Source organism: Parabacteroides timonensis (genome assembly GCF_900128505.1).
Taxonomy (GTDB): Bacteria; Bacteroidota; Bacteroidia; order Bacteroidales; family Tannerellaceae; genus Parabacteroides; species Parabacteroides timonensis.
Genome location: NZ_LT669940.1, coordinates 518,077 through 633,419 on the forward strand (window position 1 = coordinate 518,077; position 115,343 = coordinate 633,419).

Annotated in this window: 79 protein-coding genes, 6 tRNA genes and 1 pseudogene (2 of these 86 only partly in view); 45 read left to right on the forward strand and 41 right to left on the reverse strand. The window is 42.1% G+C overall.

Translation table 11 applies throughout. The features are described 5' to 3' along the window. The 3 genes from BQ7394_RS02815 to BQ7394_RS25555 form a co-directional block, all read left to right on the forward strand. Window positions 1–1,799 carry the 3' portion of a SusC/RagA family TonB-linked outer membrane protein gene (locus BQ7394_RS02815; protein ID WP_082211637.1) on the forward strand. Its footprint begins 1,528 nt before the window's first position, so only the last 1,799 of its 3,327 coding nucleotides appear in the window; its start codon lies beyond the left edge, outside the window; its stop codon occupies window positions 1,797–1,799. Between the two features lie 19 nt (window positions 1,800–1,818). Next, window positions 1,819–3,708, forward strand: a complete 1,890-nt coding sequence (locus tag BQ7394_RS02820; RefSeq protein ID WP_075555985.1) for a RagB/SusD family nutrient uptake outer membrane protein — start codon at window positions 1,819–1,821, stop codon at window positions 3,706–3,708. A 561-nt stretch (window positions 3,709–4,269) separates the two neighbouring features. Then, the gene (locus BQ7394_RS25555; protein ID WP_075555986.1) at window positions 4,270–8,139 is read left to right on the forward strand and encodes a DUF6383 domain-containing protein; all 3,870 of its coding nucleotides are present in this window, start codon (window positions 4,270–4,272) and stop codon (window positions 8,137–8,139) included. A 462-nt stretch (window positions 8,140–8,601) separates the two neighbouring features. Here BQ7394_RS25555 and BQ7394_RS02830 read toward each other — a convergent pair whose 3' ends face one another. The 8 genes from BQ7394_RS02830 to BQ7394_RS02865 all read right to left on the reverse strand — a co-directional run bounded on the left by BQ7394_RS02830 (window position 8,602) and on the right by BQ7394_RS02865 (window position 15,024). Further along, window positions 8,602–9,027, reverse strand: coding sequence for a SufE family protein (locus tag BQ7394_RS02830; RefSeq protein WP_075555987.1), 426 nt, complete (start codon window positions 9,025–9,027; stop codon window positions 8,602–8,604). An 8-nt stretch (window positions 9,028–9,035) separates the two neighbouring features. Beyond that, entirely contained in the window at window positions 9,036–9,992 is a 957-nt protein-coding gene (locus BQ7394_RS02835; RefSeq protein ID WP_394333686.1) for a M20 family metallopeptidase, read from the reverse strand. Between the two features lie 61 nt (window positions 9,993–10,053). Continuing rightward, the gene (locus BQ7394_RS02840; protein WP_075555988.1) at window positions 10,054–11,832 is read right to left on the reverse strand and encodes a gamma-glutamyl-gamma-aminobutyrate hydrolase family protein; all 1,779 of its coding nucleotides are present in this window, start codon (window positions 11,830–11,832) and stop codon (window positions 10,054–10,056) included. Between the two features lie 93 nt (window positions 11,833–11,925). Beyond that, the gene (gyrB, locus tag BQ7394_RS02845) at window positions 11,926–13,881 is read right to left on the reverse strand and encodes a DNA topoisomerase (ATP-hydrolyzing) subunit B (protein WP_075555989.1); all 1,956 of its coding nucleotides are present in this window, start codon (window positions 13,879–13,881) and stop codon (window positions 11,926–11,928) included. A 170-nt stretch (window positions 13,882–14,051) separates the two neighbouring features. Next, window positions 14,052–14,123, reverse strand: a tRNA-Glu gene (locus BQ7394_RS02850). Window positions 14,124–14,134: 11 nt separating this feature from the next. Next, window positions 14,135–14,389 (reverse strand): 30S ribosomal protein S20, encoded by a 255-nt coding sequence (gene rpsT / locus BQ7394_RS02855; protein WP_007655189.1) that lies wholly within the window; start codon window positions 14,387–14,389, stop codon window positions 14,135–14,137. A 41-nt stretch (window positions 14,390–14,430) separates the two neighbouring features. Beyond that, window positions 14,431–14,502, reverse strand: a tRNA-Glu gene (locus BQ7394_RS02860). A 132-nt stretch (window positions 14,503–14,634) separates the two neighbouring features. Then, on the reverse strand, window positions 14,635–15,024 hold the full coding sequence (locus BQ7394_RS02865) for a DUF2721 domain-containing protein (RefSeq protein ID WP_075555990.1): 390 nt from the start codon (window positions 15,022–15,024) through the stop codon (window positions 14,635–14,637). A gap of 90 nt (window positions 15,025–15,114) precedes the next feature. Between BQ7394_RS02865 and recO the strand changes: the two genes are divergently transcribed. Continuing rightward, complete coding sequence (gene recO, locus BQ7394_RS02870) at window positions 15,115–15,840, forward strand: DNA repair protein RecO (RefSeq protein WP_075555991.1); 726 nt, start codon at window positions 15,115–15,117, stop codon at window positions 15,838–15,840. Between the two features lie 70 nt (window positions 15,841–15,910). After that, a tRNA-Arg gene (locus BQ7394_RS02875) sits at window positions 15,911–15,982 on the forward strand. A 97-nt stretch (window positions 15,983–16,079) separates the two neighbouring features. Here the strand turns inward: BQ7394_RS02875 and BQ7394_RS02880 are convergent. The 8 genes from BQ7394_RS02880 to BQ7394_RS02915 all read right to left on the reverse strand — a co-directional run bounded on the left by BQ7394_RS02880 (window position 16,080) and on the right by BQ7394_RS02915 (window position 26,602). After that, on the reverse strand, window positions 16,080–18,230 hold the full coding sequence (locus BQ7394_RS02880) for a hypothetical protein (protein WP_075555992.1): 2,151 nt from the start codon (window positions 18,228–18,230) through the stop codon (window positions 16,080–16,082). A 12-nt stretch (window positions 18,231–18,242) separates the two neighbouring features. Next, a complete protein-coding gene (fimD, locus tag BQ7394_RS02885) occupies window positions 18,243–20,231 on the reverse strand; it encodes a fimbrial tip adhesin FimD (protein ID WP_075555993.1) in 1,989 nt (662 codons plus the stop codon). A 15-nt stretch (window positions 20,232–20,246) separates the two neighbouring features. Further along, window positions 20,247–21,692 (reverse strand): DUF4906 domain-containing protein, encoded by a 1,446-nt coding sequence (locus BQ7394_RS02890; RefSeq protein WP_075555994.1) that lies wholly within the window; start codon window positions 21,690–21,692, stop codon window positions 20,247–20,249. A 13-nt stretch (window positions 21,693–21,705) separates the two neighbouring features. Continuing rightward, window positions 21,706–22,584 carry a FimB/Mfa2 family fimbrial subunit gene (locus tag BQ7394_RS02895; RefSeq protein ID WP_075555995.1) on the reverse strand — a complete coding sequence of 293 codons (879 nt, stop codon included), beginning with the start codon at window positions 22,582–22,584 and terminating at the stop codon, window positions 21,706–21,708. Between the two features lie 34 nt (window positions 22,585–22,618). After that, a complete protein-coding gene (locus tag BQ7394_RS02900) occupies window positions 22,619–23,833 on the reverse strand; it encodes a hypothetical protein (protein ID WP_075555996.1) in 1,215 nt (404 codons plus the stop codon). A gap of 156 nt (window positions 23,834–23,989) precedes the next feature. Continuing rightward, complete coding sequence (locus tag BQ7394_RS02905) at window positions 23,990–24,571, reverse strand: DUF3575 domain-containing protein (protein ID WP_075555997.1); 582 nt, start codon at window positions 24,569–24,571, stop codon at window positions 23,990–23,992. 197 nt (window positions 24,572–24,768) lie between these two features. Next, window positions 24,769–25,179 (reverse strand): hypothetical protein, encoded by a 411-nt coding sequence (locus tag BQ7394_RS02910; RefSeq protein WP_075555998.1) that lies wholly within the window; start codon window positions 25,177–25,179, stop codon window positions 24,769–24,771. Between the two features lie 466 nt (window positions 25,180–25,645). Continuing rightward, window positions 25,646–26,602: a hypothetical protein gene (locus BQ7394_RS02915; RefSeq protein WP_075555999.1), complete on the reverse strand. Its 957-nt coding sequence runs from the start codon at window positions 26,600–26,602 to the stop codon at window positions 25,646–25,648. 152 nt (window positions 26,603–26,754) lie between these two features. On the opposite strand from BQ7394_RS02915, the gene BQ7394_RS02920 reads away from it, so the two are divergent. The 6 genes from BQ7394_RS02920 (at window position 26,755) to nagB (ending at window position 37,763) form a co-directional block, all read left to right on the forward strand. Next, window positions 26,755–27,747, forward strand: a complete 993-nt coding sequence (locus BQ7394_RS02920; protein WP_075556000.1) for a sugar phosphate isomerase/epimerase family protein — start codon at window positions 26,755–26,757, stop codon at window positions 27,745–27,747. Between the two features lie 5,044 nt (window positions 27,748–32,791). After that, window positions 32,792–33,571, forward strand: a complete 780-nt coding sequence (locus BQ7394_RS02930) for a DUF6383 domain-containing protein (protein WP_075556002.1) — start codon at window positions 32,792–32,794, stop codon at window positions 33,569–33,571. Window positions 33,572–33,866: 295 nt separating this feature from the next. After that, window positions 33,867–34,763, forward strand: a complete 897-nt coding sequence (locus BQ7394_RS02935) for a diaminopimelate dehydrogenase (RefSeq protein ID WP_075556003.1) — start codon at window positions 33,867–33,869, stop codon at window positions 34,761–34,763. 10 nt (window positions 34,764–34,773) lie between these two features. Further along, window positions 34,774–35,622 (forward strand): prolipoprotein diacylglyceryl transferase, encoded by an 849-nt coding sequence (gene lgt / locus BQ7394_RS02940; protein ID WP_075556004.1) that lies wholly within the window; start codon window positions 34,774–34,776, stop codon window positions 35,620–35,622. Between the two features lie 3 nt (window positions 35,623–35,625). Continuing rightward, a complete protein-coding gene (locus BQ7394_RS02945; RefSeq protein WP_075556005.1) occupies window positions 35,626–36,822 on the forward strand; it encodes an FprA family A-type flavoprotein in 1,197 nt (398 codons plus the stop codon). Window positions 36,823–36,950: 128 nt separating this feature from the next. Continuing rightward, complete coding sequence (nagB, locus tag BQ7394_RS02950; protein ID WP_075556006.1) at window positions 36,951–37,763, forward strand: glucosamine-6-phosphate deaminase; 813 nt, start codon at window positions 36,951–36,953, stop codon at window positions 37,761–37,763. A 62-nt stretch (window positions 37,764–37,825) separates the two neighbouring features. Here nagB and BQ7394_RS02955 read toward each other — a convergent pair whose 3' ends face one another. Beyond that, window positions 37,826–39,937 (reverse strand): TonB-dependent receptor plug domain-containing protein, encoded by a 2,112-nt coding sequence (locus BQ7394_RS02955; RefSeq protein WP_075556007.1) that lies wholly within the window; start codon window positions 39,935–39,937, stop codon window positions 37,826–37,828. A 238-nt stretch (window positions 39,938–40,175) separates the two neighbouring features. On the opposite strand from BQ7394_RS02955, the gene BQ7394_RS02960 reads away from it, so the two are divergent. The 3 genes from BQ7394_RS02960 to BQ7394_RS02970 all read left to right on the forward strand — a co-directional run bounded on the left by BQ7394_RS02960 (window position 40,176) and on the right by BQ7394_RS02970 (window position 42,919). Further along, a complete protein-coding gene (locus BQ7394_RS02960; protein ID WP_075556842.1) occupies window positions 40,176–41,780 on the forward strand; it encodes a PQQ-binding-like beta-propeller repeat protein in 1,605 nt (534 codons plus the stop codon). Window positions 41,781–41,920: 140 nt separating this feature from the next. Then, on the forward strand, window positions 41,921–42,520 hold the full coding sequence (locus tag BQ7394_RS02965) for a porin family protein (RefSeq protein ID WP_075556008.1): 600 nt from the start codon (window positions 41,921–41,923) through the stop codon (window positions 42,518–42,520). A 144-nt stretch (window positions 42,521–42,664) separates the two neighbouring features. After that, the gene (locus BQ7394_RS02970) at window positions 42,665–42,919 is read left to right on the forward strand and encodes an alpha-L-fucosidase (RefSeq protein ID WP_235848657.1); all 255 of its coding nucleotides are present in this window, start codon (window positions 42,665–42,667) and stop codon (window positions 42,917–42,919) included. Here the strand turns inward: BQ7394_RS02970 and BQ7394_RS02975 are convergent. Beyond that, window positions 42,913–43,176, reverse strand: a complete 264-nt coding sequence (locus BQ7394_RS02975; RefSeq protein ID WP_075556009.1) for a tetratricopeptide repeat protein — start codon at window positions 43,174–43,176, stop codon at window positions 42,913–42,915. The genes BQ7394_RS02970 and BQ7394_RS02975 overlap by 7 nt on opposite strands. Window positions 43,177–43,333: 157 nt before the next feature. Between BQ7394_RS02975 and topA the strand changes: the two genes are divergently transcribed. Further along, the gene (gene topA / locus BQ7394_RS02980; protein ID WP_075556010.1) at window positions 43,334–45,688 is read left to right on the forward strand and encodes a type I DNA topoisomerase; all 2,355 of its coding nucleotides are present in this window, start codon (window positions 43,334–43,336) and stop codon (window positions 45,686–45,688) included. An 85-nt stretch (window positions 45,689–45,773) separates the two neighbouring features. Here the strand turns inward: topA and argS are convergent, their stop codons facing one another. After that, on the reverse strand, window positions 45,774–47,567 hold the full coding sequence (gene argS / locus BQ7394_RS02985) for an arginine--tRNA ligase (RefSeq protein WP_075556011.1): 1,794 nt from the start codon (window positions 47,565–47,567) through the stop codon (window positions 45,774–45,776). Between the two features lie 631 nt (window positions 47,568–48,198). Here argS and BQ7394_RS02990 point away from each other — a divergent pair. The 6 genes from BQ7394_RS02990 (at window position 48,199) to BQ7394_RS03015 (ending at window position 57,651) form a co-directional block, all read left to right on the forward strand. After that, a complete protein-coding gene (locus BQ7394_RS02990) occupies window positions 48,199–48,765 on the forward strand; it encodes a DUF3575 domain-containing protein (protein ID WP_075556012.1) in 567 nt (188 codons plus the stop codon). 113 nt (window positions 48,766–48,878) lie between these two features. Beyond that, entirely contained in the window at window positions 48,879–50,486 is a 1,608-nt protein-coding gene (locus tag BQ7394_RS02995; protein WP_075556013.1) for an Mfa1 family fimbria major subunit, read from the forward strand. A gap of 109 nt (window positions 50,487–50,595) precedes the next feature. Then, window positions 50,596–51,612 (forward strand): FimB/Mfa2 family fimbrial subunit, encoded by a 1,017-nt coding sequence (locus tag BQ7394_RS03000; protein ID WP_075556014.1) that lies wholly within the window; start codon window positions 50,596–50,598, stop codon window positions 51,610–51,612. Between the two features lie 16 nt (window positions 51,613–51,628). Further along, window positions 51,629–52,750 (forward strand): fimbrial protein, encoded by a 1,122-nt coding sequence (locus BQ7394_RS03005; RefSeq protein ID WP_075556015.1) that lies wholly within the window; start codon window positions 51,629–51,631, stop codon window positions 52,748–52,750. 29 nt (window positions 52,751–52,779) lie between these two features. After that, window positions 52,780–54,453, forward strand: coding sequence for a fimbrillin family protein (locus BQ7394_RS03010; protein ID WP_075556016.1), 1,674 nt, complete (start codon window positions 52,780–52,782; stop codon window positions 54,451–54,453). A 33-nt stretch (window positions 54,454–54,486) separates the two neighbouring features. Beyond that, window positions 54,487–57,651, forward strand: coding sequence for a fimbrial protein (locus BQ7394_RS03015; protein ID WP_075556017.1), 3,165 nt, complete (start codon window positions 54,487–54,489; stop codon window positions 57,649–57,651). A 277-nt stretch (window positions 57,652–57,928) separates the two neighbouring features. On the opposite strand, the gene BQ7394_RS03020 is transcribed toward BQ7394_RS03015, so the two are convergent. Beyond that, window positions 57,929–58,201, reverse strand: a complete 273-nt coding sequence (locus BQ7394_RS03020) for an HU family DNA-binding protein (RefSeq protein ID WP_075556018.1) — start codon at window positions 58,199–58,201, stop codon at window positions 57,929–57,931. Window positions 58,202–58,385: 184 nt separating this feature from the next. On the opposite strand from BQ7394_RS03020, the gene BQ7394_RS03025 reads away from it, so the two are divergent. The 3 genes from BQ7394_RS03025 to BQ7394_RS03035 are packed head-to-tail and all read left to right on the forward strand — an operon-like array spanning window position 58,386 to window position 61,067. Continuing rightward, window positions 58,386–59,096 carry a rhomboid family intramembrane serine protease gene (locus BQ7394_RS03025; protein ID WP_075556843.1) on the forward strand — a complete coding sequence of 237 codons (711 nt, stop codon included), beginning with the start codon at window positions 58,386–58,388 and terminating at the stop codon, window positions 59,094–59,096. Continuing rightward, window positions 59,077–59,955, forward strand: a complete 879-nt coding sequence (locus BQ7394_RS03030; protein WP_075556019.1) for a rhomboid family intramembrane serine protease — start codon at window positions 59,077–59,079, stop codon at window positions 59,953–59,955. Before BQ7394_RS03025 ends, BQ7394_RS03030 begins: the two co-directional genes overlap by 20 nt. Continuing rightward, the gene (locus tag BQ7394_RS03035; protein ID WP_075556020.1) at window positions 59,952–61,067 is read left to right on the forward strand and encodes an endonuclease/exonuclease/phosphatase family protein; all 1,116 of its coding nucleotides are present in this window, start codon (window positions 59,952–59,954) and stop codon (window positions 61,065–61,067) included. Before BQ7394_RS03030 ends, BQ7394_RS03035 begins: the two co-directional genes overlap by 4 nt. Window positions 61,068–61,123: 56 nt before the next feature. On the opposite strand, the gene BQ7394_RS03040 is transcribed toward BQ7394_RS03035, so the two are convergent. Both BQ7394_RS03040 and BQ7394_RS03045 read right to left on the reverse strand, forming a co-directional pair. Then, on the reverse strand, window positions 61,124–61,693 hold the full coding sequence (locus BQ7394_RS03040) for a DUF4468 domain-containing protein (protein WP_075556021.1): 570 nt from the start codon (window positions 61,691–61,693) through the stop codon (window positions 61,124–61,126). Beyond that, entirely contained in the window at window positions 61,681–62,700 is a 1,020-nt protein-coding gene (locus BQ7394_RS03045) for a DUF4468 domain-containing protein (protein ID WP_075556022.1), read from the reverse strand. The genes BQ7394_RS03040 and BQ7394_RS03045 overlap by 13 nt, the downstream gene beginning before the upstream one ends. Before the next feature lie 171 nt (window positions 62,701–62,871). Here BQ7394_RS03045 and secDF point away from each other — a divergent pair, with 171 nt between their 5' ends. The 6 genes from secDF to hutH all read left to right on the forward strand — a co-directional run bounded on the left by secDF (window position 62,872) and on the right by hutH (window position 72,405). Continuing rightward, window positions 62,872–65,901, forward strand: a complete 3,030-nt coding sequence (gene secDF / locus BQ7394_RS03050; protein ID WP_075556023.1) for a protein translocase subunit SecDF — start codon at window positions 62,872–62,874, stop codon at window positions 65,899–65,901. Between the two features lie 181 nt (window positions 65,902–66,082). After that, window positions 66,083–68,080, forward strand: a complete 1,998-nt coding sequence (locus tag BQ7394_RS03055) for a urocanate hydratase (protein ID WP_075556024.1) — start codon at window positions 66,083–66,085, stop codon at window positions 68,078–68,080. Between the two features lie 4 nt (window positions 68,081–68,084). Next, a complete protein-coding gene (gene ftcD / locus BQ7394_RS03060; protein ID WP_075556025.1) occupies window positions 68,085–68,990 on the forward strand; it encodes a glutamate formimidoyltransferase in 906 nt (301 codons plus the stop codon). A 3-nt stretch (window positions 68,991–68,993) separates the two neighbouring features. Continuing rightward, window positions 68,994–70,244 (forward strand): imidazolonepropionase, encoded by a 1,251-nt coding sequence (hutI, locus tag BQ7394_RS03065; RefSeq protein ID WP_075556026.1) that lies wholly within the window; start codon window positions 68,994–68,996, stop codon window positions 70,242–70,244. A gap of 44 nt (window positions 70,245–70,288) precedes the next feature. Further along, window positions 70,289–70,912 (forward strand): cyclodeaminase/cyclohydrolase family protein, encoded by a 624-nt coding sequence (locus BQ7394_RS03070; RefSeq protein WP_075556027.1) that lies wholly within the window; start codon window positions 70,289–70,291, stop codon window positions 70,910–70,912. 2 nt (window positions 70,913–70,914) lie between these two features. Beyond that, window positions 70,915–72,405: a histidine ammonia-lyase gene (gene hutH / locus BQ7394_RS03075; protein WP_075556028.1), complete on the forward strand. Its 1,491-nt coding sequence runs from the start codon at window positions 70,915–70,917 to the stop codon at window positions 72,403–72,405. Between the two features lie 1,356 nt (window positions 72,406–73,761). Here the strand turns inward: hutH and BQ7394_RS03080 are convergent. After that, window positions 73,762–76,596 (reverse strand): GLUG motif-containing protein, encoded by a 2,835-nt coding sequence (locus BQ7394_RS03080; RefSeq protein ID WP_161951774.1) that lies wholly within the window; start codon window positions 76,594–76,596, stop codon window positions 73,762–73,764. Between the two features lie 2 nt (window positions 76,597–76,598). Continuing rightward, a complete protein-coding gene (locus tag BQ7394_RS03085; RefSeq protein WP_075556030.1) occupies window positions 76,599–76,892 on the reverse strand; it encodes an HU family DNA-binding protein in 294 nt (97 codons plus the stop codon). A gap of 559 nt (window positions 76,893–77,451) precedes the next feature. On the opposite strand from BQ7394_RS03085, the gene BQ7394_RS03090 reads away from it, so the two are divergent. Both BQ7394_RS03090 and BQ7394_RS03095 read left to right on the forward strand, forming a co-directional pair. Further along, on the forward strand, window positions 77,452–78,003 hold the full coding sequence (locus BQ7394_RS03090; RefSeq protein WP_075556031.1) for an RNA polymerase sigma factor: 552 nt from the start codon (window positions 77,452–77,454) through the stop codon (window positions 78,001–78,003). Window positions 78,004–78,005: 2 nt separating this feature from the next. Then, window positions 78,006–79,304, forward strand: a complete 1,299-nt coding sequence (locus tag BQ7394_RS03095; RefSeq protein WP_235848658.1) for an outer membrane beta-barrel protein — start codon at window positions 78,006–78,008, stop codon at window positions 79,302–79,304. A gap of 104 nt (window positions 79,305–79,408) precedes the next feature. Here BQ7394_RS03095 and BQ7394_RS03100 read toward each other — a convergent pair whose 3' ends face one another. The 9 genes from BQ7394_RS03100 to trmB all read right to left on the reverse strand — a co-directional run bounded on the left by BQ7394_RS03100 (window position 79,409) and on the right by trmB (window position 92,849). Beyond that, a complete protein-coding gene (locus BQ7394_RS03100; protein ID WP_075556033.1) occupies window positions 79,409–81,268 on the reverse strand; it encodes an FAD-dependent oxidoreductase in 1,860 nt (619 codons plus the stop codon). A gap of 12 nt (window positions 81,269–81,280) precedes the next feature. Continuing rightward, complete coding sequence (locus tag BQ7394_RS03105; protein ID WP_075556034.1) at window positions 81,281–82,669, reverse strand: Gfo/Idh/MocA family oxidoreductase; 1,389 nt, start codon at window positions 82,667–82,669, stop codon at window positions 81,281–81,283. A 16-nt stretch (window positions 82,670–82,685) separates the two neighbouring features. After that, window positions 82,686–84,419: a RagB/SusD family nutrient uptake outer membrane protein gene (locus BQ7394_RS03110; protein ID WP_075556035.1), complete on the reverse strand. Its 1,734-nt coding sequence runs from the start codon at window positions 84,417–84,419 to the stop codon at window positions 82,686–82,688. 10 nt (window positions 84,420–84,429) lie between these two features. Then, entirely contained in the window at window positions 84,430–87,654 is a 3,225-nt protein-coding gene (locus BQ7394_RS03115) for a TonB-dependent receptor (RefSeq protein ID WP_075556036.1), read from the reverse strand. Between the two features lie 157 nt (window positions 87,655–87,811). Next, a complete protein-coding gene (locus tag BQ7394_RS03120; protein ID WP_075556037.1) occupies window positions 87,812–88,804 on the reverse strand; it encodes a FecR family protein in 993 nt (330 codons plus the stop codon). 63 nt (window positions 88,805–88,867) lie between these two features. Next, entirely contained in the window at window positions 88,868–89,431 is a 564-nt protein-coding gene (locus BQ7394_RS03125; RefSeq protein WP_075556038.1) for an RNA polymerase sigma-70 factor, read from the reverse strand. A gap of 6 nt (window positions 89,432–89,437) precedes the next feature. Further along, window positions 89,438–90,751, reverse strand: coding sequence for a Gfo/Idh/MocA family protein (locus tag BQ7394_RS03130; protein ID WP_235848659.1), 1,314 nt, complete (start codon window positions 90,749–90,751; stop codon window positions 89,438–89,440). 204 nt (window positions 90,752–90,955) lie between these two features. Continuing rightward, window positions 90,956–92,065, reverse strand: coding sequence for an Mrp/NBP35 family ATP-binding protein (locus BQ7394_RS03135; protein ID WP_075556040.1), 1,110 nt, complete (start codon window positions 92,063–92,065; stop codon window positions 90,956–90,958). Window positions 92,066–92,090: 25 nt separating this feature from the next. Further along, entirely contained in the window at window positions 92,091–92,849 is a 759-nt protein-coding gene (gene trmB, locus BQ7394_RS03140) for a tRNA (guanosine(46)-N7)-methyltransferase TrmB (protein WP_075556041.1), read from the reverse strand. Between the two features lie 442 nt (window positions 92,850–93,291). On the opposite strand from trmB, the gene BQ7394_RS03145 reads away from it, so the two are divergent. Then, the gene (locus BQ7394_RS03145; protein ID WP_075556042.1) at window positions 93,292–93,705 is read left to right on the forward strand and encodes a DUF5053 domain-containing protein; all 414 of its coding nucleotides are present in this window, start codon (window positions 93,292–93,294) and stop codon (window positions 93,703–93,705) included. A gap of 48 nt (window positions 93,706–93,753) precedes the next feature. Here BQ7394_RS03145 and BQ7394_RS03150 read toward each other — a convergent pair whose 3' ends face one another. From BQ7394_RS03150 to BQ7394_RS03170, 5 genes are all read right to left on the reverse strand, one after another. After that, window positions 93,754–94,467 carry a LytR/AlgR family response regulator transcription factor gene (locus BQ7394_RS03150; RefSeq protein ID WP_075556043.1) on the reverse strand — a complete coding sequence of 238 codons (714 nt, stop codon included), beginning with the start codon at window positions 94,465–94,467 and terminating at the stop codon, window positions 93,754–93,756. After that, window positions 94,464–95,528, reverse strand: coding sequence for a sensor histidine kinase (locus BQ7394_RS03155; protein WP_075556044.1), 1,065 nt, complete (start codon window positions 95,526–95,528; stop codon window positions 94,464–94,466). Before BQ7394_RS03155 ends, BQ7394_RS03150 begins: the two co-directional genes overlap by 4 nt. Beyond that, window positions 95,518–96,600, reverse strand: coding sequence for a sensor histidine kinase (locus tag BQ7394_RS03160; protein WP_075556045.1), 1,083 nt, complete (start codon window positions 96,598–96,600; stop codon window positions 95,518–95,520). Before BQ7394_RS03160 ends, BQ7394_RS03155 begins: the two co-directional genes overlap by 11 nt. A 63-nt stretch (window positions 96,601–96,663) precedes the next feature. Then, window positions 96,664–99,033 carry a TonB-dependent receptor gene (locus BQ7394_RS03165; protein WP_075556046.1) on the reverse strand — a complete coding sequence of 790 codons (2,370 nt, stop codon included), beginning with the start codon at window positions 99,031–99,033 and terminating at the stop codon, window positions 96,664–96,666. A gap of 30 nt (window positions 99,034–99,063) precedes the next feature. Beyond that, complete coding sequence (locus tag BQ7394_RS03170; protein WP_075556047.1) at window positions 99,064–99,264, reverse strand: HU family DNA-binding protein; 201 nt, start codon at window positions 99,262–99,264, stop codon at window positions 99,064–99,066. Window positions 99,265–99,519: 255 nt separating this feature from the next. Between BQ7394_RS03170 and BQ7394_RS25935 the strand changes: the two genes are divergently transcribed. From BQ7394_RS25935 to BQ7394_RS03200, 7 genes and pseudogenes are all read left to right on the forward strand, one after another. Then, a complete protein-coding gene (locus BQ7394_RS25935) occupies window positions 99,520–99,681 on the forward strand; it encodes a hypothetical protein (RefSeq protein ID WP_167369466.1) in 162 nt (53 codons plus the stop codon). A gap of 69 nt (window positions 99,682–99,750) precedes the next feature. Next, entirely contained in the window at window positions 99,751–100,383 is a 633-nt protein-coding gene (locus BQ7394_RS03175) for a DUF4136 domain-containing protein (RefSeq protein WP_075556048.1), read from the forward strand. 15 nt (window positions 100,384–100,398) lie between these two features. After that, window positions 100,399–101,031, forward strand: a complete 633-nt coding sequence (locus BQ7394_RS03180) for an outer membrane beta-barrel protein (RefSeq protein ID WP_075556049.1) — start codon at window positions 100,399–100,401, stop codon at window positions 101,029–101,031. Between the two features lie 112 nt (window positions 101,032–101,143). Then, window positions 101,144–102,181: a sensor histidine kinase gene (locus BQ7394_RS03185; protein WP_075556050.1), complete on the forward strand. Its 1,038-nt coding sequence runs from the start codon at window positions 101,144–101,146 to the stop codon at window positions 102,179–102,181. After that, window positions 102,174–102,953 carry a LytR/AlgR family response regulator transcription factor gene (locus tag BQ7394_RS03190; protein WP_075556051.1) on the forward strand — a complete coding sequence of 260 codons (780 nt, stop codon included), beginning with the start codon at window positions 102,174–102,176 and terminating at the stop codon, window positions 102,951–102,953. The genes BQ7394_RS03185 and BQ7394_RS03190 overlap by 8 nt, the downstream gene beginning before the upstream one ends. A gap of 232 nt (window positions 102,954–103,185) precedes the next feature. Next, window positions 103,186–104,046: pseudogene (locus BQ7394_RS03195) on the forward strand (alpha/beta hydrolase); the annotation flags it as partial. Between the two features lie 148 nt (window positions 104,047–104,194). After that, entirely contained in the window at window positions 104,195–106,834 is a 2,640-nt protein-coding gene (locus BQ7394_RS03200) for a glycoside hydrolase family 78 protein (protein WP_075556053.1), read from the forward strand. A gap of 252 nt (window positions 106,835–107,086) precedes the next feature. Here the strand turns inward: BQ7394_RS03200 and BQ7394_RS03205 are convergent. The 3 genes from BQ7394_RS03205 to BQ7394_RS03215 all read right to left on the reverse strand — a co-directional run bounded on the left by BQ7394_RS03205 (window position 107,087) and on the right by BQ7394_RS03215 (window position 107,379). Then, window positions 107,087–107,160: transfer RNA gene (locus tag BQ7394_RS03205), tRNA-Asn, on the reverse strand. Between the two features lie 38 nt (window positions 107,161–107,198). After that, window positions 107,199–107,272, reverse strand: a tRNA-Asn gene (locus BQ7394_RS03210). 33 nt (window positions 107,273–107,305) lie between these two features. Further along, window positions 107,306–107,379 (reverse strand) — tRNA-Asn (locus tag BQ7394_RS03215). A 106-nt stretch (window positions 107,380–107,485) separates the two neighbouring features. Between BQ7394_RS03215 and BQ7394_RS03220 the strand changes: the two genes are divergently transcribed. The 5 genes from BQ7394_RS03220 to BQ7394_RS03240 form a co-directional block, all read left to right on the forward strand. Continuing rightward, window positions 107,486–108,463 carry an adenosine kinase gene (locus BQ7394_RS03220; RefSeq protein ID WP_075556054.1) on the forward strand — a complete coding sequence of 326 codons (978 nt, stop codon included), beginning with the start codon at window positions 107,486–107,488 and terminating at the stop codon, window positions 108,461–108,463. A gap of 47 nt (window positions 108,464–108,510) precedes the next feature. Beyond that, window positions 108,511–110,268 carry a S41 family peptidase gene (locus BQ7394_RS03225; protein WP_075556055.1) on the forward strand — a complete coding sequence of 586 codons (1,758 nt, stop codon included), beginning with the start codon at window positions 108,511–108,513 and terminating at the stop codon, window positions 110,266–110,268. 205 nt (window positions 110,269–110,473) lie between these two features. Then, complete coding sequence (locus tag BQ7394_RS03230) at window positions 110,474–111,046, forward strand: RNA polymerase sigma-70 factor (RefSeq protein ID WP_075556056.1); 573 nt, start codon at window positions 110,474–110,476, stop codon at window positions 111,044–111,046. A gap of 66 nt (window positions 111,047–111,112) precedes the next feature. After that, window positions 111,113–112,039, forward strand: coding sequence for a FecR family protein (locus BQ7394_RS03235; RefSeq protein ID WP_075556057.1), 927 nt, complete (start codon window positions 111,113–111,115; stop codon window positions 112,037–112,039). A gap of 103 nt (window positions 112,040–112,142) precedes the next feature. Further along, window positions 112,143–115,343 carry the 5' portion of a TonB-dependent receptor gene (locus BQ7394_RS03240; RefSeq protein ID WP_075556058.1) on the forward strand. It continues 186 nt past the right edge of the window, so only the first 3,201 of its 3,387 coding nucleotides appear in the window; its start codon is at window positions 112,143–112,145; the stop codon falls past the right edge of the window.

Here is a 115,343-nt window from a genome sequence, read left to right on the forward strand (position 1 = left end):
CAGGCGGCGTTGGTGGCAACTGTATTTTCAATAACAAGTATAATGTGAAGGAAACAACCGGTAACTCGTTTATCGCCAGTGGTTATGCGGACATAAACCTGACAAAGGACTTGACATTCACATTCAATGCCAATGCTTATGATTATGACCGCCGTTACACGGAGGCCAAGAGTCCTTTCGTCGATTATTATACCAGTTCTTCCGATAACGGAACTCTGTATAAAGCTTCTTACCGTACCTTTACTTATAATACGCAACAGTTGCTGAACTACAACAAACAGTTCGGTAAGCATGATGTGAGCGCAATGGTCGGTCATGAATATTATAATTATAAATATGAATCGCTGAGTGCTTCCGGACGTAATTTCGGAATCGATAATTCATGGGAATTGGCCACGCTTTTGAACCTGAATAATACGCCGTATTCTTATTCCAATTCTTATAATAACGAAGGTTATTTCTTCCGTGCCATGTATAATTACGATGCAAAGTACTTCGGTTCGGTGTCTTATCGCCGTGATGCTTCTTCACGTTTTGCAAAGGATCATCGTTGGGGTAACTTCTGGTCGGTCGGCGGTGCCTGGCTTATATCCAAAGAGTCATTCTTCAATGTGCCCTGGGTTAATTCTCTGAAACTGAAAGCTTCTGTCGGTTCACAGGGTAACGACAACATCGGTGACTATTTGTATGCCGATTCTTACACGGTGGTGAACAATGACGACCAGGCTGCTTTCCAATGGCGCCAGAAAGGTTCGAGCGATATCACCTGGGAAACCAATACGAACTGGAATGTGGGTACCGAATTTGATCTTTTCAACGGACGACTGAGCGGTAGCCTCGATTATTTCTACCGGAAAACCAGTGATATGTTGTTCTCTCTGAATACACCTCCTTCTATTGGTTACACCAGCTATTTCATTAATCTGGGTGACATGAGGAATTCGGGTCTCGAACTTGTATTACAAGGTACACTAATCCGGAATAAGGACTTCAAATGGGACGTTAATTTCAATATCTCCCATGTAAAGAACAAAGTGTTGACTTTGCCGGATAAAATTAAGACGACTAAGGTGGACGGTCATAACGGGTATGTGAATCTGGATAAGTCGTTCGTTTCCAAATACAAATATTTCGTGGCTGAAGGTCTTTCGCTTTACACTTGGTATCTGCCTAAGTTTGCCGGCCTGGATACCGAAACGGGAGAATCTTTGTTCTATAAAGATATCCTCGATGATGCAGGAAATGTGACAGGACAGGAAACGACCAAAGATGTCAACCAGGCAACCGACTACCTGATCGGTGATGCGCTTCCTTCTTTCTATGGTGGTTTAGGTACTTCTCTGAGCTATCGTGGTTTCGATTTCTCTATCAACCTGAACTATCAGTTGGGAGGTAAGGCATACGATTATACCTACTCGACATTGATGCACACCAGTACGGCCACCTCTTCAACCTGGCATAAAGACATGTTGAATGCCTGGTCGCCTGAGAATACAGGTTCAAGCATTCCACGTTTGCAGTTTGCAGAAAAGTACACACAGAATGGCCGTTCAGACCGTTTCATTACGAATGCAAGCTATCTGAATGTTCAGAATATCAACTTCGGATATACATTACCTTCCAGTTTGACTCAGAAGTATAATATCCAGAATATACGTGTTTATTTCTCGGGTGAAAACCTGCTCTACTTCTCGGCACGCCAGGGATTCGATCCCCGCTATACATTGAAGGGATATAGCAATTCGGAGCTTTATTCTCCGATACGTACTATCTCGGGTGGTATTTCATTGACATTCTAAACATTAAAAAGAAAACATCATGAAGAAATATAAGATTTTATTGGCTGCGGTGGCTCTTCTGGGGTTAAGTAGCTGTATTGAAGAAACATTACCGACGGAATATGTGCTGAATGACCAGATTCAGGCATCGGAGTCGGCATTGCAGGGAATGGTCAACTCCATTTATACCTCGATGGGAGGGTATATAAATGATGATGGCGGTATAGAAATGATTTCTTATGGCAGTATGCGTGCCATGTTGGAACATAGTACGGGCCAGTTTGTTTGTTCCGGGGGAAACGGTTATAACACAATGGGAGCCTATTGTAATGGCGGGATAAGTGCTACCGGCTCTAACCGTGGACTTTATCCTTCTTACCTCTACTATTCTTATATCAAGAATGTAAACGATGTCATCGGTATGGTCGATGTGAACGATATGGATGATACCAAGAAGGGGTATCTGGGAATCTGTTATGCCTATCGTGCCCTTTATTATCTCGACTTGGTTCAGATTATGGAGTACAAGAAACCGACCGATAGCCGTTACAGTTATGTAAGTCCTGAAAATGACTTGACAAACCTGGGTGTTCCTATCGTAACAGAAAAGACTACATCGGAAGAAGCATCCAATAATCCGCGTGCAACGGTAGATGTTGCTTATGACTTGATTCTGAGTGATCTGCAACAGGCTGAAACTTATCTGGAAGGATATACCCGTACGGATAAGACTCAACCGAACCTGGCTGCAGTCTATGGTTTGTATGCCCGTACTTATGCCAACCTGGCTTCACGTGTAAAGACTTCTGCTACTTATAAAGACGAAGCTTCTTACTGGCAGAAATCCGGTGAATATGCGAATAAGGCTATTTCTGTAGCCGGTTGCACCCCGTTGACGGAAAACGAGTGGACAGATCCGGTAAACGGCTTCAATAACCGTAACTCGCAGAGCTCCTGGATGTGGGCCACTTCTATTTCGGAAGGTAACACAACTGCTGCTACGGGTAATAATCAGTCATTCTCTTTCGCGATGATCTTCGGAACGGAAACAACCTTTAGTGTATATGGCTGGCGTGTCGGCCGTTCGCTCGACCGTAAATGGTACGAACGTCTTTCGGACAACGACTTCCGCAAAAAATCATGGTTGGCTCCTAACTTCTTCTATGAATCGAAGAACCAGAAAGAAGGCGAACCTTATCTGGTGGAAAAAAGTGCAGACGGTAAGTTTATCAACAATAAATGGTCGGTAAATGACGTAAGTACAAGTACGACTCAGAGTGATTGGAATGATGATTATTCAGGTTTCGGTCCTGACAAATACCAATATAAATATAACAGTTCTGCGTCATGGATCCGTGCCCGTATCAACTCGTCAAACGGTTATCAGTCGTGGCCATGGTTGTATGTAAACATGAAGTTCCGTCCGCATAACGGCGACTACCGGACGCATTCGATCGGTGGTGCTATCGATTATCCGATCATGCGTATCGAAGAAATGTATTTCCTGAAAGCGGAAGCGGCACTTCATACCTCGGGTGTTCCGGCAGCAGCGACTGCTTTGCAGGATATTGTAAAGACACGTAACCCGTCTTATACTTGTACGGCTGCTACTACCGATGCGTTCATGGATGAATATGTCTTCCAGAAAGGTGTCGAGTTTTGGGGGGAAGGTATCAACTATTTTGATGCCAAGCGTTTGGAAGTGGGTATCCACCGTGCTTATAAGGGTACGAACTGCGAGCGTTACCAGCATTGTATCAATATGGATGGTGTATTTGTCGGTTGGACTCCGGGTTGGAACCAGGCTGAGCTGAATGCTAATCCTGCCATCTTCCATTACAATAACCCGTATACAAATCCGACGACTTTTTATTTCTATAAGTCGAATGATGACTTCCGACCGTATTATGGAGTAGAGATAACTGAATAGCGGAATTGATTAAGAATGTAGAAAGGGTATGCCGTTGTTATGACGGTGTACCTTTTTCTTGTTTATCCCCCAAACCGAGAAATTTGTTGCATAAATCGTGCTGTTTCGTTCTGCAAAACACCTATTTCGGAAAAATATAAGGTTTTTTCCTTGTTGATTCGAAAAAGCTATTTACCTTTGCAACAGATTCCGTAGCGAGCAGCGGCTTGCGATAAAGCGGTTTCAAATACATATTGCAAGCATTTTACGAAGATTATTCTAAGCTAAAAATCTGGTAAATTTTAAGTTGTATAGAGGAATAATGGACATAAAATGCTTGCGTGGACTACGTATAAGTGTATCTACCATATTCTATGGGTGGATTATATTATATCGTATAAGCGCGAGCACTTGTTCTATTATCTCTATACGGGCTTACCAGAGCCTTTAGCTTGATGATAGACAACGCTCGTGCTTTTTTTATGTCTCGGTGTAACCAAAGCCGAGCTTGTTCTCTCCTTTCGTAAAATTAATTGTTGGACTTTTATTACTCTATTTTATAAACAATTAATTTAAAAGATTATGAACAAAAAGTTTTCTACACTTATGGCGGCGTTTCTTGCCGCCGGAGCCACATTTACGGCGGATGCTGGTGTGGTGCTAGTGAAAGGTGGTGAAGTAGCTGCTGATGGTAAGTTCATTATTGCTAGTAATGAACTTACTCCAAGAGGAGGAACTGTTAAAGTGTTGACTGTTAATGGTTCAGAATTGGGTTTGAAAGATGTTGATTATTCAACAAAAGCTGATGAGCTTGCTAAACATGCTTGGAATTGGGATTTCATAAATAACAAATTTACTGTGGCAGGCGGTTCTGGATTGGCTTTTGCTGTTGGAGATTGGAGTTTGGGCACAGCTACTGCATTGCAGGCGTTGGTTAATGCTACCTCAGGCAATGGAACGCAAGTTAAGGTCAACTCGACGGCTGACTACCTGAATATCGCTGAGGGAACAATTGAAAATTCGGCAGATGAAACACCTGTTTACCTTTATACGATAACAACTCCAGTCCTGGAAGCGACAAAGGGCGAGGGTAAGCCTATTATGTTTGGCGCTAACAAGTATTTGGTAGTCAATAAAGAAGGTAAAGCTGAACTGGTTGATGGTCAGAGTGGTAAATTCGATTTGCTGCTTTTGGGTTATACTCCTACACAATATTTATGGAATGTTGATGAAGACGGCGTGATTTCTTTGGAAGCCGACCCTGATATTAAGGTGGAGACGGTTACAAATGATGGAACTGGCTATAGCATTACTTTGGGTGAAGATGGCGTTAGAGTTGAGTCAGATGGAACTGATTTATATGTAACAACAGTAGAAGGTGTTACTTCCAAAGTTACCAATGGTGCAAAAGCTGGTGTTAATTTTGGAACTACCGTATCTTCTAACGCTCAACCTGATGGAAACTATACTAACAGCGTGGTTTTCGAAGAAGGTGGAACCTATATGATTCACTATGCAGATGGAGCGCAAGGTACAAATACAGCTGATCAGTATATCGGTGCCGGAGCTGCAACCGTAGGGGAAGCAAGCAAACCCTATTGGACTGTAGAAGCAACTGAGGGAGAAGGTGTTTACAAACTTGTGGATGCTAACGATAATGTATTGGAATTAGGCGGAATACAAAGATTCTATATACAGGAGGTTGACAATGGGACAAACGGTGGAAACCTTTATTGTTTCTTGAATGAGTCAAAGACAAGTGTTCTGACATGTTCTGGTGGTGTATTCTCTTTGGTGGCATTGTCTACTCATACTACTGGTCAAATTGCCAACTTGGCTTACTTCTCTTTCCATAACGCTGCTGCAGACGCATTCACAGCCGGTGAATTGGTTAAGAAGTTAGGTGACGGCTTCGCAATGACTCTGTCTAACAAGAAAGATGGTGTGACTGATTTGCAGGGCAACCCGTTCTTAGGCAAATTAAGAGTTGTGAAAGCTAAGACGGATGCTGGCAAAGTAACTGGCTTCGAATCTTATAAGGATACAGATACAGATGGTACTTACATGTTAGCTAACGAAGAAGGTATCATCGTATTGAACCTGAACGAAGACGAAAAATGGTCAGTAGAAGGTATCAGTGAGTTTGCCGGCGATAATGGTGGCTTCAAGTTCCAGACTATCTCTGAAGATGACATGAAGACCATCATGAATGCAGTATCTAGTGATGGTGAAGCTTGGAATGTAAAACAGAATATCGCTTATAACTTCACAATCAATCATAGCAATGCTGATGACGACAAAATCACTTCTATCGTTGTAGCTAAAGGAGGTACTAAGTATTCTGTAATCAGCTATAACAACAATGAAGGTTATTTCTTGTCTGCTGGTAAAACTACTACTAGTTCTCAAGTTGGAACTCTTGTTTACGCAGTCTTTGGTAGCGATGCTTTCGTATTGACAACAGACGAAGACAACAACCCGTTGAACCACGGATATGTAAACATCAAATTCATTACTTCAAACCCGAAAGTAAACGGTAAGGTTTTGGCAATGAATGAAAACGGTGATCCTGCTGCTGTACAGGCTAGCAGCTTCTTGTTCAGCAAACCGGAAGGACAGTGGGCTGTAACTGCTACAAATGCTACAGTAGATAAGGCTACTGCGAAAGCAGATGCTTATGCTTTCACATTCACAAACCGCGAGTCTAAAGAAGTGGTTAAAGTGAAAGATATGTATGCTTTGGGTAATGATAAGTATGCTGTAAGTTATACAGGTAGAACTCCGTTCGGATATTCTTCTGCCGTACGCGATACAATGGTTATCACTGCTGCTGATATTGAAGATCTGACACACAACGCAGTCATGATGGACGGTTATGCTAACTTCAAAGCTTTGGATGTTCAAGACAATCAATATCGTTTGGCTGTAGCTTCTACAGGAGAAACAGACTTCTATGTATCAGAAAATCACTCTTCAACTCACCTGCTGGGCTTGATGAAAGATGTAGAAGAAGCAGCTACATGGAGACTGGTTCCGCTGACTGCTAAGGCTGTTTACGGAACATTCAGCACGCTGAAAACTCCGACTGACTCTATCTATGTAACTTCTAAAGTGGGTTACTACGATGCAAAGAACAGATATCAGGAAGCTAACGATACATTGGCTATCATCAGCTATGCATTGCAGAACACTAAAAACAACGAGTTCCTGACTTACGAAACTCCTAGCACACACGACATCCAGTCAATGATTTGTGATAAGGATTCTAAGGAATTCACTACTGCTGATTTGAATAAGGCTTATCGTTTCGTTCTGAAAGAAAAACAGAATGGTCTGTATAACCTGATCGGTGTGGCACAGGAATCTGACAAGAAACCATTCACTCTGGATCTGAACCAGAAACTGTATGGTGCAACAACTGAATACCTGGGTGCTGTTGAAGTAGAAGGCGCTTACGAACAAGTAAACTCTAACGACCTGTTCGACCTGCAGTTGGTTGAAGCTCCTGAATATCGTTTACAGGAAATGGGTGATACTATCCGCATCTTCCGTCAGGAAAATGAATATGACATGATGTATGAAAACGGCGAATTCCTGAACCTGGGCAACAGCGCACAGTTGAAGGATATGGCTCCTGCTCTGTATGTTGATACAGCTTATGTAAACCGTGGTCATAACAACCGTTATCAGTATCTGTTGGTTGTAAATCCGAAGTATGTACCTGAACAGGAATGTACAGTGCCAGGTCACCCGGCAATCCACCCGGATACTACTTATGGTCGCTTCCTGGTTAACTTGATCGACACTGCTTACGTTGCTTATGAAAAGGGTGCTATCCACCTGAACAAATATATCAACGAAGGTGAAGCTGGTGAAAACTTTGCTAAGTTAGGTTTCGTACACGGTTTCCGTACAGGTGACAAACTGTATATCACAGACGAAAACTATGTGAAGAGTGGTAAGGCTTCTGATGTAATCGACCTGAGCACAAGAGACTTCAATGTTGCTAAGTTCGCATTCCGTTACATCAACTCGATCAACCACGAAGCTGATGGTTCATTCAAGGTTCAGACTGCTTACTATGACTATAACTCTTACATCGCTAACGACAAACGTCCGAATGTATCTGACGAAGGTTATCTGAAGAACATCAACGGTGTAGTTGTTGTAGCTAAGGGTTACGAAGCTGGTGACAAGTTTGATTTGGCTGCTGAACACTCTAATCCTACTGCTAACGACGAAATCAACGCTTCTGAAGTATCAGTAATCGCAGGTAACGGTGTTGTAACAGTGAAGGGTGCCGAAGGCAAGAACGTAGTAATCACTAACGTACTTGGCCAGCAAGTTGCTAACACAGTTGTTTCTTCTAGCGAAGCTACAATCGCTGCTCCTGCAGGTATGGTAGTAGTAGCCGTTGAAGGCGAAGCCGCTGTGAAAGCAATCGTAAAATAAGTAACTATTTATAATCAATAAATTTAAATTGACCGCGTATCGTAGGGGCGGTTCGTGAACCGCCCCATGATAATTACCCCGCGAGGGAGAACAAGCGATCAGTATTAATACTAAAGTAATGAAATAAAGTTCTTGTTACCCAACCCCTGTGAAGGGCAAGGGTAACGCAAAAACAAAGCCCCGACGGAATTTCCGTTGGGGCTTTCTTTATTCAGAAGTTATGATTCACTCTTTAGCTCTATAGTGTTATTTTACTGACATGATGAAGATAAAAACTGCTGTCTTTTCTTTCAAAATACTTACGTTTTTTTCTCAATCTCTCGGCAGCTTTTTCCAAATAGCTGCCGACCTATTTTTTTATGACTCGGCACCCAACGACCAACGGGTAGGCACCCATTTCAAATGAGTGCCTACCCGTTGGAAAGGTATTCGGGAGTTATCCCTAATTTTGTGTGCAAAGAGTTACCCTTGTTCCTTTGTGCGGAAAGCCAAGGCGTACATACGCATCTGTTTCACCATGGCAACCAAGCCGTTGGAACGGGTGGGGGAGAGATGTTCTTTCAAGCCGATCTGTTCGATGAAATAGAGCTCGGCATCCAGAATCTCCTGCGGGGTATGGTTGGACATGATGTTGATCAGCAGTGAAACGATACCTTTCACGATCACTGCGTCACTTTCACCTTTGAATATAATCTTCCCGTCTTCATAGTCCGCCTGGAGCCATACACGGCTTTGGCAACCTTCGATCAGGTTACTTTCTGTTTTATACTTTTCTTCCAGCGGGGGAAGTGAGTTGCCTAAATCGATCAGCAACGCATACTTGTCCATCCAGTCGTCGAAGGCTGAGAACTCTTCAATAACATTGTCCTGAAGTTCGTTGATAGTCATCGTTCGTATTATTTCTTTTGTCGGTTATATATTACTTCCAGAACCGTTTGCCCTACGGCTTTGAGGGTTTCACGGTCGATATTCTCCATATTGTCTTTTTGCGTATGCCAGTACCAACCGAAACCGTGGTCACTTTCCGGGTCGTAGTTGATAATGTCGATGCAAGGAATATTGCGACCTTTGATTACATACTCATGGTCGTCGGTGATGGCACCGCCGGTTGCATTGATAAAGTATTTGCCGTATCCCAGGTTACGGGCTGTACTCCAAACCATTTCGACAATGTTGGCCGCTTTGCTCAGAGAAAGTTGTTCTTTGAAGAATGTTGCATTTTTGGCTCCAACCATGTCGAGCAGGATACCGAAGTCGGCACGATAGTTCGGAACATGAGGGTTCTTTGCCCAGAACTGGGTACCGAGACACCAGGTATCGGGTTTGTATTCGTCGACGAATTCGGGAGTACCGTAATCTTCGGCATCAAAGAAAATGATGTCGACGCCTATTCCCGGATCTTTCTGTCCGATCTGGCGGGCTATTTCAAGTAGTGCACCTACGCCACTGGCTCCGTCATCGGCCCCGTCGATTGGTTTGCGGTAATTGGCCGGATCGGGATCATGGTCTGAGTAAGGACGCGAGTCCCAATGGGCGAAAAGTAAGATGCGTTTATTATTATCCGGGTTAAAGGAACCGATAATGTTCTTGGCTTCCAGGCCGGTATTATCGTATGCGGTAAGAGTCGCTTCCTGTTCATATACTTTGGCGCCGAACCGTTTCAATTCGGATGCCAAGTAGTTGCCGCAAGCTTTATGTGCTTCGCTATTCGGGACGCGAGGGCCGAATTTAACCTGGTTCTCTACATAAGTGTAGGCACTGTCGGCGTTGAAAGAAGGCGTACTTGTTGCAGGCACAGCCTGGCTGACTGTTGTATCCTCCTGTTGTTGATTCTTGGCCTGGCTGCATGCCATCAGCGAACAAGCCAGCAGTGTTATATATAAAATATGCATCATCATCTGTTTAGATTATCTTTTATCCATTATAGGCTGCCTGTACACGCGACATAACTCGCATCAGGTTGCCACCCCATATTTTTGCAATATCGTTTTCACTGTATCCTTCTTTGAGAAGTCTAACGGTGATGTTTATCAGTTCGTTGCTGGCCCGGCAACCGATCAGTTCACCGTCGCCGTCGAAATCGGAACCGATACCCACATGGTTGATACCGATCAGGTCGACAATATGATTGATGTGGCGGACAGCATCGGTAAGAGAAGCCTTTTCTGCTTCTTCGTTGATGAAACCTTTGTATAGACAGATCTGTACGACTCCTTGTTTGGTGGCCAGTGCTTTCAACTGATCGTCGGTGAGGTTGCGCGGATGGTTACACAAGGCACGGGCCGAAGAGTGGGAGGCGATGATCGGTTGTTCGCTGAACTCTAATGCGTCGTAAAACGTACTTTCGGCTGCGTGTGATATATCTACCAGTATCCCCAACCGGTTCATTTCGGCTACGACCTCTTTCCCGAAAGGGCTCAGGCCACCCCATTCCGCTTCACCACGGGCAGAGTCGCATATATCGTTACTTCCGTTGTGACAGAGGGTGATATAGCTGACTCCCAGTTCTTTGAAGCGGGATATGTTATTGAGGTCTTTACCGATGGCATAGCCGTTTTCCAGTCCCAGCATGATTGCTTTCTTTCCGGCGTCTTTTGTTACCCATACCTCCTGGGGAGTGTGGGCTATATTCATTCTGCCCCGGTTTATCTCCATCTGGCGATGAATTTCCTGTAGGCGGTCGATTGCAAAATCAGTTGCCTTCCGTAACGATTCGTCGTCGCGTTTCCCTTGCGGAATATAGGCCACCATGATGGCAGCGTCTACCAGTCCTTCTTCCATGAACGGGAGGTTTACCTTTCCGCCTTCCTTCTTTCCAATATTGAATTGGCCGGGGAAGATCATCGGTGTATCCGTATGCGAGTCGAGTATTACATTCCGTTGGTGGATGCGTTTGGCTTCTTTGAACAAACGGGCGGATTCAACATGATGCCTGAATAGTTCCAGCATCAATTCATTGCCGTAGGAGGCCATTGCTTCCGGATGCCATTGTATGCTGAATATTTCTTTTTCCGGATGTTCCATCGCCTCATTGATGCCGTCGGGAGCTACAGCTGTTTCCTTGAATTCGGGTGCTACTTCTTTCACCGCCTGGTGATGAACAGAGTTAACCTGTATGTCCGGTTCTTTTTTCAGTATTTCAAAAAGACGGGAAGATGTATCGGTGATCCTGGCGGAATGTGAAGCCTGTTCGCGGGGCATTGCCTGGCTATGTTTGAGTACACCGCCTTCGTGCTGCGAATAGATATCCTGGTAAACCGAACCGCCGAAAGCGACGTTGATAAGTTGATGACCACGGCAAATGCCCATGATCGGTAACTGGCGGTTAGCCGCCAGCCTGAGTAGGATCAGGTCGAACTCGTCGCGGAATGTGTCCACATCCTGCAACTGCGGTATCGGTTCTTCCCCGATATAAAGCGGATTGAGATCTCCGCCACCACTCATCAGCAATCCGTCCAGACCGGATACGATGGCTGTAAGCGCTTCTAGATCTGTTATCACCGGGATCAATACCGGAGCACCTCCGGCCTGCAATACGGATTGTACGTATGTCTCGGCTATACAGGAAAGTCCGTCTTTCCGGTTTGAAGATATTCCTATGCGGGGAGGCTGAAGTTTTTCTTTCTTTGGTGTAAAGTTGTCAACTTCCCTGTATAGGGCTTCTAAACTCGGACGACGGACTTGATTATTCATAACAAAACTATTTTAATTGACAGTTGACAAGTGACAGTTGACAGTTCTTTTTCTCTGTTATCTGTCCACTGTCCACTGTTATCTGTCCACTGATTAAGCGTCAATGTTTGCGTAAGTTGCATTATCCTCGATAAACTCGCGGCGCGGACCAACTTCTTCACCCATTAACATGGCGAATATCTGATCTGCTTCAGCTGCGCTATCGATTGTGATCTGTTTCAGCGTACGGTTCTCAGGATTCATGGTCGTATCCCATAACTGGTGGTCGTTCATTTCTCCCAAACCTTTGTATCGCTGTGTATGGATCTGGTTCTCATTACCGGCTGCATATCTGTCGATAAACGACTGACGTTGCTGTTCTGTCCAGCAATATTCTTCTATTTTACCTTTCTTACAGAGGTAAAGAGGAGGAGTAGCCAGGTAAACATATCCGTTGTCGATCAATGCACGCATTCTGCGGAAGAAGAAAGTAAGGATCAAAGTGGCAATGTGGCTTCCGTCCACATCGGCATCGGTCATGATGATTACCTTATGATAACGGAGCTTGCTCAAATTCAATTCCTTCGGATCTTCCTCTGTACCTATAGTAACACCCATGGCACGGAAGATGTTCTGGATTTCTTCGCTTTCGAAGATTTTATGATCCATTGCTTTCTCCACATTCAGGATTTTACCACGAAGCGGCAGGATAGCCTGGAATATACGGTCACGGCCCTGTTTTGCCGTACCCCCTGCAGAGTCCCCTTCGACAAGGAATAACTCGCAGATAGAAGCATCTTTCGAAGAACAGTCGGCCAGCTTACCAGGGAGCCCTCCACCGGTCATCGGTGATTTACGCTGTACCAGTTCGCGTGCTTTACGTGCTGCCTGACGAGCCTGTGCTGCCAGAACCACTTTTTCTACGATGATCTTCGCTTCTTTCGGATGTTCTTCCAGGTAATAAGTAAGAGCTTCACCGATTGCCTGATCTACGGCACCGGTCACTTCGCTGTTTCCGAGTTTCGTCTTTGTCTGTCCTTCAAACTGCGGTTCCGCAACCTTGATAGAGATAACAGCAGTCAGACCTTCGCGGAAGTCATCTCCCTGAATCTCAACCTTGGCTTTTTCCAGCAATTTGGAGTCTTCGGCATATTTCTTCAAGGTACGTGTCAGACCACGGCGGAAACCAGCCAGGTGAGTACCTCCTTCAATTGTGTTGATATCATTTACATACGAGAATACACTTTCGTTGAAAGATGTGTTGTATGTCATTGCAACTTCAACAGGAATTCCTTGTTTTTCCGTTACGATATGGATCACGTCGGGTATCAGGGATTCTTTGGAACGGTCTACGTAACGAACGAATTCCTTCAAGCCTTCTTCCGAACGGAACAGGTCGGACTTATAGGTTCCGTCTTCCTTTATTACACGTTTGTCTGTCAGTGTCAGGTTGATACCTGCATTCAGGAAGGCCAGCTCACGTAAACGGGTTGCTAATATTTCATATTTGTATTCAGTAACGGTAAAGATACTGTCGTCCGGTTTGAACGAGATGGTGGTTCCTGTGGTTGTTGTATCTCCAACGACTTCTACATCATGTAAAGGTTTTCCACAAGAGAATTCCTGCATGTGTATTTTCCCTCCTCTGCGAACTTCTGCTTTCAAATAAGTGGAAAGAGCGTTCACACAAGATACACCCACACCGTGCAAACCTCCGGATACCTTATAAGTCCCTTTGTCGAACTTACCTCCGGCATGTAGCACTGTCAGAACAACTTCCAGAGCTGATTTGCCTTCTTTCTCATGAATATCTACCGGTATACCACGACCGTCGTCCGTTACTGTGATAGAGTTATCCTCGTTTATTACTACGTCGATCTGAGAACAAAATCCGGCTAGTGCTTCGTCAATAGAGTTGTCGACAACTTCATACACCAGGTGATGTAGACCTTTTTCGCTGATATCGCCAATATACATGGCCGGTCTTTTTCGTACCGCTTCTAACCCTTCAAGTACCTGAATACTGTCCGCAGAGTACTCTCCGGAAGTATTCTTAATTTCTTCACTCATGAGTTTCTATCCTTTAAAATCACTAATTATCTATATCTCTAAAAATGCTAACAAATGTAGTGAAAATAATTGACTTAGCAGGTAAAAGTAGTGTGAAAATAGCAAAAAAACAGGGTGTGAAAAGACATGACAAAGCGGTCGGGTTATAATTAACCCGACCGCTTCTAAAGTAGCCCATAGGGGAATCGAACCCCTCTTTCAAGAATGAAAATCTTGCGTCCTAACCGATAGACGAATGGGCCGCAATTATTCCTTATGCAAGCTTGTTAACGTGCTTTGTCAGTTTGGATTTCAAGTTGCCAGCCTTATTCTTGTGAATAACGTTTTTCTTAGCAAGCTTATCCAACATAGAGCACACCTTAGGTAACAGAGCCTGAGCTTCGTTCTTGTCTTCAGTTGCACGCAGTACACGCATTGCATTTCTAGCTGTTTTAGCATGATATCTATTCTGCAAACGTCTTGCGTTAGTCTGTCTGATCCTTTTGATTGATGACTTGTGATTTGCCATTTCTTAGCTATTCTTTATTGAATTTTTAATTTTGTTTATTGTAGCCCATAGGGGAATCGAACCCCTCTTTCAAGAATGAAAATCTTGCGTCCTAACCGATAGACGAATGGGCCATCATGTCAAAGTTCTCACTTTCAGCACTCTGGGGTTGTTGATTTCCCGATTGCGAGTGCAAAGATAGATGTTCTGTCTGAACTACCAAAACATTTCAGAGGAAAATTTAATAGAACACAACGTTTTAACTTCTATTTAGAACCTATATCCTGGAGGTGTATTTCCAGTGCTTTAACGGAAATATTTATTTCCCAGATACATACACATAGTGATGCAGCTAAAAGTAATAAGGCGATTCCGAATATCCAGGCGGCGATAATTTGCCATGAAATATAGATGAAAAACATGGAAATTACGCAAAACAGCAAACTAAGTATCCCTAGTATTTGCATGGAGCGGGTCAGATAAAGCCGTTTACGAAGGTTGGCTATCTGTGCAAAATCTTTCGGATCGTGCGATTGTTGATGCTTTTCCTTTAATGCTCGCACAACACTGGCATACGACAGGAAACGATTGGTATAAGCCAGCAATATGAGTGATATGGCTGAAAATAGAAGTGACGGGGTAGTTAGATCCAACATAATTAATAATGTATTTATACTATTATAACCTGCAAATATCGGAAATAGTTTGTTGTTTTGTATCTTTGTCTGCCATAAAGAGGTGAGATTATGTTATGTAAAACGCGCGGGATTGTCCTGCATGCTATTCCATACAACGATAAATATTCTATTATATATATGTATACGGAGGCTTTCGGACGAGCCTCTTATCTGGTGGCACGCAACCGGGGAAAGAAATCGACCGTCTCTAAAGCGCTGTTCATGCCGCTATCTGTTTTGGAGATGGAAGTGGAGCATCTGAATAAACGTGACCTGCACCGTATCCGCGAAACAAAGTTATGCTATCCTCTGACCGAACTGTTCTGTAATCCGGTGAAGAACGTATTGGCACTGTTCCTTTCCGAGGTATTGTTCCGGGTTGTGAAGGATACGGAACCGGACCCGCGACTTTTCAATTATCTGTATGAATCGATACATCTGTTGGAATATGCCGATAAGGGAGTAGCAAACTTTCATCTGGTATTCTTGCTTCGCTTGCTTCATTATCTGGGAATTTATCCGAATGCCGATTCTTTCTCTTCCGGCTGTTATTTCGATATGCAGAACGGTGTTTTTATCGACCGTATCCCTATGCACCGGCATTATTTGAACCGGGAGGAGAGTCAGGTCTTTGCTCGTCTATTGAAAATCAGTTTCGAAAATATGTCGCTTTATTCTTTTTCCCGGCAGGACAGGGTAGGAGTAATCAACCGTATCGTTGAATATTACCGCTTGCATTTACCGGAATTTCCGGAAATAAAGTCCCTTTCGGTGATGCAAAGTCTTTTCGATTGATCAGATTACCGCCTGAATACTTGCCAGTTTGAGGAAAAGGTTATACTTTTGCCGCACTTATGTAAAAGTTGGTCTTGTAGTTCAATGGATAGAATAGAAGTTTCCTAAACTTTAGATCCGGGTTCGATTCCCGGCGAGACTACAAATTAAATATTGAAGGACTGTACCTGAAGCTTTTGCTCCTGTACAGTCCTTCTCTCACTTAATCAATACTAAATCCATCCCGGATTGTCTTCCTTTTATTGATACAAATTCAAACGCATTCCTGTTAGTAACTCCCCTACTGTAAATGATCCGTAATAACCATTGCTTGAGAGGGTGACTGTATCGGACAGTTTGCTTCCAGATTTTACATAGAAACCATACATACTGTTCCTGTTGGTTGAAAAACTACTGATGATAGCCGTATTGGAGGAACTTATGCTACGGTTCTGAAGTGTATACGTCAATCCGTTATAAATAGCGCGTAATTCTCCTGAAGTGTACACGTTTCCTGACAGGTAATTGTTGACAGTAACAGTTGAATTACTGAATCCCGGAGCACTAATGATTAGTTGCTCGTGGCTATCGTTCTTACTTGACGAAAACTCGACTGTCTGTTCTCCGGATGGTGGTGTATTATAAGTATAGCTATATCCACCGTCTACCACGCTCCAACCGGCCTGTGATGTTGTCAGGTTCTTTGTCGCAACAAATACTGTTAACGGATATGTCGGAGGATAATCCGAATATTCGGGAATAGTGAACCTTAATGTAGCTGTGTTCCCCGTTCCGTAGACAATCATATTATTGTTGTTGACCGATACTCCTTCAAACTGATGTGAGATTAGTTTAATCTCAGCAGTTTTGAAATAATCGTTTTCTATCGTAATCGTCTCATTGCTATTATCCAGGCTCGTTTTAAAGTTCAGTTCTTTAATGCCGGGGCTATATACCCAGTATACATATTTATATATGCCATCCTCGAAATTGATCTCCAGATTCTTATTCGGGTCGGTCGGATTTAAATATTTTGTTGTCACCTCGCATTTCAGAGGAAACAGGTAGTTAGGTATAACATCCGGTATACGGAATGATAAAGTAACATCCTGATCCTTGCCTGTGTATAGTTCAGGAGATAATGTTGCCGGATCGAAACTATATAATGTGCTGGATGTGACCGTGATGACACGGGACAGTTCCCCAGCTTTCACCAGTAAAGTCGCTTCATTCTGTCCGGCAGAGACTTTGGCTATACGGGCGGTGATGTTCCCGTTGCCGTCGTATGACAGGCCACTGACGATACTACCCCGGTCTTCCTGTACCGATACGCTGATCTGTCCGTCGTTTGGAACTTCGTTTTCCGTATAATGAGCTGTCACGTCCAACGTTCCACCTTTTGTGAACAGGAAGTTCAGCCGGCTAACGGTCAGCCTGTTGTTATCGCTGTCGGAGATAGAAGGAGAGTCCTTGAATATTTCTGCATAGATGTTGTTGGATACTTCTGCGTTTTTTGCATCCTCAAAAGTCGTGCTACCGTGTGCTTTATCACTGAACGATTTGATTATGACCTTATACTGGTAGTTCCTGACTATTGTATAAGGTTTTTTGTTAATGTCCAGGAACTGTATTTTGTAATACAGTTCCGGCCCATTATCCAGGCGGCCTTTAATAATAATATAAGACTGGTCGTTGAAGTAGTTAGGATTTTCAAACATATATTTGGGTTCCATATTACAATCCGCATCACTCTGGCTTGTTTTATACAGAGTGCCCGGAGGTAACGTGGTGATATCATCCTGAATAATAAACGGATTGGGAGTCATATCCGGTATAAACGGTACGACGGTACCGGTCGAAGAGATATGACCGAGTGCGTAACCGGTGACAGTAAAGTTAGACGCATCGTCTTGTACCGTTACTTTCGCCTGGTTGCGGAAAAGCGTTACCGATAGAGGAGAGGACAGGGAGGGAACCTCGCTTCTTCCCCAGAAAACCATTTTATTGTCGTATAAGGAAGGCATAACTTCTTTCTCGTCTTTCTGCAGGAATGCATTATCATTGAAAGAAGACCAGTTGTCGTAGTTAGCCACCACGTGTATAATTCTTGTTTCTTCGGGTACTTCCGCTTTGAAAGAACCGCTACCGACGCCGTCTGTCTCTCCGCTGTTAAGATCAGTTGCGTGAGTGCGCTCGATAAACAGTCCGTTCGAGTCGAAGGCCAGTAACCAGACATCCGACAGGTTGTTCTCAAATGAAGCTGCGGCACGTGTGGCGATCCTGTATTCCGGTATGTTTACAGATACCTGTAAAGCTGCCTTGCCGGGCTTCATTGTCTTTTCCACTTCAATTTCGTCCTGACAGGCGAATAATGCAAGTGAAGCAATTAAATATATGACAATATTTTTCATAACTATCCTCCTTTAAAATTTGACATCCCTGACACAACGTACCGATGAGTTCAACGGGTTGAAGGAACCTGTATTCCCCACCCTGGGATCTATGAACTGAACGGTGGAACTGGCTCTGGCACTCCAGTACCAGCTGCCTTCCAGAATCTTTTTAACTTCAGCCACCTTGATATTCTGAAGCACGTCGATCAGATAAACTTCAGCCAATGTAGGCATACGCCAGTCCGAATACGTCTCGTTAGTCGTGGCGTCGTTTTCAACATAAGCCGCACATTTATTCCTTGAATTCAGGTAGCTGTCTGCTGTTGTCACCCCGTGTTGCGAAGCCAGCATAAGACGGGGAGATATACGCCGGTTATTTTCTTCCGTGTCGATCGTTACGCCGTTACTGTCAGTCAAAGGATGTCCCAATATTGCATTATTCCTGATATATTGGGCGTATGATTTTCCTAATGCCGGATTAGCGGCATAATGTGTATAGCCAGTTCCGAAGTCTTCATCGAACTCGTCGGGATCAGGTAAGGAAGAGAAGTCGGCAACGAAAGAACCGATAACGAACATTTTATTATTATTCTGTCCCTGGCTTCCGCCCGGAGCATCTGCTGATATATCGGAACCTATGTATAAGGCCGGATACTGTATAACCGTTACTTTCTGTGTCAGGCCTACGCCGTTGTGAACGGTGAAGGCGATTTCTTTCGCTACGAAATTCTCCGGAAGTGTACTGTTTATAGTGATATCACCGGTTTTTACTCCCTGCGAACAACTGATAAGTACTCCCTGGTTTCCGTTTGTAATTGCCTGGCCGTTGACAGTGATATCTCCTATCTCTACATCCGGTGTCGACGATTGGAATGTTGTCATGAAATTGGTACTGTTGGGCAACTTAATATCGGTATCTTCTACATAGATAAAGTTGAAACCTTCCAAAGATACAAGTATCTCTTTGGTAGTCCAGTCTTTGATTGTGTAATTGGCACTGATCTCTGTTGCTGTCTCTGGTGTCGGTGATCCCGGCTGGTCTACCAGTACCGTTACATCATATAGATGGTTACGTTCCAGTTTATATATTGCATCGCGTTCGGCTTCCTGTTCTTCCGATGGATTTGCCGTATCATCTGACGGAAGACGGAAATTGACCGGTACTTTGTAATAGTTCTGCGCATACTCCGTACCGTCGGGACCTGTTGCCGGAATATTCACGATCAGGTAAGTCTCGTTCTGTTTTTGCTGTCTCCAGTCGTTCGGATAGGAGTAGACAACGATCTTGTCTGTTCCTGTCCCCGGGGTAATACCAGTAAAACCCGACATACTCTGTAGCTGAGGAATAACAGTATTCCCGCTTTCCAGAGCAGATGCATTTGTTGCATACTGGAACAGCTTTTTAGTGATAGTTCCACCGGTTAATGCATGGAAATTATTCGTGTAAGCGGTGGAGATCCTGATTTTTGCTGCCGCCCGTTTTAATGATACGGCAATTTCTTTGTTGACGATACGTCCGTCATTCAGAATATTGGCGGCAGTACCATCCATAAGAAAACTATCCTGTATCTTATCGGGGTTCAACGCTGAAACGTTCAATGCTTGCAAGTTGGAACGTGTAAGACCAGCGGCAGGTATACTTCCGCTATAATTAGTTACCACATACGTATTATAAGTCGCATTCCGGACAAACTGATCTTGCGTAGCACCCAGTATAACGGTATATTCCCCGCTTCCTGTCTGCTCGGGAGAAGGGGTGATGTGCTGGTAGAAAGAACAAGACTCCTGGTCTTCCCTGTAAATGAAAACGTCCAGTGTTTTGATCAGGTTTTCATTCAGATCGTCCTCCCCAATTTCCGTATCGGCACGGGTGATACCCGATTGCGACAGCCTAATGGCTATTTTGCCGGAACCGGAGACTGCATCCGGCTCGCCTGCCAGTTCTTCCTGGCTACAGGAAGAGAACAGCAGGACCAGTGCCGAGATAAATTGAATGATGTAGATATTATTTAGTTTCATAACCCTTTTCTCCTTTTATTTATATTCTGTTTGTGTAATCAGAACATCCGTATCGTTATCGCCTGGCAGTGCCCGTTGTCCGTTGCTCTGAACCGGGTTGATATTTAACTTTTTCCCCTCTACGGTGATATACAGATAGGCTTTTCTGATGGTACTGTTCCAGGGCCTTGAAGCTCCCACCTTGATCTCGTAGGTATTGTTGCCGGCAATCCCTTTCGATATGGCCAGTTTGCCATTGGTAGAACCTTCTGTCCCGAATGTGAATTCCAGACCGTTAGTCAGTGTTGCTGTCCAGATAGCCCCTGCCGGAGCGGTCAGCTGGAAGTTGTAACTGGCATACGATGTGTTATTCTGCGATTCACCGTTCAGAACGTAGGGATATTGCACAATACCTGTTGTTGCTTCCGTGTTGTTGGCACCAAAGCTGTAATCCCCCTCATTTACCACATGGCCGATCTGTGATGTAGATTTCGTCCAGGGCAAAGTCGTTGTTTTAAGTATCAGCATATTATCCGGATTATCGAGCATTGCCATAATGCGATATACCGTATTACGTTTCAGGCTATATTTATCGATGGTTTGTCCGCCGTCGGTGATATATCCTTTATACCGGTGAGTCTCTCCGTCGATATCAGCTGTTATCAACAGGTAAGGAGTGACTGTCGAGTCGGGAGTAGCCGAAGCCGCGATATTTTGATAGCTGTAAAAAGATTCCGTCGCATTGTCCGGAGTGATACCGGACAGGTCTTCCGGCATGATACCCAATACATTGTTACTATCGATCACCCTGAGATCATTCTTTGTCTTAACGGGGGAAACCATGATGGTATTCTGATATTCACCCCGTGTGTTGATTATCTGGTTGACCAATTCGATCGACTTTACAATGACCTCCTTGCTCTCCAGCCTTCTGCTTTTGAACATATAGACATCCAGTCGTGAAACAAGTCTTTCCATCTGGATAGTTGCTTCCGTAACAAGACCGTCGATTTCTACAACCTGTCTTCCTACCATTAACAGACTAGTATCCGTAAACCCGTTTTTGTTTGTTATAGTCATCGTATCCAGTTCCGATAAGGGTTTCGATTCATCCGGTATTATGGAGTATTCTTTTCCCTCATCATTATAATTACCGATAGCATAAATAATTTTGTCTTGTGGGGAAACCTGGATCGACCGGGTCAGTTCATCCACATATTGCGGGGTGATAACCGGGATCAGCTCTGAGTATTCACACTTACCATCCGTCTTATTAAAGATGTAAAGAGCCAGGCTCGAAAACTTACCGTCTCCTCCTTTTATCAGGTCGTCTGCTGTTGCGCGGGTGGAGATCGTCAGGTTCAGCCGGGCATTCATTTCCAGGCTTGTCTGTTCGATGTCCTCTTCGTCACTACAGGATGTAACCAGCAAGGCGACAATGAAGAACCCTATTGACGCTATATAATTGTTATACCTTTTCATGTTGTTTGTGGGCTTATCCGAGGCCCGGTTTTATCACCTCTTCATCCCAGGGTTGAACTGTGACCGAGGTTCCATTGAAACGGAAGCGGATTCCGACCGTCACTTCATTGATCCCGTCTACCGAGATATGGTTGTTCTGCATGAAATCCTTCAGATTCAATGTGTAAATTGTTTTATTCGTCTCTTTACTGACTAAATTGATATAGATACTGTTTTTGTCGTTGAACCGCAGTACGTTGAACCTTGACTTATATCCGGAGGTGTTTACTTCTTTCCGAACGACCGGCCTGTACGAAACATTCTCCGAAGAGAATGTTTTCGCAAAGTTGACCGTGGGACTCAGGTTACCGATCTCAATATCGATTGGTGACGTACCGTCAGCCTGAGCAACCTCTTCCAGTCCTTCCAGTTCAATATACATTTTAATGTGTGAACTACTGAAATAAACAGTATCCGTGCTTGAGGCATCCTGATAAATATCTATATCCCTGCTTCCTATGTACAGGCTATCATTAGTGGTGATCAATTCCTTTGTAAAATAGTGAGGGGCAGCAACCAAAGCCGTGTTTATAGTCATCGCCTGATCGATCCGGGTATCGTTTCGGGTGTTTCCCCAACATACGACCCGGTATTTGCCGGCCGGGAGGTTGAGGGGAGTTCCCTGGTTATGTCTTAAATCACCCTGATCTAATCCGATTCTTTCTACAAGTGCTCCGTTTTCGCTATATACATACAGATCCACTTTTTCTATTTTTTCAGGGAATATATCCTTTGTCCCGTCTCCGAAGTATTTGAAGATCAGATTCGTGTCGCAACTATCCAGGTCTTCTTTGATACAACCGGTCATCAGGGCAACCAATAGCATAATGCTGAAATATTTCATTTGTTTCATTGTTCTGTATGTTGAAATGATGATGAAATCGGAATTATTGATCCAGGTCGAATCCCGGAGTGATTGTTTCTTCTGTCCAGGGCGCGATCGTTACATGAACTAATACGTTATATTGTATATTTTCCAGGTCGTTATCCAACATCGGGATCAACTCGACTTCCATATTATAGATCGTACCTGCTTTGAAATCGTCAGCCGTCAACTCGGTGGTCGTATCTTTGAAATACTTTACGATGTTGGCGAAACGAGACGTGTTAGCCAGTGACGGGTTAAATACGCTTAAGTCGGTTGATGCCAGATCCGGAGCCTGAATATCAGACAGGTCAAGATGGATCTTGGGCAACTGGTCGCTCGGGAAAATATTGAATGCATAACTTTTGCCGGCAGGAAGTGTGACGAGCAATTCTTCATAACTGCTGCCTGTATACTTATTATAGCTGGCATAAGACGCTGCATCCACTGCATTTGGCTGGTTGAAGAGCCATTTACCTTCGAGAATATTATTAACCGAAGACGTGTTATTATACAGATCGGCAACATCTGTCGAGTCATGATAGGTTGTATAGAAGTTGTTCAGATAAACCCCTTTCAGTTTTGCACTGAATGAGTTCCAGCTGACTGTTGCTTTCTTTGTGCTACCGCTAATTACACGGGTGAAGTCGAATGAGCCGCTTGTTTTTATTGTGATCTTATTGATCTGTAAGCGTGCAACGATCGGTTTGATAGTCACATTGGCAATATATGTCTGTCCGGAAGTCGGATCTGGTTCGATCGGTTCGGGCTTGATTGTTGTAAGATTATCATCCACACCAAAGTACAATACTTCCGAGCCTTGCTGTTGGGCAAGCGTAGTCGATATCTTGTTGTCTGTTACGGCGTTCCCCGGATTACCATAAACGTATACTTTTGATATTGTCTGCGGAACATTGACAAACTTCAAACCCTTATCCGGATTAGTCAGTTTCTCCCAGTCGGAATCTGCGGTTGCATCTTTTGTGATGGTCTGCGTTTTAACTACAGCGCCACTGGCATCCGTCAGATTGATAAGTACGCTGTTTACGTTCATTGTATCTTTGGTAAACAGGTTTCCCGCTTCTGTCGCTCTGGTGGCTACACCCGATATTCCTGCCAGTGATACGGAAATTGATTTTGTACCGCCATTGTCGGGTACCGGCGATTCGTCGTCGTTACTACATGCAAATAAAGTGGATACAGCGAATAATGTTATAAATAAATTCTTGATTTTCATAACTTTTTTGAAATTAATGATTGATACTCTGTGTGGAAGTCTTTCCCTCCTGCCTGTCATTAGTGGTTCCTTTTGCTCCGGCTAAGCATAAGGATGGCTGTACATATAAAATTATATGTATATTACCTTGTTATTTTTTTTATTGATATCTCCTTTCTATTTAAGGATGTAGATGAGGCTCAAACCTGCTTTGGTTGGACCGAAGTAGTTCCTGTGACCGTCTTTGATTTTAGTGCCACATTCGCCACAAGGATATTTATCATAATCCAGATAAGCATAGCCTACGCCTATAGTTGCCTCTATACTTAATCGTTTACTTAGTATCCAGTGGTAACCGTATGAAATTCCGGCGCCGTACAGGTTGCCTTGATAACGGTGATCTTCTAATCCCAGCATTTTGATGCCGCCAACGTTGTATTCGGCATAATGTGCATGGAGTCCGAAAAAGTGTCCGTTAAATCGTTCACAAGTCCAGTAGCGTAGTTCGGGTTGAACCAGCCAGTGTTTGAGTTTCTTGCTGTCGGAAAATGTCCAAGGATTGTAGTTTCCCGACAGGTCGAGTGTAAATTTATCGGATAGTCCTATTTCAATCCCCAGGTTCGGGGTTGTAGTCGCCCAATATAATGCGTTTGTCTTAATAGCGAAAGCCGGTAAATGGTTCTTATTCTCTTTTACTTGTGCTGTCATGCCGCTGACAAATGCATAAATAATGCATATTATCAATATTCCTCTTCTCATCGTACTTTTTACTCACATATTGTTAAAACTCTCTGAAGAATCTCCCCTATTCGGTAAACATCTTATAATTCTATTGTTACTCTTTAAGATTCTTGCTCTCTTTTGAATTAAAACAAGCTTAATTCAGATATGTTTTGAAAAGTATGTAGATAAACATATTTTGGCGTAAAATTTACTTTCGATGATATAATTTAAGGTTAAAAGGGCTCAAAAGTGACATAGTCGTCGCCTAGGTAACCGGACAATTCATCAAAATATATACGCAGATTGTCAAATATAACGTAGTCTCCATTGGTATATTCCATATAGATAGATCCATAGTAGTCATCATCCCATTCCCAATAGAAATCATATATAAATTCCTTGAAATCACCTGGGATATCGCTGTTATGGCGAATAATGCTTTCTTCTCCTCTGCCATCATTATGGAAAATGAGTCGTTGTTCGCAATAGTATCCGTCTACATCATAATAGTCGTCCCACCATCCGGCGTTATTACAAAGAATATATTCCGGATTATCTATAGGATCGAGTGGTTTGTCCACACAACTATTAAATCCGCAGAGTATGGTCAATAGTAATATCAGGTTGAAAATATTCTTTTTCATAACGGTTACATTTATTATGGGACAAATATAGTCTTTTGTGTTCAAAGTATAATCTTATTACAACAATGTTTGTTTTTAAGGATTAGAAAAAGGTGAACCTTTTTTAATTGACAATTAGGCTTCGCGCTCGGAGATAGAAAGATATGAGCTTCAAGTAGGAGCAATATATGAGTCTTTTTTATGAGGCTCCGCCTCATGCCGCAGGCTCTCTTTTGCCGTCGGTTTTTAACCGACGGATAGATTAAATGCTCCGGCTTTGCCGGATCCTCTGTGGGTTTTAACCCCTTTCATATAGGAAAGAAGCCCTGTTAATAAAGGGGCTTAAGCCCACAAAGGAAGAGGCTTTGCCTCCTGTCTTTTATATCCGTCAGCTGAAGTAGACGGCAAAAGAGAGCCTGCGGCATGGGGCTTTGCCCCATAAAAAACAATGAGACAAATAGGCTCAAAACTGACAATAATTGAATCTCTATATCTCTATATCCGGCAACTCATTTTCTACTGTTTCTTCCCATTTCCCATTATTCCCTATCGTTAACTGGAATGTGTTATCCGGTTCGTCTGTTTTGGGTGGGGTGTATAAAATTCCGGTATAGCGGATTGTTTTATTTCGGATGGGGAGGATGTTATTGACGGTTCGTTTACGCATGACATTGTTACTTGCGTCTGTAGAAATGAGGGTTGCCGATATTTTTGTTTCTCCTTCGGGAATAAAAGTGAAGAACGAGTGAGATGTGTTGGATTGCAACTTTTCTTTCGGTGTGAACTGATGAACAAGTTGGTACAGATCGGAAGAGATAACCCCTTTCCCTGTTCGAACATTGAACCGCTCCGGATAATTCTCGACAGATAATTCGAATGTCTCGATATCATTCGGCACAGGATCAGATGCACAGAACTCTATCCTGCCGATGATCCGTTCCAGGGATACGAATTCATTGCTTGCCTCATTCTCCCCGGTAATAAATGATTGTGAATGATAGAAAGTGTCCGAAACTTCATCAAAAGAAAAGATATTTTCTGAAAATGCAGTCACTTTTGAACTGTGTGCCAGAAAACAAACCTGATAGTTTCCAGCCGGTAAGGTGTCGTAAACAATACCGAAATCCTCCCCTGAATCTATCTTATAAGTAAGATGTCGAATCGGTTCGTCCGGTTTCCCTTGGTTGAACACTACATATTCTATACGGGAACATAGATCACCCACTTCTTTTTCCGAACTCTCTTCGTCGGGTATTTCCGGTTCAGGGATCGTGTTAGGCGGCATACTGCGGGTAGGGGAGAAGGGAAGCACCTCCTTTTGTAGTTGAACACTGAATTGTACCGGAAATAAATTCTGTACAATTTCAATTTCGTCCGAAGCCGGACTACTACAGCCTGCCAGACAAATGATACAGGCTAATGCATACAAGTCTTTCTTTTTCATAGCAAAGGAATTGTTAATGATAAAATCTACACAAAGAAAATACTTATTTCGGAATTTAAAAAATATTAAGGAGATAACTTATGGATTTGCAGGGAACTTTCCTAGTTTTGTAGAAAACAGACTCAATGTAATAACCTTAAAATTAAAAGAAAATGGCGCGTCCTGTAACATTATGTACCCTGCAATGGGGTGACTTACCTCTGGAAACAGTTTGTGAAAAAGCGAAGGCTTTCGGATATGACGGATTGGAACTGGGTTTACCCAATCATCTCGATGTTCGTCGTACGGATCAGGCTTATTATGACGGCATAAAAAAATTGCTGGCCAAATACGACCTGAAACTTTTCTGTATTTCCATCCATCTGATTAGCCAGGCAGTCTGTGATAATATCGATCAACGGCATAAAGCGGTACTTCCCGATTGTATCTGGGGAGACGGCGAGCCGGAAGGCGTACGTCAGCGTGCAGCGGAATATATGGTACAAACAGCCCGTGCAGCTAAAGCATTAGGTATTGATGTGGTTGCCGGATTTACGGGCAGTCCAATCTGGCATTGGCTTTACTCTTTTCCTCCCGTCACGGATCAGATGATTGAAGACGGTTATGCTGATTTTGCACGTCGTTTCATTCCGATCATGGATGAATATCAGGAGTTGGGCGTTCGCTATGGTCTGGAAGTTCATCCCACAGAAATAGCATTCGATACTTATTCTGCCCGTAAGGCACTCGATGCATTGAATAATCATCCTGCCTTTGGTTTCAACTACGATCCGAGCCACCTTGGATATCAGGGAGTAGATTATGTAGACTTTATCAATCAGTTCCCCGACCGTATTTTCCATGTACACATGAAAGATGTCTACTGGAGCGATACCCCGAAACAGATCGGTGTGTTCGGAGGACATTCCACTTTTGGAGATTCCCGCCGTTACTGGAATTTCCGTAGTATGGGACGTGGTAAGATCTGCTTTGAAGAAATAATCCGTGCCCTCAACGATATCAATTACCAGGGGCCGCTATCGGTAGAGTGGGAAGACAGTGCAATGGATCGTGAGCATGGTGCCCGCGAGTCGTGCGAGTTCGTAAAGCAGGTGGATTTCCAACCTTCAGGGCATGCGTTTGATGCATTCTTTGAGAAAAAGTAATAAAAATAGATCATAGGAGAGGGCTGTATTTGAGCATCAAATACAGTCTTTCTTATTTGCCTTCAATTACATCCTTGTTCCATAATTCACTGATTGAATATTCGTCCAACCAATCTTGTAATCTTTCTTCATCCAGTTATTTTAATATTGTTGCTGCTTTTCTTTCATTTAATATAAACATATACAATTATCTTGGAAATAGGGGATATATATTTAAGTATAACGTGAAATACAGAAATATCCATTTGACAAAATGATATATTATGTATCCTATGTGAAGAGTGTACCGAGGTAGGGGAGGTACTGCCTGTTTTTATGCGATTTTGATGGTGTTTGTTGCTTCTGAAATGCTGTAATTATGGCTGAATTAACATTATATTGGTGCGATCAAGTAATAATAGTTACTGATGTGTTGTGATAATGGCACTTTTGTTTGGTTTATTGATATCGGGGATAGGATCGTTTTGTAGATGGTTCTAGCTATGTGAAAGTGTTTTATAACATGTATTTGAGTCATTTTACTAGTTGCGAAACAATATTATTATTCATAATTTAACTAAAATTAGTCTTAAGCAGGATGAAATTATTCTGCAACAAAAATATATTTTGCTTTCAATAAAATTAAATCTCGTTTAAAACGAGATTTTTTTTGCTTGTAGAAGAATTAAAAACGACGTTGAGTAAAAAGAATGGTTAAAAAGTGTATATACTTATTCTCTGTAGGAATACTTGTGGAATAAACATGAGTTATTAATAAATCCATTTTACAATCTATTTGTTAGTCGATACGGCTTTATATTGGCTAATTGACATTTAGACAGGAACAAACGGTATATCATTCACAGTGGGTTGTTGGCTGTTTTCTGGTTTATAGGAAACAAATAGTAATTTGATCATTTGGATGAATCTGAAATCTTGAAAATATGTTAAATTTAAAACGATAATTAACAAGGCATTTGGGGCGTTGGCAAAAAACACAGTGTTTTAACTCTCTTTTAACAGATGTACGTGCGCGTACATTATATATGTATCTAATATATATAGTAAAACATAAAACGATGCATTATAATTGCACGTAGAGTATATAAAACAAGGAATAAGACTGATAAACGGAGTGACTAGGAAAAACGATCGTTTTAATTCGCCAACAAAGTTACTTATAGTTTTTAAACCTCCAAAGAAATCAATAAAATTCTTTTCCATCCTATGTTCTTTCTTATCAATAGAATACGAAAGTCTGTACAAAAATCCTGCTTTCAGTTACAAAGTGACTATCCCTTCAAAAAGATGACTAGAAAAAACGATCCTTTTAGCTAGTCATTTAACAAATGTCAACACTTTAGATCGTAGTGAATAGGCTTTTAAGTAACACTATTATTAATATTAAATTTTAAATTATGAACAAAAAGTTTTCTACACTTTTGACAGTGAGCTTACTGACTGGTGGCGCGCTGTTTAGTTATGTGGATGCGAAGGATGTGACTTCAGATGCTTTTAAAGCTGCAATTGGAGAAAATGGCGTCTTGGATATCACAAAACTATCATTGGATGGTGACAAAGAAATTGCCCTGACTGCTGAGGTTGATTTATATCCAGCTACTGCTCAACAGGCAAATGAAGAAGAAACTCCGAAAATACCTTCTTACGTTATTATTAAAGACGCAGGTATTACATTGACAAGTTCAGGTAAAGATGCACAGACTTTTAAAGGACGTCTTGTTATTGCTGCAGATGGCGTAACAGTTAGTAATTTAAATTTGGTAAATGCTGCTGGTACAACTGCTTCTAATAAACTTCAGGATAATACCTCTATCGCTGTTTTTGCTTCTAGTGTGACTGTTGCAGGTAATACTCTGTCGGTTAGTGGGGATATTCCTGAAGCCGCTGTTGTTAACGGTATAACTTTGTTTCCTCAGACAAGTAAAGTTAATTACATTATTAAAGGTAATACTCTGAACGGTTTTGCAAAAACTGCTTTTGATAATTATGGATACTGGTATTCCAGTGCATTTCAAGTGTATCAGAATGCATTGAGATCAACAGCAGAAGGTAATTCAATTGTTGAAGTGTTAACTGGTTTAAAAATTGCCACTAAATCTGCAATTATTACTGAAGGTTTTGATGCTGCTGGTATAGTTTCCAATAACACTTTCAGCGATAATGATGCTAATGTAATTGTTCGTGTTGGTGAGGAAGTTTTTGCTGATGGAAAAGTAAACACGAATCATGTTGTTGAATTTGCTTATTTGACAAAAGCTGTTGACACCTCAGAAAGTGCTTCTATTTCATTGAAATCTGGCTCAATTACTCTTTCTGCTTTCGAAGCTGCATTAGCAGATGTTATTACAAATGGTAAAGCAGATGGTTCGACAGTTTTGACTGTAGAAGACGCAACTCCGACAGAAATAGCAAAAGCTATTGAAACAATAGCCTCTAAAGGACAAGAAGCAGGTACTTTGGTTAGTAAAAAAGCATTAAGTGAAGCCGCAGTTTTGATCAATACAGTAGATGCTAATGGTAATGCAACAGGTGCTGTTGCTTTGGGAGATGTTGCTGCTCCGGCTGGAACTGTTCAGGTGTCTGTTTCTGAAACAGGTGATGTAGTTGTTGCTCCTATCGCTTCAACTGCTAAAGAAATGACTTCTGGTAATTATTATGTGTTCATGGATAAAGCTGAACCAGCTAAGGCTTTGGGTGGTACTACTTCTTTTGATTGGGCTGAATATGAAACCAGTACAAAGTCGAACTTCTTGTGGACTATCGACGAAATGATTAAATCCGATGCTAGTACTGCTTATGCAACACTGAAGAATAAGGCTGGGAAATTCTTAATGAGCTCTTCCAAGAAAGTCGCAATTAAATTAAAGAAAGAGGATAATAAGTTTGTTCTTGATTATACAAGTGGATCTGTTACGTTAAATACTATCGATGCATTAGGGGGAACAGCTGTTCAATTTGATAGCAAAGATATCGTTGTTGTCAACGCTCCTGCAAACACAATCGTAACTGCTTCTCAATTGAAACAGTACTACGGTGCAAGCTTTGAAGCAAAAATTAAATATGCAGATGAAAGCCTGAACGCAGATCAGTTTATCGGACTTTTGACACCTAAGACTGACATCATAGGTGCGACTAATTCTTCTTATGCTTTGGTGAATGCCGATGGCAATTATATCGTTGTTGATACAAAAGATAAATATGCAGTAGGTAATAGTAAAACTTATGGTTATAAGTTGAAATCTATTTCTAGCAAGGCGCTGAGAACAGCTTTGGCAGATGCTGATACAAAAGATCGTTACGCATATTTGTTCACTGTTTATGCTTATGACGGATTTGCAGCCGGTGATAGCAAGGTTGCCAGAATTGAAGTTGCAGTAGCAGGTGCGACAGCAACTAGCGGTAAATATACAATTGGTGCACTGGAAGTAGAAAAAGAAAACTATTTATCAGCAGAAAAAAATACAAATGATCCGTATTTGTCTTCTGTTTCTATTGAATTAGGTCACTTCAATATTGTTGATGTTAAAGCATTGTTAGGTTCTAAACCTGGCTTCTTTACTGTAACTGCAAAACATAAAGATAAAGATCAGACAATTTATGGTAAAGTATTAGGTTTGGATGCCTACGGTAATGTAGCCTATGTAAAGGCTAATGAAGCTTTGGTCGGTTATCCGGAAACTCAGTTTGCAATGACTTATGATGCTGACAATAAGGAGTTGACGCTGAAGAATCGCGAACAACCGTCTGCAGCTAAAGACTATACTCGGACTGAAAAAGGAATGACTCCTGTTTATTGGACTTTCGATGCAGAGCAAATCTATTGTATCCCTGGAGAAACAGACGTATTTGCTTATCAAGGCGATACTATCGAAATTATTGCACATACTGATTATAACGAATATGACGGTTACCTGCGTCTGAATGCAGATGAATTGAAAGATCAGTCTTATTATGTAGGTATTTACTCTCCGGTTTGGAAAGGTAATGCATGGATGGTTGAAAACCACGCTGGTAGCCATCAGGTTGGTTTGGATACAGAAAAAGCAAATGCAACAGAATGGACATTGACTCCTGCTATGTGTCATGAATTGGATGTAGATGGTGAAGTTGTATCTGTTACTCCTGATACAATTGAAATCAGAAGTGTCCTTGGATATTATGATGGAAATACATATAAGACAACAGTTGAAAAAGTAAATGGTGTAGAAGTAGGATCAAAGATCCTGAAATTCCCGGCATATACTTTGATGAACTCTGCTAATGGCGAGTATATGGCTTATGATGGCAACAGTAAGTATGTAACAGGTGAAGCTTCAAAGAAAATTGGTTATACAGATGCTGCTGACGCTGACTACTTTGCATTGAAGATGGTTGGTAACGATAAGTATAATCTGGTAACAGTTTCTACAAATGAAGATCTGGTTGAAGATCCTGTAAATACTATAGCTAGCTACAAAGTATATGGTGGCGATAGTGCAGACAAAGGTATTTTGAATCGTGCAAGCAGTATGTATGCACAGACTGAAAACGATATTTTTACTGTAGAACCCAAAGAAGCTCCGGAATATCGTACAGTAGCTATGGCTGATACAATCAAGATTTTCCGTAACGATAGTGCCGATGAAGCACAGGTATTATTTGAAAAGGGTGAATTCCTGAGTATTGCAAATGCTGTTCAGTTCCCGGAAATTAATCCTGCATTGTATGTCGATACAGCATATGTAAATCGTGCTCACAACAATCGTTGGGAATATCTGTTGGCTGTAGATGCTAAACATTGGGAAGATAACCGTGAATGTGATATCGAAGGTCATCCTAAACACAAAGCTGATACAACAAGTGGTCGCTTCTTGGTTAACCTGATGGATTCAGCTTATGTATATGGTGAAACTCACCTGCATAACAATAAATTCATCAACGAAGAAGATGGANTACAATCAAGATTTTCCGTAACGAAAGTGCCGATGAAGCACAGGTATTATTTGAAAAGGGTGAATTCCTGAGTATTGCAAATGCTGTTCAGTTCCCGGAAATTAATCCTGCATTGTATGTCGATACAGCATATGTAAATCGTGCTCACAACAATCGTTGGGAATATCTGTTGGCTGTAGATGCTAAACATTGGGAAGATAACCGTGAATGTGATATCGAAGGTCATCCTAAACACAAAGCTGATACAACAAGTGGTCGCTTCTTGGTTAACCTGATGGATTCAGCTTATGTATATGGTGAAACTCACCTGCATAACAATAAATTCATCAACGAAGAAGATGGAGAAGATTGGGCTAAGTTAGGTTTTGTAGAAGGTTACCATACACACGATACATTATATCTGAAACGTCCGAATGGAACTTATGACAAACTGCCGATGGATCGTAAAGACTATTCTCATAGCATTGCTAAGTACGCATTCCGTTATGTAGATCAGGAAAAAGGCTCATTCGTTATCGAGACCGGACGTAAGGCTTGGCATGGTGGTGAAGCTGTATCAAAAGTAGAAACAGGCTATTTGAAATGGTTGAATGGCGTAGTTGTAGTTGTTGCAGATATCAAGAATGCTGATGTATTCAACATGAATGACGATGAAACTCGTACTCCAACAGCTAACGATGGAATCAATGCTTCTGAAGTATCTGTAGTTGCTACTGAAGGTGCAGTAATCATTAATGGTGCAGCTGGTAAGAAAGTTACTATCAGCAATGTTCTTGGTCAGACAATCGCTAACACAGTTCTTTCTTCTGACAACGCTACGATCGCTGCTCCTCAGGGTGTAGTTGTAGTAGCCGTAGAAGGCGAAGCAGCTGTCAAAGCAATCGTAAAATAAGAAACTATTTATAATCAATAAATTTAAATTGACTGCGCGGTGATATCGAACCAAGTACCCCGTGACGGGCGAACAAGCGGTCAGTATTAATACTAAAGTAATGAAATAAAGTTCTTCTGTTCGATCTCTGTGAAGAGCGAAAACAGACAAAAAGTAAGTTACCTCGGCTTTAGGGTCGGGGTAGCTTTATTTTTATATACCATTTATCACCTCGTAACTTTTCTTTATAAGCTTCGGATGGATTTTCGCCATAAATAATTAACTTTGCGGTTGGTTGAAAAGTAAAAACTAAAGTATGAAGAAAATTAGAGCCGCCATCGTTGGATATGGCAACATTGGAAAGTATGTGTTAGAGGCCCTGGAAGCTGCTCCCGATTTTGAAGTAGCAGGTGTTGTACGTCGTAATCCGAATGACGTACCGGACGAACTGAAAGCTTATACTGTGACTGACAGTATCACTAAGTTAGATAAAGTAGATGTTGCTGTTCTTGCAACTCCTACCCGTAGCGTAGAGACATACGCAAAAGAAATTCTTTCATTAGGCATCAATACGGTAGATAGCTTTGATATCCACGGAGGTATCGTAGACCTGCGCCGTTCGTTGGATGCTGTAGCCAAAGCACATAATACGGTTGCTGTTATTTCTGCCGGATGGGATCCGGGTAGCGACTCTGTTGTTCGCGCTTTATTGGAAGCAATGGTTCCGAAAGGAATTACTTATACAAACTTCGGCCCGGGTATGAGTATGGGACATACGGTTGCCGTAAAAGCGATCGAAGGTGTAAAAGCTGCTTTGTCGATGACAATCCCGATGGGTACAGGCGTTCATCGCCGTATGGTTTATATCGAAGTGAAAGACGGTTACGATTTCAAGCAGGTGGCTGCTGCTATCAAAGCCGACGATTATTTCGCACATGATGAAACGCATGTAATGCAGGTGGAATGTGTAGACAACCTGTTGGATATGGGACACGGTGTGAACCTGGTTCGCAAAGGTGTATCGGGCAAAACGCAGAACCAGTTGGTTGAATTCGATATGAAGATCAACAACCCGGCTCTTACGGCCCAGATTCTGGTAGCTGTTGCCCGTGCAAGTTTCAAACAGCAGCCGGGTGCTTACACTATGATCGAACTGCCGGTGATCGATATGATCTGCGGCGAAAGAGAAGACTTGATCAGACGACTAGTTTAATATAAAAAATATGCTCGACTTTATTACCTGGACGGCTGACCCCGCCATCTTTTCCATAGGTTCACGCGAAATACGCTGGTACGGACTTGCTTTTGCTATCGGTTTCTGGATTGGTTACACCATTGTGAGCCGTATGTGGAAAAATGAGAAACTTCCTCCTGCATGGATCGATTCCCTGCTTATTTATACCATGGTAGGAACTGTGGTCGGCGCCCGGTTAGGACACTGCCTCTTTTATGATCCCGGATATTATCTGGCCAATCCGATTGAGATTTTCAAGGTTTGGGAAGGAGGACTGGCAAGTCATGGCGGTACGTTAGGTATCGTTATTGCCATCTACTTTTATTCTAAACGCATTACGCATAAGAGTATGCTTTGGACATTCGACAAATTGGTTGTCCCTACCGGATTGGTTGCGGCTATGATCCGTCTGGGTAACCTGATGAACCATGAGATATACGGTCATCCGACCGATCTTCCCTGGGGATTCCGTTTTATCGAAAATCTGCATGCCTGGAAGATGGGAGCAGAGCCGATCTTTACGGTACCCAGTCATCCGACACAGTTATATGAGGCTTTATGCTATCTGGTTACCTTCGGGATCTGTATGTGGCTTTACTTCATAAAAAAAGAATGGAAGCGGGAAGGCCTTATTTTCGGAGTATTTATGATCTGTGTGTTCGGTTCGCGTATTTTTATCGAGTTCCTGAAGAATAACCAGGAAGCTTTCGAAGACAATATGATGTTGAATATGGGACAGTGGCTCAGTGTTCCTTTTGTTTTGGCCGGTTGTTGGTTTGTCTGGAGAGCATTGACAAGAAAGCCGAATAATTATGAGGAATTAAAAATAAAAAAGTAAGTAATGTACAAATTAAAAGAAATAGCAGATAAGGTATATTATGTAGGAGTTAACGACCGTCAGAAGGCCCTCTTCGAAAATATGTGGCCACTGCCGTACGGTGTTTCCTACAATTCATATTTGATTGTGGACGAAAAGACTGTATTGGTTGATACGGTGGATGTTTGCTACTCTGATATATTTTTGAAAAAAATAGCGGATGCTCTGGATGGTCGTACACTCGACTATCTGATCGTGAACCATATGGAACCCGATCATGCCGGAAGTATTCGTCTGCTGCGCCAGCAATATCCGGATGTGAAGATCATCGGAAACAAGCAGACATTCGGTATGTTGGACGGATATCATGGGATTACGACCGGGCTTCACGAAGTAAAAGAAGGGGATACGCTGAATATCGGTCGTCATCAGCTTTCTTTCTACATGGCTCCGATGGTGCACTGGCCGGAAGTGATGGTGACTTACGATTCGACAGATAAACTGTTATTCTCAGCCGACGCTTTCGGTACATACGGAACGCTGGATGGCGGTGTGATCGATGAAGAAATGAATGTAGATCATTATTGGGAAGAAATGATCCGTTATTATTCCAATATTGTCGGTAAATATGGAAATCCGGTGCAGCGTGCTTTACAGAAACTTTCTGCATTAGAGATTGAAACGATCTGTTCGACTCATGGCCCTGTATGGCGTAAATATGCAAAAAAGGCGATTGAAATATATGATCGTTTGAGCCGCTATGAAGGTGAAGACGGTGTTGTTGTTATCTATGGCAGCATGTATGGTAATACGGAACAGATGGCGGAAGCGATCGCTTCGTCTTTGTCTGCTCATGGGGTGAAAAACATCGTATTGCATAATGTCAGCAAAAGTCCTGCATCCTATATACTGAAAGATGTATTCAAATATAAAGGTCTGATTATTGGTAGCCCGACTTATTCGAACAGCCTGTTCCCCGAAGTGGAAGCCGTGTTGAGTAAGATCGAAATGCGTGAGGTGAAAAACCGTTTGTATGGCTATTTCGGCTCCTTTACCTGGGCTGGTGCCGCTGTCAAGCGCCTGACTGCTTTCGGTGAAAAGATGAAATGGGAAACCGTAGGTACACCTGTTGAACAAAAACAGGGTATGAAAGCCGATAAGTATGAAGAATGCTGGGCCTTGGGTGAAGCAATGGCGAAAGAGTTGACAGTTGACAAGTGACAGTTGACAGTTAAAAGAGTAGATCTAAAAAAACTATTAATAACCTAATCAGTTCCGGTTCGCGGAAGAGGGTGACTATATCTGTCACTTGTCAACTGTCAACTGTCAACTGAAAAAAGACAAACGTTATGAGACTAATTATTGAACCAGATTATGAGCAACTCTCGAAATGGGCTGCTAATTATGTAGCTGCAAAGATTAAGAAAGCTAATCCGACAGCTGAAAAACCTTTTGTTTTGGGATTGCCTACCGGATCGTCTCCTCTGGGTATGTACAAGAACTTGATCGAATTGAACAAGCAGGGTGTTATCTCCTTCCAGAATATCATCACTTTCAACATGGATGAATATGTAGGATTGCCGAAAGATCATCCGGAAAGCTATCATTCGTTCATGTGGAACAACTTCTTCAGTCATGTTGACATCAAGCCGGAGAATGTAAATATCCTGAACGGTAACGCTCCTGACCTGGAAGCCGAATGTGCTGCTTACGAAGCAAAGATGAAAGCGGTAGGTGGTGTAGACCTGTTCCTGGGTGGTATCGGTCCTGACGGTCATATCGCATTCAACGAACCGGGTTCTTCTTTGTCTTCACGTACTCGTGTAAAGTCTCTCACTACCGACACGATCATCGCTAACTCTCGTTTCTTCGATAACGATGTAAACAAGGTTCCGAAGACTTCTGTAACGGTTGGTGTAGGTACTGTACTGGATGCCAAAGAAGTATTGATCATGGTAAACGGCCATAACAAGGCTCGCGCTTTGCAGCAGGCTGTTGAAGGTTCTATCAACCAGATGTGGACAATCACTGCTTTGCAGATGCACCCGAAAGGTATTATCGTAGCTGACGAAGCGGCTTGCGCTGAAATCAAAGTCGGTACATACAACTACTTCAAAGATATCGAAAAAGATAATCTTTGTCCTTGCAGCTTGTTGAAGTAAGGATTAAATGTTATAGAATAAAAAGCGGGGCTGTACCGAAAGGAAACAGCTCCGTTTTTTATTTAGTCCTTATTCCCCGATATAATACCCGGATCGTTATCCATGTTCTGAACAGCTTTGCGAATGCTTTTTAACTGTTTGCCGAAATTCAGGTTGAAGTTGAATTTGACCACTACCGTTCTTGCCATATTGTTACTGTGAATGTCCGATTTTACCGGATTGAGGGCTGACCAGTTCTCATTTTCCGATCTGTATGTACGGATGAAAGGATTATATAATCCTGCCATTACCGACCAGGCTGGCATTTTGTATCCGACCATAAGTGTATGCATCAGGTCTCCTTTCATCAATTGTTCCCCGTAAACGTATCTGTTGGGTGGTACAATGGTGGCAAAGTTGGCGATCCAGTGACGATACGAAAAGTCGAGATTGACGCGAAGCGATTTCATTGTGTAGGTATGTAAATAGTTGTTGCCATGACTGATGTAGCGGTTGAGTCCAGGTATAACCGACAGGTTAATATGATCTTTCCAGGGCTTTATATGGAAGGCTACTTCGAATGCGAGATCCTGGAAAGATTGCTGGTTGTCATACGTCCGTATAAACTTACCGCTTTCGTAAAGAACGGACTCCATGATCGGCTTATGTTCATAATCATAAGTCACGAGTGCATCTATCCCGAAAAATGACTTGTTGTATCCAGCATTGAAAGATTGGTTGATGCTTTGGAATGATTTCAATCCGGGATTTCCCCTGCGTATCTGTAACAGGTCGATGGGCTGTTCCACATCGTTGAGGTAGGCGATAGAGGGAGTATTGTTCTTTAATGCAGCACTGTAACGAAATGCAAAATCCTGGTTGGGATTGTAAGTGACGCGCAGGGATGGTTGCAGGGCATATTTCTCATTTTTATTATTCTGTTGGCTGTAGTAGAAACGGGAAAGGGTAAGGTTTGCCATATAACTCCATTTACCGGTTTTCAGTTGGTATTCCCCATAGACAAAACTTTCGCTTTGATTCATGGTTACATCGGTTACTGTCGTTCCGGTATATTGGTTATCCGTATATGACTGGATATGTTTCGCGCCTCCGGTAAATTGACTTTTTCCTATCCTCTTTTCGTAAATACCCTCCGCTATCAGCGAATACTTTTTCCCGGAAATCTCGGACAGTATATCTGTTTCGGGGATATTCTCTCTTATTTCCTGATAGATACGGTTGTTTTTTGTCTCTATATAAGTGCCGACGAGGTTAAAGATTAGTGATTGGTCATTTTTTAGCGTACGTTGAAAGTAAAGATCCAACGCTGGAATATGATTTTTTTCTACCGTATGATCGTAAATAGACAGCGGTATATCTGATCCGGAAGAGTAGAGTTTACTTTTGCGGTCTTCGTATCCGGCAGGGAAATCATTATAGCTATACCGGAATTGTGCATTGAAGATGTATTTGTCCTTTTCTTGCAGGCTGTAGTTTAAGTTGGAATATAATACTTTCTTATTGAAAAGGGTAGGTTCCCCAATTTCTTTTCGCTGTAATTCATGATCGGGGAACAGGAGCTTTTCGTTGTATTCTCGTGTCCAGTCGCCTTTACGCTGGATGAAACGGACGTTTGCCGAGAACTCTGATTTTCCGTTATTATAATTGGCGGACAGCATATCGTCGATCGAGGTACGATCTCCTCCGATACTGTGGAAAGCACCTCCACGGATACTGCCTCCCGACTCTTTTTTGCGTGTTATATAATCGATTACCACTGCGGCATTTCCGTAGCGTACACCCGGACTGTCGTGATATTCAATCCGGATAATATCTTCCGGGTTCAGCGCAGCTACTTCGGGATAAGTGACGAGTATTCCGTTAATCCTTAACTGTACTTCTCCATTGCCTGGTGTAGTTATTTCTCCGGACATTACGTCTACCATGATACGGGATAGTTGCATTTTATTCAACAGCTCAACTCCATCGGTAGCCGTTTTTCGTTGAATTTCAGAAGGTAATATCGATAACTTATCTCCTTTATTTATAACCGATTTAGCTGTAACAGTCACTTCATCCAGGAAAAAGGAAGAGGAAGTAACAAATGTAGAATCTTCCCGCATTGTTACCTGCTGGGCAGATAGGGAGGGAAGCATTAAGAATATAGTTGCGATAAATAATAAAATTGTCTTCATACGATTGATTCATTTCTTGTTCCGTTCATTCGGTTTGTTGTAAATAAAAATTGTAATTGCTTGGATAGTCTATCTATTATCGGTGACGAATGACCGGAAGGGATATTTTAAAAAAGTGAGCTTAACTTTATTTCTTTTGCAATAGTTTCGATAGGGTGACGTTTATATAGGTACGATTGGTTTTATTTTTTATGCTGGTATTAATTAAGAATTGAAGATTTATATGCGAAATGACAATATGAAAAAAGCATTCAGTTTATTCGTTTGTTTGTTGATGTTCTATACTGTCGTTCATGGGCAGGATATGAAGGAGGTGGTGATAGGACAAACGATGGAGGGGAAAGATTTGATAGCACATGGTATTGAATTCGATGGCAAGGTGCGGAAATATAAGATGGATACAACAGCCACTTTTTTCATGGTGGAGATAGCCCACCTGACGAAAAACGAACGGTCTTATAAGAATAAAGGAGAGTTGATTCTTTTTGATTTCCAGAAAGGAACGGAGTTGTGGAGGAAGAAGATGAATTATCAGAGCGATCAGAGCGTTTTACTTTCTGAAGGCGTTTTGTTTAATTCGAAAGGTATTAAAAGTTCTTTCCTGGATATTCAGACCGGACAGGAAAAATGGAGTAAGAAAATATTTCCTTATGTACTGGATCATCAAAACAGCAAAATCTGGGCTTACAAGAATGGAATTTCGAAAAACCTAGAATGCTACGATACAAGCTCCGGAACACTTTTATGGACTCGGGAAGTACCCCATACATATGGTTGGAATTATGATGGGATGATAAATGATTCGACCAGGCTAATTGTTTCCGACGGGATGCATCTAGTGAATATCAACGATGGGACAGGGAAGAGTTATCCGATGAAGACTGGGACAACTAATTATACCGGAGCGGTTGCATTAGGCGCTTTAGGCATATTGACCGGTGCTCTGACTGGGGTAGTTACAATGCCGACCGGAGGAAATGCGGTTGTAGAGTTGGTCTCAAACGTTTTGAGAGAAGATTCCTTATTGTATTTTGCCAACCGGACGCAGTTGCTTTGTTTGGATGAACAATTGAAAATGAAATGGGGATACCCTCTGCCTGAGGAATTAACCTCAAATTCGGAGTTGTTTACCTATGATGACCGACTGTATATGATTAATTATGGTTGTGGTTACCGCGGAAATTTTCGGGATTGCTCTTCTGCATACGAAAAGATGATGATGGCGGTCAATATCGGAAGGCCTTTCATAGCCTGTTTTGACAAGAATACCGGTAAAAATATCTACCTGAATCAACTGACGAAAAAGAAAGACAAGATTGAGGATGCCTGTATAAAAGAAGACCGGAATACATTATATCTATTATTTGACGACGGCATGTCTTTTTGCCAATTGGCCGATAGTACGGAGATCGAGGTCTCTCCCTGGGATGAAAAGGCCAATGGTAAGTTACAAGGTTTTTTGCGCAACTTCTTTTATACGATAAATCCGGATAGTGTCTCTTTCCGTAAGATTATGCCGTCTGATTCATCCTCTTGTTTCGTATATAATGACCAGTATGATGTTTTTGAAGTTGATGAACAGATGAATATTATTCGCACCTATTCGCCTGGTGAGTTGTTTTTTACGGATCTGACAGGGGATGGATATTCTATCATCAGTCAGAATAAGACCCAATATCTGATTGATTTTAACAGTAAGAAATTGGCAGTGTTACATCTTCCCTTTGATTTATATCTGATAAAAGGTAAAGTGTATACGCTAAGTGAAGACAGGGATAAGATTCTGGAAATAAATCTGAAAGAACTTTTCCCGGAGCGATTTATTGACAACCCTATAATATAATAAGTAAAAATATTTGTTTATTCATTTTAGTATTTATCTTTGGTCTGTGTTTATGAGTAAAGACAGACATTGTGGGAGTGAAATAGTTTGAATTTATTGAGATAGTATTTTGTGTTTAATATCTAAAACAATTTGTAGTTATGAAAAAGAGCTTATTATTCTTACTTTTATTCGTTGCATTTCAGGTAAGTGCACAAGAATTCCATTTTATTCCGAAAATAGGTTTGAATTTTGCCAATATGACAAACTCTGATGGTAGTATGAAACCAGGTTTGAATATCGGGGTGGCAGGTGAAGTGATGATGACTGATCATTTTGCGATCGAACCGGGGATTTTCTATTCGATGCAGGGAACGAAAGGCAAAGATAGTGGTGTGACCATGAAAATAAAGAATGATTATCTGAATATTCCTGTTCTGTTTAAAGGATATGTATATGAGGGCTTCAATTTATTTGCCGGACCACAGTTGGGCTTTAAGGTGTCTTCAAAAATAAAAGCATCTCAATCGGGTACATCTGTTTCGACAAGTGAAGGTAGCGATTTATTTAAAACTGTCGATTTTGCTATTGTTATCGGTGCCGGTTACCAGTCGCCTATGGGATTCCTTGTTTCCCTGAATTATAATATAGGTTTGGCTAATACGATCAATAAAGATAAGATGTCTTCTCTTATAGGAGCAACAGTTGATGAAAAATCTCGTAATGGGGTACTTCAGTTCAATGTAGGCTGGCGCTTCTGATAGATTTAAAGCCGGATTATGCAAACTTTAAAACGAAATTTGGATAATTCGGCTCTGAAAGAATAATTATTTTTGTGGTATAAATTTTATTACCATAAAACAGACTTTTGTAACTTTCCTACTCTTATCCTTGTCTTACTCTTTGTGGGACCGAAAATCTTTTCACACGATGGAAAAGCGTATTATATGCCCTGGGAGTCTACTATCTGTATCAGCGAACGCTGGTTTTATAATACGACCGGCCAAAAGTATAAACCGGTAGATGAACTTGCCCGGTTATACCGTCAGTGTACGAAGAATGATAATATCCTTATCCTGAACTTTCCACCAGCTCGTGATGGAAAGATCCGGGAGAAAGATATTCAGGTACTGAATGAGTTGCGTAAGCAACTTCAGTGATTATACATATCTTTATTATAAAAATCTAATATTTTAATCTGGGCATTATATGCTGTTTGTGCTGGACTGTCAGGGTTGAGCTCGATAGCTGACAGATAGTTGTTTAGTGCCTGGCGTATATCCCCCATTTTGCGATATACATTTCCTCGCAGGTAAAACGCTTCATCGTCTGAAGCGTTTTTTTTAATGTATTCATCCAACAAACGCAATGCTTCGTCTGTTTTATTATCGTTGATAAGTTGTCTGATTGTTTCCATATTGAAATAATGCGATATTTTGTAGACAAAGATAATTCTGAAGAGGTTATATACATAATAATCACGGTTTAAAAAACTGTTTTTTTGTTACTGATGTACGGTTACGTTAATTATTTATGTATGTTTGCACTCGATTTCTAAAAAGTGAAAAGTGATTATGCAAAAGAATCTGGTAATAGTGGAGTCACCCGCCAAGGCAAAAACCATCGAAAAGTTCCTCGGGAAAGATTTTAAGGTTATGTCGAGTTACGGGCACATCCGCGATTTGAAGACAAAAGATTTTAGTATTGATGTCGAGCACGATTATGCTCCGCAGTACGTGATTCCGGCTGATAAGAAGAAGCTGGTATCCGAATTGAAATCCGAAGCTAAGACAGCCGAACAGGTATGGCTCGCATCCGATGAGGACCGCGAAGGAGAAGCTATATCCTGGCATCTGTATGAAGTTTTGGGATTGAAGCCGGAAAATACGAAACGTATTGTTTTCCATGAAATTACCAAGAATGCAATTTTGCATGCTATCGAAACACCGCGTGATATCAATATCAACCTGGTGAATGCGCAGCAGGCTCGCCGTGTATTGGATCGTATTGTGGGTTTCGAGCTTTCTCCTATCCTGTGGAGAAAGGTAAAACCAGCTTTGTCTGCCGGACGTGTGCAGTCGGTAGCTGTCCGTCTTATTGTTGAACGCGAACGTGAGATCAACGATTTCGTTTCGGAGGCAGCTTATCGTGTCATTGCTAATTTCACTCTTCCCGATGGAACGACTATCCTGAAAGCGGAATTAAACAAACGTCTGAAGGATAAGAAGGATGTTATGGAATTCCTGGAATCCTGCAAGACTGCTTCTTTCACTATCGATGAGATCACAAAAAAACCGGTAAAAAAATCGCCGGCACCTCCTTTTACAACATCTACCCTGCAGCAGGAAGCGGCTCGTAAATTGGGGTATTCCGTATCGCAGACCATGATGATCGCTCAGCGTCTGTATGAGTCCGGGTTGATTACCTATATGCGTACCGACTCGGTGAACCTGAGTGATCTGGCATTGGGAACAGCTAAGGAAGCTATTCTGGAAACTTACGGAGAAAAGTATCATAAGTTCCGCCAGTACCATACAAAAAGTAAAGGTGCACAGGAAGCGCACGAGGCTATCCGTCCTACTTATATAAGTAATGTAGAGATCAGTGGCTCTGCGCAGGAAAAGAAATTATATGAATTGATTCGTAAACGGACGATCGCTTCCCAGATGGCAGATGCTGAGCTGGAACGTACAACGATCTCTGTTTGTATCGATGATAAGAAAGAAAAATTTGTGGCTGTAGGTGAAGTGATCACCTTTGATGGTTTCCTTCAGGTGTATCGCGAAAGCTACGATGATGATAATGAAAAAGAACAGGATAAGGAGAATGGTTTATTACCTCCTGTTAAATTGCATGAAGTTTTGACTTTGAATGATATCGTGGCAACGGAACGTTTTACACAACGTCCACCGCGTTATACGGAAGCCAGCCTTGTTCGTCGTTTGGAAGAACTGGGTATCGGACGTCCTTCTACTTATGCTCCGACGATTCAAACGATCCAGAATCGTGAGTATGTAGTAAAAGGGGATAAAGAAGGGACCGAACGTGCTTATAGTGTTATCTCGTTGGCTAAAGGCAAGATCAAAGAGGCTGATAAGAAGGAGATAGTGGGGGCAGACCGTAATAAGTTAATGCCTACGGATATCGGAGCGGTAGTTAATGACTTCCTGATGGAATATTTCCCTTCTGTTTTGGATTATAACTTTACGGCTAGTGTCGAGAAGGAGTTTGATGCCGTGGCAGATGGCGAAATGGTCTGGACAAATGCGATAGATAAGTTCTATAAAATGTTTCATCCGATCGTGGAAGAAACAGCTGCTATAAAAACGGCCCATAAGGTGGGAGAACGTGAGTTGGGTATCGATCCGAAAAGTGGAAATCCTGTCTTTGTGAAGATCGGCCGTTATGGTCCGGTTGTGCAGATCGGTCAGGCACATACGGAGGATAAAGAAGCTCCGAAGCCTCAGTTTGCCACTTTGATGAAAGGTCAGTCAATCGAAACGATCACGTTGGAAGAAGCGTTGAAGCTATTCGACCTACCTCGTACGATCGGCGAATATGAAGGAAAAGAAATGGTTGCAGCAGTAGGACGTTTCGGACCTTTTATCCGTCATGACGGGAAATTTATCTCTATCCCGAAAGATCTGAATCCTCTTTCTATTACAGTAGAAGAGGCTATCGAATTGATCGATGAGAAACGTAAGAAAGACGAACAACGTTATCTGAAGAAGTTCGATGAAGATCCTGATCTGGAAATATTGAACGGTCGTTATGGCCCTTATATAACTTATAAGAAGGCAAATTACCGTATTCCGAAGACGGTTACTAATCCTGAAAAGCTGACGTTGGAAGATTGCATGAAGATCATTGCCGAGGCGGCAGAAAAACCTGCGACAACGAAAAAACGGACTACAAAGAAAAAGGCCTGATCGGTAGAGATCAGAAAGACATAAGAAAAAAGGATCCTGTTGAGTTAATCAGCAGGATCCTTTTTTATGAGTGATATTTCTGTTCTTACATTCTTTCCGGAACTTCGATACCCAGTAACGACATACCGGATTTTACTATTTTAGCGACGTTGGCAGATAATACCAGACGGAATTGTTTGATCTCGGCATTCTCTTCGCGAAGGATGGAGAAGTCGTGGTAGAATTGGTTATACTCTTTTACCAGGTCGTAGATATAGTTAGCAATGTATGCCGGGCTGTATTCTTTGCCGGCTTCTTTTACTGTTACTGCATAGTCTGCGATCATTTGGATCAACCCTTCTTCTTTTTCTGATATAGGCGTATTTGCCGGTAATTGTTCCGGTAAGACAATGCCTTGTTCGGCCGCTTTACGCAAAACAGAACAGATACGGGCATAGGTATACTGGATGAATGGGCCGGTGTTACCGTTAAAGTCGATCGATTCCTTCGGATTGAAGGTCATATTTTTACGCGGATCGACTTTCAGGATGAAGTATTTCAGGGAACCTAAACCGACAACGCGGGAAATATTGGCGGCTTCTTCCGGAGTCATTTCGTCTAATTTGCCTAATTCCTGTGATATTTCGTGGGCAGTGCTGATCATTTCTTCCATCAGGTCATCGGCATCGACAACAGTACCTTCACGACTCTTCATCTTTCCTTCCGGCAGTTCTACCATACCGTAAGAGAAGTGTACCAGACCTTTCCCGAATTCGAAGCCCAGTTTATCGAGCAGGATAGAAAGTACCTGAAAATGGTAATTTTGTTCATTTCCAACCACGTAGATCATTTTGTTGATCGGGTAATCGTCAAAACGCAGTTTGGCAGTACCGATGTCCTGTGTCATATAAACGGAAGTACCATCGGCACGGAGCAATAGTTTCTCATCGAGTCCGTCTTTGGTCAGGTCGGCCCATACAGAACCGTCTTCGCGGCGATAGAAGATCCCTTTTTCAAGTCCTTCCATTACTTTACCTTTTCCTTCCAGATAGGTTTGAGATTCGTAATAGATCTTGTCGAAGTCTACGCCCATCATCTTGTAGGTTTCATCGAAACCGGCATATACCCAGTTGTTCATCTTTTCCCACAAAGCACGAACTTCTGTATCTCCGGCTTCCCATTTGCGAAGCATTTCGCGGGCTTCGGCCATGAGTGAAGACTGGGCTTCTGCTTCTTCTTTTGTCAGACCTTTAGCTTCCAACTCTTTTAATTCCTGTTTGTAGTGTTTGTCGAACAGTACATAGAAATCGCCGATCAGGTGATCCCCTTTTTTGCCGGATGATTCGGGTGTAACGCCGTTACCCCATTTCTGCCAGGCAAGCATCGATTTACAAATATGGATACCGCGGTCGTTTACGATATTGGTTTTAACCACTTTGTTTCCGTTGGCCTTCATGATTTCAGACAAACTGTAACCAAGCAGGTTGTTACGTACGTGTCCTAAATGCAAAGGTTTGTTTGTATTGGGGGAAGAATATTCGATCATCACCAGAGGGGATTGATCTGTGACAGGAATGATCCCGTAGGATGGTTGTACGTTGACCGTATTCAACAGATCAATCCAGTAAGGACCGGCAACTGTCAGGTTCAGGAAACCTTTGATCACATTGAATTCAGATACGGCCGGTTCATTTTTCTGCAGGTATTCGCCGATTTCCTGTGCAGTCTGTTCCGGTGATTTCTTCGATGCGCGAAGGAAAGGGAACACAACCAGGGTAAGATGTCCTTTAAACTCTTTCTTTGTCTTTTGCAACTGTATCTGACCGGCTGCAACATCTGCTCCGTACAGTTCTTTTATGCCGGCAATGATTGCACCGGTGATCTGCTGTTCAATAACCATATTCTTACTTCTTATATATCGGATTTTATTTTGTGTGCAAAGGTACATGATTATTTTCTAAAAACCTTCGTATAGCTGTTTTGAATTAACAGTTAGCATGGGCTTTACTATATTCTTTTTTGCTGGGGTTTATTTGTGTTTTTGCAGACGGGATTTTGTTTTGTGTTCGGATAGTATGTGTAAAAAAGGTAAGCAAGCAGGGAGTTTCGAAAAACGAAAAAGCCAACAGGCTTTGTTGTGAAATGGGTAGCACGCCGTGTCGTGTGCGTATGATATCAGAAACAGTCATGGCGCAATGATTTATTTGACATTATCGATCTTTGTGATATTATAAAAAGAGTGTTTTTGGGATAAATTATAGACTTTAAGTTACACCAAATTGGGCTTGGGTTGTAAGTAATGGAATATAACTTTAGATTCGGTTGATTTCGTAGAGTAAGAGCCTGACGACACTGGGATTATAACATAACTTCATTTGGGATAACAAAAGGTTATGAAAACTGTAGGAATAGTATTTTATGAATTTTATAATTGAGAATTGGATGGTTAATATTTTAATAGTAACGACTGGGCTTAATACGTCAGACATGAAGATGCGAAGTTTTAATATTGGCTCATTAATTGGGATTGCATGAGGACCGTTTTTTTACTTTTCATTTTCCTGATATTTACGGTGACAAGTGCTTTCAGCCAAAAAGTGGCTGTAAAGTCTAACTTGCTCTATGATTTGACTACCACCATGAACCTGGGAGTTGAATTGGGCTTGAGTAAAAAATGGACGTTGGACGTTTCCGCAAACTATAATCCTTGGAAATTTGGAGATGATAGCGATGCTATGCGTCTGCGTCATTGGCTGGTACAACCTGAATTACGGTATTGGACTTGTGAGAAATTCGTGGGACATTTTCTGGGAATTCATGGACACTACGGAGACTACAATGTAGGTGGAATAAAATTCCTGAGTGACAATATGGAAAAGAGCCGTTACCAGGGAACTCTTTACGGAGCCGGGCTTTCGTATGGTTATCAGTGGTTGTTGAGTAACCGTTGGAGCATGGAAGCGGTGGTAGGGGTCGGTTGGGCCCATCTGAACCAGGATAAATATCCATGTACAGCATGTGGCGACAAAATTCAAAAAGACAGAGATTATTTTGGTGTGACGAAACTTGCACTTTCGGTTGTTTACTTTTTTAAATAACTTTTCATTTACTCAGTATAAAAGAAATATCGGGTATAGTAGATGCTAAACTTCTTTATTATCATAGTTATAATTAAAATTTATCTAACAATCATAATTAAAATTTATTCAGAATGAGAATCAAATCTATTTTTGCCGTATTACTGGCTATAGCCACAATGGCAAGTTGTTCAGACAACGTTGAAGGAGAAGGGCCTGATACTGGCACGGATCCTTCGGGGACGGCTTATATGTCGTTAAATGTAACGTATCCAGATCTAAAGTCACGTGCTTCAATAGAGAAACCTGCTGAGAAAGAAGAAGGTGATATTAGAGAGTTCTATGTATTGACGTTTGATGTAACCAAGAAATTAATCAAACATGCTAATGCAACGAATTATTATACTAGACTTTCTGGTGAAAACACAACTGAAGCTCTTAAAGTAAATCCAGACACCAAATTTTTGCTTGTAGTTGCTAATCCGGGAACTAAAATGGAAGGTAGACTCGCTTCCTTAGGTTCAACAACGACTTATAATGATTTCAATGAAGCAATTGTTTTAGATGCTCTTACCAGCAGTCAGACTCCTGATGCTCTTGTCGGAGAGATCATGGCATCAGTGAACCCTACTACTGGCATTGGTCAATACTTTACGATGATTAATGTAGGTACCTATGAATCGGGATGGCCGGATGATGGTTTGCTTGATGTAACCACTAATGTTATAAAGGTTGATCCTCAGGGTACATATAAAACAGACGCAGAAGCTAAAGCTGCGGCGAGTGCCCCTGGGAATAAAGCAACCCTTAAAATTGAACGCCTAGCGTCTAAAATGGTTGTAAATGCTGTTAAAGAAAATATTACGGTGCACCCATCGGGTGCAGAGTTTGAGTTTGGAAAGTGGATACTTGATTATCGTAACAGTACATTTTTCCCTTATGCTAAGAAGAGTGATATAACCGGCGGTCATACGGGAACTTTTTATGATGGTCAGAACTTCTATACAGAAGATCCTAACTACAGTTTACCTGATCAGGAAACAGGAATTATTTTAAACAAAGTTTCTGATTCAGATCCTGTTCCGGTTGATGCACTATGGAAGGGGAGTACTAAAGCGGATTATTGTATTGAGAATACGATGGCTGCGGATGCACAAAAATTTGGAGCAGCTACACGTGTAGTTATTAAAGGAAAGTACTGTCCTAAAGATTTTACTTTGGGAGACGATTGGTTCTATTATAATGGTCAAGCTTATGACCTTGCGTCTCTAAAAACAGCTTATGATGCTGCTAAAGTAGCGCAGTCAGCTATGGGTGATTTACTTATTGCGGCAACTGATAAATTTTTGGTAGAGGTAAATAAGGCAAATAATGCTATCAGTACTTCTGATCTTAGTGCACTCACTAAAGAGCAGCTGGTAGATATTGAGGATGGTGGTGAAATTACCAAAATAGACGATTGTCTTTGGTGGTATCAAGGTAGTCTTAATTATTACTACTACGAGATTCGGCATGATAATTCAGAACTTCCTAATATGGCTTTTGGTAAATACGGTGTAGCCCGTAATAACTGGTATAACTTGACTCTGAAGAATGTCAGAGGTAAAGGTACGCCATGGTATCCTGGTGGTGGTCCTGAAGATCCAGATCCGGAAGAAGATATTGACCAGGATAGTGCTTATCTGGATTTCGAAATAGAGGTAGGTCCATGGATTTTCTGGACTACAGATTTTGATATCTAATAAAACTCTCAAATAAAGTAACCAGGTAGGGGATTACCTGCCTGGTTCTTTCCGTTTTTTAAGTAGTCAGCCTTCGGGGTGTCATAGCTAAAAGAATAAACAAAAAAATATGTTCGGAAATATCAAACAGTTGTTCTTGCTTATCATATTCCTTGTACCGGCTTCGTGTACCTCGATCTTTGAGGATATGCCCCGTTGCGAGCTGTGGTTGAAATTCGTATTCGATCATAATATGGAATATGCGGACTCGTTTAGTCCACAGGTGAAATCGGTAGACGTATTCGTGTTCGACAGCAATGATAAACTATTATTCACCAAACGTACCGAAGCTGCCGGATTAGTCGATGGTAACAGAATGCCGTTGGCAGACGATCTTGCATACGGGAAGTACAAGGTGCTTACTCTCGGAGGGTTGTCCGATAATTTTCGTGTTTCCGATTATCTCGGACAAGATGTGGTTCCGGGAGTTACAACACTTCAACAATTTATGTTTGCCCTGGAACGCAGGTCGGACGAGGTGAACTTCGAATTCCCTCATCTTTATTTAGGCGAAGCCCTGGAAATAGACTATTCCCCGGAAAACGCCGACCATAAAGTGTATCAGGTGAACCTGATGCGCATTACCAATCGGTTTAATATCATGCTGGTTAGTTTGAACGGAGCGGCTCCAGCTACTGAAATTCCTCCGTATACCTTTGAAATTGTTACACCGGAAAGCGGCACCTATTCATGGGAGAACGAACCGTTGGATGTAACTCATCCGGTAACTTATTCACCTTACTATCTCAACAGAGGAGAGACTAGTGACATTCTTGTATCTGCCCACCTGAATACCCTTCGGTTATTGAATAGGGAAGGACTCGATTATAAGATTATTGTACGCGATACGAAAACACTTAACGAAGTATGGAGCTATAATTTACTGACTCTATTGTTGTATACCAAGCCTATCAACAGGCATGACGGTACAGCCCTGCCTTTCCAAGAATATCTGGACCGTGAAGGGGAGTGGAACCTTATTTTCTGCGTGACTGAAAAAGATCCTGGAAGCGGAAATGCTTTTCTGTCGATCGGTCTTCAGATTGCCGACTGGATATATTGGCTTCATGATATAGAGATTGAATAATGTGAAATAAAATGAAATGCGATATAGACTATTATATATAGTTTTTTTTGTTCTTGCCATGACTTTGGTCTCGTGTGGCGAAAAAGAGATTATTTCTCCACTAGCTACCCGTGCGTCTTTATGGGTCTACCTAGATGATGATACGGATAAAGACCGACAGGAATTAATAAAAACTATCCGATTTATCATATTCGACGATGCGTCGTTGGCTACAGTGAAATTGGATAAAAATATTTTTTCAGAAGTTCTGTCGCCGGAAACAGCGACAGATATAAAAGTAAAAGAGGTAGAGGTCACTCCCAACGATGACAAGGTTGTGGTAGTGATCATCAATGAGCCGGCTGAGCTGACGGGACAACTCGATCTCATTGACGACATGACTACCTTAGAGAATGTAACGTATGATATTGCCCGGATTCTGAACAACAGCGGTCAGGAGATTGTTGCTACTACAGGTATGCCTATGGTTGGAGTAATCCGGGATGTAGCTGTTGCTAACGGCTATACAGAAACAGTGAAGATGGTGGTCGAACGTGCCGTAGCGAGGGTGGATGTCTATCTGGGAGTCCGGAAAGATTCTGAGCATGAAATCGGATATTTTAAACAAACTGCTGACGCGGAGGCCAGTAGCGTTACCTTGTATAACCTTTCCTATAACAGCTATTTTGTGATGGGGAACGTATCCAACGGTACGCGTGGTAACGCCACTGCATCGAAGAATTACGGCAAGGTTATGGGCAGTGTAGCTGATGGTGTTTTAGTCGATCAGACATGGACTGCAACAAAGGATACAACCTGGCAGTATTCTTCTGCTACCGGTGCAAAGAACCAACAGTTACTCTGTTCGTTCTATACAGCTGAACGTATCTTCCGTTCAAACTATACTGACAGGTTGGCTATTAGTATGGCGAACTTTAAAAAAGCGACTTTGTCTGTCGGTATGGATAAAAGACCGATAGAAACGGTCACCCAAAGAACTTCGGAGGATGTAGAAGCTGTGTCTTTTACTGAAATCCGAAGAAATAATGTATATGTAATAACGGCCTATGTAGGGGAAGTCTTTGAGATTGACATACATCAGGTCTCCGTTGAAAACTGGGGTACAAGACAAGACATCGATTTAGATATAAAGCTGTGATCCCTTCGGCGGGCATACGCAAATAATGGATGATGAAATTTGGGATTTATATAAATAAGATAAAATATACAGTGACAGCTGTCATTCTTGCGGCTGCCCTCTCTTCTTGTGAGAAGATGATAGGCGGCGGTATGGATACGGAACAGATAGTCGTGCGTTCGATCGTGACGGAGGGGACCAGTGTAACCAAAGGTACGGCTATTGATTCGGATGCAGACCTGCTGGGACTGAATTTTGGTATTTATGCTTCGAGAATACCCGCATCATCGAGTGAACAGATTTACTTTGAAGATGCCAAAGCAAAAGTGAACGGTGACTATACCGCTTCATTGTCACCGATCCGGTACTGGCCTGATGAAGCAACCGATCGACTGAAGTTCTTTTCGTGGTATCCTTGTGATGGTAGCTATACGCCTACTGCGAGTTTCGCAGCTGGACGGTTAAGTTTGAACTATACGGTAAATACCAATGCTGCCAATCATGTGGATGTGCTGACTGCTGTATCAGAACCGTTGGCCTGGAAAAGTCCGGTAAGTATACATTTCTACCATACCCTGACGAAGGTCTCTTTTACCTTCAAGAAGGTGGCCCCGGCTCCGGATGTCGTGACTATAAATAAAATAGAATTTCAGGATATAGGGAAAAGCGGGAAGCTTGTCGTCACAGAAATTCCTGCGGTTTCTTCTTCTGCTAAACCGGCATTTTCCTGGGGTGATGTTACAACAGGTACTGTTACTTCTACGATTACTTCCGGTAATACGGTGACGGGTACTGTTGCTAAGATCGGGGATACGTTTCTCATGCTACCGACAGACAATTTCTCTTCGGCTGCCAAAATCGTTATAACGACCAATTGGGGAACTAACGAATTTAATCTCCGGGAAGTTGTTGCTGCCAGTGCACATACGTGGAAATCGGGAGAATATATAAACTATAATATAACCCTATCCGATAAGATATTCGAGATAACTGCTCAATCTTTACCGTGGGATACGAATCCGGTGGATGTGATCTTTGATAAGCAGTATTATCTGAATGTTGAATATAAATTGATCGAACTGGCAAATAATAGTGCACAAGTCTTTGTAAATGTAGAAACAAACTATAAACTGGATACGGACCCGAATACAGGCTATCCTGCAGGCGTGTTCCTGAGTAGTATTGCCAATCCCGAAGGAAATGATTCATATCTGGAACTCGGTTGGGCTAGGGTTTACAGGCCTAATGCGACAATTTCGTCTGGTGTATACACTTACAAACTTGAGATTAATGTGGATTCTTATAACGGCACAGGCGATAGCCGGGATGTTTTTTTCAATATCAAGGCTGGTAATTTGATACAACAAATGAGAATCAAACAATACCGTGGGGCGACTGACTGGATGACAGTTTCAAGAGTACTTGACGATTCCGGAGTTTCAGGGACGGTGCCTCGCTATAAACTCGTTTTTACTTCGGGATATGCGGGTAATTCGAGTGCAGGAGAGCCTGGCGCGTGGACCTGGAAGGTGACTGATGTATCCGATCCGGACGGTATACTAATGAATAGGGAGACGATGGTGGGTGTGAGCGGAGGTAATGGCGATGCGCTTTATTATTATTACAAAACCAATGCTCCAACCGGTAAAACGGCTACTCTCACCCTGAAGAATACAAACGGTAACAATCCGCCTCTGACGATTGTAGTGCCTGGACTTTACTAGTAGAGAATATTTTTTAAGAAAGGAAACAGAATAATGAAATATATACATTCAACATCCGGATTCAATATCTTATCACTTATATTGCTGGTGATGATCGGCTTTATGGGTTGTTCGGATGAGTATAGTGTCGGACCCCGTCAAACAGGAAATACGGTTAGCTTTACCTTAACGGTTCCTGATGTCAGTATCCCGTCTGTGTCTACCCGAACGATGGAGGGTACGAACAACAAGGAAGACGAAGTGAAAACAGTCGATATTCTTGTATTCAATGTTGCGCAAAGTCCAGAGGTTCTTCTGGCGCGGGTGGTGGCGACAAATGTTACACAGGATTTGAGCAAAAATCCTTCTACGGTGACTTTTTCAGCGGAACTACCCCGTACCAGCGGCAAGGCACGTATTGTAATGGTAGCGAATCGATCGCTTTCTTCGATTATCCAGGATGCAGATATAGGGAAGACAAAGGCTGAAATAATGCCGAAACTGACACACTCTTCTACTGTGGCATGGCCGGCTAACGGTTCCAGCTCCTCTGGTTATACCCCGATCCCTATGTATGCAGAGAAAGAAGTGTCGAAAATTTATCCAGAGATGGAGCCTATAACCAACATCAACCTGGTTCGTATGCTCGCCCGTATTGACATTAATAACAAGGCTTCGAATTTTACAGTGGAGAATGTATATCTGGCTAATTATAATACAGTCGGATATATTGCTCCTGCCTGGGATTCGGAAACAGGGTTGTTAAGTGATCCGGTACCGGATGATCCGATGATTCCGGGGAATAGTGATAGAACCGGGTCACCTTATACTTATTCAGTCAATGGAGCGACAAGTTATCTGGGGGAAATTTATACTTATGAAGCTATGGCGGCTGTAGATGCAGCCAGTAATTCGGATGGTAGTCCTAATGATGGTGCGGAAAGCCGTAAGGATGCAGTTTGCCTGATTGTAAAAGGAAAAATGGAGGGTGATAATACATCTTATTATTACCGGGTAGATTTCCTGAAATCCGAGACTGCCAACTATATGCCGTTAAAGCGAAATTACAAATATACAATCAATATCGAAAAAGCTTTCGGTGTTGGTTATCTGACTAGAGATGAGGCTATAGAGTCGTATCGAACGATGACCAATCTGGATGTGCGGTTAATTGCTTATGATCGTGACAAGATATCGGACATTGTTTATAACGGACAGTATATGCTCGGGGTAAGCCAGTCGGAAGTAAATGTGTGGCAATATGAAGATGCAGCTTATAAAATAGATGTATTTACCGATAGTCCGGGAGGATGGAAAGCTACTATAACTGAGGGAAAGGGGTGGTTGAATTTTACAAATGGAACGGCTGAAGCATCCGGAGATGCAAATAAAGATGATGAAATGCTTTTGAATATTCCCTATTATTGGGGAGATCTCGGAGTAACAAGCCGTACTGCTACAATAACACTGACAGCCGGACGTTTGACACGTACGATACCTATTAAACAATATATTGAGAAACGGGAGCTAATCAAGTTTGTGGACGTTTACGGAAACGAACTGCCTAATGGTTTGTTTTTCCCAATGAATAATGATAATGGAGATCTTGTGGCGCAGACAATGTACGTTATGTGGACCTCTGCCGGAGTAAAGGTTAGTCGGGACCGTACCGCAACAGGCTCTACCGCTGCAATACAGTATGCATCCATTGCTCCAGCAATAGAAGCTCCCCCCGCTACAGGTACTGTAACGGAAGGAGCCTTGTATTCGTTACAAAATGGAGTGCAGGCAATCACTCTCTTACCACGGGCCGGTACGGATTCATGGCGCCAGGAACATTTAAAGTTTAGATTGTATGATGCTGCAGGCAACGTATTTGGGGGGCAGGTGATATGTCCGATTAATCAGGGGAATTTGCTGTTTCACATATATAACTATCCGGTAGGAAGTACATCGAATAGTTATAGATTACCTTTAGGGTTGGATAATTATTTACCGTTAAGAGTCAATGTCAATTGGATAATAACAAATGTAGAAATAATAAGTGATAGTCCTGACAATGAAATATTTTCAGGTGGTGATATATATCAAGGTCAGGATAACACTGGGTATTTGGCAAGATTTGAGTCCAGTAAAGATCTTATTTCGACTACCGATACTTTCTTTGTACGAGTTAGAACCGGTCAATGGAAAGCAGGAAAAAGTGGTACAATCAGAGTTACATTTGAGAACTCGATGCATACAAAGCCAACACCCAGCTCCGATGTATATTATCCGTTTTATCGAACAATAGATTTGCAGGTATTTTCAGAAACGAATTCATATACCAGTGAAACGGGAGCTAATCCTCTTTTTCATGTGAATCCTTTACGTATTCTAAATGAAAAAGGAGAACCTAAATATATGCCTTTTAGTGAAGCAAAGACATTATGCGAAGGGATAGGAGCAGGATGGAGAATACCAACTTTGGGGGAAATGGCTACATCGATAATTTTTAGAGAAGCACTAGGGGGAGTGATTGATAATTCCAATAAACAAACCAATATGGAAGGTTGGCATTCCGGATCTAATTATTGGACGACAACAAAGAAGGGCTCTGAGTATATAATGATACCATTTGTTTTCCCGGATAATTATCCAGATGGGGCGGCGGCATCAGATTATAACGTTACAAGGTGCGTGTATACAGACCCTTCTTCTGGAACCAAATACCCAAATATCAAAGAATATAGTAGTAGCGGAAATGTTGGTGTTTTAGTTACTTCCAGGGAGGGTAGTTTGGGCGTAAATTCATCGGCTCTCTCTACTGTTGCTACAGATAATAAAGTTGCACCGAAGTTTTTAGTGTCTAATACAAATACCTACAATGGTGATTCCGAAACTGCTAATTGGACTACGGCGAGTGCTGCATGTGCAAATAGAACAGACGGTGGTGGTGGTTGGAGATTGCCTACTCTTTCTGAAGCGTATCTGATCTTTGCTTTAAACGGTTCTACAGCCGATGCAAACTTAGTTGAGGGTTCAAATAATGGAGCAACATCTCTTGTATGGCCCGATAGTTTCACTAAAATAAATCTGGATACCTGGACAGCAACGACCAATGATAGTAATGCTTATCGAATAGTGCCGTCAAACTATGGCTTTTGGTCAGGTCGGGCAGGTAAAGACGATAGTGGTTATTTCTGGGTTCATACTCGCTGTGTGAAAACGATTCAGTGATAGGCGGTTTTTTGTTCTGAAAAATGAAACATTCGTAAGGATTGTTGTTTACAAGGTGGCGCGCCGAGGTTGGCGAGTGTGATATCAGAACCAAAAAAGCAAGGATAATAGACTGAAAAGCAGCATCTTTGTATAAAATAAATGACGGGAAATATGATTCCCCGTCATCATTAATTCGAAATAAGATACTCACCTGTAAATCAGGTAAGTTTAATATTAATACTAGTGTGGGTTCCAGGGGGCAGTGATGTTCTCTGGAATTATTTTTTATCAGTTCTTATTTTATCTTGTCGTTCAGCTCTGCACCTGCTTTAAATTTAACTGCTTTGCGGGCTGCAATTTCGATTGGTTGTTTTGTCTTCGGGTTAACTCCTTTACGAGCTGCTTTTTCTGCGACAGAGAAAGATCCAAAACCTAAAAGGGCTACTTTGCCACCAGCCTTTAATTCTTGAGATACTGTTTCTACAAAAGCTTCGACAGCTTTCTTCGCATCAGCCTTACTTAAACCGGATTTTTCCGATACAGCTGAGATAAATTCTGTTTTGTTCATGATGGTTTGATAATTAATATGTTAAACAATTCTTGCGATAGCCTAAAAGTCGGTCCAAATGTAGTTTTTATTTAATATTCTGCAAAGGAAAACATTGTTTTTTTTATTGATTTACTATGTTTTAGTACTATTTGGCGGAAAAACAATCAAAATATATTTACCTTTGCCGCAAATTGATATGTATATGATGAATCAAAATGGCTCGGGGTTCTTGAATAGTATACCACCGGTTACAAAAAACCTTATCATTATTAACCTTCTTTTTTGGGTAGCCAGTCTGGCGTTGCCGAAGATGGGGATCGACCTGGTGCAGATTTTAGGTTTGCACTTTCCGGGTGTAAAGGATTTTTATCCGTTTCAGTTTGTTTCTTACATGTTTATGCATGATACGCGTTCTTTCGGACATGTTTTCTTTAATATGTTCGGGGTATATATGTTCGGACGTGTCCTTGAAAATGTCTGGGGGCCGAAGCGCTTCCTTACCTTTTATCTGGTGACAGGTATTGGAGCCGGTATTGTGCAGGAGTTGGTTTGGGCTTATTCTGTCCAGTCTTTTGCCAGTGCCAACGGTCTGACGCTTTTCGAACTGGTAAAGATGGATCCGTCGTTGAATATGATGATTACGATCGGAGCTTCAGGGTCTGTGTTCGGTATCTTGCTGGCATTTGCCATGCTATTTCCGAATGTGCCGTTATTCCTGATGTTCATACCGATACCTATAAAGGCTAAATATTTTGTTATATTTTACGGGTTGGCTGAACTTTTTATGGGTGTTTCCAGTTTTGGAGGGGACACAGTGGCTCACTTTGCCCATTTAGGCGGTATGCTGTTCGGTTATTTTTTGGTTCGCTACTGGAAAAAGAAAGATGCAGGCAATGGACGGTATTTTTACTAATCTGAAGAGTACGTTCCGGGCAGGAAATATATTGGCAAAGCTCATTTATATAAATGTAGGGCTTTTTATCCTGATCCGGCTGATGGGGGTGATTTTTCTTCTCTTCAATATCCCCGGAATATCTTTTTTGCAATATTTGCAGATGCCTTCATCGCCTGAGTTGCTATTATACCGCCCCTGGACGGTTATTACTTATATGTTCACCCATTTTGACTTTCTGCATATTTTATTTAATATGTTGTGGTTATATTGGTTTGGAGGACTGTTTTTGAATTTCTTCAGCGAACGACAGTTGGGAGGATTGTATCTGTTGGGTGGTATTGCAGGTGCGGTTCTGTTTATGCTGGCCTATAATATTTTCCCATATTTCCAGACGGTAGCATCTTCCAGTTATCTGATGGGAGCTTCCGCTTCGGTAATGGCAATTGTTTTTGCCGTTTCATTTTACCGGAAAGATTTGGAGATTAATTTATTCCTCATAGGGCGTATCAAACTGATGTATTTAGCCCTGTTTACCTTTGTGATCGATTTGTTGGCTATTACATCCGATAATGCCGGTGGGCATATCGCTCATATTGGCGGGGCTTTATTCGGGATCTGGTTTGCAATGCGTATTAAGGAAGGAAAAGACCTGACTGCTCCGATGAATCGTTTGTTGGACTGGGTGGTGAACCTGGGAAAAAGAAAGCCGAAGATGAAAGTGACGTATAAACGTGCTGAAACGGATTACGAATATAATGCCCGTAAGAACCGGGAGTCGGCCGATCTCGACGCTATTCTGGATAAATTGAAACGCTCCGGATATGAAAGCCTTTCTGCCGATGAAAAAAGACAATTATTTGATGCAAGCAAAAAATGAGTGAAGGCCTGAAAACACTAGGACTATTATTCAAATCATTGTTCGTACTGGCCAATGTTTTGGTTGTTGTGCTGTTTGTCGCTTCAGCTTACTCAGATCGTGTGTCTCCGGATACAGCCCTTGTTTTTTCTTACCTGGGGTTGGCGTTTCCCATTTTATGTGTCTTGAATCTCTGTTTTGTTCTCTATTGGTTGTTCCTGTGGGAATGGCGCTTCTTATTGATCGGGTTAAGTGCTTTTCTAATTTGTTGGGGACCGGTAAAGAAGTATTTTCCTTATCATACCCATGTCAAAGATATTCCGAAGGAGAATACGCTGAAAGTACTGACTTATAATGTGATGGGGTTTGCCTATAAGGATCATACCAAAGAATCGCCTAATAAAATTGTGCAATATATAGCCGATTCGGGAGCGGATATTGTTTGTTTGCAGGAATATGCCGTCAGTAGATCAGATAAGTTTCTGACTTCTCAAAAATTATATAAAGCGTTCGATATGTATCCCTACCGTTCGATAATTCCTATCAGTTCGTCCGGTTATATGAATTTTGGCATTGCGGTATTCTCTAAATATCCTATTTCGAACTCACGCAGGATAAAATACGAGAGCGAATCTAATGGGTCGTCTGTTCATGAGCTGAATGTGAATGGAAAAAAGTTGACATTGATTAATAATCACCTCGAATCATTTAAGTTGACGATGGAAGATCGAAGCCGTTATACTGCATTTATTAAAAACATCGGGACAGATACTTTCGATGGTATAAAAGGTGCTTTGGAACAGAAGCTAGGACCAGCTTTCAAAATACGGGCCAGACAGGCCGATGCAGTAGGTGCTGAAGTGGAAAAGGCCAAAGGCGATTATATCCTGGTTTGTGGCGACTTCAATGACACACCGATCTCATATGCCCACCGGACTATCCAAGGTCCATTGGTCGATTCATTTGCCGAATCGGGCAGGGGGATGGGGGTTACGTATAACCAGAATATGTTCTTGTTTCGTATAGATAATATTCTGCATTCTCCGAATATGAAGTCTGTGAATTGTACCGTTGATAAGATTCGTTATTCAGACCACTATCCTTTGTGGTGTTATCTGACAATGGAAGACTAAAAAAGGAGACACCTTTACAGGTATCCCCTTACATTATATTATATAGCATAATAATCTTAGTCCTCTTGTGTTGCGTCAAATACATCTCCGAACAGATTTTCTGCAAAAAAGAAAGTGGCATTGCAGAATAACAGAGGGTCTTTAATAACAGAAATAGTGTTTGACTTGCCGTTGTTGGCTATGACATTCTCTGCAGGATAGGTTTTGAACTTCTTCTCGTTTTTCGGATCGTACTGGTAAGAGATATCCGTCAGTTCGATGTTATACTTTTCATCATAACAGTATATTCTCATTTTATATTTGACGATCGTTTTGTCTGTGTCGTTCAGAAGTAACTCCACCTTTGAATTTACATTGATTGTTCCTTTCGACTTACTGGACGTTACGCTCGACAGGAATACATCCTTACCGTAATTTTTTCTGGCCCACTTGTCGATGGCATTGAACAATTCGCCTTTTTTCATCCCTTCTGCATCGACTTCATCACTATAGCAAACTTTCCCTTCTTTCATGGGAGCGCATGATTCTACAGAACCTTTGTGCCCCTGGGCTATCGCCAGCAAGGGACACATCAAGATCAACAGCAACAGTATGTTTTTTGTCGTTTTCATGATTATCTGATCCATACGTTAATGATTTCACCGATAATGATTTTTTGTGTCCCTTCGGTTGATTCCCCTTGTTTGACACACTGAATCATAAACCAGGTTTCCGGTTCATCCTGTTTGGTGAAAGAAATTGTATAGAAATCGTTGTCTTTAATAGCTTTATATACTTCGCTATCCGGGCTGATAGAGATAGATGCAATATTCTTTCCAAACATTTTACCCATCTCTTTCCAGGTGGCATAATGTTCTACCAGACTTTCATTATCGCCGGGAGTTACCTGCATCTTACTTTCCGGCAACATGTTCAGCAGTGTCGACGGGATTTTGTCCGGTTCGAATGCGCTCAGTCCCTGGCATACTTCGATGTTGTTGACAGGCGCTTTAGTTATCTGTTGTGCGGGAACTGTGGCCGGAGCTGTTTGCTGTTGTACAGGGGCTACCGCATAAGCCGGAGTGACAACACCTGCCGGCTGGATGCCAAAGGCAGCATCTGCACTCTTGAACATTTCGTCTGCTAAATCGATGGTTTTACGACGGAATTTGCCGTTACCACGGTTCAGTTTATCTTTTTTCTTGTTCAATGCAAATTTGTCTGTGATCCACTCTTCCGCAGTATATTTTTCGGGTTCACGCTGATAGGATACGTTGTATTCGTAGCGGATGCCGGTCATCTTGATCTTTGCTGAATTATTTTCACATTCTATCGTTACGCGATAGTTTATCAATGAACGGTCCAGCGATAATGCCGTGCTTTGGAATACAAGGTATTCTTCACCTACGGCTGCGATATCGCCTTTGTCTTTATCGGAATAAACCAGGCGGCGTCCGTCTTCACTGAAGTATTGTTGTGCCCACGAATACATAATATCATAAATCTGATCCTTTGAAAGGGAGGGCATACTTATCTCTTTGGAAAATACAACTTTGCCGTCATCTTCAGTTACAGCACCGGCTAAATACTTCTGATCCTCTTGAGCTATAAGCAGAGAAGGAATGAATAAAAGGAATAATAAAAGATGTTTCATGGTGAATTCTGTGTTTTTTTATGGGCAAAGATATATAATTGTACTTGAAATTAACTATGAGAGTGACAAATAATTAATCATATTGCTATATGACAAAGAAAAAAAAGCCTATATTTGCACCCTGTGAAAAAACGAAAATAAATAATGTAATAACATAAACTCAAGATTCAAATGCAAAACAAGGGATTTGTAAAGGTCTTCGCTGTGTTACTTACGCTTGTATGTTTGTTCTATCTATCGTTCTCATTTGTAACAAGATATTACAACAATAAAGCCGCTGAGTATGCAGGAGGGGATCCGTCGAAAGAGAGTCTTTATTTAGACTCATTATCTACTCAGAAGGTATGGTTGGGCTATACGCTCAAGCAGTGCCGTGAAATGGAAATTAGTTTAGGACTTGACCTGAAAGGCGGTATGAACGTCGTTCTGGAGTTGAATGTGGCTGATGTAATCCGTTCGCTGTCAAACAATAACCAGGATGAAAACTTCAATAAAGCTTTAACTTCAGCTTATGCTCGTCAGGCAACCAGTCAGAAGGACTTTATTGACTTGTTTGCAGAAGAGTACAAGAACCTGGACAGTGGCGCACGTTTGTCTGCCATATTCAGTACATTTGAACTGAAAGATAAAATTACTCCGCAGAGCACAGATGCTCAGGTTGTTTCTGTATTGAAAGATGAGTTGAAAAGTGCTATCGATAACTCGTTTAACGTATTACGTACTCGTATCGACCGTTTCGGTGTAGTTTCTCCGAACATTCAACGTCTGGAAACAGCAGGTCGTATCCTGGTGGAACTTCCGGGTGTGAAAGAACCGGAACGTGTTCGTAAATTGTTGCAGGGTAGCGCTAACCTGGAATTCTGGGAAACTTATCAGTTACCGGAAGTGTATCAGCAGTTGGTTGCTGCCGATAATATTCTGGCAACAGTATTGAAAGAACATAATGACGAAGCTTCTGCAACTGAAACAGAAACTGTTTCTACTGACGGTGCTGATACGACTGTAACGGAAACTGCTACTGTTGATGAAAGTGCAAATACAAACGAAGCTGATTCACTGTTGGCTCAGATCGCTAAGGATAAACCGGAGGCTCAGGCTAACCAGTCGATGGAAGAGTTTGCAAAACAGCATCCGTTGTTTGCTTTATTGCAGATCAACCAGTACAACGGTCAGTTAGGTCGTGGCGCTTCTGTGGGTGTGGCTAATGTAAGAGACATCCCTAAGATCAACGAATACCTTGCAATGAAGCAGGTAAAAGATGTATTGCCTCGTAACCTTTCTTTGAAATGGGGTGTTAAGGCAATCGACGAAAAAGAACAATATTTCGAATTATATGCTATCAAGGTTACTAACCGTGACGGTTCACCTGCTTTAGGTGGTGACGTGGTGACTGACGCTAACGCTGACTTCGTTCAGCAGGTAGGTCGTTCAGAACAACAGGTTAGCATGAGCATGAACGCAGAAGGAGCTAAATCATGGGCTCGTCTGACAAAAGAAAATATCGGTAAATCTATCGCTATCGTTTTGGATGATATGGTTTATTCAGCTCCGAATGTAAACGATGAAATTACCGGAGGACGTTCTTCTATCACAGGTCATTTCACTCCGGAAGAAGCGAAGGACTTGGCAAACGTATTGAAATCAGGTAAGATGGCTGCTTCGGTACATATCGTACAGGAAGACGTTGTCGGTCCGTCACTGGGTCAGGAAGCTATCAGTTCAGGTGTTATCTCATTTGCGCTGGCTTTGATCCTGTTGATGGTTTATATGTGTGCATTCTACGGAATTATCCCGGGTCTGATTGCAGACGGTGCACTGGTATTGAACATCTTCTTCACAATGGGTATCCTTGCTTCTTTCCAGGCAGTACTTACTTTGCCGGGTATCGCCGGTATGGTGTTGACGCTGGGTATGGCGGTCGATGCAAACGTGTTGATCTACGAACGTACAAAAGAAGAACTTCGTGCTGGTAAATCGTTAGGCAAGGCTATTGCCGATGGTTATAGCAATGCGTTCTCTGCTATTTTCGACTCAAACTTAACATCTATCATTACCGGTGTCGTATTGTTCTATTTCGGTACAGGTCCTATCCGTGGTTTCGCAACTACCATGATCATCGGTCTGTTCGCTTCTTTCCTTACTGCAGTCTTCCTGACTCGTATCGTTTATGAAGCATTACTGGCTAAAGATAAACTGAAGAATGTAACATTTGTAACTTCAATTACAAAAGACCTGTTGACTAATCCGAAGATCAACTTCCTCGGAGCCCGTAAAGTAGGTTATATTATTCCTGCTGTTATTATCCTGCTGGGAGCTATCTCTATGTCAACAATCGGTTTGAACAATGGTATCGACTTCACCGGTGGACGTAACTATATCGTTCGTTTCGACCAGGATGTGAAGACGGACGAAGTTCGTAATATGTTGGATGAAAAATTGGACGGTGCTGTAAGTGTTATCACTATCGGTACCCCGGATCAGGTTCGTATCTCTACCAACTATAAGATCGAAGATGCAGATCCAGCAGTAGACCAGGAAATCGAATCACTGTTGTTCGAAGGCGTTAAAACGTTGCTTCCTGCAGATGTGACTTTGGATAAGTTCACAACAACTTATATCCAGAGCTCACAGAAGGTAGGACCGAGTATGGCTGACGACATCAAGAATAGTGCTATCATGGCCGTTATCTTCGCTATGTTCTGTATGGCGGCTTATATCCTGCTTCGTTTCCGTGACTGGGCTTTCTCTGTAGGAGCATTTGCTTCAGTTGCAGTAACAACATTGTGTATCATTTCTTTCTATACATTATTATGGAAGTTGTTACCGTTCTCTATGGAAGTCGACCAGACGTTTATCGCGGCTATCCTGACGATTATCGGTTACTCTATCAATGATACCGTGGTTGTATTCGACCGTATCCGTGAAACGATCGGTCTGTATCCGAAGCGCGACCGTTACCAGGTGATCAATGATGCATTGAACTCTACATTGTCTCGTACATTCAATACATCATTAACAACATTGGTTGTTGTACTTTGTATCTTTATCCTTGGTGGTAGCACAATCCGTAGCTTTACGTTCGCTATCCTGCTGGGTATCGTAGTCGGAACATATTCAACATTGTTCATTGCAACTCCGATCGCATACGAAATACAGAAAAGAAAGATCAATAAGAAAGCGGCTGCTGAATTAGCAAAATAAGAAGCAGTTACGATAAGATAAAGAAGAGGCTGTCTAGTTTTTTAGGCAGCCTCTTTTTGCTTTTATTATGCTTCTAAACATATATGTGAAATTGCTCAAACGTAAGGAAATAATTACCTTGTAGGCCACTTATAGGATGTTTTTCTGACAGATTGTAAGTAATAGATAAATGTCATCAGTTATGCAAATACATCTTGGTCGCCAACTACCGGAATATCCTTCTTTTGTTGCCGGTATCCGCCGCGCTCCTGATCGCGGCTATACGCTTACGCCCACACAAACCGAAACAGCATTGAAAAATGCTTTAAGGTATGTACCCAATGAACTTCATGCAACGTTAGCCCCCGAATTTATGGAGGAACTTCTTACCCGTGGAAGGATATACGGCTATCGTTATCGTCCCGAGGGAGATTTGAAAGCACGTTCGATTGAAGATTATAAAGGGAATTGCCTGGAAGGGAAAGCTTTTCAGGTGATGATAGATAACAATCTCTGTTTCGATATTGCCTTGTATCCCTACGAATTGGTTACTTATGGCGAAACCGGTCAAGTTTGTCAGAACTGGATGCAATACCGGCTTATCAAGCAGTATCTGGAAGTAATGACACAGGAACAGACACTGGTTATCGAGTCAGGCCATCCTTTGGGATTGTTCCGGTCGAAGCCGGAAGCTCCGCGGGTCATCATCACAAATTCGATGATGGTCGGTTTGTTCGACAACCAGAAAGACTGGCATATTGCCGCCCAGATGGGAGTGGCTAATTATGGACAGATGACGGCCGGAGGATGGATGTACATCGGTCCGCAAGGTATCGTTCATGGTACGTTCAATACGCTATTGAATGCCGGTCGCCTGAAATTAGGCATCCCGCAGGATAAAGACCTTAGAGGCCATCTTTTTGTCTCTTCCGGGTTGGGCGGTATGAGCGGGGCACAACCGAAAGCAGCGGTTATAGCCGGGGCAGCCTGCATTGTTGCCGAAGTCGACTTTTCACGTATCGAGACACGGCGTTCACAAGGATGGGTACAGCTGGTTACTGCTGATAAAGCGGAGGCTTTCCGTTTGGCAAAGAAAGCGCAGGCTGCGAAAGAGCCGCTTTCGATAGCCTTTCATGGTAACATTGTCGACCTGCTGGAATATGCCGGAGCGGAATCTGTTCATATCGATCTCTTGAGTGACCAGACATCCTGCCATGCCGTCTACGAAGGTGGCTATTGTCCGGCAGGCATCAGTTTTGAGGAACGGACACGGCTGTTGTCGGATGATCATGATAGGTTTTGTACTTTAGTCGATCAGTCGTTATGCAGGCATTATGAGATAATAAAGAAGCTGGTGGCCTCGGGTACCTATTTCTTCGATTATGGCAATTCATTTATGAAAGCGATTTACGATGCCGGAGTAAAAGAAATATCCAGGAACGGAATAGATGAGAAAGACGGTTTTATCTGGCCTTCTTATGTGGAAGATATTATGGGGCCTGAACTGTTCGATTACGGCTATGGACCTTTCCGCTGGGTATGCCTGAGCGGTAAACATGAAGATTTAATAAAAACAGACCATGCGGCAATGGATTGTATCGATCCGGAACGCAGGGGACAAGACCGGGATAATTATAACTGGATACGCGATGCCGAAAAGAACCGGCTGGTGGTCGGTACGCAGGCCCGTATCTTGTATCAGGATGCTGAAGGGCGGTTGAAGATAGCTCTCCGCTTTAACCGGATGGTACGTGGTGGTGAGATCGGCCCTGTTATGTTAGGCCGCGACCACCACGACGTAAGTGGAACAGATTCGCCTTTCCGTGAAACAGCCAATATTTATGACGGTAGTAACGTAATGGCCGATATGGCCGTGCAATGTTTTGCCGGAAATGCTGCACGTGGAATGAGCCTGGTTGCTCTCCATAACGGTGGAGGAGTAGGAATCGGTAAGGCTATAAACGGTGGCTTCGGCATGTTGCTCGACGGAAGCGAACGGGTGGACGAAATATTACGTTCTGCCATGCTGTGGGATGTCATGGGAGGCGTGGCACGCCGGTCATGGGCCCGTAACCCGCATGCAATCGAGACCTGTGAAGTATTTAATAAGAAAAATGAAGATCAGTATCATATAACGATTCCTTATATTCCACAGGAAACGTTGATACACCAAATAGTAGAGACCTCTTTAAATATCTGAAGTTATGAGTAGTTGGAGTAAGATAATGGAATGTGTTCCCAATTTTAGTGAAGGAAGAGATTTGGGGAAGATAGAAAAAATAATAGAGCCATTCAGAGCCAGACAGGGAGTCAAATTGTTAGATTATAGTAATGATGAAGATCATAACCGTCTGGTGGTAACCGTGGTCGGTGAACCCGAGGCATTGAAGGCTGCTCTGCTGGAAGCTGTCGGACAGGCTGTAGCGTTAATAGATCTGACTTGTCATACCGGACAGCATCCGAGGATGGGAGCTGTCGATGTCGTACCGTTCATTCCTATTAAAGGATGTACGATGGAGGAAGCAGTCGGTTTATCGAAGGAGGTAGGCGAACAGATCGCTGCTTTGTATAATGTGCCTGTATTCCTTTATGAAAAGTCGGCCTCGGCCCCTTACCGTGAAAACCTGGCAGCTGTCAGGAAAGGCGAGTTTGAAGGAATGGCGGATAAGATTAAATTGCCGGAATGGCAACCGGACTTCGGACCGGCCGAACGCCACCCGACAGCCGGAACCGTTGCTGTGGGCGCACGCATGCCGCTGGTAGCTTATAATGTGAATCTCGGTACGGCAAATCTGGAAATAGCTAGCGATATCGCGAAGAAGATCCGTTTTATAGGCGGTGGCCTGCGTTATTGCAAAGCTATGGGAGTAGAGTTGAAAGAGCGCGGAATCACACAGGTTTCCATAAATATGACCGATTATACCCGTACGGCCCTGTACCGTGCATTCGAACTGGTCAAGGTGGAAGCACGGCGTTACGGAGTGCCGGTGGTTGGAAGTGAGATAATCGGATTGGTTCCGATGGAAGCATTGATCGATACGGCGTCTTTTTACCTGGGGTTGGAGAACTTTTCGATGAACCAGGTGTTAGAAGCCAGAATAATGGAATAAAACATGAAAGGAGATAAATTACTGATAAGAAATGCATCGCAGGTCGTTACCTGCTCCGGTTTTCAGGCAAAGAAAGGTTCGGAAATGTCCGACCTGCATGTGATTGAAGATGGAGCGGTAGTCGTATCCGGCGGTATAATCACACATGTCGGCTCAACCAAAGATATTTTACGACAGGTCGATGTGGAGGAATACCTTGAGATTGATGCCAGTGGCCGGGCACTTCTTCCCGGTTTCGTGGATAGTCATACTCATTTTATTTTCGGAGGCTACCGGGAAGAAGAGTTTTCTTGGCGGTTGAAAGGGGATAGTTATATGTCGATCATGGAACGCGGCGGCGGTATAGCCAATACGGTCAATGCCACTCGCGATTGCGACTTCGAGCAATTGTGGAGCATCGGCTACGAGCGGCTCGACGAGATGCTCGATATGGGTGTTACGACAGTAGAAGGAAAAAGCGGATACGGGCTTGATTTCGAAACGGAATTAAGGCAACTGCGCGTTATGGCCGACCTGAACGAGGAACATCCGGTAGACGTGGTTTCCACCTATTTGGGTGCTCATGCCACTCCTCCCGAGTATACCCATCAGACAGACGACTATATCACTTATATGATCGAGCAGGTATTGCCGGAGCTTCGTTTGGAAAGAACAGTTACCTTTTGTGATGTCTTTTGCGAACAAGGTGTATTTTCTCTGAAGCAAAGCGAACGCCTGTTGCGTGCTGCAAGAAGCCAGCGTTTCAAGCTAAAGATGCATGCCGACGAGATCGTATCTCTGGGAGGTGCCGAACTGGCCGCCCGTCTGAAAGTGGTCAGTGCCGACCATCTTCTTCATGCCTCGGACGAAGGTATCAAACGGATGGCACGTAGCGGGGTGATCGCAACCTTGCTTCCGCTTACCGCTTTCTCGCTGAACGAACCGTTCGCCCGTGGACGTGAAATGATAGATGCCGGTTGTGCCGTAGCTCTAGCTTCCGATTACAATCCCGGCAGCAGTTTCTCCTGCTCTATTCCAATGCTGTTTGCTTTGGCCTGTATTCAGATGAAACTGACGGTGGAAGAGGCGGTTACAGCACTGACTATTAATGGAGCCGCCGCCTTGGGACGTGCAAACAAGATTGGTAGTATTGACGTAGGAAAGAAAGCCGACCTGGTTTTATTGAAATATCCTTCTTATAAGTTTCTGCCTTACAATGTAGGAATGAATATTGTGGATACAGTCATCAAGGACGGTATTATTTATATGATCTGAGAAGTATGTTATTCATTGTTTAACACCTTAAATATAATTATACTATGCTAGTAGACTTGACAATTAAAGACTTTTTGGCTGAAACCGCCAGTAATGCACCTGTTCCTGGCGGCGGAAGTATCTCTGCCCTGAATGGGGCTATCGCTACTGCTTTGACGGAAATGGTAGCGAACCTGACGATCGGGAAAAAGAAATATGCCGATGTAGAGGGACAGATGAAAACGATAGCCACGGAAGCGGCTCTTATCCGTGAACGTCTGATACGCGACATCGACCGTGATAGCGAAGCTTACAACTATGTATTTGCAGCTTTCAAACTTCCGAAAGAAACGGAAGAACAGATTGCTGAACGTAGCCGTATAATTCAGGATGCAACAAAAGAAGCGGCAATGGTTCCCATGCAAGTCGCCGAAGAGGTGGCATCCGTGATGGAAACGATTATCTACGTAGCACATAGAGGTAACCGAAATGCTGTTACCGATGCCTGTGTTGCTATGATGGCGGCCCGTTCCTGTGTGCTGGGGGCTTTACTGAATGTCCGTATCAACTTAGGTTCGATTAAGGATGAAGTTTTTGTAGAACGAATGAAAATAAAAGCCGATTATCTGGAATCTGAAGCGATCCGTATCGAGACTAAGCTGCTTAAGTGGGTTAAAACAATCTTATAATTATGGGGAATGTCTATTATGTAGGTTCCGAGCCTCTTACTTTCGAAAGTATAGAGCAGATACTTACGCAGAATATGAAACTGGAGCTGACACCGGAGGTGCGTGACCGTATTCAGAATTGCCGCGATTACCTGGACCGGAAGATCGAGCTGCAGGACGGCCCGCTCTACGGCATTACTACCGGCTTTGGTTCGTTGTGCAACAAAAATATCTCGCCCGACGAGCTTAGTACCCTGCAGGAGAATCTGGTAAAGAGTCATGCTTGTAGTGTAGGCGACGAAGTGAGCCCGGTTATCGTCCGGTTGATGATGCTCCTGAAGGCGCATGCCTTGTCGTTGGGACATAGCGGGGTGCAGGTCATCACGGTGCAGCGCATTCTCGACTTCTTCAATAACGACGTCCTGCCGATCGTTTACGACCGTGGTTCGCTGGGTGCTTCCGGCGATCTGGCTCCGTTGGCCAATCTCTTCCTTCCGCTTATCGGCGTGGGGGATGTGTATTATAAAGGTAAGAAGCGGGAAGCTATCAGCGTACTGGATGAGTTTGCCTGGAAACCTGTTCGCTTGAAAAGCAAAGAAGGGCTTGCCTTACTGAACGGCACACAGTTTATGAGTGCCAACGGCGTCTTTGCCCTGATGCGTGCCTTCCGTCTTTCGCGGAGGGCCGATATGATTGCCGCTTTGTCTTTGGAGGCCTTCGACGGACGTATCGATCCTTTCATGGATTGTATCCAGCAGATACGCCCCCACCCGGGACAGATAGAGACAGGTAAAGCTTTCCGGGAGTTTCTGGAAGGAAGCGAACTGATAAACCGTAAAAAGGAACATGTGCAAGACCCGTATTCTTTCCGCTGTATCCCACAGGTACACGGGGCGACAAAGGATGCCATCAACTACGTGTCCGGTGTGCTGCTTACCGAGATCAATTCGGTAACGGACAACCCGACCATTTTCCCTGATGAAGATAAGATCATCTCCGGCGGAAACTTCCACGGTCAACCGTTGGCAATCTCTTATGACTTCCTGGCTATTGCCCTTGCCGAGTTGGGTAATATCTCCGAACGGCGTGTGGCACAGCTTATCATGGGACTTCGTGGTTTACCTGAATTCCTCGTAGCCAACCCTGGGCTGAACTCCGGTTTTATGATTCCCCAGTATGCTGCCGCCAGCATGGTTAGCCAGAACAAAATGTATTGCTATGCTGCCAGCAGCGACTCGATCGTATCCAGCAACGGACAGGAAGATCATGTCAGTATGGGGGCGAATGCCGCCACCAAACTCTTCAAGATCATGGATAACCTCGATCTGATCCTGGCTATCGAATTAATGAATGCCGCCCAGGGGATAGAGTTCCGCCGCCCGGCTAAAACGTCTCCCATCCTCGAAAAGTTCCTGAAAGACTTCCGCAAAGAGGTCCCTTTTATTGAGGATGACATCGTTATGTACACCGAAATCCACCGTACGGTTGCTTTCCTGCGGAGGCATCCGATGTAATAAGGATTGAATCTGTTTTCTGGTTTTACACGAAAAACTACATGGAAACTAGAAAAAGGTGAGTCTTTTTATGAGGCTCCGCCTCATGCCGCAGGCTCTCTTTTGCCGTTTGCTTCAGCAAACGGATATCTAAATGCTCCGGCTTTGCCGGATCCTCTGTGGGTTTTAACCCCTTTCATATAGGAAAGAAGCCCCGTTAATAAAGGGGCTTAAGCCCACAAAGGAAGAGGCACAAGGCGTTGCCTTGTAAAGAGAGATAGCTCATTTCTGACAATATTAGCACTATCCCTCTTCAATATGTGAACCTGTAGCATACCTATATTGCTGCAACAGTACAGTCGTGTTAACAATAGTAGGACTATTGTGTCAGGATACTTAAGTCTATAGTGTTACCTGAACTTTCTGTTTATAGGGAAATACTTAAGTCTTTTCCTGAATAGCTAGGCGGCGAATCTGAAATGGGTAGTTACTCATTTCAAAATAGCTGCCGACCCATTAAAAAGGAGTGCCGGTGCTAGCTTATCCAAGTGTAGCAGCCAGCAAATACCTATTCAGAAAAAAGTTTTTTGAAATAATGGTTCATATCATTCATGCGTTGGTGGATGTGATTGATAATAGGAGTGTTACGATATGAACCCAAGCCGAAATTTGGATTCATCCGATGAATGCAGCTGAATGCAAAAAAACAAGATGGGTTCATTCCTTGACTCTTGTATATCAATGCGTCTATCTGATTTATGAACCAATGAACCCAGTTTGGAGAAAACATTTATATTTAGAAATAATTGAGTCTTTTTGTGTCTGAGATTGTGTCTACAATGTATTTCATTCCAATCACACAAATAAAATTGCCTCTTCGAAAAAACACCGGTCTTTTAAAGATAAAAGTCTGGACTTTCAAAGTTAAAAGTCCTGTCTTAACATTTCAAAACACCTATCCTTTATCGACGTCGGTAGGCACTTGTGAAAAATGAATAGGCACCCGTTCGTATTGGCTCCGGCAGCTATTTTAAATAGCTCCGGCACCCACAGAAAATAGCTCCGGCAGCCATAGATATTGGCTCCGGCAGCTATTTGAAAAAAGACTTGTTATCAGTGAAGGCAATTTGTTGTCGGTGAAACGTTGGTATTCACGGCAACTCGCTGTTCAATAGGGTAATACAGCCTGTGTGACAGGTGAAGGGTATAGCCTGACTTTTTCCCTCAGTCGTCTGAACAGACACTATAAAATAGCTCACATCATGACAATAACTGAACTATATTTTAATGCGGTAGCCCTGTAATAAGGAAGCCTCAAAAGATGGATAATTCTTTTGAGGCTATATACGAGGCTTGACTTGTTAGGATGTCCTTGTGTTATTTTTGTATCTGTATCTTGAAACTCTTATTTCCTGCTATGACAATATAATTGCCTTGCGGTAACCAAAGAGACTTATCTCCCGATAGATTATCGTATTTATGTATGAGTGTCCCGTTGAACGTGTAGATAAATACGGTTTCGGGATGAGAGGTATGGATATGCAGATAAGCGCCTTCTGCACGGACAGTTGTCTCGTTTGTGCCGATTGTTTCGTTGGCAACCGGGTCGGGATTACGGACGATACCGTCGATACTGATCGCGATAGGTTGACGTACATATTTGATAATGTATGCACCGTCGCTCGAACGTGGGGTGATCGTTTCGCCCCGGTCGGTGGTGACGATGGGAGAGGACTGGTCGTATTCCTTGTCGAGTGTCAGGTAGAAACGGAAACTGCTCCAGGCTTCGACCTCGTAATCGCCGGCGGCAGGGTTGGTGGTTGCTCCTTCTATTTGAGGGAGGGTGACGAGGTGGTAAACCGGAGGAACTGGAGTTGGCTCAGGATCAGGTTCGGGCTGGGGATCTGGGATTTTGCTGAAAGTAGCGGAGATTATGATGTTTTCCGATACGGTCAATGTATTTCCGGAAGTGAAAGGGTGCTCATTTACCGTTAGCTTGTCCAGTTTATAATTATTCTCAGGGGTGGCAGTAATGGTAAGTACGGTTCCGCCTTGTACCTTATTACCGGATTGTATCGGATTGACAGATGGGGCGGTAACGTTTAGTTGACCATGCTCCGGGGTATCGAATGTAATCATGTAATCTTGTAGGCTTGCGATAGGGATAGTGGGTTGTCCTTCTATTTTTTCCTGTGTGTAATTATCGCTTTCGTCGATCTTCTTGAGGCTAGGCAGTTGAGCCGGATTGCTGAAATCCCAAGCATCGGATGATTTGAAAGGAAAAGTAGATCCATCCCAGTCGTTGCCATTCTCTACTGCTGCATCGTTTACTGTCGGTATTTCTTTATGAGCAAAGTTGTTCGTTACAGTAGCTACAGATTCATCTTGAAACCCTACAATACGTCCGGGTGTTGTAGCATTGTATGTAATACCTCCGGTGTTGAGTGCCAGGGAGTTTACTACAGAACCTTTACTGTTTGCTCTACTGCCTTTATTTATTCCGGCAATACCTCCGACATATCCACGGGGATCTTCATTTGCTTTTGTTCTCTGTATACAATTTGCAGCCACCTTGCCTGTTGCATAGCAATTGAGTATCTCGTACTGGTTGTAGCCTGCAATCCCTCCGGCACAATTTATTTCGCCAGTTGATGTGATGTCTCCTGTTGAATAGCAATTCTGAATGTAATGCGTATTGTATCCTGCAATGCCACCAACTGTATTATTGTTTCCTGTGGAAATAATATTAGCCGTAGAAAAGCTATTTTTAATAGCGTAAGAACATTGTCCGGCAATTCCACCACTATAACTAACGACTCCATTAGTTGTAATAGTACCTGATGCTACACAATTACTAATAGGGGCTTTCTCGAAAATCCCAGCAATACCTCCTGCATATGCTTCCGTGTTTGGTATTTCTGTAGTCGCTGAAACCTTGGCTGACGATTTACAATTCTGAATTGCAGCTTTACTGTATCCGGCGATACCTCCGACCGTACATAAATTACCACTTAAATCAGTTTCTGCAGGTTGATCCGTTATTAATTCAATAGAGATTGTTCCGGATGTGGTGCAATCGGTTATAGGAGGACATTTTTGAGCATTACCCATGTTATGAGTTCCTGCAATACCGCCGACTTTGGCATAATACCCCGTTGATTGTAGACTATTCTTTATTTTATATGCTAATGTTATATCACAGGAAGAAGTACAATTTTCTATTGTATAAGTCGGGTTCGAGTATAAAGGCTTTGTGTTTTCCGAGACAATTCCACCAACGCCACTAGTTGTTCCATCAAGAGTGACATTTATAGATCCTTCTGTACTGCATTCTTTTATAACACCCCTGTTGGATGTTGTAATACCTCCAACTTCTGCTTGAATTACTTTGGCGGCTATCTTGGCATGGCAGTTTGTGATGCTTCCGGATGTTTGGGTAGATGCATTGTTCGTTCCGGCTATTCCTCCGACCCAGCCGGATTTACTACCTCCATAAGGAGTTAGCGTAAGCTTGTAATCGAACTTTCCATCAAAGCTGCAGTCTTTAATGATTGCTTCTGTGTCGTCAGTTGATGCGTTTTTACCGGTTATACCACCTACATACACTGCAGCTTCCCCTGTATAGCTGATTGCCCCTTGAGCATGACAATTTTCAATTGTAGAGGAATAGCTTGCACCGGTTATACATCCGGCATAAATATTTTTATTTGGAGTGTAGGTATTACTACTTTTTTCAATGAAGCAGTTTGTTAACTTGATATTCTTTATTGTTGCATGATCTATTTGACCGAAGAGACCCGCTGAGCAATCGGAGACAATCTTCATATTCGATATGGTATGGTCGCCTCCATCAAAGTTACCTTTGAAAGGTCTGCTAGATCTATAATCTGCCCCTTTTTCTCCGATCGGTATCCAATTATGATCAGCTAAATCAATATCTTGGGTGAGTGTTATCGTCACTCCTTCAAACCCCTTTTTGCCGGAATCTCCGGTATCTTCATTGTCGTTTACCATTTTCGCCACCCAGGCTAATTCGGCTTCGGAAAATATGTTGATCTCAGTTGAAGAAGTACTCCAGTTCGCAGGTTTACTTGCCAGGTTTTCCCATGTGTCCGGTGGGGTATCATCTGCCTTTATCCCTTTGGAGAAGAAACAGAGAAACGCTATCGTTATTAACAGACGATACGAGATAAGATGTAAATGTTTTTTCATCATCATTTATTTTTAGTTTGGGTATTATTTAATTCTTCAAGAAGTTCTTTTCCCGGTTTCAGCTTTACGGAGAAACGTTCGGAAATCATGTGAGGAGCTCCTGTTTTGGGATTTCGTGCCAGGCGTTCGGCCTGGTGCCATCTTGTAATGACGCCAAAACCTGTCAAGCGGATTTCTCCACCTTGTTTCAGTTCGTCGGTGATAATGTCGGTCAAAGATTGGATAACCTTTTTGACGGCAATTTGTGTTTGCCCTGTTTTATAGGCTAACTCGTTGATTAATTGTTGCTTGTTCATAAGAATGACTAGAAAAAACGTTCGTTTTTTTTCGTCATTTTCTGAAGTGTCATAAAAAATAAATGTTTATGGGTAAATTAGAGTAGGTAAGATTTGAAAATTGTTGAAAAACAAGGGAAAACAAGATAATCAAAGTTTATGGCCGATAAATTTGAATATAAAAATATAACCCGTAACTTTGTGACAAATTAAAACGAACGTTTAATCTAGTCATTCCTTGAAATGTCTTTTAGTAAAATACTTGCGGTTTTATCTGATAATACTTACGTTTTTTGTCCGAAATACTTAGTCTTTTTATATTGAATACTTCTTATTTATGACATTTGTTTCGCATTTCCCGGGACATGCCGAGTGCCTTGGCTTCGGAGGTGCGGACGGTTGCAGCTCACTGTTCCGCCGGAATAGAAGATACGGGGACTGAAAAGACGTCTCTGTACCTTTTTTCTTTCTGTATCAGAGGAAATGTCCACTTTATTTCGGTTCTTTGCAAAAAAAAATTGAAGTCGCATGCAGTATTCCCGCAGTCATTACATTTATATAATAAACACGCGCGGCGTTGATGGGTGAAGAAGAACTGATAAGGCAGTGTATGCGGGGTGTGAATGCAGCCCGTAAAGAACTCTACGATACTTATGCCAAACAAATGTTAAACATTTGTTACCGGTATACAGGAGGTATGGACGTGGCGTATGATCTGTTGCACGACGGATTTCTGAAAGTATTCTCCTCCTTCTCAAGTTTTACGTATCGTGGGGAAGGGAGTCTGAAAGCGTGGATGAGCCGTATTTTTGTGAATACAGCACTTGAGTATCTTCGAAAGAAGGATGTACTCAAACAAATAGTCCCCCTTGATATGATTGCTGAAACAGAGGAGGAGCCTCCGGAGGAGATCGAACAGATCCCAACGTCGGTTCTGATGAAATTCGTCCAGGAGTTACCGACAGGGTACCGTACCGTGTTTAACTTATATACATTTGAAGAACGAAGTCATAAAGAGATTGCCGAGCTCTTACATATTAACGAACGATCGTCATCGTCGCAACTGTGTCGGGCAAAAGCAATGCTGGTAAAGAAAGTAAACGATTACATTCAGAAAGAAGCCGGAAAATGAAAATGGAAGATAAATTAATACAGGAATACCGAATACGGGAAGTTGATTTTCAACTACCGTTGCCGGAGGATGGCTGGGAAAAGCTCGAAGCAGCGTTTTCTGCTACTCCACATGTCCGTCGCTTCCCTTATCGTTGGTTGGCGGCAGCAGTGTCTTTTTTGGCAGTTTTAGGTTCAGCTCTTTACTTTATGGGGATAGATAAGGAGATAGAACCGGTCTTGTCGGATATCGTTCTTCCTGCGGAGTCGGGAGGTGGTGGTACATCTGCTCCGGTTGTTATGCCGGTTGAAGAGATAAAACCGCAGCCGGTGACGAAGCAATTGGCGGCTATCGTGCAAAAGGTGGAACCGGAATTACCGGGACTGACTGAAACGATGTCGGAGATTTATTTGTCTATTTCTGCTTATTTCCATGCAGAGATAGGAGAAGAGAATGTTACGGAAAATAACTCTAACAGCCGGTCGGTTGTGGAAAGGAGCGGCCAGTATGAGTACGTTCCGGAAAGGAGTTATGAGACTTTGCCGAAGAAGCAATCTTCATCGGGTAAAGGATGGACATTCGGTTTGTATGCCGGGAATATGTTTGACCGCCATTCTTCTGCGTCGGAAGGATTAGCGATGTTCAATGGTTCGGCAACCCGTTCGGATGTAAGTGTGAATAATAATCCGGGTTCGGGAACATTTGAAGATTACATGAATAATGTGGCTTCAAATGCTTCGAACTTCCGGGATCCGGGGGATTATTCCATGTTTGAGAAGATAGCTGCGGCCAACTATCAGAAGCCATCGGGAACAAAGATGAAGCATAAGTTCCCGCTTTCGGCAGGACTTTCGGTAAAGAAAAAGATCAACGACAAGCTTTCGGTGGAAAGCGGTTTGGTTTATACCTTCCTTTCGTCGGAACTGTCGGCCGGTGAAGTAGATTTCTATTCGCAGGAGCAGCGCCTGCATTATCTGGGTATTCCTTTGAAAGTGAATTATACCTTGTGGAAGAAAGACCGTTTATCTGTTTACGCTTCTGCCGGAGGCATGGCGGAGATGTGTGTGGACGGTAGCCTGAATACAAATTATTACCTGAATAACGTTCGTGAACGTAAGAGTAAGACTGACCTTGATGTCAAAAAGGTGCAGTTGTCCGCTTTAGCTTCATTGGGTGTACAATATGACATATCTAAACCTGTTAGTATCTATGCCGAACCCGGTATCGCCTATTATTTTGATGATAAGAGTGTGGTTGAGACGATCCGGAAAGAGCAGCCACTCTGTGCATCGGTGCAGTTCGGGGTTAGACTTTCATTTTGATGAGATGTGATGATGATTTCCTGTACAGGAAAAAAGATGAGCAGGGTTTCCGACGGGGAGCCCTGCTCTTTCTTTATAGATGCTTCGGATATTTCAGGAGAACACTATTTGATGAGGTTATAGATTTGTTTGAGTACATTTAATCTACTGGTTTTCCCGCATTCTACACCAGACAGAGGCTGATTACATAGAGATTGCCAGTTTTTTAATGTTTCACTGTCAATAGAAGCATTTAATTTTGCATTCCAGTCTGGCAAATAACCTCGTAATCCCATATACTGAACTAAACGGAAATTCGGGTCAGTATAGGACATATCACGAAAATACATGAGTGTTACCTTTTGATCGAGTAACTTTTCCTGTAGCTTATCTAAACATACATTTTGTATTTTAACATGATCGTCTATCGCTATTGCAGCAGAAACCCCGGCTGCCTGTCCGATAGCCATCCAGCACGGCTCCATTCGCAAAGTAGAGAAACCAATATGGGATCCGGAGACGGGGACAGGGAGTAATAAGTTATCGACATTTTTAGGAACCATAACTCCGAAAGGTACCGTGTAAACTGCAGTAGGATAGCTCAGGAAACCATCCAGATGTACGCGCCCTATCTCTCTTTTCCTTACGGCATGCGAGTCGAGTGGATAATGGCTTGCAGTAATGCTCGTCTCATGGATCGGAGGTCTTCCGCCCGGAGTTACGGGTATCGCATCATTGGCCGTGAAGAAATATATTCCTTCGAAACGTCGTCCTTCACGTACGTATACCTGACGAGGAAAATGGCCGTTATCAAGGTATTCATCTTTTGCTAATCCCCATTCCTGAGCCGCTTTACGAAAATGTACGGGTAACTCTGGATCATTTTGGGCAAACCAAAACAGCCCTTCTATGTATTCCTGCAAACGCTTGGCGAATTTATCCCTCCACTCCCAGGAGGAAGTCGGCCAAGGCCAGTTTTCTTCTGGAAGATCGGTTGAAATAAATGCGTCATGTTGGTTATTGGCGTCTGTTTTCATATTAGGCAGATGCACAATATTGGTTATTTTATTGATCCCCCATCTATCTCCGGGAAGTTCGGATGGATTACCCGCTTTGATATGTCTGCGGTTTTTCTCCTTCATTTCAGGAGTTACGCTTTCCATCTTGGCATTGGTATTCCGACCGGTCCATACATCTTCTATAAGGGAAATATATTCATTCCGGTTATAGTTTTCTGGTTTGCTGAAGAGAGCCCTGTTCTTGGGATTATTTGTCAGGCAAAGACGATAGTTATAAGATTGTACGGCATTATCGGCCTCAAAAGTACTGCCCGCTCCTTCCGGACCATTCCAATATTTGTAAACACGGCCAGCCCCAGGTTCATTGAACTCTTCTTTACTTTCTCTACCAACCCGGAAAGGAACACCGGCCGCAGCTCCCAGGTCTCCTTCATAAGTTGCATCCAGGAAAATATTTCCTACATATATTTCTTTCTGTCCGTTTTCTCTGTTTAATACGTGTATTTGTTTTATGCGGTCATTATGTATCACGATATTTTCTTTTTCCGCATCAAATTGTCGCATTTTGAGAATAGTAATTTTATCCTGGTGTTCATTTATCATCTCGTCGAAAACCTTGGCTCCGACGGATGGTTCGAAATGATATCCGTCCACACATAATCTAACCTGTTCGGAATTGGCCCCGTACGTATCGGTATAGTGTTGCTTTATCCTGTCGACAAACTCCCGGAATAATCCGGAAGTTGCCTCACGTGTTCCGATATCGGTGGCTCCCAGTCCATTGGCTGGTAAGCCCCCAATATAGTTGCTTCTTTCCAGTATAACTGAACTTTTCCCTAAACGAGCAGCTGCAATGGCAGCCATGATCCCACCCGGATTACCTCCAACGATAACCAGATCATACTGTTGTTGAGCGGAGAGGGTTAAACAGAAAGAATACAATAAAATGAATAACCGAATTTTCATGAGTCTATAGAATTATAAGATTCGTCGGTACATTTTTTTCTCTTGCGGAACAATGGAAGTCAGATCTTCTATGTTGACAGGAGCTTTAGTCTTGATACTTTGACGAGCTGCTATACCAATCAGGCAAGCCAATGCTCCATCCCTTGAGCCTGCACATTGTTTGAACGGGTCAGGGGTGTCTTGAATGAAAATCTGATCTTTCAATAATTTATCTCCACCTCCGTGCCCGGAAGTAGCAAACGGGACTTGGATATACTCACGTTTTGAGAAATTCTTGAACAGGATTATTTCATCATAACTTCTATCGTTCATTTTCTTAGATTCCTGTATCCATGCATCAATACGTCCTTTAGTCCCATTAAATGCAATCCGGTATCCTTCATAAGGAGAATATGCTGTTAATGAATAAGATACTTGTACGCCGTTCTTATACTTAATAGATGCTGCCATCTGGTCGAAGATATTTACATCGTTTCTGAAAACACATCCGTCTCTCAGGTAGTTATCGTATTTTTCATTGTTCGTATAGAGCTTGGTCATAAACGAGCTTTTCGTTATATCCCAGTAGAACTCACAGTCTCTCGTATGAGCACAGGTTCGACAGTTTTCTCCTCTGAATTTGCCATTTTTGCCATAAAGATCTAAAGAACCAAGAGCGAAAACTGTTTCAGGATCGCTATCGATCCACCAGTTTAATAAATCAAAATGATGACTGGCTTTATGAACCCATAAGGAACCGCTTTTCTCTGTCAATCTGTGCCATCTGCGGAAATAGTCTGCTCCATGTGACGTATCCAGATACCAATGGAAATCGACAGATGTCAATTCTCCGATTTCACCGGCATGAAGAAGTTCCCACATTTTTGCCCTGTGGGGAGAATAACGATAGTTGAAAGTGATTCTACAATGTTTACCGGTTCTTTTTTCCGCATCTAATATTGCCTGTATTTTTTTCTCATCGGTGGTCATGGGTTTTTCTGTGAGAATATTTGCTCCCATTTCCATTCCTTTTATGATAAATTCGTGATGAGTTGCATCTACTGTACAGACTATTAATAATTCCGGTTTTGTCTCCTTCATCATTTTTTCAAAGTCGGTGTATGTAGGGCAGGAAACTTCAATGAAACCCTTAGCAAATTCCAGGCGTCCCGGATTAATATCACAAAGTCCGACAAATTCGAGATATTGTCCATAGGATTTTAATAAGTTACGTCCCCACATCTCGCATCCGCGGGACCCTGTGCCAACCAATGCTACGGTGGTCTTTTTAGCAAGGGGGCCCAGATTTTTGACCATAGAAAGTGTTTGTGACTGGATGGATGAACCCATTAGGGTACTCCCGGCAACTAAGCCGGAAGCTTTTAAAAAATCGCGTCTTGAAAAAATATTATTTGTATTCATATTAAGTTGTTGTAAATTATTTATATCCTTGATTTTGTTTGAATTCATTTATATTGGTCACTTCATATAAAGCATCCTGTGGTAAAGGACGATAAATATGATAATCCTTGATTAGTGTAATATCTGGATTCTTCTGTTTTACCCAGTCTACAAGCATACCGGTACGTTTCAGCATATACCATCTGTTAAGCTCACACCCCAGTTCCCGGGCTCCTTCTTCAAGTATAAATTCGATATTCATATCCGAAGCAGATACTTTTAATTCATTTTCATGTCCTTTAGTCAATGCTCGTTCTCTCAGCTTGGTGATGACCTGGGCTGCTTTTTCCGGCTGATCCATTCTTACATATGCTTCTGCCAATGTGATATAAACTTCTCCTAAACGAAGGAGGATTACATCCTTGAATCCTTGTTCCCGTTTTGCATCATCTCTACTTGGATCGAGGAATTTAGTAACAGTATGGGCGCAAGAACGTCCGTCTACAGTTGGAATACCGGTATTAATATCATATATATCCGAAATGTTATCGACAGTAATACCTTTTTTCTCGTATGCATCGATGAACTCAGGAGTTACAACGTCGAGTGTCCGGATGAGTAAAGTATCTGAATAATCGGGATCATTATTCCAGTTACCGGAAATTCGGCACCATGCTGTTTGGAATGTTTGCTCTCTTCGTTTATCATATTTATTAAAACAAGAGATATAATAGTAAGTCGGCATGACCACACGAAATTCTCGTCCATATACGCGGGAATGGCTCCATAATCCATCGATATTCAAATTGGTGTTTTTAACGGATTTGTTATACCATCCGACATAATATCTGTGACAATAATTAGCATCATCTTTATATTTCCCGTCCGGTCCTTTGTCATCCATACCATTGTAAATAAGATCACTTGTAAACTGGATAGACCAGATTATTTCGTCGTTAATCTGATTGTTTACATCAAATACTGAAGCATAATCGGGGAGTAGCTGATAATTATAGTCGTTGATGAGTGAGTTGCATAAAGCTATGCTTTCCTCATAACATTTTTGCTTTGTATAGCTTGTTTCATTAAGAATCGACTCGTCATAACCGGCCAGTGACATGAGTACCCTCATACGAATACCTTTTACAACACCGATATTCATCCGACCCCATTTAGACTCTTGAGGATTATTTAATGCCTGGGCCGCTATATCCAGGTCTTTGAGTATTCTGTTATAAAAGGTCGCTATTCCTGGCTGATATCCGTCGGTGATTGCCGATTGTGAGGGTGTTTCGGCATAATGAGATGCCGGCCCCCAAGTTTCTACTATCAGGTAAAGATAAAAGGCACGTAAAGCATGCACTTCGGAGGTGAGAAAATCTCTTTTTTTCTCACTGGATATAGAAGCTTCGTTCACATATAAAACCCCCGTGTTTGCTATGTTTAAGAGCTGATAGAGATATGTCCAGTATTCTGAATTTACCGTATTGGAGATGAGTATAGCATCATTATAAGTGGATGATTCATACGCCCAACCGACTCCTTTCATGCCGTAAGTCGTAACATCGGTTCCTGTATCCGCAAACAACATTAACCTATCTGGTAATGTCCTGTTGCGCTGATACAAACTTAAGATAAGCGATTCAATGCCTTCTTCTGTTTTTGCATAAGTATCACTGATCAGTCCTTTGGGGTCTTCTTCCAGATAAGAGTCACATGAAGATAGGAAGAGAGCGGACATTATTAAAAAGGTAATAAATCTAATTTTCATGACAACAAGTTTAAAATGTTACATTAATTCCTACATTATAACTACTTGGAACGGTGTAGTTGATATCTGGTGCTTCGGGCATAATACCGAAGTCTGTCGCTTTATATAAATATGCAATGTTTCTGAGTTGTACATAAATACGGGCTTTCTTTATAGCGTGGTATTTTGATAACATTTTATCAAAACTATATCCTAATGTGATGTCCTGCAGTTTTATATGATCGCCTTTTTGGTAACCGTTGGCTGCCCGGTAGGTATCCCAACCTTTGGACTGGTCGGCTTTCGGATATTGATTTGTTGGATTATCCGGAGTCCAGTAATCGACTGTAGGTTGCCATCTTTGTCCGTCAAGTACAATATCGTTGAATGGAGAAAATGCGAATGAATATCCCCATCTTGAGTTAATATTGAACGAAAAGTCGAAACCTTTATATTGCAGACTACCTCCTAAAGATACGATCCATTTCGGACGAGTTTGCCCCAGAATAACCCTGTCGTCTGCCGCACTGATCGAACCGTCACTGTTTTGATCTTTTATTTTTATATCTCCTGGTGTTGCATTATATTTGGCAGCCTCTTCCTCTTCACCCAGTTGCCAGATACCTATCTTCTCATAATTATAAAGAACTCCCATCGGCTTACCTATAAACCATTTGTTATTAGGCAAATCTTCCCCACTGATCAATTCGATTATCTTCTCCCAGTTTCTGGAAGCGTTGATTGTGAAATCTACAGAGAGATCTCTTTGTCTGATAGGATTTATATTTAAACTGGCTTCCAATCCCCGGTTCTGGGTTTTGCCGATGTTTTGCCAGATCTCTGTGAATCCGGTGAAGGTGGGAATAGCCCTTTTCATTAATACATCGCTAGTCTGTGTATTGTAGAATTCAAAATAACCACTGATTTTATTGTTCAGAAAGCCGAAATCAAGGCCCGCATTGATCGTTCTTGATATTTCCCATCCCAAATCAAGATTGACAATGGAACTGGGGTGATAGGTGTAGAATTTATCGGCAGAATTTTCTCCCCATAGATAAGCTCCCTGCATTAGGGTGGACAGAGTTTGGTAGGGATCAATAGCCGTATTACCAACAGTTCCGTAAGAGAGGCGAGCTTTCAGGTTATTAATCCAGGATATATCCTGCATAAAGTCTTCATCTTTAATACTCCACCCGATTCCTCCGGAAGGGAAGTAGGCCCATTTATTTCCCTTGGCTAACCGGGAAGAACCGTCGGCACGAATAGCCGCATTCAGAAAATATTTGTTTTTATAATTATAACGGGCACGTATCAGACCGGAAACGAGAGACCATTCTTGATATGTGCTGTTGATTTGAATATTTTCGCTATTAGACGCCAAATTGTGATAGCTGGTATATTCCACAGGTTGATTCTCTCCGGATAGTTTTGAGCTGTCATATTTGTAACGTTGAATTTCTCCAACCAAGTCAACTGTCAGATGGTGACCTCCGAAATCCTTATCGTATGAAATGATATTATTTAAAGTATATTGGTCATAATTCTGATAAGCTTTGCCGGAAGAGGTTTTTACTCCTTTATTGTTATAAGAATCTTTACCATAGAAATAACCGTTCTTATAATCATCATAGGTGAATCCGAAATTCGTTTGCATACTTAAATCTTTCGTGAAACTTATATTAGATGTTAGATTCAAGTTCACCACATTCCTTTGCTTATCGTCGATAAACTGTCCGGGAAGATAATTGGCCAAAGGATTATATCCGGAAGTGTTTATCGGATTCGGATAAAAATTTAACTCTCCATCTTCAGTGTAAGGTTGCGACAAAGGAGTCATATATAAAATATCATTTCCATATATACGGTACCCTGAAAGGTTATTGCGGCGTAAGCGGATTGAAGTTCCTATTTTCCAGAAATCGGCTAACTCGTGATCTGCCGTGAGGGAAATATTTATGTTCTCTACATCATGAGTTTTATAATATCCTTCTTCGTTGTCATATTTGAGTGATAAATAAAGTTGAGTTTTTTCACCGCTGTTACTTATACCCAGGTGATAACTTTGTACAAAACCGTTTCTGTAAACCAAATCTTGCCAGTCTGTATAATTCCCACTTTTGATAACATCAAGTTCAGAAGCAGCAAAAACATCCTCATCAGTAAAGGAATTATCCCAACCGTGAGCAAATCTATAACCATCACGACGAAATTGTGTATATTGTTCCCCTGATTGCATATCGATCATGTGAGGAATATTTACACCGAGATAAGCATTGAAATTAATCTCACGCTTAATCTCTTTTTTCCCTCGTTTAGTAGTAACAAGAATGACCCCGTTGGCTCCTCTTGAACCGTAGATAGCTGAACTGGCTGCATCTTTCAGTACTTCCATGGAGGCGATATCGTATGAATTAACATCACTCAGGTTTCCCGGTACCCCGTCAATAATAACAAGTGGACTGTTTCCTGCATTTAGTGATCGGGCACCACGAATTAGGATGCTTCTGTCGTCTCCGGGGAATCTGGCTGATTCAATATCTACCCCGGCAACTTTCCCTTGTAGGACATCTTTTACATTGGGGGTGGAAGCATTACTGAATTCATCGCCTTTTACATTAGCCATTGCACTTACGATCTCCCTTTTACGTGAAGTCCCGTAGCCGACAACTACGATTTCGTCGATAGCTTGGTTGTCTTCTGTCAGTGTTATGTTAAATATATCTTTGCCGGCTAGACTTGTTTCATATGTCTTAAATCCTATATAAGAAACGTTTAAAATACCGTTTTCGGGAACATTCAATGTGAATTTTCCATCTATATCGGAAACAGATCCATTAGTAGTTCCTTTCACAACTACATTTACTCCTGTAATCGGAACACCGTTATTATCGGTAACAGTCCCTTTTATTTGTTTTGTCTTTTGTAATGGTTTTACAATCAGTGCAATCTGGTAGTTTGTTATTTCAAATGTGAGATTAGTAGGATTTAGCATAATCTCCATCGCCTTATGAATACTCATTTGCTCAGCCTTCAGGCTTACGCGTTGAGTAAGATCGGTTTTATTTGCATCATAAAAGAATTTGTAATTACTTATTCCCTGAATTTGCTTGATGGCATCAGACAGTTGGATATCAGAAAATGAAATGGTTATTTTTTCAGATGACTTTGTTGCCTGAATATTATTTGTGAAAAAGAATATAAGGATGAATAGAATAAAATATGCTTTCTTTTTCAGAATTATTCTCTTATTATTCATATATTTGTAATATTAGAAGTTAACATTTTGAACGTATGTCAAACCGTCAAATTTGGATTAACGTTCGGAGTGTTCTCTGGACGGATTATTTCCGTTGTAAGGCACAAGTTCCAGCTTGTGCCTTTGTTTTCATCTTACTGCATAGGCATTTTGTTTTTTAGGGTTCGACATGTTTGATTATTACTTTATTTTTTTCTTCGAAAGAGTATTTGATAGGGGTTACTCTTGACATGATTTGCAGGATTGTTTCCAATGGCTCGTCTGTTATTGTAAATGTATATACATTATCAGCTATCGACGGATCCAATGATATGTCTATATTATACCATCGTTCTAAATACTTGCATATGTATTTGAGATTTTGGGCTGTAAAAGTATAGCTGGAGTCGGCCCAAAAAGATTCGAAGACGACATCATCTTTGTTGATGCTAAGCTCTTTATTTTCTTTATTAAATGAAGCAATTTCGCCGGGGGACATTTCTTTCTCCTGATTGCCGGCCATAACGCTCACTTTTCCTTCTAAAAGAGCAATTTTCATTTGTGGTTCTTTTTCATAAGCTTGTATGTTAAAGCTGGTTCCTGTTACTTTCACACGGATGTCGTCGACATTTACCGTAAATGGATATTTATTATTTTTTGTGACTTTAAAAAGAGCTTCACCTGTTAATCGGACATTACGGTTATTCAGAAAGGAAGTCTCGTAAGTTAAAGTTGATCCCTTATTAATCCAAACAAGACTTCCATCGGGTAACACTATTTGTGATTTTCCGTTCAATGCTGTATATGTCTGTGCGCTGACGGGTGGTTGAGCATGTTTTGTCCCGATAAAAAATGAGGTTGATACTGAAATAATCAACAAAACAGAAGCTGCAGCCACTGTTATTTTATATTTGTATAGCGAAATAAATGACTGTTCTTTTTTCTCTTTCGTTCGACCTATTTTTGTTTCCAGTTGCTTCCAATAATATTGTGTGTCCGGCTGGTATGAACCGGACTCACTTTGAACTTCTTCCCATAAAGACAAGAATTCAGTATACAGGGAATGATTGTTGTCTTTTTTAAGCCAACTGTTCAATTCTGCTTCTTCCTGTTGATTTGTCTCATTTTTGAAATGAGCAATAATTAGTTCCCAAGGTATAGTCTTGTCCATAAATGTCTGTCTTTTTAAGTATGACACATGATAGGACAAGAACCCTAATAAATCCTGAAAAAATTACCAAAGATATGTATACGTATCTCCCAGATATTCTTTAATTAGTTTTAAAGCTTTGGTTATGTGGGCTTCGACATTCTTGACGGAGGTATTTAACTCTTTGGATATTTCTTTGTTAGTAAGATGCTCTATTCTGCTCTTTTTGAATATTTCCTGTACTCTGTCCGGTAAAGAACAAATGGCTTCCTGGATAAGAAATTCTAATTCTCTTAACTCTACCGTGTGATCGTTGACTGCTTTATCATGAAAAGACCAATCCGCAACATTTATAAAACGTTCATTATCCCTTATATAATTGAGCGATCGGTTTTTTGCAGACTGAAACAAATAAGATTTCCATGATAACTTTATCTCTAATGTTTCCCTTTTTTCCCACACATTGACAAAAATATCAAGTGCTATCTCTTCTGCAATCTGCCTTTCTCCTACATAAATCCTAATAAAACGACAGAGAGGAACAAAGAACAAATCAAATAAATATTTAAAGGCCTGTGTATTTCCGGCTCTTATTAATTTGATAAGAACAATATCATCTTTTGTATCTGTGTGAGACAGCCCGTCCATACTATTCTACATGTGAAAAATATTCTTTCCGGCTAAAACTTCCTGGCGATCGGCATCAAAAGTCACTTTTTCTCCTGTGCGAAGAGCTGCTGTACACATGATATTAGCGATAGAATGGTTATAGCCTGCTTCTAGGGGAGCATTCGGTTGTTTACGGTTTTTGACGCATTCCATCCAATTTCGCATATGCAGATTGGTCATAGGATCCGATCCGGTATTGGAACCAGTTGCAATTTGTACAGATGGTAAATCATAGCCTTCAATCAAGTTCGCATTCATATTCATTTCTGCTGCCGAACGTTGAGTTAAACCTCCTTCGGAGGTCACTTTGTTCGTTTCTAAGTTTAATGTTCCACCGTTTGAAAAATAAAGTTCTTTAATTCCTCCGGCACTATTATGCATCCGGGAAGAATAAAGCACCTGGAAAGCATTTGAGCCGTCTTCATTCCCATAATCAAATACAGCTGTCATCGTGTCATAATTACTGCGTCCGTCTTTCCATTGGTAAATACCTCCGTTAGCGGTCACACTCCGTGGATGATCGTGCCCTGAAAACCAATGTACTGTATCGATCTGATGCGCCATCCATTGTCCGGGAATTCCAGACGAGTAAGGCCAGAACAAACGGTATTCCAGATATTTACGGGGATCCCAACTTTCATAGGGGCGATTCATCAGATATCGTTTCCAATCTGTGTCTTTTTCCATACATCGTGCTACCAACGCCGGGCGTCGCCAACGTCCCGGTTGGTTCACATTCCATGTCATTTCAACCATTGTTATCTGTCCGAATTGGCCGGAACGTATAAAAGTATTAGCAGCATGATAATTGGGGGCGGAACGACGTTGTGAACCGATCTGTACAATTCGTCCGGAACCTTTGAGTGCATTACGGGCTTCACGGGCATCAGCCATTGTTTCGGCAAAAGGCTTTTCTACATAAACATCACATCCGGCTTTTATTGCTTCAGTGCAATGGAGAGCATGCTGGAAATCAGCTGTGGCTATAATTACTGCATCACAGATATGTGCGTCATACAACTCTTCATTATTTCTGAATGTCTTTACTTTTAGACCGTATTTTTCGTAAAAAAACTTCTCGGCCTCAGCTCTGCGTAAACTCCATAAATCGGAAACAGCTACAATCTCAAAACCTAATTCTTCGGCACAGGCCTGGAAAGATGGGATCAGGGAATAACGTGAACGATCGGAAAAGCCAATAATGCCTACCCGTATCTTATCATTGGCACCAACTACACGTCCATAGCTATTTTTACTTAAAGTCAGACCACCCAAAGTAATGGCTGCTGTGCTTATCATACTTTTTTTGATAAAGGTTCTACGTGTTATCATGAATTTCGAATATTTACACAAATGCGATAAAAGTATTAAAAGAAACGAGAAGAGTGGAATGTTTTACATTTTTTATCAATTGCAGATTGAGGATGGCTTTATCAATATTTTAAGAAAAGAGTAAAAAAGAAAAGGTAAGGATGAATTGTCACCGTTACCTTTTCTCTATGTTTAATGTTTGGATACTTGCACTCGTTGTGTCGGGGCTTGCTGTTCGTTGCGGATATGAACTTGTTCGACTACGTTCTCTGCCAGGTCGCGGAAAGCGGCTCCGGTGATCGTATCGGGGTTCAAGGCAACAGGTGTACCGTTGTCGCCTCCCTCACAGATACTTTGTACAATAGGTATTTGTCCTAACAGGGGAACATTCAGTTCTTCTGCCAGACGTTTGGCTCCTTCTTTACCGAACAGGTAATATTTGTTTTCCGGGAGTTCGGCTGGAGTGAACCAGGCCATATTTTCGACCAGTCCCAGTACCGGGACATTGATTTTTTCGCCGGTAAACATGCTGATACCTTTGCGGGCATCGGCCAGGGCAACTTCCTGCGGTGTGCTGACAACGATAGCACCGGTGATAGCCAGTGTCTGTACCATTGTCAGGTGAATATCACTTGTTCCCGGTGGCAGGTCGATCAGGAAATAATCGAGGTCGCCCCAGTTGGCATCGCCGATCAACTGCTTCAAGGCATTGCTTGCCATAGCACCGCGCCATAGAACGGCGTCTTCTTTATTCACGAAGAAACCGATCGACAGCAGCTTGACTCCGTAGTTTTCTGCCGGCTGGATCAAATCGCGTCCGTCAACCTCTTCCATATAAGGACGGGCGTCCTCTACATTGAACATTTTGGGTTGCGAAGGACCGAAAATATCGGCATCCAGCAAACCTACTTTATAACCGAGACCGGCGAGCGCAACAGCCAGGTTGGCGGCAACCGTACTTTTACCCACACCTCCCTTTCCGGAAGATACGGCAATGATATTTTTTACCTGCGGAAGCAGTTTGTCCGGTTCGGGACGTGCTGCCTGACGTGCCAGCACTTCGATGTTTCCTTTGATGTCGACCTCTTCACCTACATAGGTAAGGATAGCTGTTTCGGCAGCCTTTACGACTGATTTGATAAACGGATCGTTAGGTTTCTCGAAAAGGAGTGAGAAACTAACCTTATTGCCGTCGATCCGTATGTTGTCTTCTACCATGCCCATTTCGACAAGGTCTTTCCCTGTCCCCGGGTAACGCACTTTGGCTAGTGCGTCCATGATTAGTTTAGGATATATAGCCATAATATATATTGTATAATTGGTTGTCTTATTTGCCGGAAGCCAGTGCACTGCGCTTGCTCCGGTTGAAACTGCGGTAAGGATCGAGTTCGATCTCTACATCCGGTTCGATCAGTTCATCTCTTTCCTCACAAACAAACTTGATGTATTTGATGTTCAGTCCGCGGTCGAGCCATTGCTGTTCGTAATAGGTTTTGATAGACAGGATATCGTCTACCAGGTCCGAATGATACAGGTCGTTGTGACTGAACAATACGGGATATTTGTTGGCTTTCACCATTTCGCAGGTGTACGTGTACATGAAATTGCTGTCGGTCTTGAGGTGGATAATGCCGTCGCCGGACAGTATTTCGCGGTACATCTTCATGAAGCGAGTGGATGTCAGGCGCTTGTTGACCTTTTTCATCTGTGGGTCGGGGAAGGTTAGCCATATTTCGGCAACCTCACCGGCTGCAAAAAAATGAGAGATCAGTTCAATGCTGGTCCGGAGGAAAGCAACGTTGGTCATTCCCGATTCATAAGAGTCTTTGGCTCCGGTCCACATGCGTGCACCTTTGATGTCTACGCCGATAAAGTTCTTATCGGGAAACAACCGTGCCAGTCCCACTGTATATTCACCTTTACCGCAACCCAATTCAAGTACGATCGGATTGTCATTCTTGAAAAACTCCTTGTGCCAGTGTCCTTTCAACTCAAATCCTTTCTCTTGCAGAACGGCAAACGGATACTGGAAAACATGCGGATATTCCGCCATATCGTCAAACTTTGCTAACTTATTTTTTCCCATGGTGCAAAGATAATACTTTATTTTTCTTTTAGAGAGGGTATCACAATTTGTGATACCCCAGTGGAAGACTGGTTCTTATATGTTCTGTTACATGTTTGTCTTGAAAAGAAGTATGGCGATAACAAAAATATTATCAAGAAGAACCCTCGTGATAATATTTTTGTTATCTTTGTGTTGTCGTTAAGACACACGTTCTATGCATAGTGACGATGGGCTAAAAGCCCGGGTAGAAGAGGTGGAAAAAGACCTCCTTTTTTATCTTCGCAAGTATCATGAACTTACTTCGAGAAGTAAAAACATGAAAGCGGTGGTTGACAGAGAAATCAGGCGACTGGAGCGAGAGTTAAAAGAACTTGGAAAGTATCTTTAACCAGAAAGGTACTCCTCCTCATGGCCAGAGGAGGGGTTTCCTTTCTTTTGTATAATTTGTAAAAATGAAAAGATGGACAAAGAAACTCGTTTTTTTGAATTAAAAGAGCTTTGGAAACAGAGTTCCGAAGCCCATCGTACCGTTATCGATAAGCAGATATCGGAATTGCTGGATGGTATGACTGAGGAAGAACTCGAACAGTTGACAACTGGTGTACAAAAAGATTTTGATAATATTCATAGAGAGGCTGTCGACATAAAGGAGCAACTGGCAATACGTGAAAAGCTAGAGCCTGTATTGCCTTACTTGTCGATTTCCAAACTCTCAAAAGATTATTTCGGGAAATCTTCTTCCTGGTTTTATCAACGTTTGAACGGAAATAAGATACATGGTAGGATATGCCGTTTTACTGATGATGAATTATCCACTTTGGATATGGCGCTAAGGGATATCAGTAAGCGGATTTCTTCCTTGCAGCTTATTTAAATGTTTTCATATTTTTGAAGTCACAATTTGTGACTTCAAAGCTTCGATTTACAACTTTCCCATTTTTGCAACAAATTCATCAAAGAAGATATCGCGGTAATTGTTGCCGATGGCTATTTCGTATTTGTCGATGTAGATATCGTTATTGTCGAAAGAGGCTATTTGTTGGGTGTTGACGATGTAAGAACGGTTTACCCGCAGGAATACTTTGGGGAGTAGTTCGTGCATCGCTTTCATGCTGGTTTTGGTGATGATGCGCTGATCGGGAAGTTGAATGATTACATAATCTTTTAACCCCTCGATGAATAATATATCCTTAAAATTGACTTTGAAGAAACGGCGTTCGGACTTGACAAACATGAATTCGCTCTCCACGTTTTCGATATTTTCCTTTTCTTCCGTCAACAGAAGCGCATGATATGATTTGGCTTTCTCTACTGCTTTTTGGAATCTTTCGGAGACAATCGGTTTCACCAGGTAATCGACGGCATCCACTTCGTAACTGTCGATTGCATATTCTGCATAAGCTGTAGTGAATATCACGAGAGTGCTTTTAGGAATGGTACGGGCGAACTCCAGTCCGGTCACTTTGGGCATGCGGATATCCAGAAATATCAGGTCGACCGGATGCTCTTCTATAAACCGTGCAGCCGAAGTGGCATTGTTGAAACTACCGGCCAGTGTCAGTCCTCCGGTTTCATTTATCAGCATCTCTACCGCTTCACGGGCCAGAGGTTCGTCGTCTACAATGATACAGTTCATAAGTCCAGGTATAAATTAACGGTGTAACTTTGTTTATCTTCTATGATCTTTAGCGAATGGCGGTCGGGATACAGTAAATCCAATCGTCGCCTGATGTTCTTCAGGCCCAGTCCGCCGATACGGTTGTCTTTTTCTTCCTCTTCGGCAGGTTTCGAGTTTTCACACCGGAAGGTCAACCGGTTATCCTGCACATTAAAAGAAAGATATACAAACGAAGCATTCTCCCCGTCCGTATTATGTTTGACTGCATTTTCTACAAAAGGGATGAACAACAGAGGCGGTAACCATACACTGTTGATATCGCCCTCTTTGGAAATCGTATAATTGAACTTATCCCGGCGTATCTTCTCCAGATTCAGGAAATCACTCATAAAACGGATGTCAGAACTGAGTTGTATCCTGTCTTGGGCACTGTCGTTGAACTGGTAACGCAACAGGTCTTCCAATTTGAACAATACATCTGCTGCTTCGTCACGTCCTTTCCTGATCAGTACATATACATTGTTCAACATATTAAACAGGAAGTGAGGATTGATCTGACTTTTCAGGAATTTCAACTCCGATTGCAGGGTGGCAGCTTCCAGTTCGCTGACACGTTGATTGTTGCTGATCCAATGTTTAAAGAGCATCATGGCAGAAGAACCGGCAACCAACAAGCCTGTGGATATTGTTGAAGACAGGATATTTAACCAGATTACCGACTGGCTGGAAGGCAGGTCCTCGAACCTTGTATCATCGAAAAGAGTTTGGAGAGACCCTAATGTCACAATCGATACAAGAATCAATGCAAATACCGTGATCAGGTAAAGAAGCAGACGCCCTTTGAGCAGAAACCGCGGTACCAATACATAAGCATTTACATAAATGAGTATGTCGATGAGCAGGAAATAACCGATCCATGAACGGATACGTGCCGGAGTAATGATCAGTTCGTCCGGCGTATCCCAGAATACATTGATCGTGATAAAAAAAACGACCAGTTGCAACAGGAGATGCCTGTAAATCCTTTTCCGCGGACTTAACAGGAAATCAGATACTATATAATCTATATTATTTGCCATGTGTATTCAATTTTAATAGAATAGTGCCTGTTCCCTGATCTTTGTCCTGTGTAACGGATAATGAATAATTGTCCGGATAAAGAAGGTTGAGACGTGCTTTGAAGCCATCCAACTCTTGGATAGCCGGTGTATCTGTTTCGTCGAACCGGCAGATAATAGAAATCTGCTGCCCTTCCCGGCTTGCCTGCAAGAGTATAGATGGACGGCTTGTTTGCTTCCCGGTTCTTTTCAAAGCATATTGAATGATCGGTACAAGCAGGAGGGGAGGAATAAGCACTCCCGTCAGTTCCGTCTCCGATACAATCCGATAATCGAATGAGTCGGAATAGAACTTCTCCAATGCCAGGTAATTATTCAGAAAAGTGATTTCAGAATTTAATAATACCTTATCGCGTGCCCCATCATACAGCTGGTAACGTAATAACTGGCTTAACCGTAACACCATATCCGCCGCTTTCTCCGGTTCGCTTTTCGATAACACGGCAGTCCGGTTTAATGTATTGAATAGTAACGATGGATTCACCTGTTCTTTCAGGTTATCCACTTCCGACTGTATCTGTTTCTTCTCCAGTAGGTTTACCCGTTGGTTCTCTATCATCCAATGTCTTAGTAATACGGTCATGGAGATACCGGTGATGCAGATCATGTTCAGCATGAAGTCCGACAAACTATCCAGGATACTGACCATATTGAAATAAGAACTCCTGATAGGAGGAATACCGGATGAAGTAAATATCCAGTATTCCTGCACATACCGTATCAATATAAGCAGTAAGATGGAACTGGCGGAATAAATGATATAAGTCAGATACCTCTTTTTTAGCAATAATCTGGGTACGAGCAGATAGAGATGGAGATAACCGACTATAACATAGGAAATCAGTGTACTGAAACCTGCCAGGTAAACATAATTATCCAACAACTCAACTCTTGCTCCGTATGTATAGATGTTCTGGTTGAGTGATACTGCCGCTACTGCCACGAGCAACAGGATATGACGCGCTATTCTGTATCTGGAACTGACCAGAAACTGATACAGGAAAGTTTGTTTATTAATAGGGTTGTCTGTCATATAGCGGCATCCTCTTTAAGTGTCCGAAATTACTATTTTATTTGTTACCAGTCGGTAAAACAGTTAAAATTCTAGTTTATAACTGATATTACTGATAGGAATACTTTGGCCGTTCCGTTCCATTACACCGGATTTCAGGTTGTAATGATAGCCGTAATATTCTTCTGTACCTGTTACATTTAGTGCTTTGATGGCAAACTCATGCGCTACTTTCTTTTTGTTTATTTTATAGCTGACGGTGAAGTTGGCGATGAACATGACCGGATATTGTTGCGAATAGGCGTGTGTCTCGTCATATTGCGCTTCCTTATCCGGATGAGCCAGACTGGCTTCCGTATCGAGGGGAGAATAACGTTCTCCTCCCTGCAGGGTGAATTTTGCATTGGCACTCAGGATATTCTGTTTGTTTTTCCCTAGCATCCATTCCTTTCCGATCAAAGTATTGAGTATATACCGGCGGTTGAAGCGGGTATCATGCCAGACACCGTCGCCACCTTTGTATTTGGAATCAAAAACAGATGCCGTTATCAGATAATATAATCCCCTGCTCAGATACTTCTCCAGTGTGATGTCTACTCCGATATTACGTCCTTTTCCCTTGTTCACCAGTGCTTCTTCCACATAAAACTCTCTCCGGTTGAGGACGGAATAGGAACTGTCGGCAATGACCGGAACATCGTACAGGAACTGGACATAAGGCTCGACTTTGAGAAGCAAATTGTCAGATAATTTATAACCGAGTGTCAGCATCAGGTGATGGGCTTTCGTGAAATCGAGATCCTTATTAATCAATTCCTCGCCGGTACTTTTGGAGTTGACGAAATAGACATCCATCTTTTCCATGCGGCTATGTAAGCCGTAAGCTAGGGCAAGTGAGGTACGGGCGGTGGGTGTCCATTTCATTCCCAGGCGTGGTTCCAGCGTCCAGCTATTGTTGAGCGTCAGTATCTGGCTGTTTAAACCGGCGTTTATAGACAGTTGGTTGGTTATCCCGAAAGCGGAACTGGTATAAACGGAGATCAGGTCGGTTTGTCCTTTCCCTTTGGACAGGGTGTTTAAGGGGGCTGTTTCAAACGGAGCCAGGTTCATTCTCATATCATAGAACATCCGGGTATAGGTGAAACCTGTCTGGTTGGTATGCTGTGCGCTGAATTTCCGGTTGTAAGACGAGGTTAGAATCAGGTTTGTGTTCTTGTTCTTTTGGTAGGTGAACGGAGTGAAGGTATGATCGGCGGCATAGGAATCTTCGGTTGCGTTCATTTCGGAATAAGTGGCGGCCAAAGTCGTCTTCAGCATCGCATCGTTCGGAAAGAAATAGCGGTGGCTGATTCCTCCGGCCGCCATATATTGTTTGGCTGTTGATTTGAAGTTGTCGCGGGTATGTTCCCATTCCTGCGGATTCTCTTCGAAGTCACCTTCATATTTATCGATCAGGCTGGTTCCCCAAACAGAAAAGGTTCCTGCTTTACGTGTCGGGAAGTTGAATTTGAAATTCAGATCCTGGTAATCGAGCGTACCACCCATGTCTAATCCCGGATAGATACGGTTCAATAACCCGGTCGTGGAATACCGGTAGTTGAATATATAGGAGGCCTGATGCTTTTTGCTTAAAGGGCCTTCGGACGCTATATCCAGACCTAATATGCCTGCCTGGATCGTATTTTCCATTTTCCGGTTATTTCCGTTCCGCAGTTTCATGTCGAATACCCCGGATACCGCGTTCCCGTATTCCGCAGGAAATGCACCGGTGAAAAAGTCGGAATTACCCAGAACCTGGCTACTGAGTGAAGAAAGGATACCGCCTCCCAATATCGAAATATCGGCAAAATGATTCGGATTGGGTATTTCCACATCTTCCATCCTCCATTGTAATAGATGGGGAGCATTCCCGTGGATGGATATCCCATTACTGGAAAGGTTGGCAGCTACACCGGCAAACGAACTGACCAGGCGTGCCGGATCATCCAGCCCGCCGGCATAACGGCTGGCTTCTTCCACACTGAGCATACGGGCTCCGGTGACAGCCATCTTATTGAGAGGCTGTTCTTTGTTTATCTGCGGGCGGATAACGACTTCGCTTAATTCCTGAACGTTCTCTTTCAGTGAGATATCCAGATAGACCTCCTTGGCGGAAGTGACAAGGACTTCCCGGAATATACCGGGTTCGTAACCTAAATAAGTAGCCTGTACATTGTGTCTTCCTATTGGAATGCCGGATAATACAAATTGCCCCTTTTCATCTGTGGTGGTTCCTGTTCCGGGCATATCCGAAAGCATAATTGTCACATCCGGCATCGGGTGACCGGAGGCTTTGTCGATGACGGTTCCGCGTAGAGTTTGTGCGGGTTGGTTGTTTGCGATTGGTTGGGCATAGCCACCGGTTACGGATACAGACCAGATAAGCAGGAATAAAAAAGTGATTGTACGATACATATTGATTATTGAATTGGGTGATACAGGAGATTACGAAATACTTCCGTTGTTTTTCTTGTTTTTGATACGTGTCAGGATATCGTAGACGTATTCGAATACCGTGCCTTTCCATTTGCTTCGGGTTATTTCTTCACTGAAAACATCTTCGAACGTATCGAATACTTTGATGCAATCTTCCGGATCTACTCCCGAACGGCTTGCTACTGCTGAAATGACTTCTCTTTTGTTCATAACTCTTTTGTTTTATGATTATGCAGCGAAGATAGTCCTGTAAGGAAAGTGCTTTCGGGTTTGTAGACGGAAGTGCTTTTTTCGTATATAGAATTCTTATTACGGTCGACAAGGTCTTGTTTCGTTTCAGCAGCGGAAAAATACGTTTCGGAAAATTCCTGTTTCGTTTCGGCAAAATAAAGTAAGTTTACAATACATCTATATAATAAGTTTGCATCGAAATGAATGATTGGATGATTAAAATTGTTGAGAAAAATGGCAAACACATTATTGTTGGGGTTATTAGCTGCATTTACGTGTGCCGATTATAGGTCGGTGCCGACAGAAAGTAAACCGGTCGCGGAAGAAGAAAAAGTAAATCCGGAGGTTTTGGATAAGCCTGTGTTCGAAGAGAACGGACTGGTTGTTAATAGATGATCGAATGAATTTCAGAGACATTCGTTGTGTGTTTAGATTTAATTCTGTTACTTAAAAATTAAAAGACGTATGAAGAAGTTGTTTTTATTTGCTTTGGCTGTGACAGCCTTATTTTCTTCCTGCGAGAAAGACCCGGATCTGAATAAGCTGTCCAGTGATTATGCTGTCTATACGAATTATGATAGCAATGTTCAGTTCAACAAATTCAATTCTTATTATCTTCCTGATAGCATTCTGCTAGCCGGTAGTGGTCTGAAGGCCCAATATTGGAAAGACGAGAATGCCCAAAAGATCATTAATGAGGTAGTGACTGAGATGGATGCCCGTGGATATACCCGGATCGATGACAAGGAAAAGGCCGACATCGGTTTACAGTTATCCTATGCCCAAAGTACTACGCAGATCATCTCGCCGGGGTATGGTTACGGTTACGGCTGGTGGGGAGCCGGTTTCTGGGGACCGTTCTGGAATGACTGGTATTATCCGTATCCTGTTTCCTATAGTTATGACACCGGTACATTTGTTGCAGAAATGGTCGACTTAACGGATAAACCGACCGATGGGAATAAGAAGGTCGATCTGCCGGTTATCTGGCATGCTTATGCTTCGGGTCTTATGTATAATAATTCGCGCATCGATATGCAACTGACACTGCGTGCTGTCGAACAGGCCTTTGCCCAATCCTCTTATATCAATAAATAATAAAACCGGAAGATTATGAAAACGATGAGATACATTTTTAAGAAACAATTCATATTATTGATGATACTGTCTGTTTTCTGCTTGAAAGGACAGGCACAGATAGAAGATAAGCTGCATTTTAATGTAGATTGGCAGATGAATACTCCGATCCATACGGATTTTGCAGATAAGATCAGCGGTTGGGGAATGAATTTTGAAGCAGGATACTATGTAACGCCTTCCTGGTCATTGGGAGCATTCCTGAGTTTTCATACGAATCATAAATACGTAGACCGGCAGACCTTGCAATTATCGCCGACCGAATCGTTGACGACCGACCAGCAGTTATCGGCTTTTCAATTGCCTTTTGGTCTGACGACTTCCTACCGCTTCGGGCAGAATGATTATCTGAAACCGTATGTGGGTGTGAAATTGGGTGCCATGTATGCGGAAAATTCCAGTTATATGACGACAGTTCGTTATTATTCGAATCCGTGGGGTTTCTATGTATCGCCTGAACTGGGAATGAATATTTATCCTGTGCCGGACAAGCGTTTCGGTTTTCATGTGGCCTTGTATTACAGTTACGCCACAAACCAGACGGATTTACTGACTTATTCGATGAACGGACAAAACAATCTGGGATTCCGTGTCGGTATTTGTTTCTGATAGGTTCGTGATATATGTTTTCTTATAAAGGAGGTATCTGAAAATTGATATCAGATAGCCTCTTTATTTCTTTGAAAGCCTTACATTTGTGTTTACAATAGATCATCAAATTATGCAGAACAAATACAATCATTATTTTAATTTCTTCCTTTTTTCAGGGTTAGCCTGTTTCTCTTACTTTTTCATGGTGCTTTATTCGGATATTTCTCCGCAGCATCAGACTCTTTTGATCTCTTTCTGGGCTTTCCTGCTAGTCGTATTTGTTTTTAATGCGTTAGGGTTCAGTATAATGCTGATCAATGAATGGCAGAAGAGAAGCTATCAGTTTCTGGTAAGAGGGAAACATCAATTGTTGATTAATTGTATTTTGATGGCCGGGCTTTTGTTTCTGCTGAATTATCTGTTGTTTTCTATTGTCAAGGTTTTATTGGAGATTCCTTCGCCGTTTGCGTTGAGGGGAGCAGGTGTACGGATGATCTTTGTGGTGTGGCTGGTGGAGATGGTGATTGTCAGCCTGACGATGGTTGCTAATTTTTACAGGCAACTGATCGTTCTTCATGAAAAGGCGAACAAACTGGAGGAGAGTGCGATAAAAGCACAGTATGTTGCTTTGCAAAACCAGGTAAATCCGCATTTTCTCTTTAATAACCTGAATACGCTGATCTCGGAAATAGAATATAATCCGGAGAATGCTGTGGTATTTACTCAGCGGTTGTCGGATGTTTACCGGTATATTTTACAAAGCCAGCAGGAGGGACTGGTTACTTTGCGTTCGGAGATAACCTTTTTGAAATCGTTCATATTCCTGCATCAAGTACGGTTAGGGGATTGTCTTTTCGTAGATAACAGGATCGATCCTGCTCTGCTGGAAAAGAAAATACCGTCTTTTACTTTACAGTTATTAACCGAGAATGTGATCAAGCACAATATAATTAATTCGGATAAACCGATGACCATTCATCTGAGTACTACGGAAGACGGGAAAATGCTGGTGGTAAGTAATCTGATCCGGATGAAGCAGAACGTCGTTAAGTCGGGAACCGGGCTCAGGAATCTCTCTTCCCGGTATAAACTGATGAACAATCAGGATATTATCGTGGAAAATGATTCGAATTGTTTTACCGTTAAAATACCATTACTGAATGAATAAGATAAGAGCTGCTATTATTGAAGACGAAATTCCGGCAGCCCGTCTGCTGAACAAGATGTTGACGGAGTTGCGTCCCGAATGGGAGATACTGTTATTGCCGGGAAATGTGGAAGGTGCTGTGAAATGGTTTAACAATAATCCGCATCCGGATATTCTGTTTCTGGATATCCAGTTGACAGACGGTGTTTCTTTTTCTTTTATCGAACAGGCAAATCCTGAATGTATGATCGTATTTACAACGGCTTACGATGAATATGCGATCCGTGCCTTCAAAGTGAACAGCATAGATTATTTGTTGAAGCCTATCGATAAGGAACGGTTGAACGAGGCATTGGAGAAGTTTGAAAAACTAGTCTCTAAATATTACAGGGACTTCGGCAAACAGGGGGATATTTTACAAATACTTCAAAATATAACCAGTCCGGCAAAGAAATACAGGACGCGATTCCTTATTTCGGGAGAAGACAAGTTGTTTACGTTGCAAGTGGATGACATCGCTTATTTCTACACGGAGAATAAGATCACTTTTGCCGTTACCCATCAGAATAAAGAATACATTATAGATATGTCTTTGGATAAACTGTGCGAACAACTCGATCCCGACCGTTTTTTCCGGACTAACCGGCAAACGGTAGTAAGTGTGCAGTCTATCCATAAAATAGAAAGTTATTTCCTCGGTAAAGTGGTTGTAAAGGTAATCCCGCCTTTTAAAGATAAGATCATTGTAAGCCGCGAGAAGATCAGTGCGTTCAAATCATGGCTGAATTATTAATCTATAACTGTCGGCTCTTAGAGCTTTGATTAAAAAAGCGCATAAATGACACAAATTTGTCAAAAAGTAAACCGGTAAATAGTATTTTTATTTATTAATTTGCGGTTATTGAATGCTTTCTTTATTCGGAAAAGAATATCATTAAGGGAAATGATACTGATTGTGTACTTAGGTTTGTACTGTCAGGCAATAGTGTGGTGATTAATTGTACAACTAACTAACTTTGAATATTATGAGAATAATTGCATCTTTATTAATTCTTTGGACATACCTCGTCTTTAGCAATCCTGTTGTTGCTCAAATCACAGAAAAAGAATTTGATGTAGATCTATGGTCTAATGGGTTACCAAACACTAACGGGATAGATCAAACTCCTTTTGATGATAATATACGGAACTACAAACCTTCTTTGCGTGTATTTTTACCTCCAAAGGAAATTGCGACCGGACGTGCGGTTATCGCTTGTCCCGGTGGTGCTTACGCAGGCTTAGCTTATAATCATGAAGGATATGAATGGGCTCCTTTCTTTAATAAGTTGGGGATTACTTTTGTTGTTTTAAAGTATCGTATGCCACGAGGAAACAGAGAAGTTCCGTTTTCTGATGCGGAAGAGGCTATAAGATTAGTAAAAGAGAAGGCCAAAGACTGGAATATTAATCCGAATGATGTTGGGATCATGGGCTCTTCAGCTGGCGGACACCTGGCCTCTACAGTGGCGACGCATATAAAATCGGATTTAAGGCCTGCGTTTCAGTTGTTGTTTTATCCTGTAATAACAATGGATAAATCTTTTTCCCACTTAGGCTCTCATGATAATTTATTGGGTAAAGATGCATCTAAAGAACTTGAAGATCATTACTCTAATGAAAAACTGGTAACCGCTGAAACACCGAGAGCCTATATTGCCTTTTCAGACGATGATGGTACAGTGCCCACAAAAAACGGAGTGTATTATTATTTGGCACTAAAAGAAAATAATGTCCCGGCCTCGATTTTTATTTATCCTTCCGGAGGGCATGGATGGGGATGCAGAGAAGAGTTCAAATACAATAAGGAAATGCTGCAAGATTTGGAAGCATGGCTTTTGAGCTTTTAAAAAGCCCGGTTCAATACGGATAATATCAAATATATAAAATCAAAAATCATTTTTATAACTAACATTTTTCCCGGAATATAGAGCTTTGGGACAGCAAATGTGCTATTAATTCATATTAATGATATTACTATAAAATGACAAGCGAATGAAAAAGCTTATATTATTTATTACTGTTACTACTTTTCTTAGTTATTCCGGGGCTAACGGGCAGTCTGTCCGTTTGACCGACTTGCAGAGTGACCATCTTGAAACTCCGATAGGTATTGATAATCCGGCTCCTCGTCTTTCGTGGAAAATGGAAGACAGCCGGCAAGGGGCAAAACAAACATCTTATCGTGTGTTGGTGGATAAAGACTCGATGAAAGTTGTAAACGGAAATGCCGATATATGGGATACCGGAAAAATAAATTCCGGAGATATGTTGATTACTTATGCGGGTAAACAGCTTGAACCTTTTATTAAATATTACTGGAAGGTGATAGGTGGCGATCTGGAAAATAAAGAAATAGCTTCACCTGTCAGCTCTTTTGAAATGGGGATGATGAATATAAGGAACTGGCAGGGGGCCTGGATAGGCGATGGAAAAGATGTGGACTATCAACCTGCCCCTTATTTCCGTAAGAAGTTTGCAGCAGGTAAAACAATAAAATCGGCACGTGCCTATATTGCCGCTGCCGGATTATATGAGTTATATATCAATGGAGAGAAAATAGGAGATCATCGTCTTGATCCGCTGTATACCCGTTTCGATCGACGTAACTTGTATGTAACTTACGATGTGACCGGGCTGCTTCAGAATGGGGATAATGCCATAGGTGTACTTTTGGGTAATGGATGGTATAATCATCAATCGAAAGCCGTATGGGATTTCGACCGGGCCCCCTGGCGTAACAGACCTGCTTTCTGTATGGATCTTCGTATCACTTATAATGATGGTAGTATCGAAACTATTCCTACCGATCTTAGTTGGAAAACATCTTCGGGTGCATTAGTTTTCAACAGTATCTATACCGGGGAACATTACGATGCACGTCTCGAACAGACTGGTTGGAATACTCCGGACTTTGATGATTCTAAATGGAATGGAGTAGGATATCGAGGCGTCCCTTCCCAAAATGTTACGGCACAACAAGCCCGTCCGATCCGGAATGTATTGACTCTCCCGGCGAAATCTGTCAACAAAATAGATGAAAAGACGTACGTTTTTGATTTTGGTCAGAATATGTCGGGAGTTACCCGGATAAAAGTATCGGGAGAAAGGGGAACGGAAGTAAGGATTAAACATGGAGAGCGGCTTTTTGATAATGGGCGTATCGATATGTCCAACATTGATGTTTATTATCGGGGAGATAAGGAAAAAGATCCTTTCCAGACAGATATCCTGATCCTTAGCGGTGGTAATGATGAATTTATGGCGAAGTTCAACTACAAAGGATTCCGTTATGTGGAAGTTTCCAGCGATAAGCCGTTGGCGCTTGACCAAAACAGCCTGACAGCTTACTTTATGCATAGTGATGTTCCTACGGTGGGACAGATCAGTACTTCGAGCGAACTTGTCAATAAGTTGTGGTGGGCAACCAATAACGCCTACCTGTCGAATTTGATGGGCTATCCGACCGACTGTCCGCAGCGTGAAAAGAACGGATGGACCGGAGACGGACATTTTGCCATTGAAACGGCTTTGTATAATTTTGACGGAATTACCGTCTATGAGAAATGGTTGGCCGACCATCGCGACGAACAGCAACCCAACGGAGTACTCCCCGATATTATCCCGACAGGCGGATGGGGCTACGGTACCGACAACGGGTTGGACTGGACAAGTACAATTGCCATTATCCCCTGGAACTTATATATGTTTTATGGCGATAGCAAACCACTCTCCGATTGTTATGAGAGCATTAAGCGATATGTCGATTATGTAGACCGTACAAGTCCTAACCATCTGACTACCTGGGGGCGTGGAGATTGGGTTCCGGTCAAATCCCAGTCCAATAAGGAACTTACCTCTTCTATTTATTTTTACGTGGATGCCAGGATACTGGCGAATGCCGCTAAGTTGTTTGATAAAAAGGATGATTATGCCTATTATACAGCATTAGCCGAGAAAATCAAAAATGCGGTAAATGATAAATACCTGAATAAGGAAACTGGTATCTATGCGAATGGTAGCCAGACGGAATTAAGTGTTCCTTTGCAATGGAAAATAGTTCCCGACAATATGATAGCTAAAGTTGCACAAAATCTGGCAAAGAAAGTGGAAGAGGCAGGATTTCATTTGGATGTCGGTGTATTGGGAGCTAAAGCGATCCTGAATGCGTTGAGTGAAAACGGATATCCGGAAGTTGCCTATAAAGTTGCGGCGCAAGATACTTATCCGTCGTGGGGTTGGTGGATTGTCAACGGGGCAACAACTTTATTGGAGAACTGGGACTTGAAAGCCGAACGCGATATTTCGGATAATCATATGATGTTCGGGGAGATCGGCGGATGGTTCTATAAAGGGTTAGGAGGTCTTTTCCCCGATCCGGAACAACCGGGTTTCAAACATATATTACTGCGTCCCAACTTTGTAAAAGAGTTGAAACATTTTGAGGCACAACATAATTCTCCTTACGGACGGATTATTTCGAAATGGGAGTGGAACAAGAAGAAGATCAAATATGAAGTAACTGTACCTGCCAACAGCACGGCAACTCTTTATCTGCCGGATTATATAAAAGGAGACAAAGTCATCGAACTGGAATCGGGAAGGCATAATCTGGTTTTAACAGTATCGAAATGACCTATAAAGTAAGTGCTTTTAGGAAAGTATTATTCCTATTTCTTGCTTTATGGCTTACCGTCTAACTTACAGCTTATTACAGTTTCCTCGTAGTTTCTTGCTTTGGAAACTCTAGTTCCCTGCGCAGGAAACTGCAATTTCCTCGGCAGGGAACTGGCGTTTCCTTAGGAGGGAACTGTAGTTTCCTGCCGAGGGAACAGAAAGAAAACTACATAAAAAAAGAGATACCTCAGTGAGATATCTCTTTTTTCGCTCTTCCTCTTGGACTTGAACCAAGGACCCTCTGATTAACAGTCAGATGCTCTAACCAACTGAGCTAAGGAAGAAAATATGTCTTTTCAGTCTTTCCCGATGTCTTTTTCAGCTCTTCCTCTTGGACTTGAACCAAGGACCCTCTGATTAACAGTCAGATGCTCTAACCAACTGAGCTAAGGAAGAATATGTTTTTCAGTCTTTCCCGATGTCTTTTTGCTCTTCCTCTTGGACTTGAACCAAGGACCCTCTGATTAACAGTCAGATGCTCTAACCAACTGAGCTAAGGAAGAATTTTCAACCATTCAGGGACTTGTTGCATCCCTTTCTGAAATTGCACTGCAAAAGTAGAGGTTCTTTTTGAAATATGCAATATCTTTGCAGAAAAAAATTGAAAAAATGAATACAATAGGCTTAGGAAATGCTTTAGTTGATGTTTTATTGCGGTTGGATAGTGATGATGTACTGACTGAAGTAGGAATAAAGAAGGGAGCAATGGATATGATCAACCAGGAACAGATGGTTGCAATCCGTAAAACACAGGAACGTTTGGAAAGAAGCCAGGCTCCGGGTGGTTCAGTCTGTAACACCATGCGTGCTATGGCATGCCTTGGGGCAAATGCTGGTTTTATAGGTAAGATAGGAACCGACTCGGTTGGTGAATTTTATGAACAAGCGCTTAAAGATGCTAATGTCGCTCCTTACTTTATTAAAACATCCGGTATTTCCGGTAGCTGTACGGTGTTGATCTCGAAAGATGGAGAACGCTCTATGGGTACATTCCTGGGACCGGCTCCTACAATCACACCGGATGAGATAAAAGAAGATATCTTGAACAAGTACAATTGTATTTATATAGAAGGCTATCTTTTAGTGAATGAAGAACTGGTTCGTTCAACGATGCAGAAAGCTAAAAAGTTGGGCTTGAAAGTAGCTCTCGATTTATCTAATTTTAATATTGTCAATGCTTTCAAAGGATTATTGGATGATATAATCCCCAACTATGTCGATATTCTTTTCTCAAACGAAAGTGAAGCCGAAGCCTTTACCGGACTGAATGCTCACGAAGCCGTCAAAGCTCTTTCGGGTATGGTGGAAGTTTCTTTGGTTACATTGGGCAAGGAAGGTGCATTGGTCGGCAGCAACGGCCAGATTATATCTGTTCCCGCAGAAGGAGGTAAGCCTATCGATACGACCGGTGCCGGCGATCACTTTGCTGCCGGCTTCCTTTATGGCCAATCTGTCGGTGCCACTTTGGAGCAATCAGCCCGTATCGGTTCGCTTCTGGCAGGATATATTATAGACGTGATCGGAGCCCAGATTCCGGATGATAAATGGGAACAAATAAAGTTAAAAGTAGATACGATATTATCCTGAAATGTGTTTTATGCATACATTTACATCCTTAATTAACTAAATATTCTATGTATAAGCAGATACGACGAGAAAGATTGATAGGTTTGTTTTGTTTATTACTCCTCTTCGGGAGTACTATGCCGGGACAGGCTCAAAAAGATAACCGCTTTGAGGTGAGTAAGAACCTCGATATTTTCAATGCTCTGGTAAAAGAAGTTGAAATGTTTTATGTAGATTCCGTTGACGTGGAGAAGACAGTCCGTAGAGGGATCAACAGCATGTTGGGAAGTCTCGACCCTTACACCGAGTACTATCCGGAGCAGGAAATGGATAAGCTGAAAATGATGACTACCGGCGAATACGGTGGAATAGGATCTTATATCCGTGGACGCCAGGAAGGTGGCGTATATATTATCGAACCGTTTGAAGGCATGCCCGCAGCATTGGCCGGACTTCAGGCCGGCGACCGTATCCTGGCTATCGATACAGTGGATGTGACAGAAAAATCATCTGATGAAGTAAGTAACCTTTTGAAAGGAGTACCTAATACAAAGATGGTATTGAAGATACAACGTCCCAATGAAAAGAAGCCGCGTGAAGTGGAGCTTTTGCGTAAGCAAATCCTGGTAGACCAGGTTACTTACTACGGTGTGCGTGGTGATGGTGTCGGTTATATCTATCTAAAAGGATTTACCGATAAAAGTGCCCAGGAAGTAAAGAACGCTTTCGAAGACCTGAAGAAAAATCATCAGATTAAATCGTTGATTCTCGACTTACGTAATAATGGAGGCGGTTTATTGGAAAGCGCGACGCAGATTGTCAGTATGTTTGTTCCCAAAGGAAAAGAAGTGGTTTCGACCAAAGGGAAGATCAGCCAGTGGGACCGTACCTATCGTACGGCTAACGAACCGTTGGATACGGTTATGCCGATGGCTGTCCTGATTAACGGCAACTCTGCTTCTGCTGCTGAAATCGTTTCAGGTTCATTACAGGATATGGACCGTGCCGTATTGGTGGGACAGCGTTCTTTTGGAAAAGGATTGGTTCAGTCTACACGCGAACTACCTTATAATGGTAGCGTGAAGATCACAATGAGTAAATATTATATACCCAGCGGCCGTTGTATACAGCAAATGGACTATACGCATCGGAAAGCAGACGGCAGTGTTGCTGCTATTCCCGATAGCCTGACATCGGTATTTTATACCTCTAAGGGACGTCCGGTACGTGATGGTGGCGGTGTTCGTCCCGAGTTTGAAATAGAAGAGGAAGAAATGCCGACTATGATGTATTACCTGGCTACCGATTTTGTGTTGCTTGACTTTGTAACGAATTGGGCACAGAAACATAAGACGATCCCTCCCGTTGAAGAGTTTACTGTTTCGGATGAGGATTTTGAAGCTTTCAAAAACTATGCAAAGGAAAAGAATTTCACTTACGATCGTCAGAGCGAGAAAGTTTTGAAGAATCTGAAGGAGATAGCCAAGTTTGAAGGGTATATGAATAGCGACTCGACAATCTTTAATGAACTGGAAGCCCGCTTGACTCCGAACCTGGACAGAGATTTTGAGCTTTATAAAGGCCAGATCAAGAAACTGATGGCCTCAGAGATAATAAAGCGTTACTATTTCCAGAAAGGTGAATTACTGGAAAGCCTGAAGGATGACGAAGTACTTGAAAAGGCTATCGAAGTTTTAGGTAATCAGGAATTATATAATAAAACATTAAGTACCCCGGAAGAAGGTGATGCGAAACCTGTTGAAGACAAATCCAAACCTTCCACCGGAGGAAATATAGCTTATGTCTTTGATCAGACAATAGGATAATCCTCTACTTATAACTTAGTATATCGGGAACTGGCAGGTTGACTTTTGATACCTGTATTTGTTTCCCGATATACTTTTTTGTTTTAATACCTTCCGTTTTACAGCTTAAAAACAGTCCGGTAGTTACATCATTCAAATAACATCTGTTGTAATATATGAGGATTTTTTTCAAATATGTTTATCTTTGTCCACATAGACGTACATCATGGATGAGAAGGCATACATAAAACTATTCAATTATATTTTCGCGAATCATCGTGAACGCTACATTCGGTTTGCATATTCATACACCTATAATCGTGAAGTAGCAGAAGATCTGGTTGCAGAAAGCCTGATGTACTATTGGGAGAACCGTAACAAACTGGATGATGTGAAAGATATTCCCTTATATATATTGATCATCATTAAAAATCGATGCCTGGATTATTTACAGAGGGAACGTACGTGGAATAATATTGCCGAAAATCTGTTATCAAATAAGGAATGGGAACTTCAAATGCGCATATCCAGCCTGGAAGCCTGTGAGCCGGAAGCGTTATTCAGTAATGAGGTACAAGATCTTATTCAAAAAACACTGGATAAATTACCTGAAAAATCAAGACGTATCTTTATCATGAGCCGTTATGAAGGGAAAAGTTATCAAACGATAGCCAAGGAAACGAATCTCTCTGTGAAAAGCGTTGAGTTTCATGTTAGTAAAGCATTGGCGGCCCTGCGGAAAGAGTTAAAAGACTATCTGCCGGCCCTTCTGTTTGTCTTCGACTTCTTCTATAAATAAAAAAAATCATTTTTTCTTTTAGGGTATTTGCTCCTTTATTCGCCCTTATTATAGAAACAGGAAAAAATGGAGCAAAAGTTATTACATAAGATGTTTAGTGGGCAGGCTACGGACGACGAGCTGACACAAATTCGTCAATGGGTAAATGAATGCAAAGAGAACAGAGATTCATTCTATCATGAGCGTGCTTTCTTTGATGCGCTTCAATTTAACGATGTTAATATAGATGTGCGTGTACGCAAACGCTCGGTGACTTTCTGGAAATGGGTTGGGAGTGTCGCCGCTGCCGTCATTGCTTTACTTCTGTTTTTTAATGTACCAACCCATTTCGAAAACAATTCCCCACAGGAGATTGCCTTTAATACGATTAAAGTGCCTGCCGGACAGCGGGTAGAAGTAACCCTGGCTGATGGAACCCATCTTTGGTTGAATGCCCGGTCTGAGTTTTCTTATCCGGTATCTTTTAATGGTGACAAACGCGAAGTACATTTAAAAGGAGAAGCTTTTTTCGACGTGGCCAGGGACGAAAATAAGAAGTTTATTGTGAATACCGGACGTTGTGAAGTCGAAGTTTTAGGTACTCAGTTTAATGTGGATGCTTATGGCGAAGATGATTTCTCAACGGCCCTTTTAAGAGGAAGCGTAAAAGTTATCGACAAATCTCAATCAAATGAATCAGTTGTGTTAGAACCAAATAATGCGGTCAGACTTGATAATGGAAAACTGACTGTTACTCCCATCACCGATTTCAGTCCTTACAGTTGGAAAGACGGAGTCATCGCGTTTAAGGATATCGACTTTGAAGTTTTGATGAAGAAACTGGAGAAGAATTATGGTATCCGTATAACGATTGATAATTCACGTCTGGATAATTATGCATGTAGTGGAAAGTTCCGTATTTCAGATGGGATTGAAGAGGTGCTGAAAGCATTGCAGCAAGATGCCCATTTTACTTTTGAATGGGATAGTGGAGAAGAAATTCGTATTCAATAACATTAAATTATACAGCCTATGAGATGATTAAAAAATCGAAATGAGGGATAGCTATGCCCTAATGTGAAAATTAATCTAATATCATTCTTAAACTATCACAAACATGAAGAAAAGAAAAGTATGTGTATCTCGTATTTTAAAGATGGCCTTTTTGTTCTTCTTTTCCAGCTCTATCTGTTTACAGGCAGAAATGGTAAAGTCACAGAACGTACGGATTACACTTAGTAAAAACAATGTCAGGCTGGAAAATATACTAAACGATATTGAGAGCCAGACAAATTTGTTATTCATTTATAATAAAAACGTGAATGTTAACCGTAAAGTATCAATTGAAGCCAATAATATATCTTTGGAGGAAGTCTTGAAGAACTTATTCGATAACAACGTGATTTACAAAATCGAAGGATCTTATATCGTTCTTTCCCCATCTGCGATAACAGAAGTCAAACAACAGGCCAAAATAATTACAGGAAACATTGTCGATCAGAATGGCGATCCTGTCATTGGAGCTAACGTTGTAGAAAAAGGTACTACCAATGGAACTATATCGGATGTAAACGGTCAATTTGCATTGAACCTCCAGCAAAAAAATCCGATACTGGTTGTCTCTTATATCGGTTTTACGACAAAAGAAATTCCTGTCGGGAATGCCTCTGTTTTGAATATTAAATTGTCAGAAGACTCTGAGACTCTGGATGAAGTGGTTGTTGTTGGATATGGTGTTCAGAAGCGCGCTTCGGTAACAGGTTCGGTTGCCTCTCTCCAGTCTAAAGATATTGCAACTGTTAAAACGCCTAATGTAAGTAATGCACTGGCTGGTAAACTCCCTGGATTGCGTGCTGTACAAAGAAGCGGTGCACCGGGTGATGATGATGCCAGTATCGATATCCGTGGTTATGGTAATGCGTTGGTTATTGTAGACGGTGTAGAGCGTGATTTCAAGCAAATCGATGCCAACGATATCGAATCGATCAGTATTTTGAAGGATGCTTCGGCTGCTGTTTATGGGTTTAAAGGGGCGAACGGGGTTATTCTTGTTACAACTAAAAAAGGGGAAGTTGGAAAGCCGAAGATCAGCTATAATGGTTATGTCGGCATACAGAATATAACTCGTTATCCGGAATATTATAATGGATATGAATATGCAACTTTATATAACGAAGCCCAACAGAATATAGGAATAACAGCTCCTTATTCTTCAGATGACCTGGAGCGTTTCCGGCAAGGGATCGGAACAACGGATTGGTACAATGAAGTGATTCGTAAAACGGCTCCGGCTACTTATCACAACTTAAGTGTATCCGGCGGTGCAGAGAAAGTGAAATATTTCTTCTCTCTGGGATTGACAGATCAGGAAGGCATCTATAAGTCGAAATCATTTAATTATAAAAAATATAACGTCCGTTCTAACATCAGTGCTGAAATTGTAAAAGGGTTTACTGTCGATTTACAATTGAGCGGACGTTTGGATACACGAATGAAATCGTACGAGGCCGATCCGCTGAGCCGTACTATTCAAATGGCAAAACCAATATTCCCTATTTATGCAAATAATAATACGGATTATTGGAACAACCCGGGAGATAATGGGAATCCTATTCATTTGTCGGATATAGATAATGTCGGATACGATCGTCGCGATCGCCGTGAATTTAATGGGTCGATTGCTTTAAACTGGCAGCTTCCCTGGGTCAAAGGACTGTCTGCTAAAGCTTTGTTCTCTTACGATTATAATAATAAATATAGTCGTAAATGGTATAAAGAATATTACGAATATACTTATGATGCAACAACCGATGTCTATAATAAATCAAGAAGTCATACCATTTCGGAGTTGACCACCCAAAATGATAACTATTTCAGACCAAACGGCCAAATAGCATTGAACTATAAAAATACATTTGGTAAGCATGATATAGGTGCGTTGATGTTATGGGAATTCAATAATGACCGTACTGATATTTTGAGTGCATACCGTCAATTTACCGTTGGAGCGATCGACCAGATGGATGCAGGCGATAAAACGAATATGAACAATGGCGGAACAGCCCGTGTTTCTGCTCATGCCGGTTTAGTGGGACGTGTTAACTATGCATACAATAATAAATACCTGGCAGAAGTAAGTTTCCGTTATGATGGTTCATATAAGTTTGCTCCGGATAACCGTTGGGGATTTTTCCCGGCTGTATCTTTAGGATGGCGTGTTTCTGAAGAAGCATTTTTCAAGGAAGCATTGCCGATGGTTGATAATTTCAAGATCAGAGGATCATACGGTAAAGTCGGTGATGAAGGTGTTACCGGATATACCGATGATGATGAGAAAGATGGTAAATACAGGGCCTACCAATATTTAACAGGTTACCGATATCCGTCCGGAAGCTATGTATTGGGATCGGGAGGAGTAACGAATGGAGCCAAAGACAGAGGTATGCCTAACCTGGCTCTGACCTGGTATGAATCCAAGACTACCAATGTCGGATTTGAGGCATCCGCTTTATCTGGTTTGATCAATGTGGAATTCGATTATTTTGTTCGTAAACGAACCGGACTTTTAACAAAACGTCAACTCACATTGCCGACAACGTTCGGCCAGGAACTGCCTGTTGAGAACCTGAACTCTGATAGGAACCAGGGTTTTGAAATCGTTTTGGGACATCGTCATAAGATCGGAGATTTTACTTATGATGTAAAAGCGAACTTCTCTGCAACCCGTATTTATAATGAACATGTTGAGCGTGCCGCTTCAGCAAATATGTATGACGATTGGCGAAATAACAGTAATGATCGTTATAAAGATATACAGTGGGGAAAGGTTTGCATCGGGCAATTCCAGAGTTACGAAGAGATATTGAACTCACCGATCCAGGATAGTAATGGTAATAAATCATTGATGCCGGGCGATTTGAAGTTTCAGGACTGGAATAATGACGGTATTATTGATGGAAAAGACGATCAGCCTATCGGACATGGAAATACACCTCGTATGTATTATGGTTTGAATCTTTATGGTGAGTATAAAGGATTTGATGTAACCCTTTTCTTCCAGGGTGCTGCGGGACATGAGGTATTTACAAGCGGAGATTTTATGGCTCCGTTCATTCAGCAAGGTTTAGGTAATGGTATTACTCTTTGGCTGGATCGCTGGCACCGGGAAGACCCATCCGATATGTATAGTGAATGGATTCCTGGTTATATGCCGGCTCTTCGCCCGACAGGTTTCACTGCCAATGCAGGCAATAATACCTGGACAGAACAGAAAGCCAATTATTTACGTCTGAAAACAGTCGAGATAGGCTATACTTTC

Excerpts from the sequence above, each read along its gene's own strand:
- BQ7394_RS03010 (WP_075556016.1), top strand. The coding sequence starts at position 52,780 with ATGATGAAATTTGGGATTTATATAAATAAGATAAAATATACAGTGACA.
- BQ7394_RS02840 (WP_075555988.1), bottom strand. The coding sequence starts at position 11,832 with ATGAATAATCAAGTCCGTCGTCCGAGTTTAGAAGCCCTATACAGGGAA.
- BQ7394_RS03105 (WP_075556034.1), bottom strand. The coding sequence starts at position 82,669 with ATGAATACAAATAATATTTTTTCAAGACGCGATTTTTTAAAAGCTTCC.
- BQ7394_RS03190 (WP_075556051.1), top strand. The coding sequence starts at position 102,174 with ATGAATAAGATAAGAGCTGCTATTATTGAAGACGAAATTCCGGCAGCC.
- BQ7394_RS03030 (WP_075556019.1), top strand. The coding sequence starts at position 59,077 with ATGGACGGTATTTTTACTAATCTGAAGAGTACGTTCCGGGCAGGAAAT.
- BQ7394_RS03115 (WP_075556036.1), bottom strand. The coding sequence starts at position 87,654 with ATGAATAATAAGAGAATAATTCTGAAAAAGAAAGCATATTTTATTCTA.
- BQ7394_RS03005 (WP_075556015.1), top strand. The coding sequence starts at position 51,629 with ATGCGATATAGACTATTATATATAGTTTTTTTTGTTCTTGCCATGACT.
- BQ7394_RS03055 (WP_075556024.1), top strand. The coding sequence starts at position 66,083 with ATGCAAATACATCTTGGTCGCCAACTACCGGAATATCCTTCTTTTGTT.
- BQ7394_RS03090 (WP_075556031.1), top strand. The coding sequence starts at position 77,452 with ATGGGTGAAGAAGAACTGATAAGGCAGTGTATGCGGGGTGTGAATGCA.
- BQ7394_RS03045 (WP_075556022.1), bottom strand. The coding sequence starts at position 62,700 with ATGAAACATCTTTTATTATTCCTTTTATTCATTCCTTCTCTGCTTATA.
- argS (WP_075556011.1), bottom strand. The coding sequence starts at position 47,567 with ATGGTTATTGAACAGCAGATCACCGGTGCAATCATTGCCGGCATAAAA.
- BQ7394_RS03040 (WP_075556021.1), bottom strand. The coding sequence starts at position 61,693 with ATGGATCAGATAATCATGAAAACGACAAAAAACATACTGTTGCTGTTG.
- BQ7394_RS03185 (WP_075556050.1), top strand. The coding sequence starts at position 101,144 with ATGCAGAACAAATACAATCATTATTTTAATTTCTTCCTTTTTTCAGGG.
- BQ7394_RS02830 (WP_075555987.1), bottom strand. The coding sequence starts at position 9,027 with ATGACTATCAACGAACTTCAGGACAATGTTATTGAAGAGTTCTCAGCC.
- BQ7394_RS02820 (WP_075555985.1), top strand. The coding sequence starts at position 1,819 with ATGAAGAAATATAAGATTTTATTGGCTGCGGTGGCTCTTCTGGGGTTA.
- BQ7394_RS02990 (WP_075556012.1), top strand. The coding sequence starts at position 48,199 with ATGAGGACCGTTTTTTTACTTTTCATTTTCCTGATATTTACGGTGACA.
- BQ7394_RS02920 (WP_075556000.1), top strand. The coding sequence starts at position 26,755 with ATGGCGCGTCCTGTAACATTATGTACCCTGCAATGGGGTGACTTACCT.
- BQ7394_RS02880 (WP_075555992.1), bottom strand. The coding sequence starts at position 18,230 with ATGAAAAATATTGTCATATATTTAATTGCTTCACTTGCATTATTCGCC.
- BQ7394_RS03145 (WP_075556042.1), top strand. The coding sequence starts at position 93,292 with ATGGACAAAGAAACTCGTTTTTTTGAATTAAAAGAGCTTTGGAAACAG.
- BQ7394_RS02910 (WP_075555998.1), bottom strand. The coding sequence starts at position 25,179 with ATGAAAAAGAATATTTTCAACCTGATATTACTATTGACCATACTCTGC.
- BQ7394_RS03180 (WP_075556049.1), top strand. The coding sequence starts at position 100,399 with ATGAAAACGATGAGATACATTTTTAAGAAACAATTCATATTATTGATG.
- BQ7394_RS02955 (WP_075556007.1), bottom strand. The coding sequence starts at position 39,937 with ATGAAGACAATTTTATTATTTATCGCAACTATATTCTTAATGCTTCCC.
- BQ7394_RS02905 (WP_075555997.1), bottom strand. The coding sequence starts at position 24,571 with ATGAGAAGAGGAATATTGATAATATGCATTATTTATGCATTTGTCAGC.
- lgt (WP_075556004.1), top strand. The coding sequence starts at position 34,774 with ATGCTCGACTTTATTACCTGGACGGCTGACCCCGCCATCTTTTCCATA.
- BQ7394_RS03000 (WP_075556014.1), top strand. The coding sequence starts at position 50,596 with ATGTTCGGAAATATCAAACAGTTGTTCTTGCTTATCATATTCCTTGTA.
- BQ7394_RS25555 (WP_075555986.1), top strand. The coding sequence starts at position 4,270 with ATGAACAAAAAGTTTTCTACACTTATGGCGGCGTTTCTTGCCGCCGGA.
- BQ7394_RS02915 (WP_075555999.1), bottom strand. The coding sequence starts at position 26,602 with ATGAAAAAGAAAGACTTGTATGCATTAGCCTGTATCATTTGTCTGGCA.
- nagB (WP_075556006.1), top strand. The coding sequence starts at position 36,951 with ATGAGACTAATTATTGAACCAGATTATGAGCAACTCTCGAAATGGGCT.
- BQ7394_RS03150 (WP_075556043.1), bottom strand. The coding sequence starts at position 94,467 with ATGAACTGTATCATTGTAGACGACGAACCTCTGGCCCGTGAAGCGGTA.
- BQ7394_RS03200 (WP_075556053.1), top strand. The coding sequence starts at position 104,195 with ATGAAAAAGCTTATATTATTTATTACTGTTACTACTTTTCTTAGTTAT.
- trmB (WP_075556041.1), bottom strand. The coding sequence starts at position 92,849 with ATGGGAAAAAATAAGTTAGCAAAGTTTGACGATATGGCGGAATATCCG.
- BQ7394_RS03230 (WP_075556056.1), top strand. The coding sequence starts at position 110,474 with ATGGATGAGAAGGCATACATAAAACTATTCAATTATATTTTCGCGAAT.
- BQ7394_RS03080 (WP_161951774.1), bottom strand. The coding sequence starts at position 76,596 with ATGAAAAAACATTTACATCTTATCTCGTATCGTCTGTTAATAACGATA.
- BQ7394_RS02890 (WP_075555994.1), bottom strand. The coding sequence starts at position 21,692 with ATGAAAAGGTATAACAATTATATAGCGTCAATAGGGTTCTTCATTGTC.
- BQ7394_RS03100 (WP_075556033.1), bottom strand. The coding sequence starts at position 81,268 with ATGAAAATTCGGTTATTCATTTTATTGTATTCTTTCTGTTTAACCCTC.
- BQ7394_RS02975 (WP_075556009.1), bottom strand. The coding sequence starts at position 43,176 with ATGGAAACAATCAGACAACTTATCAACGATAATAAAACAGACGAAGCA.
- BQ7394_RS02945 (WP_075556005.1), top strand. The coding sequence starts at position 35,626 with ATGTACAAATTAAAAGAAATAGCAGATAAGGTATATTATGTAGGAGTT.
- BQ7394_RS03165 (WP_075556046.1), bottom strand. The coding sequence starts at position 99,033 with ATGTATCGTACAATCACTTTTTTATTCCTGCTTATCTGGTCTGTATCC.
- ftcD (WP_075556025.1), top strand. The coding sequence starts at position 68,085 with ATGAGTAGTTGGAGTAAGATAATGGAATGTGTTCCCAATTTTAGTGAA.
- BQ7394_RS03110 (WP_075556035.1), bottom strand. The coding sequence starts at position 84,419 with ATGAAAATTAGATTTATTACCTTTTTAATAATGTCCGCTCTCTTCCTA.
- BQ7394_RS03130 (WP_235848659.1), bottom strand. The coding sequence starts at position 90,751 with ATGATAAGCACAGCAGCCATTACTTTGGGTGGTCTGACTTTAAGTAAA.
- gyrB (WP_075555989.1), bottom strand. The coding sequence starts at position 13,881 with ATGAGTGAAGAAATTAAGAATACTTCCGGAGAGTACTCTGCGGACAGT.
- BQ7394_RS03135 (WP_075556040.1), bottom strand. The coding sequence starts at position 92,065 with ATGGCTATATATCCTAAACTAATCATGGACGCACTAGCCAAAGTGCGT.
- topA (WP_075556010.1), top strand. The coding sequence starts at position 43,334 with ATGCAAAAGAATCTGGTAATAGTGGAGTCACCCGCCAAGGCAAAAACC.
- BQ7394_RS03015 (WP_075556017.1), top strand. The coding sequence starts at position 54,487 with ATGAAATATATACATTCAACATCCGGATTCAATATCTTATCACTTATA.
- BQ7394_RS03175 (WP_075556048.1), top strand. The coding sequence starts at position 99,751 with ATGAAGAAGTTGTTTTTATTTGCTTTGGCTGTGACAGCCTTATTTTCT.
- BQ7394_RS02960 (WP_075556842.1), top strand. The coding sequence starts at position 40,176 with ATGAAAAAAGCATTCAGTTTATTCGTTTGTTTGTTGATGTTCTATACT.
- BQ7394_RS25935 (WP_167369466.1), top strand. The coding sequence starts at position 99,520 with ATGGCAAACACATTATTGTTGGGGTTATTAGCTGCATTTACGTGTGCC.
- recO (WP_075555991.1), top strand. The coding sequence starts at position 15,115 with ATGTTATGTAAAACGCGCGGGATTGTCCTGCATGCTATTCCATACAAC.
- rpsT (WP_007655189.1), bottom strand. The coding sequence starts at position 14,389 with ATGGCAAATCACAAGTCATCAATCAAAAGGATCAGACAGACTAACGCA.
- BQ7394_RS03020 (WP_075556018.1), bottom strand. The coding sequence starts at position 58,201 with ATGAACAAAACAGAATTTATCTCAGCTGTATCGGAAAAATCCGGTTTA.
- BQ7394_RS03220 (WP_075556054.1), top strand. The coding sequence starts at position 107,486 with ATGAATACAATAGGCTTAGGAAATGCTTTAGTTGATGTTTTATTGCGG.
- BQ7394_RS03095 (WP_235848658.1), top strand. The coding sequence starts at position 78,006 with ATGGAAGATAAATTAATACAGGAATACCGAATACGGGAAGTTGATTTT.
- BQ7394_RS03225 (WP_075556055.1), top strand. The coding sequence starts at position 108,511 with ATGTATAAGCAGATACGACGAGAAAGATTGATAGGTTTGTTTTGTTTA.
- fimD (WP_075555993.1), bottom strand. The coding sequence starts at position 20,231 with ATGAAACTAAATAATATCTACATCATTCAATTTATCTCGGCACTGGTC.
- BQ7394_RS03160 (WP_075556045.1), bottom strand. The coding sequence starts at position 96,600 with ATGACAGACAACCCTATTAATAAACAAACTTTCCTGTATCAGTTTCTG.
- BQ7394_RS02865 (WP_075555990.1), bottom strand. The coding sequence starts at position 15,024 with ATGTTGGATCTAACTACCCCGTCACTTCTATTTTCAGCCATATCACTC.
- BQ7394_RS02995 (WP_075556013.1), top strand. The coding sequence starts at position 48,879 with ATGAGAATCAAATCTATTTTTGCCGTATTACTGGCTATAGCCACAATG.
- hutI (WP_075556026.1), top strand. The coding sequence starts at position 68,994 with ATGAAAGGAGATAAATTACTGATAAGAAATGCATCGCAGGTCGTTACC.
- BQ7394_RS03120 (WP_075556037.1), bottom strand. The coding sequence starts at position 88,804 with ATGGACAAGACTATACCTTGGGAACTAATTATTGCTCATTTCAAAAAT.
- BQ7394_RS03235 (WP_075556057.1), top strand. The coding sequence starts at position 111,113 with ATGGAGCAAAAGTTATTACATAAGATGTTTAGTGGGCAGGCTACGGAC.
- BQ7394_RS02895 (WP_075555995.1), bottom strand. The coding sequence starts at position 22,584 with ATGAAACAAATGAAATATTTCAGCATTATGCTATTGGTTGCCCTGATG.
- BQ7394_RS03070 (WP_075556027.1), top strand. The coding sequence starts at position 70,289 with ATGCTAGTAGACTTGACAATTAAAGACTTTTTGGCTGAAACCGCCAGT.
- BQ7394_RS03085 (WP_075556030.1), bottom strand. The coding sequence starts at position 76,892 with ATGAACAAGCAACAATTAATCAACGAGTTAGCCTATAAAACAGGGCAA.
- BQ7394_RS03155 (WP_075556044.1), bottom strand. The coding sequence starts at position 95,528 with ATGGCAAATAATATAGATTATATAGTATCTGATTTCCTGTTAAGTCCG.
- BQ7394_RS02965 (WP_075556008.1), top strand. The coding sequence starts at position 41,921 with ATGAAAAAGAGCTTATTATTCTTACTTTTATTCGTTGCATTTCAGGTA.
- BQ7394_RS02835 (WP_394333686.1), bottom strand. The coding sequence starts at position 9,992 with ATGGCATGCAGCCAGGCCAAGAATCAACAACAGGAGGATACAACAGTC.
- BQ7394_RS03025 (WP_075556843.1), top strand. The coding sequence starts at position 58,386 with ATGATGAATCAAAATGGCTCGGGGTTCTTGAATAGTATACCACCGGTT.
- BQ7394_RS03125 (WP_075556038.1), bottom strand. The coding sequence starts at position 89,431 with ATGGACGGGCTGTCTCACACAGATACAAAAGATGATATTGTTCTTATC.
- BQ7394_RS02935 (WP_075556003.1), top strand. The coding sequence starts at position 33,867 with ATGAAGAAAATTAGAGCCGCCATCGTTGGATATGGCAACATTGGAAAG.
- BQ7394_RS02900 (WP_075555996.1), bottom strand. The coding sequence starts at position 23,833 with ATGAAAATCAAGAATTTATTTATAACATTATTCGCTGTATCCACTTTA.
- secDF (WP_075556023.1), top strand. The coding sequence starts at position 62,872 with ATGCAAAACAAGGGATTTGTAAAGGTCTTCGCTGTGTTACTTACGCTT.
- hutH (WP_075556028.1), top strand. The coding sequence starts at position 70,915 with ATGGGGAATGTCTATTATGTAGGTTCCGAGCCTCTTACTTTCGAAAGT.
- BQ7394_RS03035 (WP_075556020.1), top strand. The coding sequence starts at position 59,952 with ATGAGTGAAGGCCTGAAAACACTAGGACTATTATTCAAATCATTGTTC.
- BQ7394_RS03170 (WP_075556047.1), bottom strand. The coding sequence starts at position 99,264 with ATGAACAAAAGAGAAGTCATTTCAGCAGTAGCAAGCCGTTCGGGAGTA.